The organism is Streptomyces sp. NBC_01433 (assembly GCF_026340105.1).
In the GTDB taxonomy this organism is placed as follows: Bacteria; Actinomycetota; Actinomycetes; order Streptomycetales; family Streptomycetaceae; genus Streptomyces.
In genome coordinates this window covers 56542-171884 of the sequence record NZ_JAPEPM010000004.1, presented here as the reverse complement: position 1 = coordinate 171884, position 115343 = coordinate 56542, and the positions used below count along the sequence as shown (strand labels likewise).

General features: G+C 69.3%; 121 protein-coding genes (2 of these 121 only partly in view). 78 read left to right on the top strand and 43 right to left on the bottom strand.

The genetic code is table 11. From position 1 onward, the window contains the following. From OG413_RS40455 to OG413_RS40340, 24 genes are all read right to left on the bottom strand, one after another. Positions 1–1411 carry the 5' portion of an amino acid adenylation domain-containing protein gene (locus tag OG413_RS40455; protein WP_266814621.1) on the bottom strand. 125 nt of this gene lie to the left of the window's left edge, so the window shows 1411 of its 1536 coding nt (coding positions 1–1411); it begins with the start codon at positions 1409–1411; the stop codon falls past the left edge of the window. Next, positions 1408–2430 carry an NDP-sugar synthase gene (locus tag OG413_RS40450; protein WP_266814620.1) on the bottom strand — a complete coding sequence of 341 codons (1023 nt, stop codon included), beginning with the start codon at positions 2428–2430 and terminating at the stop codon, positions 1408–1410. The genes OG413_RS40455 and OG413_RS40450 overlap by 4 nt, the downstream gene beginning before the upstream one ends. Positions 2431–2485: 55 nt before the next feature. Beyond that, entirely contained in the window at positions 2486–4036 is a 1551-nt protein-coding gene (locus OG413_RS40445; protein ID WP_266814618.1) for a condensation domain-containing protein, read from the bottom strand. 170 nt (positions 4037–4206) lie between these two features. Beyond that, positions 4207–5601 (bottom strand): hypothetical protein, encoded by a 1395-nt coding sequence (locus OG413_RS40440; protein ID WP_266814616.1) that lies wholly within the window; start codon positions 5599–5601, stop codon positions 4207–4209. A gap of 43 nt (positions 5602–5644) precedes the next feature. After that, positions 5645–6442 (bottom strand): hypothetical protein, encoded by a 798-nt coding sequence (locus OG413_RS40435; protein ID WP_266814614.1) that lies wholly within the window; start codon positions 6440–6442, stop codon positions 5645–5647. A gap of 96 nt (positions 6443–6538) precedes the next feature. Next, complete coding sequence (locus tag OG413_RS40430; RefSeq protein WP_266814612.1) at positions 6539–7447, bottom strand: endonuclease/exonuclease/phosphatase family protein; 909 nt, start codon at positions 7445–7447, stop codon at positions 6539–6541. Further along, positions 7444–8463, bottom strand: a complete 1020-nt coding sequence (locus OG413_RS40425) for an endonuclease/exonuclease/phosphatase family protein (protein WP_266814610.1) — start codon at positions 8461–8463, stop codon at positions 7444–7446. Before OG413_RS40425 ends, OG413_RS40430 begins: the two co-directional genes overlap by 4 nt. Before the next feature lie 48 nt (positions 8464–8511). Continuing rightward, the gene (locus OG413_RS40420) at positions 8512–9432 is read right to left on the bottom strand and encodes a hypothetical protein (RefSeq protein ID WP_266814609.1); all 921 of its coding nucleotides are present in this window, start codon (positions 9430–9432) and stop codon (positions 8512–8514) included. Next, a complete protein-coding gene (locus tag OG413_RS40415; RefSeq protein WP_266814607.1) occupies positions 9429–10040 on the bottom strand; it encodes a DUF6624 domain-containing protein in 612 nt (203 codons plus the stop codon). The genes OG413_RS40420 and OG413_RS40415 overlap by 4 nt, the downstream gene beginning before the upstream one ends. Beyond that, positions 10037–10309 (bottom strand): helix-turn-helix domain-containing protein, encoded by a 273-nt coding sequence (locus OG413_RS40410; protein WP_266814605.1) that lies wholly within the window; start codon positions 10307–10309, stop codon positions 10037–10039. Before OG413_RS40410 ends, OG413_RS40415 begins: the two co-directional genes overlap by 4 nt. 26 nt (positions 10310–10335) lie before the next feature. Beyond that, positions 10336–10743 carry a hypothetical protein gene (locus OG413_RS40405; RefSeq protein ID WP_266814603.1) on the bottom strand — a complete coding sequence of 136 codons (408 nt, stop codon included), beginning with the start codon at positions 10741–10743 and terminating at the stop codon, positions 10336–10338. A 5-nt stretch (positions 10744–10748) separates the two neighbouring features. Then, positions 10749–10949: a hypothetical protein gene (locus OG413_RS40400; protein WP_266814601.1), complete on the bottom strand. Its 201-nt coding sequence runs from the start codon at positions 10947–10949 to the stop codon at positions 10749–10751. Beyond that, positions 10946–12754 (bottom strand): glycoside hydrolase family 15 protein, encoded by a 1809-nt coding sequence (locus OG413_RS40395; protein ID WP_266814599.1) that lies wholly within the window; start codon positions 12752–12754, stop codon positions 10946–10948. The genes OG413_RS40400 and OG413_RS40395 overlap by 4 nt, the downstream gene beginning before the upstream one ends. A 119-nt stretch (positions 12755–12873) precedes the next feature. Beyond that, positions 12874–13287 (bottom strand): STAS domain-containing protein, encoded by a 414-nt coding sequence (locus OG413_RS40390; RefSeq protein WP_266814597.1) that lies wholly within the window; start codon positions 13285–13287, stop codon positions 12874–12876. After that, positions 13280–13993: a hypothetical protein gene (locus tag OG413_RS40385; RefSeq protein WP_266814595.1), complete on the bottom strand. Its 714-nt coding sequence runs from the start codon at positions 13991–13993 to the stop codon at positions 13280–13282. Before OG413_RS40385 ends, OG413_RS40390 begins: the two co-directional genes overlap by 8 nt. 78 nt (positions 13994–14071) lie before the next feature. Next, complete coding sequence (locus OG413_RS40380; RefSeq protein WP_266814593.1) at positions 14072–15280, bottom strand: acyl-CoA dehydrogenase family protein; 1209 nt, start codon at positions 15278–15280, stop codon at positions 14072–14074. A gap of 54 nt (positions 15281–15334) precedes the next feature. Then, positions 15335–15862, bottom strand: coding sequence for a GAF domain-containing protein (locus OG413_RS40375; protein ID WP_266814591.1), 528 nt, complete (start codon positions 15860–15862; stop codon positions 15335–15337). Then, positions 15859–16476, bottom strand: coding sequence for an ATP/GTP-binding protein (locus OG413_RS40370; protein ID WP_266814590.1), 618 nt, complete (start codon positions 16474–16476; stop codon positions 15859–15861). The genes OG413_RS40375 and OG413_RS40370 overlap by 4 nt, the downstream gene beginning before the upstream one ends. Continuing rightward, on the bottom strand, positions 16454–16819 hold the full coding sequence (locus OG413_RS40365; protein ID WP_266814589.1) for a DUF742 domain-containing protein: 366 nt from the start codon (positions 16817–16819) through the stop codon (positions 16454–16456). Before OG413_RS40365 ends, OG413_RS40370 begins: the two co-directional genes overlap by 23 nt. A gap of 1 nt (position 16820) precedes the next feature. Next, entirely contained in the window at positions 16821–17279 is a 459-nt protein-coding gene (locus OG413_RS40360) for a roadblock/LC7 domain-containing protein (protein ID WP_266814588.1), read from the bottom strand. Positions 17280–17324: 45 nt separating this feature from the next. Next, positions 17325–18854, bottom strand: a complete 1530-nt coding sequence (locus OG413_RS40355) for an ATP-binding protein (RefSeq protein ID WP_266814586.1) — start codon at positions 18852–18854, stop codon at positions 17325–17327. 562 nt (positions 18855–19416) lie between these two features. Beyond that, complete coding sequence (locus tag OG413_RS40350) at positions 19417–19923, bottom strand: DUF6302 family protein (RefSeq protein WP_266814984.1); 507 nt, start codon at positions 19921–19923, stop codon at positions 19417–19419. An 8-nt stretch (positions 19924–19931) separates the two neighbouring features. Then, the gene (locus OG413_RS40345) at positions 19932–20141 is read right to left on the bottom strand and encodes a DUF5999 family protein (protein ID WP_266814982.1); all 210 of its coding nucleotides are present in this window, start codon (positions 20139–20141) and stop codon (positions 19932–19934) included. Between the two features lie 377 nt (positions 20142–20518). Beyond that, on the bottom strand, positions 20519–21007 hold the full coding sequence (locus OG413_RS40340) for an ATP-binding protein (RefSeq protein WP_266814584.1): 489 nt from the start codon (positions 21005–21007) through the stop codon (positions 20519–20521). Between the two features lie 282 nt (positions 21008–21289). Between OG413_RS40340 and OG413_RS40335 the strand changes: the two genes are divergently transcribed. The 8 genes from OG413_RS40335 to OG413_RS40300 all read left to right on the top strand — a co-directional run bounded on the left by OG413_RS40335 (position 21290) and on the right by OG413_RS40300 (position 28629). Beyond that, positions 21290–22672 (top strand): Tat pathway signal protein, encoded by a 1383-nt coding sequence (locus OG413_RS40335; RefSeq protein ID WP_266814582.1) that lies wholly within the window; start codon positions 21290–21292, stop codon positions 22670–22672. Positions 22673–22747: 75 nt separating this feature from the next. Further along, the gene (locus tag OG413_RS40330) at positions 22748–23281 is read left to right on the top strand and encodes a TrmO family methyltransferase (RefSeq protein WP_266814580.1); all 534 of its coding nucleotides are present in this window, start codon (positions 22748–22750) and stop codon (positions 23279–23281) included. 725 nt (positions 23282–24006) lie between these two features. Then, on the top strand, positions 24007–24873 hold the full coding sequence (locus OG413_RS40325; protein ID WP_266814578.1) for a helix-turn-helix transcriptional regulator: 867 nt from the start codon (positions 24007–24009) through the stop codon (positions 24871–24873). After that, complete coding sequence (locus OG413_RS40320; protein WP_266814576.1) at positions 24870–25106, top strand: DUF397 domain-containing protein; 237 nt, start codon at positions 24870–24872, stop codon at positions 25104–25106. Before OG413_RS40325 ends, OG413_RS40320 begins: the two co-directional genes overlap by 4 nt. 193 nt (positions 25107–25299) lie before the next feature. Further along, positions 25300–25509: a hypothetical protein gene (locus tag OG413_RS40315; protein WP_266814575.1), complete on the top strand. Its 210-nt coding sequence runs from the start codon at positions 25300–25302 to the stop codon at positions 25507–25509. A gap of 76 nt (positions 25510–25585) precedes the next feature. Further along, positions 25586–26125, top strand: coding sequence for a hypothetical protein (locus tag OG413_RS40310; RefSeq protein ID WP_266814573.1), 540 nt, complete (start codon positions 25586–25588; stop codon positions 26123–26125). A gap of 394 nt (positions 26126–26519) precedes the next feature. Next, positions 26520–27650, top strand: coding sequence for a helix-turn-helix domain-containing protein (locus OG413_RS40305; RefSeq protein WP_266814571.1), 1131 nt, complete (start codon positions 26520–26522; stop codon positions 27648–27650). Between the two features lie 412 nt (positions 27651–28062). After that, entirely contained in the window at positions 28063–28629 is a 567-nt protein-coding gene (locus OG413_RS40300) for a hypothetical protein (RefSeq protein ID WP_266814569.1), read from the top strand. 197 nt (positions 28630–28826) lie between these two features. Here OG413_RS40300 and OG413_RS40295 read toward each other — a convergent pair whose 3' ends face one another. From OG413_RS40295 to OG413_RS40235, 13 genes are all read right to left on the bottom strand, one after another. Continuing rightward, a complete protein-coding gene (locus OG413_RS40295) occupies positions 28827–28958 on the bottom strand; it encodes a hypothetical protein (RefSeq protein ID WP_266814568.1) in 132 nt (43 codons plus the stop codon). Then, positions 28955–29455 carry a hypothetical protein gene (locus OG413_RS40290; protein WP_266814567.1) on the bottom strand — a complete coding sequence of 167 codons (501 nt, stop codon included), beginning with the start codon at positions 29453–29455 and terminating at the stop codon, positions 28955–28957. Before OG413_RS40290 ends, OG413_RS40295 begins: the two co-directional genes overlap by 4 nt. Before the next feature lie 125 nt (positions 29456–29580). Continuing rightward, complete coding sequence (locus tag OG413_RS40285) at positions 29581–30243, bottom strand: lysophospholipid acyltransferase family protein (protein ID WP_266814566.1); 663 nt, start codon at positions 30241–30243, stop codon at positions 29581–29583. A gap of 164 nt (positions 30244–30407) precedes the next feature. Further along, on the bottom strand, positions 30408–30701 hold the full coding sequence (locus OG413_RS40280) for a hypothetical protein (RefSeq protein WP_266814564.1): 294 nt from the start codon (positions 30699–30701) through the stop codon (positions 30408–30410). Between the two features lie 119 nt (positions 30702–30820). Next, entirely contained in the window at positions 30821–31414 is a 594-nt protein-coding gene (locus OG413_RS40275) for a hypothetical protein (RefSeq protein ID WP_266814563.1), read from the bottom strand. Continuing rightward, positions 31407–31778 carry a hypothetical protein gene (locus OG413_RS40270; protein WP_266814561.1) on the bottom strand — a complete coding sequence of 124 codons (372 nt, stop codon included), beginning with the start codon at positions 31776–31778 and terminating at the stop codon, positions 31407–31409. Before OG413_RS40270 ends, OG413_RS40275 begins: the two co-directional genes overlap by 8 nt. Next, positions 31762–33627 (bottom strand): type IV secretory system conjugative DNA transfer family protein, encoded by a 1866-nt coding sequence (locus OG413_RS40265; protein ID WP_266814559.1) that lies wholly within the window; start codon positions 33625–33627, stop codon positions 31762–31764. Before OG413_RS40265 ends, OG413_RS40270 begins: the two co-directional genes overlap by 17 nt. Positions 33628–33790: 163 nt before the next feature. Continuing rightward, positions 33791–35032: an ATP/GTP-binding protein gene (locus OG413_RS40260; protein WP_266814557.1), complete on the bottom strand. Its 1242-nt coding sequence runs from the start codon at positions 35030–35032 to the stop codon at positions 33791–33793. A gap of 123 nt (positions 35033–35155) precedes the next feature. Continuing rightward, positions 35156–36646, bottom strand: coding sequence for an SCO6880 family protein (locus tag OG413_RS40255; RefSeq protein WP_266814555.1), 1491 nt, complete (start codon positions 36644–36646; stop codon positions 35156–35158). Positions 36647–36691: 45 nt separating this feature from the next. Then, positions 36692–37933, bottom strand: a complete 1242-nt coding sequence (locus OG413_RS40250) for a hypothetical protein (RefSeq protein ID WP_266814553.1) — start codon at positions 37931–37933, stop codon at positions 36692–36694. Positions 37934–37935: 2 nt separating this feature from the next. Beyond that, positions 37936–38262: a hypothetical protein gene (locus OG413_RS40245; RefSeq protein WP_266814551.1), complete on the bottom strand. Its 327-nt coding sequence runs from the start codon at positions 38260–38262 to the stop codon at positions 37936–37938. Positions 38263–38302: 40 nt separating this feature from the next. Next, positions 38303–39013, bottom strand: coding sequence for a hypothetical protein (locus OG413_RS40240; protein ID WP_266814549.1), 711 nt, complete (start codon positions 39011–39013; stop codon positions 38303–38305). A 92-nt stretch (positions 39014–39105) separates the two neighbouring features. Continuing rightward, positions 39106–39429: a hypothetical protein gene (locus OG413_RS40235; protein ID WP_266814547.1), complete on the bottom strand. Its 324-nt coding sequence runs from the start codon at positions 39427–39429 to the stop codon at positions 39106–39108. Positions 39430–39792: 363 nt separating this feature from the next. Here OG413_RS40235 and OG413_RS40230 point away from each other — a divergent pair, with 363 nt between their 5' ends. The 3 genes from OG413_RS40230 to OG413_RS40220 all read left to right on the top strand — a co-directional run bounded on the left by OG413_RS40230 (position 39793) and on the right by OG413_RS40220 (position 41973). Next, positions 39793–40884 (top strand): M23 family metallopeptidase, encoded by a 1092-nt coding sequence (locus tag OG413_RS40230; RefSeq protein WP_266814545.1) that lies wholly within the window; start codon positions 39793–39795, stop codon positions 40882–40884. Between the two features lie 48 nt (positions 40885–40932). Then, on the top strand, positions 40933–41643 hold the full coding sequence (locus tag OG413_RS40225; protein WP_266814544.1) for a hypothetical protein: 711 nt from the start codon (positions 40933–40935) through the stop codon (positions 41641–41643). A gap of 123 nt (positions 41644–41766) precedes the next feature. Beyond that, a complete protein-coding gene (locus tag OG413_RS40220; protein ID WP_266814543.1) occupies positions 41767–41973 on the top strand; it encodes a hypothetical protein in 207 nt (68 codons plus the stop codon). 308 nt (positions 41974–42281) lie between these two features. On the opposite strand, the gene OG413_RS40215 is transcribed toward OG413_RS40220, so the two are convergent. Beyond that, entirely contained in the window at positions 42282–42731 is a 450-nt protein-coding gene (locus OG413_RS40215; RefSeq protein WP_266814542.1) for an RNase adapter RapZ, read from the bottom strand. A gap of 727 nt (positions 42732–43458) precedes the next feature. Here OG413_RS40215 and OG413_RS40210 point away from each other — a divergent pair. The 4 genes from OG413_RS40210 (at position 43459) to OG413_RS40195 (ending at position 47041) form a co-directional block, all read left to right on the top strand. Further along, positions 43459–43812, top strand: a complete 354-nt coding sequence (locus OG413_RS40210) for a hypothetical protein (RefSeq protein WP_266814540.1) — start codon at positions 43459–43461, stop codon at positions 43810–43812. Then, positions 43809–45482, top strand: coding sequence for a hypothetical protein (locus OG413_RS40205; protein WP_266814539.1), 1674 nt, complete (start codon positions 43809–43811; stop codon positions 45480–45482). Before OG413_RS40210 ends, OG413_RS40205 begins: the two co-directional genes overlap by 4 nt. A 30-nt stretch (positions 45483–45512) precedes the next feature. Further along, complete coding sequence (locus OG413_RS40200; protein WP_266814538.1) at positions 45513–46685, top strand: hypothetical protein; 1173 nt, start codon at positions 45513–45515, stop codon at positions 46683–46685. A 131-nt stretch (positions 46686–46816) separates the two neighbouring features. Further along, on the top strand, positions 46817–47041 hold the full coding sequence (locus OG413_RS40195; RefSeq protein ID WP_266814537.1) for a hypothetical protein: 225 nt from the start codon (positions 46817–46819) through the stop codon (positions 47039–47041). Positions 47042–47392: 351 nt separating this feature from the next. On the opposite strand, the gene OG413_RS40190 is transcribed toward OG413_RS40195, so the two are convergent. Then, positions 47393–49192, bottom strand: a complete 1800-nt coding sequence (locus OG413_RS40190; protein ID WP_266814536.1) for an RNB domain-containing ribonuclease — start codon at positions 49190–49192, stop codon at positions 47393–47395. Between the two features lie 647 nt (positions 49193–49839). Then, a complete protein-coding gene (locus tag OG413_RS40185) occupies positions 49840–50223 on the bottom strand; it encodes a hypothetical protein (RefSeq protein WP_266814535.1) in 384 nt (127 codons plus the stop codon). Positions 50224–50790: 567 nt separating this feature from the next. Here OG413_RS40185 and OG413_RS40180 point away from each other — a divergent pair. From OG413_RS40180 to OG413_RS40165, 4 genes are all read left to right on the top strand, one after another. After that, on the top strand, positions 50791–52437 hold the full coding sequence (locus tag OG413_RS40180; protein WP_266814534.1) for a hypothetical protein: 1647 nt from the start codon (positions 50791–50793) through the stop codon (positions 52435–52437). A gap of 2 nt (positions 52438–52439) precedes the next feature. Continuing rightward, complete coding sequence (locus tag OG413_RS40175; protein ID WP_266814532.1) at positions 52440–53030, top strand: transcriptional regulator; 591 nt, start codon at positions 52440–52442, stop codon at positions 53028–53030. Between the two features lie 36 nt (positions 53031–53066). Next, positions 53067–53600, top strand: a complete 534-nt coding sequence (locus OG413_RS40170) for a hypothetical protein (RefSeq protein WP_266814530.1) — start codon at positions 53067–53069, stop codon at positions 53598–53600. 182 nt (positions 53601–53782) lie between these two features. After that, positions 53783–54064 carry a hypothetical protein gene (locus OG413_RS40165; protein WP_266814528.1) on the top strand — a complete coding sequence of 94 codons (282 nt, stop codon included), beginning with the start codon at positions 53783–53785 and terminating at the stop codon, positions 54062–54064. Here OG413_RS40165 and OG413_RS40160 read toward each other — a convergent pair. Then, the gene (locus OG413_RS40160; protein ID WP_266814980.1) at positions 54061–55143 is read right to left on the bottom strand and encodes an IS630 family transposase; all 1083 of its coding nucleotides are present in this window, start codon (positions 55141–55143) and stop codon (positions 54061–54063) included. The genes OG413_RS40165 and OG413_RS40160 overlap by 4 nt on opposite strands. A gap of 199 nt (positions 55144–55342) precedes the next feature. On the opposite strand from OG413_RS40160, the gene OG413_RS40155 reads away from it, so the two are divergent. From OG413_RS40155 to OG413_RS39950, 42 genes are all read left to right on the top strand, one after another. Beyond that, entirely contained in the window at positions 55343–55621 is a 279-nt protein-coding gene (locus OG413_RS40155) for a hypothetical protein (RefSeq protein WP_266814526.1), read from the top strand. A gap of 402 nt (positions 55622–56023) precedes the next feature. After that, positions 56024–56608, top strand: coding sequence for a hypothetical protein (locus OG413_RS40150; protein ID WP_266814524.1), 585 nt, complete (start codon positions 56024–56026; stop codon positions 56606–56608). 3 nt (positions 56609–56611) lie between these two features. Then, on the top strand, positions 56612–57151 hold the full coding sequence (locus OG413_RS40145; RefSeq protein ID WP_266814523.1) for an OmpA family protein: 540 nt from the start codon (positions 56612–56614) through the stop codon (positions 57149–57151). Between the two features lie 103 nt (positions 57152–57254). Continuing rightward, a complete protein-coding gene (locus OG413_RS40140) occupies positions 57255–57701 on the top strand; it encodes a hypothetical protein (protein WP_266814521.1) in 447 nt (148 codons plus the stop codon). A 215-nt stretch (positions 57702–57916) separates the two neighbouring features. Beyond that, entirely contained in the window at positions 57917–59137 is a 1221-nt protein-coding gene (locus tag OG413_RS40135; RefSeq protein WP_266814519.1) for a hypothetical protein, read from the top strand. A gap of 357 nt (positions 59138–59494) precedes the next feature. Beyond that, positions 59495–60241, top strand: coding sequence for a hypothetical protein (locus OG413_RS40130; protein ID WP_266814517.1), 747 nt, complete (start codon positions 59495–59497; stop codon positions 60239–60241). A gap of 173 nt (positions 60242–60414) precedes the next feature. After that, on the top strand, positions 60415–61122 hold the full coding sequence (locus tag OG413_RS40125; protein ID WP_266814515.1) for a hypothetical protein: 708 nt from the start codon (positions 60415–60417) through the stop codon (positions 61120–61122). Positions 61123–61531: 409 nt separating this feature from the next. Then, positions 61532–62482, top strand: coding sequence for a hypothetical protein (locus OG413_RS40120; protein WP_266814513.1), 951 nt, complete (start codon positions 61532–61534; stop codon positions 62480–62482). Positions 62483–62764: 282 nt separating this feature from the next. Next, a complete protein-coding gene (locus OG413_RS40115; RefSeq protein ID WP_266814511.1) occupies positions 62765–63037 on the top strand; it encodes a hypothetical protein in 273 nt (90 codons plus the stop codon). A 178-nt stretch (positions 63038–63215) separates the two neighbouring features. Next, on the top strand, positions 63216–63866 hold the full coding sequence (locus OG413_RS40110; RefSeq protein ID WP_266814509.1) for a hypothetical protein: 651 nt from the start codon (positions 63216–63218) through the stop codon (positions 63864–63866). 144 nt (positions 63867–64010) lie between these two features. After that, the gene (locus OG413_RS40105; RefSeq protein WP_266814507.1) at positions 64011–64400 is read left to right on the top strand and encodes a hypothetical protein; all 390 of its coding nucleotides are present in this window, start codon (positions 64011–64013) and stop codon (positions 64398–64400) included. Between the two features lie 247 nt (positions 64401–64647). Continuing rightward, positions 64648–65451 (top strand): hypothetical protein, encoded by an 804-nt coding sequence (locus OG413_RS40100; protein ID WP_266814505.1) that lies wholly within the window; start codon positions 64648–64650, stop codon positions 65449–65451. Positions 65452–65738: 287 nt separating this feature from the next. Continuing rightward, a complete protein-coding gene (locus OG413_RS40095; protein WP_266814503.1) occupies positions 65739–66332 on the top strand; it encodes a hypothetical protein in 594 nt (197 codons plus the stop codon). Between the two features lie 83 nt (positions 66333–66415). Beyond that, positions 66416–67009: a hypothetical protein gene (locus OG413_RS40090; protein WP_266814501.1), complete on the top strand. Its 594-nt coding sequence runs from the start codon at positions 66416–66418 to the stop codon at positions 67007–67009. Positions 67010–67128: 119 nt separating this feature from the next. Then, positions 67129–67674 carry a hypothetical protein gene (locus tag OG413_RS40085; RefSeq protein WP_266814499.1) on the top strand — a complete coding sequence of 182 codons (546 nt, stop codon included), beginning with the start codon at positions 67129–67131 and terminating at the stop codon, positions 67672–67674. A gap of 164 nt (positions 67675–67838) precedes the next feature. Beyond that, a complete protein-coding gene (locus OG413_RS40080) occupies positions 67839–68828 on the top strand; it encodes a hypothetical protein (protein WP_266814497.1) in 990 nt (329 codons plus the stop codon). 645 nt (positions 68829–69473) lie between these two features. Beyond that, positions 69474–69911: a hypothetical protein gene (locus tag OG413_RS40075; RefSeq protein ID WP_266814495.1), complete on the top strand. Its 438-nt coding sequence runs from the start codon at positions 69474–69476 to the stop codon at positions 69909–69911. A 94-nt stretch (positions 69912–70005) separates the two neighbouring features. After that, positions 70006–70563 carry a hypothetical protein gene (locus OG413_RS40070; RefSeq protein WP_266814493.1) on the top strand — a complete coding sequence of 186 codons (558 nt, stop codon included), beginning with the start codon at positions 70006–70008 and terminating at the stop codon, positions 70561–70563. 299 nt (positions 70564–70862) lie between these two features. Beyond that, positions 70863–71438, top strand: a complete 576-nt coding sequence (locus OG413_RS40065; RefSeq protein WP_266814491.1) for a hypothetical protein — start codon at positions 70863–70865, stop codon at positions 71436–71438. A gap of 740 nt (positions 71439–72178) precedes the next feature. Beyond that, on the top strand, positions 72179–72448 hold the full coding sequence (locus OG413_RS40060; protein WP_266814489.1) for a hypothetical protein: 270 nt from the start codon (positions 72179–72181) through the stop codon (positions 72446–72448). A 423-nt stretch (positions 72449–72871) separates the two neighbouring features. Then, complete coding sequence (locus OG413_RS40055) at positions 72872–73465, top strand: hypothetical protein (protein WP_266814487.1); 594 nt, start codon at positions 72872–72874, stop codon at positions 73463–73465. Between the two features lie 403 nt (positions 73466–73868). Further along, positions 73869–74786, top strand: a complete 918-nt coding sequence (locus OG413_RS40050) for a hypothetical protein (RefSeq protein WP_266814485.1) — start codon at positions 73869–73871, stop codon at positions 74784–74786. 326 nt (positions 74787–75112) lie between these two features. Further along, positions 75113–75871, top strand: a complete 759-nt coding sequence (locus OG413_RS40045) for a hypothetical protein (protein ID WP_266814483.1) — start codon at positions 75113–75115, stop codon at positions 75869–75871. 199 nt (positions 75872–76070) lie between these two features. Next, complete coding sequence (locus OG413_RS40040; protein WP_266814481.1) at positions 76071–76577, top strand: hypothetical protein; 507 nt, start codon at positions 76071–76073, stop codon at positions 76575–76577. Between the two features lie 26 nt (positions 76578–76603). Then, the gene (locus OG413_RS40035; protein ID WP_266814479.1) at positions 76604–77368 is read left to right on the top strand and encodes a hypothetical protein; all 765 of its coding nucleotides are present in this window, start codon (positions 76604–76606) and stop codon (positions 77366–77368) included. A gap of 335 nt (positions 77369–77703) precedes the next feature. Beyond that, on the top strand, positions 77704–78114 hold the full coding sequence (locus OG413_RS40030; RefSeq protein WP_323138021.1) for a DUF3263 domain-containing protein: 411 nt from the start codon (positions 77704–77706) through the stop codon (positions 78112–78114). 651 nt (positions 78115–78765) lie between these two features. Continuing rightward, entirely contained in the window at positions 78766–79503 is a 738-nt protein-coding gene (locus OG413_RS40025; protein ID WP_266814477.1) for a hypothetical protein, read from the top strand. A 390-nt stretch (positions 79504–79893) separates the two neighbouring features. Beyond that, positions 79894–80571, top strand: coding sequence for a GNAT family N-acetyltransferase (locus OG413_RS40020; RefSeq protein WP_266814475.1), 678 nt, complete (start codon positions 79894–79896; stop codon positions 80569–80571). A gap of 473 nt (positions 80572–81044) precedes the next feature. After that, positions 81045–81665: a GNAT family N-acetyltransferase gene (locus OG413_RS40015; RefSeq protein WP_266814473.1), complete on the top strand. Its 621-nt coding sequence runs from the start codon at positions 81045–81047 to the stop codon at positions 81663–81665. A 189-nt stretch (positions 81666–81854) separates the two neighbouring features. Next, complete coding sequence (locus tag OG413_RS40010) at positions 81855–82388, top strand: DUF6221 family protein (protein WP_266814471.1); 534 nt, start codon at positions 81855–81857, stop codon at positions 82386–82388. A 401-nt stretch (positions 82389–82789) separates the two neighbouring features. Then, positions 82790–83101, top strand: coding sequence for a hypothetical protein (locus OG413_RS40005; RefSeq protein ID WP_266814469.1), 312 nt, complete (start codon positions 82790–82792; stop codon positions 83099–83101). Positions 83102–83288: 187 nt separating this feature from the next. After that, positions 83289–84125, top strand: coding sequence for a hypothetical protein (locus OG413_RS40000; RefSeq protein ID WP_266814467.1), 837 nt, complete (start codon positions 83289–83291; stop codon positions 84123–84125). Between the two features lie 606 nt (positions 84126–84731). Next, positions 84732–85733: a hypothetical protein gene (locus tag OG413_RS39995; RefSeq protein ID WP_266814465.1), complete on the top strand. Its 1002-nt coding sequence runs from the start codon at positions 84732–84734 to the stop codon at positions 85731–85733. Positions 85734–86416: 683 nt separating this feature from the next. Continuing rightward, on the top strand, positions 86417–86737 hold the full coding sequence (locus OG413_RS39990; RefSeq protein ID WP_266814463.1) for a hypothetical protein: 321 nt from the start codon (positions 86417–86419) through the stop codon (positions 86735–86737). Positions 86738–86869: 132 nt separating this feature from the next. Beyond that, positions 86870–87358: a hypothetical protein gene (locus OG413_RS39985; RefSeq protein WP_266814461.1), complete on the top strand. Its 489-nt coding sequence runs from the start codon at positions 86870–86872 to the stop codon at positions 87356–87358. 229 nt (positions 87359–87587) lie between these two features. Then, entirely contained in the window at positions 87588–87908 is a 321-nt protein-coding gene (locus OG413_RS39980) for a hypothetical protein (RefSeq protein WP_266814459.1), read from the top strand. 396 nt (positions 87909–88304) lie between these two features. Next, positions 88305–89477: a hypothetical protein gene (locus tag OG413_RS39975; RefSeq protein WP_266814457.1), complete on the top strand. Its 1173-nt coding sequence runs from the start codon at positions 88305–88307 to the stop codon at positions 89475–89477. A gap of 369 nt (positions 89478–89846) precedes the next feature. After that, positions 89847–90662 carry a hypothetical protein gene (locus OG413_RS39970; protein ID WP_266814455.1) on the top strand — a complete coding sequence of 272 codons (816 nt, stop codon included), beginning with the start codon at positions 89847–89849 and terminating at the stop codon, positions 90660–90662. 199 nt (positions 90663–90861) lie between these two features. Beyond that, positions 90862–91305 carry a hypothetical protein gene (locus tag OG413_RS39965; RefSeq protein WP_266814453.1) on the top strand — a complete coding sequence of 148 codons (444 nt, stop codon included), beginning with the start codon at positions 90862–90864 and terminating at the stop codon, positions 91303–91305. 314 nt (positions 91306–91619) lie between these two features. After that, positions 91620–91883, top strand: a complete 264-nt coding sequence (locus OG413_RS39960; RefSeq protein ID WP_266814451.1) for a hypothetical protein — start codon at positions 91620–91622, stop codon at positions 91881–91883. Positions 91884–92562: 679 nt separating this feature from the next. Further along, positions 92563–93075: a PH domain-containing protein gene (locus OG413_RS39955; protein WP_266814449.1), complete on the top strand. Its 513-nt coding sequence runs from the start codon at positions 92563–92565 to the stop codon at positions 93073–93075. Then, positions 93072–94373: a PH domain-containing protein gene (locus tag OG413_RS39950; RefSeq protein ID WP_266814448.1), complete on the top strand. Its 1302-nt coding sequence runs from the start codon at positions 93072–93074 to the stop codon at positions 94371–94373. Before OG413_RS39955 ends, OG413_RS39950 begins: the two co-directional genes overlap by 4 nt. 239 nt (positions 94374–94612) lie before the next feature. On the opposite strand, the gene OG413_RS39945 is transcribed toward OG413_RS39950, so the two are convergent. Next, positions 94613–94903 carry a J domain-containing protein gene (locus OG413_RS39945; RefSeq protein ID WP_266814446.1) on the bottom strand — a complete coding sequence of 97 codons (291 nt, stop codon included), beginning with the start codon at positions 94901–94903 and terminating at the stop codon, positions 94613–94615. A gap of 1022 nt (positions 94904–95925) precedes the next feature. On the opposite strand from OG413_RS39945, the gene OG413_RS39940 reads away from it, so the two are divergent. The 14 genes from OG413_RS39940 (at position 95926) to OG413_RS39875 (ending at position 107436) form a co-directional block, all read left to right on the top strand. Then, positions 95926–96192 (top strand): hypothetical protein, encoded by a 267-nt coding sequence (locus OG413_RS39940; RefSeq protein ID WP_266814444.1) that lies wholly within the window; start codon positions 95926–95928, stop codon positions 96190–96192. A gap of 366 nt (positions 96193–96558) precedes the next feature. After that, positions 96559–97164 carry a uridine kinase gene (locus tag OG413_RS39935; RefSeq protein WP_266814442.1) on the top strand — a complete coding sequence of 202 codons (606 nt, stop codon included), beginning with the start codon at positions 96559–96561 and terminating at the stop codon, positions 97162–97164. 212 nt (positions 97165–97376) lie between these two features. Continuing rightward, the gene (locus tag OG413_RS39930) at positions 97377–97805 is read left to right on the top strand and encodes a hypothetical protein (protein ID WP_266814440.1); all 429 of its coding nucleotides are present in this window, start codon (positions 97377–97379) and stop codon (positions 97803–97805) included. A gap of 451 nt (positions 97806–98256) precedes the next feature. After that, a complete protein-coding gene (locus tag OG413_RS39925) occupies positions 98257–99045 on the top strand; it encodes a hypothetical protein (RefSeq protein ID WP_266814438.1) in 789 nt (262 codons plus the stop codon). A 349-nt stretch (positions 99046–99394) separates the two neighbouring features. Continuing rightward, positions 99395–100306, top strand: coding sequence for a hypothetical protein (locus OG413_RS39920; protein ID WP_266814436.1), 912 nt, complete (start codon positions 99395–99397; stop codon positions 100304–100306). A gap of 168 nt (positions 100307–100474) precedes the next feature. Then, positions 100475–101158 (top strand): hypothetical protein, encoded by a 684-nt coding sequence (locus OG413_RS39915; protein ID WP_266814435.1) that lies wholly within the window; start codon positions 100475–100477, stop codon positions 101156–101158. A 271-nt stretch (positions 101159–101429) separates the two neighbouring features. After that, complete coding sequence (locus OG413_RS39910; protein WP_266814434.1) at positions 101430–102068, top strand: hypothetical protein; 639 nt, start codon at positions 101430–101432, stop codon at positions 102066–102068. A gap of 260 nt (positions 102069–102328) precedes the next feature. After that, positions 102329–102754 (top strand): hypothetical protein, encoded by a 426-nt coding sequence (locus OG413_RS39905; RefSeq protein ID WP_266814432.1) that lies wholly within the window; start codon positions 102329–102331, stop codon positions 102752–102754. Between the two features lie 336 nt (positions 102755–103090). Further along, the gene (locus OG413_RS39900) at positions 103091–103840 is read left to right on the top strand and encodes a VWA domain-containing protein (protein WP_266814430.1); all 750 of its coding nucleotides are present in this window, start codon (positions 103091–103093) and stop codon (positions 103838–103840) included. A gap of 343 nt (positions 103841–104183) precedes the next feature. Further along, the gene (locus tag OG413_RS39895) at positions 104184–104504 is read left to right on the top strand and encodes a hypothetical protein (protein WP_266814428.1); all 321 of its coding nucleotides are present in this window, start codon (positions 104184–104186) and stop codon (positions 104502–104504) included. 170 nt (positions 104505–104674) lie between these two features. Further along, positions 104675–105142: a hypothetical protein gene (locus OG413_RS39890; RefSeq protein ID WP_266814426.1), complete on the top strand. Its 468-nt coding sequence runs from the start codon at positions 104675–104677 to the stop codon at positions 105140–105142. Positions 105143–105329: 187 nt separating this feature from the next. Next, complete coding sequence (locus OG413_RS39885) at positions 105330–106082, top strand: hypothetical protein (RefSeq protein ID WP_266814424.1); 753 nt, start codon at positions 105330–105332, stop codon at positions 106080–106082. Positions 106083–106280: 198 nt separating this feature from the next. Then, positions 106281–106811 (top strand): hypothetical protein, encoded by a 531-nt coding sequence (locus OG413_RS39880; protein WP_266814422.1) that lies wholly within the window; start codon positions 106281–106283, stop codon positions 106809–106811. A 202-nt stretch (positions 106812–107013) separates the two neighbouring features. After that, a complete protein-coding gene (locus tag OG413_RS39875; protein WP_266814420.1) occupies positions 107014–107436 on the top strand; it encodes a hypothetical protein in 423 nt (140 codons plus the stop codon). A gap of 67 nt (positions 107437–107503) precedes the next feature. On the opposite strand, the gene OG413_RS39870 is transcribed toward OG413_RS39875, so the two are convergent. Then, positions 107504–108229 (bottom strand): hypothetical protein, encoded by a 726-nt coding sequence (locus OG413_RS39870; RefSeq protein ID WP_266814418.1) that lies wholly within the window; start codon positions 108227–108229, stop codon positions 107504–107506. A gap of 489 nt (positions 108230–108718) precedes the next feature. Between OG413_RS39870 and mobF the strand changes: the two genes are divergently transcribed. The 3 genes from mobF to OG413_RS39855 all read left to right on the top strand — a co-directional run. Further along, positions 108719–113410, top strand: a complete 4692-nt coding sequence (gene mobF, locus OG413_RS39865; protein WP_266814416.1) for a MobF family relaxase — start codon at positions 108719–108721, stop codon at positions 113408–113410. A gap of 110 nt (positions 113411–113520) precedes the next feature. After that, positions 113521–114768: a DUF1173 family protein gene (locus tag OG413_RS39860; RefSeq protein WP_266814414.1), complete on the top strand. Its 1248-nt coding sequence runs from the start codon at positions 113521–113523 to the stop codon at positions 114766–114768. A gap of 522 nt (positions 114769–115290) precedes the next feature. Then, positions 115291–115343: the 5' end (the start) of a hypothetical protein gene (locus OG413_RS39855; RefSeq protein WP_266814412.1), read on the top strand. Its footprint extends 529 nt past the window's final position; 53 of the gene's 582 nt are visible here — the first part of the coding sequence; the start codon lies at positions 115291–115293; its stop codon lies off the right edge, out of view.

Genomic DNA, 115343 nt, shown 5'->3' with positions numbered 1-115343 from the left:
GGAGGGCGGCGCGCAGCCCTCCGGGGATCGCGGCGCATCCGGGGTCGAGAACCAGATGGGCGGTCAGACGTGGCGCGCCGCCGTCGGCGTCCGCCTGGGCCGTGACGGCCGCCTGGTGGATGCCGGGCTGCGCTTCGAGGACGGCTTCGACGGCGTGCAGGTGGACTCGCACGCCGTAGATCTTGACCTGGTCGTCCCGACGGCCGTGGAAGTGCAGCAGGCCGTCGGCGTCCAGGTGCCCGAGGTCGCCGGTGCGGTAGATGACCTCGCCGTCGGGTCCGAAGGTGAACCGGGCATCTTCTTCTTCGCTGGCGCGGAGGTAGCCGCTGGTGCCGTACATGGTGCGCAGCACGATCTCGCCGGGTGCACCGGGAGGGACCCGTGTGCCTGGGGGGTCCTCCGCCCAGGCCTCGCTGCCGGGGATCGGGCGGCCCAGCGGCTGGATGCCCGGTACCGGGTCTTCGACGCGGTGCCAGCACCGGATGAGGGTGGTCTCGGTCGGCCCGTACTGGTTGATGATCTCGCCCCGGTAGTCCAGGTGCGTCCGCCAGCGGGCGACCAGGGTGTCGGTGAGCGGCTCCCCGCTGAACAGCACCGCCCTCAGCAGCGGTAGCTGGAGGCGTTCGTCGGTTGCACGGAGCCAGGCGCGGGCGACGGTGGGGACCGCGTGCAGCAGCGTGATCCGGTTGTCGGCGAGCCACGCCAGGGCCTGGCCGGGTGGCAGGGGCGCGGGCGGGGGAAGGCAGAGGGTGGCGCCTGCGGACAGCGGAAGCAGGACTTCGCGCAGGGTGACGTCGAATCCCACGCCGGCCAGATGCCCGATCCGGTCACCGGGCTGCACGTGGAGAGCGGTGCGGAGCCACGTGAGGAAGTGCGCGAGGCTGCGATGGCGGCCCAGGATGGCCTTGGGCTGACCGGTGCTGCCGGAGGTGAAGAACACGTAGCCCGGTTCCTCGGGCTGCGGTGGCTCCCCCTGGGGAAGCCCCCCGCCGGGGCCGAGTTGACCACTGTCCAGCAGCAGGACGGTCGCACCATCCGCTGTAGGGACGCGGGTGCCGTCGAGCGCGAGGACAAGATCGGCGCCGGCCAGGCTTACCATCCTCGCGCTCTGCACCGGCGCCAGCCCGGGGTCGAGAGGCAGGAGCACATTCCGCGTCGCCAGCACCGCCACCCAGGCCGCGACGGTCGCGAAGCCGCGGGGCCCCGTCACAGCGACGACCCGGCCGGGGCCGGGCAACGGCGCCTGCAGGGCGGTGGCGATGGCTCCGGCGGCGGCTTCGAGTTCGCCGTAGGTCCACGTCCGGCCGCCTTGGACGACGGCGGGTGCCAGCGGGGTCGTGGCGCACCAGCGGGCTATCTGCTCGGCGACGCCCGGCCACGGCCGCCCGGTCAGACGTGCCCGGGCGTTCACCGTGTGCCTCCGAAGGGGGCGTAGTCCAGCAGCGCCTGGAGGGCTTGCTCGCCCGTCCCGACGACCTCCGCCTCGATGTGGGACCCGGCCGAGACGCGCCCGCCGGGGAGGATGACGGATGCCGTCACGAGCGCTCCGGGGCCGATCTCGGCATTCGCCCCGATGACGGAGGGGCCGACGACGTTCGTGTCGGCGCCGATCCGGGCCCCGGGCCCGATAACTACCTGGTCATCGACCTTGGCGCCGTCACCTATGAGCGGGGCCGGGCCGGACAACGGGCGCGGTGCGGCGGGCGTGAGCCCGCGTACGGCTTCCTGATTGCCGGTCAGCAGCTTCGCCGGGGTGCCGATGTCTCGCAGGTACACTCCGGCGCCGGCGTCGAACAGGCCAAGCGGCAGCTCAAGGCCGGTCAGGCGAGGGAGGACTTCGCTGGAGAAGTCGCAGAACCGGCCCTCGGGTATGTGAGCGAAGACCGCCGGGTCGACGAGCCATGCCCCGGTGGACCCCAGCCGCGTCCCGGGACCGGGCCGCGGCTTGAACGCGTACGCGGCAGCGCGTCCCGGCTCGTCAGGGTCCGGGACCAAGACATCTCCCTGCCACACCTGCCCGTCCCGGGGCACCGCCGCCACCGTCACCGCTGCACCCGTCCGGGCGTGATGGGCGATCAGGGTGCGCAAGTCGACGCCGGAGATGATGTCCGCAGGCACGATCACGGCCGGCGCTCCGGCGAAGAACGCTGCCTGATCTCGCAGGCAGCCACCCGTGCCCAGTGGCATGTGCTCGGGAAGCCAGGTCACCGGTGTGCCCGCGACGGTGCGCGTGCCGAAGGCCTGCTCGTACAGGGCCAGGGAGTTGCTGGGCACGATGACGCCGATCTCCTCGATGTCCGCGGTGTCGACGTGGTCCATCACCCAGGCGAGCACCGGGCGGTTGGCCACCGGAGCGAAGGGTTTGGGCAGAGCGGGCGTCCACCGGCCGAGCCGGCTGCCTTGGCCGGCGGCCAGTACCAGCGCCTTCATCCTGATGTCCTTCTCTGCAGGTCATGCCGCGCGATGGAGAGCGCGACTCGGGGAGTTAGCGGGTGATCCGGGCAGTCGCCGGCGCGTGGGCGGCGGAGGAACACAGCGTCGAGAACTCCTGCACCAGCGCCCGGACCTGTGCCGGGACGAGGAGGTCTGTGCGGTATGTCAGCGCTCCGGACAGTCCGCCTCCGGCATCCGGTGCAAGGCCGACGCTGATGTGCCGCCGGGCACTGCGAGCCCCTGGCACGGACACCAAGCGCAGCGGCTCTCCGGCCAGCGTCAGGCCGGTCAGCGTCGGGATCGCGTTCACGGAGAACTTGATGTTCGCCATGTCCGGTCGGCCGAGGTCGAACAGAACCTTCTCCAGGTGCAGTTCGCGGTGAGGGTCTCCCGCGCGCCAGCGGTCTCGGACGTGCCCGATCAGGTCCCCGACGGTCCGCAGCTCCGTCAGAGCGGTGCGGGTGAAGCGGCCGTTGACGAAGAACCCGGCGATGTTCTCGCTCCCGGGTCGTGTCCGGCTGGCCGTGGCGCTGGCCACCAGGACGTCCGACGTTCCGGCCCACCGGCCGACCGCGAGGTGGAACAGGCTCAGGAGTACCTCGAAGAGGGAAGCGCCCATCATCTGGCCGGCAGTGCGCAGCGCCTGGGCATGCTCGGCGTGGACAGCGAGGGGGAGCCGCGCGGCCGGTCCGGCGGCCGGGACTTCGCCTCGCGGGCCGGGCAGCGGCACTCCGCCTAAGGGATACCCCTCTGCCGTCCGGCGCCAGTGGCCGAGGTGACGCTCGTACGCGGGGCCCGAAAGGTGCCGGCGTTGCCAGCGCGCGTAGTCGGAGTAGGCCAGGGCGGGGTCACCCCCGGCATCCGGATCGTCGTACAGGACGGCCAGGTCGCGTAGGAGCAGGCCCCACGACCAGGGGTCCATGACCATCTGATGGGCGACCAGCGCCAGGACACGCTGCGATCCGGAACCGATCACGGCGAACCGGGCGAGCGGATCGTCCAGATTGACCACGGACGCCGCCGCCCACAGCTTCGTGGCGGCCACCGCATCGTCCGGGCACATAGCGCGCAACGGCTCCAGCTCCAGCTCCGCGGCGCCGGTGGCCTCCTGCCGGGCGAGCTCGCCGGCGCCGGTGATCCGAGTTGTCAGGGCAGGGTGCCGGATCGCGAGACGGGTGAGGGCTGCCGCGAGCCGTCCTTCGTCGACACTGTCCGGGAGCTCCACGGCGTAGGCGACCTGGTAACGGTGGTCCGCACCTATGTGGTTCATCACCCGCAGCAGCCCCTCCTGCTGGAAGGACAGCGGGTGTGCCCCCGCCCGCCTCTGCGGATCGATCAGGGCCAGTCCGCCTTCGGCGGCCGCCGCCAGCGCCCGTACGGCCTCTTCGAGGCGGGGGTTCTCGTAGAGCCACAGCACGGGGATTTCGGAACCGGTCGCCGCAGCAACTTCGCTGGCCGCCGCGAGAGCAGCGAGGGAGTCTCCGCCGCAGGCGAAGAAGTCGTCATCGTCGGTGAAGTTGCCACCGTTCAGGCTGTGCGCCCACGCTCGCCGGACGACAGCGGCGAACTCGCTCGGTGCGGCAGAACTATCGTCCGCCATCATCCACCCCTCGGCCCGGAATTCTGGAACGGCGCTCGGATCAATCAAGCCCGTGTGACGTGTGTGAGGCGCCGGGCCCCTGGGCACCGGCGTCGCCGAGCAGTTCACCCCAGCGGGCTGTAGCGCCACCAGCGGTCCAGGTGTCGCGATCCGCGCGCTACGTGCTGCGCCACTCATGCGGAGCGGGGCGCGGACGAGTCAGGCGACAGCTGGTCGTGGAGTTCTCCGCTGAAGTCGCGTACGGCCCGGAGCTCGGGGTAGCGCAGCTGCAGCCGGTGTTCAAGGTGCTCGCTACGTCGCCGTACGGAGTCGACGATGCGGTTGCCGGCGAGGGCGTGGCGAGCGGCGGCCACGGCTTGTTCCGGGTCGCCGAGGGCCGTGTGTGCCAATGCCAGGTCGAGGTGGGCGATGGCCAGCCGGGTCGGTGCCAGCTGAGGGCGCGGCATTGCCTGGTAGCACTCGATGGCTATTTGGGCAGCGGTGACCGCTTCCTGATGGTCGCCGAGCCAGATGCGTGAGGAGGCCTCGTAGGAGGCGAGGACGGCGGCGTCGAGACCGAACAGGCCGCTGCGATGAAGCGGCAACTGCTCGCTGTGAGGCCGGACTCGCGTCATGACGTCGGTGAAGGCCGAGTGGTTGTTCAACCGGGCGTTTACGCGCGCCAGTTGAGCAGTGAGTCGCAACGCGATGCGCGCTTGCGGCGGCGCCACGGACAGCCCGCGTGTCGCGGCGGCGAAGGCATCGTAGGGGCGCCCGGCATAGAGCGAATGCGTGCACCGCACGTCCTCGGACCAGGCGCACACGTCGAGCGCCTCGGCCTCCATCCCTTGGGCCCAGGCGTCGTCGCAGTAGGCCTGCACCAGGTCGTTCTCCCCAAGGTCGTGGGCAACCCAGGCGAGGATGATCGACAGCATCCCGGCGTGCCGGGTCAGATCACGCCCCTCTCGCAGTGTGTGCCGACAGTGCGTGAGGAGGCTGTGAGCCCGCTTCCGGTAGCGGTCCACCTCCACCCACAATTCACCGAGGGGCTTGGTCGAGTAGCTGGCGGCGAGCTGGTGTACGGACAGTTCGAGGTCCTCGAGGTCTCCAGGCTTGAGGTCTGTTGTTGCTGCCGTCCGCGCGTAGGTGCGTGCTTCCTCAGGCGTGGCTCCCAACGCAGTGAGATCTGGCATGCCGCTCGGAAGACCAGCTGCCTCTTTGAAACCGAGGTCTGTGGGTGTCAGTGGGCGGGTAAGACCCAGGGTCTTAGTGAGGATCGCCGCGATATAGCGGGGGACAGGCTTTTGAGGCTGCTCACCGTCATTGACCCAGTGACCGACCCGCTGTCGACTGGTGGATATGTGGTTGCTCCAACCCTGGCGGTAGTCCTCAGCCTCAGCCATTTGGTTGATCTCAATCGCCAAATGGCCGTACGACATGCCCGAGCGCCGGATGGCTTCCTTGAGTAGGTAGTTGGGCGCTTTAGTTCGCTGGCGGGCTGGCTTGAGCGTGCTGCCGCTGGGGGCGCGCGCGGCGCCGGTTCTGCGACGGGAGATGGTTGGCGGCTGCTCGAACGAGGGACCGGCCATGACGGGCTCCGACGGGGTCTAGTGGCGTAGAGGCAAGGAGAAGTCAGATGCAGGGCGCGGGCTTGGCTGTGGTGGACGAGGGAGCGGCGTTCCAGGCGATGTAGACGCCGAAGACCCGGACGATGTTGACGGACTGGGCAGCGTCGGAGACCGCGGTCAACGGGGTGATACCATCCGCCATCCGCCGCACCGCCTCGGTCTGCCATCCCTCTGGAAGACGGGAAAGGCGGCTCACGAGGTCTTGTTTTCGCTCGCCTGCCAGCAGCCATCGGTCGTTGCTCGGCTTCGGCAGCGTGCCGTTGGAGGCCGCCGCCTCGGCGTGGCGTAGGGCTTCGTCGAGCGAGGGCAGCGTGGGAGCAGGATCGGCTCGCCAGCTGTATCTCCGGTCCGGCGACAGCGTTTCGAGGACCTCGTCCTGCCAGGCGGGGGGAAGCGCGCGGAGCCGCTGCCACTGGTGCACTGCCTCGATCGCCTTCCGAGATCTGTCGCTGATGAGGCTGGTGCTGCCTTGCAGGTCGCCCACGAGGGCGGCGGAGTACGCCGCCTCGGTACGGAATTCGTCCACGCGGGACTGCCAGAAGTCGGGCCCCAGGCGGCTGCGCGGCTCGGAGTGCACCCGGTATCCGACGGACAGGGCGTGGAGCACCGCGGCCTGGTCGTGCGCCGCGAGGGACTCGAACGCACCGGACCAGTTCCAGTCGTCCCACAGAAGGTGCGCGGCGCGGTCGGCAGCCTCGGCTACGTCTGCCCAGCTCATAGCGCGCCAGCCGTCCAGCACGCCCAGCGCCGCGGCGACCCCGGCCGAGGGGTGTCCCTCGCGGGTAGCGGTCTTGTCCAGCAAGGTCACTCCTGTGGTGGTGATGCGAGGTGCCCACGGCCACGCATCGGGCCCGGAGGGGCTGCTCACGTGAGCCGGATGCGTGGCCTGGCGGGCGTTCTACGCTGCTGCGCGGTTGAGGATCTCTGCGAGGCGTCCGGCGTTCATCCGGATCCGCAGGATGTGGTGGTCGGACAGGTCGGCGTCGACCTTGATCACGTCGACCTCGTCCACCGCGGGCAGCAGTTCGGGGGTGGCGTAGGCGCGGTCGATCCGGCTGTCGGGCCCGTGGGTGTCGCAGGCGTTCACGGTGCGGGAGACTGCGGCCGGGGTGCCGTTCTGGGTGGCTGCCCAGTAGCGGGCCACGTCCTCGAGTCCCGCCGTGCGCAGAGCGGCATCGGGGCGGGTGTCCGGCACTCGGGCGCCGTCCGGGCCGGGGTAGGAGCGGTGGAGGCGGTGCGGAGCGTTCTTGATGGCGAGCAGTTCCGGCAGCGCCGGGTCCCCGTCGGCGCCGGGGGCCGGGAAAGAGTTGTTGTCGCCGGCGAAGACCGCGGGCAGGGTGACGCGCGTGCCGTTGGGTGTGGTCCACCCTCTGTCGGCCCAGGTGGTCAGCCACTCGGCTTCCAGCAGGCGCTGGGTGGGGCTCGCGTAGTTGAGGTGGTACGACACGGCGATGAAGGGGAGTGCGTCGGCGCCGGCTTCCTCGTAGCGGAGGGTGAGGGCGGTGGGCGGCAGTACGAACTGGGGGCCCCGGCCCTGCGTCCAGTCCCGGACGACGGAGAACCGCCGGGGGTTGATGAACACGGCGGTGCAGGAGCCGTCGCCGAGTTCGCCGTGCATGCCGAGCGTGCGGGCCTGCGCGTTGAATACCGTGCGGCCGTTTTCGTCGGCGTCCCAGAGCTCCTGGCGGAAGACGAGGTCGGGGTTGAGCGATTTGAGCAGCTCGTCACCGGCCTGCCGTCGGGCCGGGTCCTTCTTGCCGTTGTTCTCGAAATTCCAGCTGAGCAGGGTCAGGGGTGCGGTGCTCATGCGTGAGTCATTCCTTCCGGGCTGGTGGTTGACGGGGCGCCCGCGTTTGCGGAGTGGGTAAGGGCCGAGCTGGGAGGGAGCGAGGCGAACTCACGCCGAAGGGCCTCAGCCAACTTGCGGCGTGACAGAACGACTTCGACCGCGTGATGGTCCGAGAGCCCCGTGGTGTCCAGAACGCGCACCGCGAGGACCGCCTGCACCGTCCTGGGGTCGACGTAGATCCGGTCGATGCGTCGCCCGCCGCCTTGGCCTTCGGCTGCGTGTCCGGCGGTCGAGTCCAGCGCGTCGGCCATCCCCAGCTCGTGGGCGGCGTATCGGGCTGGATCGTGCAGACCGCATCCCATCAGGGTGTCGTCGAGGTACGTGCAGCTGACGCGGGTTCCGCCGGGCCCGGCGTTGGTGCGGTGCCGGATGTGGACCCGGTCCGTGATGTCCGGGCTCGCCCAGTCGATGTCCGCGACCGTCTCGCCATGGGCAAGGGGATACTCGTTGCAGTCCCCGCCGCCGATGAACGCTGTCCCCTTCTTCATCTTGTCGGCGAGGGCCGTGAGTTCCTCGGCTTCGCGTTCCCGTCCGCGGGGCGAGTTGAAGGCGGCGTGCCACGAGGTGACGACCACGTCGACTTCCGGAACCTCGGCGAGCTGGGTGACGACGATGGTGGGCGGCGTCCGCCAGTACCGCAGTTGCTCCAGGCGCTGGGCCTGCGGGAAAGTCTCGGGGCGCAGGAAGAGGGCGGTGGGGTTGCGGCCCGACCCGTTCGGGCTGAGGAAGCCCCTCATCCCGAGGATGCCCTCTGCCGCGCGGAGGCGGCGTTGGTCGTGGAGGTGGCTGTAGGTGGCTTCCTGGCGGAGGATCACGTCGGGGCGTCGGGGCGCGAGAAGCTCTTCGTGGGCAGCCCGCCACCTGTGCGGGTGCTCCCCGTTCTCGTGGTCTTCTCCGCCGTCCTTCTCCAGGTTGAGGGTGATGATTCGCACGACCGGCTCGTCGTACTCGTCGAGCGCCGCAGGTGTGGGCAAGGGTCCTCCTTGTGGTCCGTCGTGGAGCAGGGGGTGGAGCTTTGGCGGTCAGGCCGTCGCGCCAGCGGGGGGCTCGGGTACGGGGGCGCGCCGGTTGTCGTGCGGCTGATATGTCGCGGCGGGCCGGTGCAGGATCGTGCGCAGTTCCCCGACGTCGAACTCGGCTCGCAGGGGCAGATGGTCGGACAGCCGACGCAGGTCGGGGGAGTCGCAGACGGTGAAGCGGGTCAGGGCGGGGGCAAGTTCCGCGCTGAGGTATCCGCGGTCGATGCAGTACCTGGGGCCTGGCGGCCGGCCGGGGTGGTCGCGGTAGCCGGAGGACGCGTTCAGCGCGTCGGGCTGGTCAAGGTGCTGCGCCGCGTGGCGAGCCATCTCGACATATCCGGCCGCGAGCAGCTCGCGGTCCGGCCGGTCGTCGGTATGGCGGCGGCCGGCCTCGTGGTACGTGCGGTTCGCCACGAAGGCGTGATCCGTGTAGCCGTCCCAGGGGCCGCCCTCCCCGGTGCGGTAGCTGTTCCAGTCCCAGAAGTGGACGGCGAGCCAGCCGGGCTTGGCCAGGGTGGAGCACCACTTCGCCTCGGTCAGCCGGTGCTCGGGGGACCAGTAGCAGGCGTGCCCGCTTACGCAGCTGATCTGGCGGGGGCTGAGTGTGCCGTCGTCGTCGCGCAGTTTCACCGCGATGTTGGCGGGGGCGTGCCACGGTGCCCAGCTCTGCTCGTACTCCTCCACGAAGGCGAGCGAACCGCCGCGCTTGAGGAAGATGGCGTTGTCGTTGTTGCTGCCCGGTCGGTGGACGGCGATGTACCCGTCCATGGCCAGGCGCTCGGCTTGGGCGTCGAACTGTCCGGGCTGGACCTCCTGCTGGAAGAGGATGTCCGGGGCCTGTTGCTGGACCCAGGAAGCGGCCTCCTCCCAGTTGATGCCCTTCTCCACATTCCAGTTCAGCGCGGTGATGGTGGTTGCGTTCATGCCGCGTGCCTTTCGGACAGGGGGCTGGGCTCCGCAGTTGCGGAGATCGATAAGGAGCCGAGCGGCCCGTGGCGCTTGCGCAGGTGGCGGGCCTGATCGGCGTACGGCGGCAGGCCGACACTGGCCCTGCGGGTATCGAGCTGCGCGGGGTCGGCGATCCGATGCGGTTCGAGCTCGCCGTCGTCGCGGTACCAGTGCTGCGTGCCGTACACCTGGGGTTGCCCGGCGTTGACGAGGCAGCGGTCGTGCAGGTGAGCGAGCTGGGCGCTCGTGGCTTCACCGGATTGCACGGCCGTCTGGAGTAGGCGCAGAAGCCTCTGCTGGAAGGCCGGGTCGTGGTCGCAGTGCACCGCGAGAGTCACGGCCGCCTGGCAGGCCTTCTCACCCACGGTGCTGCGGCCCGGCCACCGTCCCAAGCGCTCCACGATCCGGTGCAGCCCGGCGGCGTTGTCCTGCTGGGTCTGATGGTCGGCCACGAGGGCCTCCGGCGTCATGCGGACCCGTTCGGCTCCGGGCGTGCGCCACTGCTCTCTGGTGGCTTCTGCCCGGCTCAGCAGCTCGCTGGCGAACGCGACGTGATTCGCCCCGGGCTCGTGCGGCCCGCTCACTGTGCCACCGGTCCGGAGGCAACTGTCCGCCTACGGCCGCGCTTCGTGGCCCCGGCCTCGCTCAGCAGGGAGTGGATGGCGCCGTAGGACCGGTTCGTCGTCTCGCAGATCTCGCGGATCGTGACTTTGCGATCCGGGGTGCGATACGCGGCCACGACCTTCGTCGCGAAGTCTTCTCTCTCGGCCCCGGTGAGCTTCTTGCCCTTCTCGATAGAGGGGAGATCCAGGGGGCTGGAGGGTGGGTTCGGCTTCGGGGCCTGCGTCGTCATCGCTGCTCCATGCGTTCTCGGTGATGTCACAGGAGGGTTTCCTCGCAGGCGAGGGCGAGCCCGGCGTGCAGGGCTCGCAGTTGGTGGAGCATCGCCTCGTACTCCTGGTCGTCGTCGCTGATGTCGACGCGGGAGGCGGCGACGATGCCGTGGATCTCTCGTTGCCGAAGTGCAGTGAGCCGTCGGGCCAGTTGGGGGCGCATGGCCGGGTCGGTGGGCCCCGTGTGGTCGATGGCGCGGATTGCCACGGTCCACTGCCGCCTGGTGGCCAGGGCCTGCACGACGGCGAGCCGGGGAGTCGGATCCTGCTCGGGGTTGACGAGCACATAGAGACCGAACCGCTTCTCCCCCTGGACGTTCCGAAGGGCCGTCTCGAGCTGGACCCGTCGCAGCGAGCTCAGTTGCCGGTTGGCGGCGGACGACGGCTGAGTCATGGCCCTCACGCCGTGCCCCCGACCGGCCGGAGCCCTCGGGCCCAGCGGCCGTGCTGGGCCTCGTGGCGTGCGGGGGTGCTGAAGGTGGCGAACGGGCCGGCATCGCCGAAGCCCGGAAGCGGCGCCCGCCAGGTGAGCAGAAGACGCGCCAACGCCACCGATATGCGTAGCCAGAGGTCGCCGCTCAGCGGAGGGAGAACCTTCACGCCGCCACCCCCACCGCGGCGAACGTACGCGCGAGGGTGAGGGCCGTGTCCAGCAGCCCGACGTGGGAGAACGCCTGCGGAAAGTTGCCGACCTGGCGCTTGCGCTTGGAGTCATACTCCTCGGCGAGCAGTCCCAGGTCGTTGCGCAGCCCGAGGAGCCGTTCGAAGAGTTCACGGGCTTCGTCGAGACGTCCGATCATGGCGAGGTCGTCGGCGAGCCAGAAGCTGCAGGCGAGGAAGGCGCCCTCGTCGCCGTGCAGGCCGTCGGTCCCTACCTCGTCACCTGCGGTGGCGTAGCGCAGGACGAAGCCGTCGGGGGTCGTCAGGTCGCGCTGGATGGCTTCGATCGTGCCGATGACCCGAGGGTCGTCCGGGGGCAGGAAGCCCATCTGCGGGATGAGCAGGGTCGCGGCGTCGAGCTCCTTGGAACCGTAGGACTGGGTGAAGGTGTTGCGTTCCGCGTCGAAGCCGCGCTCGCAGACGTCACGGTGGATCGTCTCGCGCAGGGTCCTCCATCGCTCCAGCGGGCCGTCCACGGCTCCGGACTCGATCAGCTGCACTGTGCGGTCCACGGCCACCCAGGCCATGACCTTGGAGTGCACATGGTGGCGACGCGGGCCGCGGCCTTCCCAGATCCCCTCGTCCGGCTCCATCCAGTGCTGCTCCAGGAAGTGGATCAGCTTGATCTGGAGGTGGTCGGCGGGGCCGGCGGGCAGTCCGGCCTGGCGGGCGCGGTGGAGGGTTTCAGCGACTTCGCCGTACACGTCCAGCTGGAGTTGGCCGGCGGCTTCGTTGCCGATGCGCACCGGCAACGAGTCCTCGTATCCGCCCAGCCAGTCCAACTCGCTCTCCGGAAGCTGGCGTTCACCGGCGATCCCATACATGATCTGGAGCTTCTCCGGGTCGCCGGCCACTGCCCGGACGAGCCACCCCGCCCAGTCACGGGCCTCGGCCCGGTAGCCGGTGCGCAGCAGCGAGGAGAGGGCGATGGCGGCGTCGCGCAGCCAGCAGAACCGGTAGTCCCAGTTGCGGCTGCCGCCCAGGTCCTCGGGCAGGGAGGTGGTCGGGGCGGCGACGATGCCGCCGGTCGGGGCGTAGGTCAGCGCCTTCAGCGTGATCAGTGAGCGGACCACGGCCTCGCGGTACGGGCCCTCGTAGATGCACTGGCCCACCCAGTCCGTCCAGAACTCCTCCGTCACCTTCAACGCCTCCTCGGCGTCCGGTGCAGGAGGCGGGCTCAGATGGGAGGGGTGCCAGGTGAGGGTGAAGGTGACGCGTTCTCCCTCGGTGACGGTGAAGTCGGAGCAGGTCGTCAGGTCCTCGCCGTACGTGGGAGCCGTGGTGTCAAGCCACACCCCGTTCGGTCCGGCGACGGCCTGGGTGCGATCGCCCCAGGTCTCCACCCAGGGGACGACGGATCCGTAGTCCATACGCAACCGGAGCCGGGAGGCCATGGGCACTCGGCCGCTCATCCCCTCGACAATGCGGACGAGTTGCGGTGCGCCGTCCTCCCGGGGCGGCATGAAGTCGATGACCTTCACGATGCCCGAGCCGGTGACCCACCGGGTCTCGAGGACGAGGGTGTCCTCGCGGTAGCGGCGGTCGGTGGACACCGGGCTCGTCTCTCCGGCCGGGCCGATGCGCCAGAAGCCATTGTCCTCGTCGCCGAGCAGGTTCGCGAAGATCGCGGGGGAGTCGAAGCGGGGCAAGCAGGCCCATTCGACCGTCCCGTCGCTGCCGATCAGGGCGGCGGTCTGCATGTCGCTGACGAGTCCGAAGTCCTCGATACGCCGGGTGGCCAACATAGAAGTTCCGTTCGGTGCGGGTGCACGCAGGCCGCGGGGGACGGGCCGGGCGTGCCGGGGTGTGATGTCGGGTGGGTGGTGCTGAGCCCCGGTGCGCGGGCTCGGACGGCGGGCCGTGGTCAGACCGGCGCGGCGCGGGCCGCGGCCGCCGTGGTGCCGGCCGCCTGGTGGGCGTCGGCGAGCGTCGCGTGGAGGTCGATCACGTTCGCCAGGCCGGTCAGGCGCAGGATCTTGGCCATCACGCCGGAGTCGACGATGCGGAGGGCTCGCTGGGGAGACTGTTCCAGTTGCTGCATCGACCTGATCAGCGCGCCGATGCAGGTCGAGTCGAAGTACGTGACGTCCCGCGTCACGAGGATCAGGTCCCCGTCGTCTTCGCCGATCACCTGTGCCAGATGCGTGCGCAGGCTCGGCGCCTCGTAGACGAAGAACTCGCCTCCGAGCGTGAGAACGGTGTGCGGACGGCGCTGTGTGTAGGTCAGCCAGGCGTGCCCGAGGCGGACCGTCTGCGGTTCTTGGTCCGGCTCAGCCATGGCGCCTGCCGACCAGTGCGTCGTGAGGGTGAAGGCGGTCGTGCCCCTCCCCGTCGCCGGTCGGGAGGGTGGTCGTGTCCTGTTCGGCGTCGTAGAGCTTGAGGATCACCTGACGAGCGACGACTCGGTTCATGCGGCTGTCGTCGAACAGGACGAGCTGGTCCTCCTGGGGAGGCGCCGACGGGGAGTAGACGGTGCCTTTGACGCCGATCGGCTCGGCCACCCGGGCGCGAACGGCGATGAACCCCTCGCGCAGGACGCGGCAGAAGCGCAGAGCTCGGTGCGCATCCGGCACGCACATCGGAGGGGTGGCCGTGATGATGTCGCGTGGAAAGGTCAGTTGCTCGGTGCCGGCGTCGGCGTTCAGCAGCCAGAGCATCCCGCGTTCGTTCACATCCGCGTCGCCGGAGCAGCCGCCGCATCTGGGCGGCTGTCTCATGACGTGCCGCTGCCGTTCGGGGTGATGCTCGGACCAGCGCTGTCCGCCGGTCTGTGTTCCCTCCCACCGTTCCCACAGGTATCCGTCGACGCACCGGTCGCTGGGCTGCTCGTCGGCGTAGCGGACTCGGCCGTGTGCGTCGAAGAGGACCTCGACGTCGCTGATGGATTCGTCCGCATAGGGAGCGATGAAGAGCTGGTTTTCCGCACGCCCGCGGTCAACGGCGGGGGCCTTGTGTGCGGCGGTGGGGAGGGCGAGGTGCGGCACGTGCTTCTCCTGGGAGGCGGGGAGGCCACCGGGCGAGGGGATCTCAGCCGGGGCAGGGACGGCTTGCTGCGAGCGGTGTCAGGTCAGGGCAGTGGGAGCCGGGCCGGGTGAGAGCACGGCGGAGAGCCGTTGCGACCACTGGCCCTTGCTCTGGCCGAACGCGACCTCGGCGAGGCGCAGCAGCTGGATGTCCGAGGTTCCGGCGGGGGCGAAGATGTGGTGTGCGTCGCGCAGGTAGCGGCCGATGGGTACGTCGGCCAGCAGCCCAGCTGCGGCGTGGATCTCCATCGCGGCCCGGGCGGAGTCCAGGGCCAGTTCCACGTTGATCAGCTTGGCGTTCATCAGCTCGGCGTCGCAGGCCGCACCGGTGTCCAGGAGGCGGGCGGCGTGGTAGGCGGTGAGCCTGGCTGTCATCACGCGCGACTGGATCTGCCCGATCTTGATCTTGATGTTGGGCAGGTGGTGCAGCTGGTTGTCGTAGCGGACGCGTTCGCTGGCGAAGGTCGTCGTCTGTTCCAGGATCGCCTGGTGGATGCCGAGAGCGACCGCGGTGAGGTTGGGGCGCCCGTACAGCACGCTGGAGGAGTAGGCGACGTCCCGGCCCTCTCCCTCCCGGCCGAGGCGGTTGCCGACCGGTATTCGGCAGTCGTTGAAGTGCAGCTCGCCGAAGCTGAAGCCGTGGAGTCCGAGGGTCCGGCCCAGTGGGGGCAGGGTCAGGCCGGGACGGTCCGCTTCGACGAGGAACGCGGTGAGCCCTGTTGAGCCTTCGCCGGTGCGGGCGACGACCCCGTGGAGATGCCCGATGTGGGAGTTGCCGATGTAGATCTTGCGGCCGTTGAGAACGTAGTGACGCCCCTCGCGGCGAGCCGTCATCTGCATGCCCAGCACATGACTGCCGGCTTCGGGTTCGGTGACGGCGATGGTCGGCAGGCACGACCCGTCGGCGATCTTGGGGAGCCAGTCGCGCTTCTGCCGTTCACTACCGAAGTGGATGATCTTCGCGACGCCGAGCTGGGAGGCCTGGACCACGGCGCCCATGGCGCCGCTGATCCTGGACAGCTCCTCGATGATGAGGGTCTTGGCGAGGTGGCCGGCGCCCATGCCGCCGTAGTCCTTGTCGACGGTGACACCGATCCACCCCTGCCGGGCGATGGCCGCCGCGAGCTCTGTTTCCACCGCGCCGGTGCGCTCCATGTCCGCCACGCGCGGTGCGACCTTGGACTCCGCGAAGGCACGCACCTGCGCACGGAGTTGATGGTGGCGCTCTTCGAGATAGGCATCGGACACTGTGGGCTCCCCTCCCTGTTGATCGCTTGTGACGTACGGCGGCGCGGGTTCGGGCTACGGCTGGATGCCGGCCCGCTGGTACAGGAAGTTCATGACGTCGTCGCGGCGCTGCTTGATCAGGGCGAGGGACTCCCGCCCGGTGCTCAAGTCCCGTTCCACAGGGCCCACGAAGCACACGGTGCCGAGCACTGTGTCGCCGTGAAGGAGGGGAGCGCCGGCGTAGGTGCGAATTCCGATCAGGTCGACGACGGTGTTCCCGGCGAACCGCGGGGAGGAGAAGACGTCCGGTAGGACCAGGGCCTTCTTGCGGTCGACGACCTCGGGGCAGAAGCCGTGGTCGAGGGGCATGCTGCGGCCGACGGTCGGCAGCTCGCTGTCGTCCCCGGGCGTGTGGAGTCCGAAGAACTGCTGCTGGTCCCCGAAGATGTTGACCATGGCGTAGGGGACGCCTGCCTCTTGGGCCAGCTGTGTGGCGAACGCGTCGAGTTCCGGCTCGGGGCCGGTCAGGCCGAGGGCGCGCAGTACGGCGTCCCGTTCGGTTTGCGACGTGCCCACTTGGGGGGTGTCCGTGGGGAAGGTCATGTGAGGGCTCCAGAGGTGAGGTGACGGCGGCGCCGGAGACTGTGCTCGACGAGGCGGATCAGAACAGTCATGGCGGACTTGCGATCGCGGACATCGCAGGAGAGGACCGGGACTTCAGGGCCGAGCTCAAGCGCCTGCCGTACTTCGGCAGGCGTGTAGCGGTACGCGTTGTCGAACTCGTTGACGGCGACGATGAACGGCGTCTTGAGCTGCTCGAAGTAGCTGACCGCGGCGAAGGAGTCCTCAAGGCGCCGGGTGTCTGCCAGGACGACCGCGCCGACCGCGCCGTATGAGAGGTCGGGCCAGGCGGGCCAGAAGCGCTCCTGTCCTGGCGTGCCGAACAGGAAAAGGATCATGGGGCGGGGCGGCTCGTCGAACGTGATCCGGCCGAAGTCCATGGCCACGGTGGTGGTGGTCTTCTCCGCCACGCCGGTCAGGTCGTCGATGTCCCGGCCGGCGTCGGTAAGGACTTCCTCCGTCATCAGCGGCTCTATCTCGCTGACTGTGGCGACCATCGTGGTTTTGCCGACGCCGAAGCCGCCGGCCACCACGATCTTCAGCTCCGCCACGGGGAGCGCCGCGCCCCCAGGCTCAGAGCCGAGTGTGTAGGCCATGAAGAAGTGCCTCCAGTAGGTGTACGTCGGGATCGGCTCCGGCGCCGACGGGGTTGGCCCTGGCCAACGCGTCGCAGTCGAGAAGGTCCCCGATCAGGACCTTCACCACTTGCACGGGCTGGTGCGTCCGGGCGGCGAGTTCCGCGACGGAGCGGGGGACGCCGCTGCAGTGCAGCAGCAGCGCCTCCCCTTCGGGACTGGGGTGGGCCGTCCCGGGGGCGGCCGGTCGGGTGATCAGGCAGGTGGTGAGATGCAGCGTGTGGTGCGAGCGGGTGCGGCCTCCGGTGATCGTGTAGGGACGGACATCCGCTAATGAGCTGTCGGCCCAACCGCCGGCCTCCACGTCACAGCCCCTGCCCGCTGAACGAGTTGGGCCGGGCCGCCACGACCAGGTGCTCGTCCAGGCCTCGGATGAAGACCTCCATCTCGTAGCCGACCTGGCCGGGGTCCGCCGTGGGCGCGGTCACGACGGCCAGGACAGTGTTCACCGCCTTGTTGTCGGTGAACTCGGCGCCGGCGCTCATCACGAAGAGGCTGCCGCCGTCGTGTTCCACGACGACCTGGCGGATGCCGCCCTGCGTGTCCTTGAACTGCTGGCGCCCGAGCGAATACAGCCCGGAGATGACGGCCGCGAGGTTGTCGGCGTCGTCGATCGGCTGTTCGGTCCAGGCCAGCTTCAGCCCGTCACCCGAAGCGAGGAGGGCGCGGGCCGTCCCGGGTGCCTTGTCGAGAAGCCCGGCGAGCAGTCCGCTCAACTGGTCTCGGGCAGATGTGGCAGAGGTCGGGAAGCCGTCGCTTTGCATGGAGGTCTCCTGGTCAGGGGTGGGGAGGGCTGGACGAAGGGTGTCTCAAACGGCGGGTGGCTGAGACTCGGGGGAGTCTCCAGACGGTCTGCGGGAGCGGAAGTTCGCCATCAGCCCGCTGGTGGCACGTCCCGCCGGTGCTTGTTGAACCAGAGGCGGGATACGCGTCTCGGCCTCGCCGCGCCGGGGCAGTTGCGGTCGGCTTCCGTTCTGACCCGGAGAGGCCGCAGGGGCGCTGTCGCCCTGCAGAGCAGGCCGGATACGCCGAGGCAGCTCAGCGGTGTCATCCGGGTGAGGCATCGTGTGCTCCCGTCGCGCTGGGCCGGGCGTGTGCGCGGAAGGACGTGGATTTTGAGGAGGGGGCTTGGGCGAGGGCTGCCGGTCGGCGGAGACGAGCAGTTCCCTGGGGAGGACCACGACGGCCTGGGTCCCACCGACGATGTTGGGCCCCAGCTGAATGGTGATCTTGTGGCGTTTCGCGAGGAGGGCAGCGACCAGGAGTCCGATCTTGCCTTCGCGCAGGCGGGCGCGAGGGTCCTCGCTCTCCGGCGCGGCCAGCAGGCGGTTGAGGGTTTCCCGCTTGTGCTGTGACATGCCGGCGCCGCGGTCGAGCAGTTCGATGGCTATCCCGTCGGCGGCCTCATGGGTGTGGACCTCTACTCGGTCACTCGAGAAGCCGGTCGCGTTCTCCATCAGGGCAGCGAGCAGGTGCACCACGTTCGGGCTGACGTATCCCGGCAGTGCGGCAGCCGTGTGCGGGGACGAGGCCACGCGCACGCGGTGATACTCGGGGATCTCCGCGACGGCGCGCCGGATTGCGGTGGCCAATACCACAGGTGCGCTGTCACGGGGAGGGGTGTTTCCGCCCAGGACAGCGAGGCTCTCGACCGCGCGCCGGATCTGGGTCAGCAGGTGATCGACCCGGAACAGCTCGGCCATCAGTTCCGGGTCCTCGATGTCCCTTTCGACCTCGGAGATGACGGTGATGCTGCGGTTGACCAGACTCTGCAAACGCGGCGAGATCGACTTGAAGATCTCGGCGAGCTCCGCCTGCGCGTTGAGGTGTTGGTGCTGGCGGGTCGCGGCCAGCAACACCGTCTTCCACGCCTCGTCGAAGGCCTCGTCCAACAGGACAACAGCGTCAGCGCACGGATTTCCGGTGCGTGACGGGGCAGGGGTCGGCGAGAAGTTGGTGTACGCGGTGCCTTGCTCAGCTTGCTCCGCTGCCCAGCGGACGTGCTGCCTGCCTCTACCGATGGCGGTGATGACCTCATTCAGAGCCTGGCGAGCGGCGTCTCGCTCCCCGCGGACTTCCCCTATCCGGGTCAGGCCGCGGCGCGCACGAAGTGACCGTGCTCCGGTCCACCACAACGTGCAGGCGGCTGCGGCGACAGCTGTTGCGATGCCGAGCGAGGTGGGCAGTACGTCGAGCCCATCGAGCAGCCAGCCACCGGCCACCACCGCTCCCGTGAGAACGCTCCCCGTGAACGCCGGCGGAAGTGCCACGCTGTCACTGGAGTGAGCGCGGTGACGTCGGCTGGGGAGCATCGCGACCTGGGTTGTGTGATCAGACATGGCACATCTCCCGAGTCCGAAGTCCCATCGGCTGGTGGGCGACGTTCCGCATCCGGGCACGCATCAGGCTGAGGGCGTCGTGTAGTACGACCGCGTTAGTCGTCGGATCGGTCAGCGACCGAGGTGGTGCGACCCAGAAGCGGTTGTGGCAGAGCGTCTGTGGCCCCTGGGGCGAACACTGGAGTGACGGCCCGGGCTCGCATGACGAGTGCGCGGCTCTCCACACGTCGGCGGTACCGGAGGTGACCGGCACGAGCAGCCGGCGGTGCGTTATGCAGCACAGCAAGGGGCCGACCCGGTTCCCGCAGTCGATCATCTCGTCGAATGCGGCCATACCGAGGCCCATGCTGACGCGTACGACATCGAGCGCGAGCGGCAGCGTGAAAGGCGGCGGGGCCTCGCCGAATTGCAGACGCCATGGGTGGCGAGTGCTCAGTAGGGGGGTCATCAGTTCTCCGGTGGGGACGGTGGTGACCGTCAGGTTGGTGAGGGCCGCTCTGGTGCCGCGCCGTAGCGAGGGAGGCCAGCGCGGCACCAGAACGGGGACGTGACGTCGCGCGGGCTATGGGCGCGCCGCTGCGACGGCCGGAACGGACTCGCGAGGAAGCGAGATCCGGCCGGATGGTCGCTCGAATGGAGGAGGCCAGCATCCCGGCTCCGGACCGTGCCCCCCGTGTCTGGCAAGGGGCACCATGGAGCAATCAGGTTCCCCCCGGCCGGCCGGATCACGCAGACCGTAAAACTGGTGGCACAGGGCCGGTTGGCAGAATGGCGGAGGCATGTCGCCCCATTCGACGATGGGGCCCCTGTGCGACACCTTCTCGAACCCCGGAAGCCCTCCCAGCGCGGCTACGGTTTGGCGAGCGAAAACCTCTTCGACCATGTGCAGCTGGCCGCCCTGTCGCGTAGCTCCAGTGGGCACGGCAAGCAGCGGGGCCCGGAAGAGAGTCACTGCCACCGCGCCACGAAGCAACTCGGAGTTGATGAGGTGCCGAGCCCACAACTCGTAGTCGTAGCCCTGCTCCGGGGGGAGGAGCCGAGGCGCGGGAACCTGGCGAGAGGGGCCCATCTGTGTGTTCACTCGGACAGCAACTCCCCACCGATCCGGGGCAGCGTCCGGGACGGATGGCCGAACTGTCCACTTGGCTTGAGGTATCCCGTGTCCTCGAACAGCAGGACGCCGTTGCACAGGCGGCTGTAGCCCGTCGCCAGACAGCGGAGCACGACGCACGCAGTGTGGAAGTCCGGTGCCACTGCGGGCGGGCACTCGGGTTGGTGCACGCACACGAGGCCAGCCGTACCCATGGTGACGAGCAGATCTTTCAAAGTGGTCGCGGAGCTCTGCAGGTGATCACGCGCCCTGAGCAGGTCGTCCGGCATAGGACTACTGAGCAGTTCATCCGATGTGCGCAGGGCCTCGGTCAGGCGGCCTGATGCCCGCCTAAGAGCGACGGCGTGCAAACCTTCGTCGAGCTGCCTGTGATGCTCCCGCAGCCGGAACATCAGGTCGCGGGCATCTTGCGCCGTCGCGGGCACGAAGACGGCCTCGTCAAGCACCAAGGCGATGGTCTCCATTGCGGCTGTAACCACCGAACGTCCCGTCGGCGACGGCAGCCCGAGGGGAGCGCGGCGGTTGAACCCTGTACGAATGAGACCGGTGAGGCTCATGCCACCCCCGGGCTGGATGCCGGAGTGCAGGACATCTCCATCCACACCGACTTTCCGACGCCGTCCGACGGTGCTTCCACACCCCAGCGGTCAGCAAAAGCCTCCACGATGAGCATGCCGCGGCCATTCATCTCGTCATCCGCCGCGACGCGCACACGGGGCTGATCGTCCGAGGGGTCCTGAACCTTGAACCGGATCCGCTGCCCGTCACAATTCACGGAGACCGCAATCGTGCTGTCGTGAACGCGGCGACATCCGTGCACCACCGCGTTGGCCATGAGCTCCTGAGCCCCCAACACGAATTCGTCCGTGAGGTGTTCGAGCCCCGACTTCCGCAGCAAGTCCGCCAAGTCGTGACGAAGAAGACCGATCGCTTCACGGTCCGCTGACAGAGCGACGGCGAAGGCGAACGGACGCGGGGCGGGGGCATCGGAAACTAGCTCGGCCAGCATTTCCACAGGGGAGTGGTGGGGAACCTCGGTCATCACGCGCGCTCCTCGACCTGTTCCATCGTGAAACCGCGGACGAGGCGACGTCTTTCGAGTCCTGGGGCACATGGTGGGCTCCTTCTCTCGACTGACCGGTGAGCTGTTTTCGGACATAGGCCGAGCTCGAACACATGAGGTGGCCAGAATCCCTGCACAGGCGGGGGGGTGCAGGAATATCGTCTTCACGAGAGAACCTCGTCCGGGGCTTGGGCGGAATCCCGATCGGCCCACGGACCTGGTGCACGTAGTGCAAGATCTTTTCGGGGACAGGGGCCCACCATGGGGCGCACACGCAACCGCCAGCTGGAAGCCGTCATCCAGGAACTGGGCTTGCCCCAAGCACGCCTGGTGGCTCGCTTCCGAGCCGTAGCGGCAGAGAACGGCGCTCACGAACTGGACGCGACGAACCGGTCGTCCATCACCCGCTGGATCTCCGGCACGAGCCCGAGCGGCCGAGCGCCGTCTATCTTGGCCGAGACGCTCTCGCGAGGCCTCGGCCGCACCGTCACTCTCGCCGACATCGGCCTGGCCGCAGGCGAGGGTGCCGAACCGCAGCCGCCGGACTGGAGCATCGACACGCTGACGACGCTGGTGAACCTCGGGGGCACTGACATGGACATGGACCGTCGACGAGCACTGGTTAGCTCGGCCTACTCCGTCGCAGGACTGGCCCTGCCCTCCGAGTCGTGGTGGGAGGAAGCAGCCGAACGCGCCCGCACCCGCAGAGCGGTGTCGACGCACACCGTCACCACCCAAGACGTTGAGAGCGTCCGCGAAATGGCCGTCTTCTTCTCGCGCCGCGACCAGCAGCGCGGCGGCCGCGGTGCCGGCCGCACGGCGCTCGTGGCCTACTTGCGCACCGAGATCGCCGACTACCTCAACAGCGGATTTCCCACAGAGGAACTTCGGCGCGACATGACCTCCGCAGCAGGAGAACTCGCCTACCTCGCCGGATGGACGGCCTTCGACGCCGGGGAACACCCCATCGCACTCCGCTGGTTCACCGTGGCCACGCAGCTTGCTGAAGAAGCAAAGGACGCCCCCCTGGCTGGCCACGTCCTGCGGGCGATGGCTCACCAGGCCGTGGACCTCAAGCAACCCGCTCAAGCCGTCCGCTTGGCCACCGACTCCATCGCCGGAAAGCGGTACTCCAACGCGAGCTGGCGCGAGAAATCGCTGATCGGCGTCGTTCACGCCCGCAGCCTGGCCGCCGACAACCGCCGGAAAGAGGCCGTGGCCGCCCTCGTCCAGGCCGAAAAGGACCTCGGAAAGGCGGGGGATGGAGACGGGCCTGGTCGCGTCTGGTTCTTCGGCGAAGCCAGTCTTGCGCACGAGACCGCGGCGACGCTGCGGGACCTCGGGGACCTGAAGGGAGCGGAGAAGCAGTTTCGTCACAGCGTTCGAACCCGCCGGGAGCAGTTTGCCCGTACCCACGCGGTGACCCTGGGCTACCTGGGCGCCGTGCAGGTGCAGCAGGGGCAGATCGAGGCCGCATGCACCACCTGGGGTCAGGCGCTGGACGCCATGGCCGGAGTGCAGTCGGGCCGAACTCGGGAGACCGTCGTCCAGATGCGTCGAGCGCTCAGTCCGTTCCGAGACCGAGGGGGCAGCCTCGCCGTCGAGCTCGACGCTAGGGCGCGGGCATTGCTCGGCGTAGGCTAACGGCGCCATCACGTCAGGGATCGGCGCCGGGCTTGGGCTTCGGGGATCCCTGCAGAAGCGAACGAGGGGGAGCCGGTGCGTTGGCTGCGCGGGTTGTTGAGGACGCTCGAAGGACTGCTCAAGGGGCATAGGACCCTTGAGGTACCCATCATCGCCACCGTTGTGGGAGGCCACACCGGCCGCCTCGACGACTACAAGGGCGGAGTGGTGTCGATCATCCGGTTGAGCTCGGACTTCCCCCCCGAGACGCTGCAGGGGATCGATGAGTTTTCCCACCTCCAGGTCATCTGGCACTTCCACGAGGGATCGGCGACCGACGTGGCCCTCCACGCCCGAAGCCCCCGGGACAATCCGGCGTGGCCGGCCACTGGCACCTTCGTGCACCACAACCATCGGCGCCCGGCCCGCATCGCAACCTCTTACCCGAGGCTGCTCCGAGTAGATGGGCTCGACCTGCACGTCGAGGGCCTGGACGCCGATGACGGCACCCCCATCATCGACCTGGTGGCAGTCTTCACGCAGTTCCTGCCCCGCGGCCTGGTCACACAGCCGACCTGGCCCGACGAGATGCTCAAGGACTACTGGACTGACTCCAAGGAGCGGCCCTAGGGGGAACTTGTTCCCTTTGTACTCGTCCGCATGAGGGCTGACGACGGAACGGGTGACCACCACGACTCCATCGGCGAACCCGGCTCGAATCTGCTGTCGCACCATGCCCCATCCCGGCCGCAGCAGGGTGTCGGTCGCATCATGGTGGTCCGTGTAGGACTGCCCTACTCCAACCTGCCAGTTCTGGCGCATTGCGAAGGCTTCAGCCGCGTCCAGCGAATGACGAGGCTCGTAACCTCCCACGGAGAGTGCATATCTGCACACTCTCGGCATGCGCCCCTTGGCTTGGAGCAACGCCACGATCCGCCCGAGGTTCTCACGGCGGGCCACCGCAAGAGAGGCATACGGGTCGGGCTCAACGCGGATTGTCTCTGGGAGTAACTCCGCATCGATGGCGCGCTCCCGGTCCATCCGGAACTGATGAACCTTGCGGACTGTGCTCTGGCGCATCGCTGGCCTCGGCTTCTTCGGTGGGGGACGAAGGATCATCTCGGCGCCACGGGGCCCACGAGACGATCCTCTCAGCCAGGTGGGAACCCAGCCCGAACAGCCCGACGCGAATCACCGTGCGTGACAAACGGACCTGACTTGATGCACAGTCACCCCGTCGGGCTTCTAGCTTGCGCCTTTTGGCGGTCGGCGCGCAAGACTGTCAGTGAAATTACCAAAAGACTGAACACGTGACCCCATCGCCACTCTCGTCGGCGGCGTGCCAAACTGCGTCTATGACGCAGAAGCGAGCGACCTCGACCGTATGGCGTCGCAGAGTTGGCGCTCAGCTCCGTCGTTGGCGCGAGCCCGTGATGAAGGCAGGCGACGCGGCCAAGGTCATGGGCTGGGACAGCACTCGGCTGAGCAGGGTCGAACGCGGCCAGTACCGTGTGTCATCAGACGAGGTGCGAACGCTGGCCGCGCACCTTGGAGTTGACGATGAAGTCGCAGTGAGCGAGGTGGCCCGCGTAGCAGAGAGACCACTGGGCGGGGGATGGTGGGCGCCTTACGCCGGCCGCATCGGCGACGCATACCTGGACTTCATCGAACTGGAAGCCGACGCCAGAGCAATCCGGATCCATCATCCGACTGTAGTGCCCGCTCCTCTGCAATCGGCTGGCTACGTTCGCGAGATCCTGACCCGCGCAGCTACCAACCTGACGCCGGAGCGAGCCGAGATGCTGGTATCTATCCGCATGGCGAGGCAAGGCATCCTCACGAGCGACGAGGGACCAGTGAAGCTCAACGTGCTGGTGCCCGAGTTGGCGTTGCATGCCCGCTTCGAGAGCGGACCAGGCGTCATGCGCGACCAGATTCGAAGATTGCTCGACGCCACAGAGCTCCCGAACGTGAACTTGCAACTCGTCCCACTGACGGCTCACCCGGCGTTCGTGACCAAGGGCCCTGTCACCTTGATGTCGTTCTCCCACCCGTGGGTTCCGATCGGAAGCGTCGATAGCCCCTTGGGTGGGACCCATACCGAGGAGCCCGAAAAGGTCTCCTGGATGGAGGAAGAGTTCGACCTCATTTCCTCCATCGCCCTCCCCGTGGATGCGTCACGGGAACGTCTTAGCGAGTATCTGGAAGGACTGTACAAGTGACCACACCTAACGCCCTCATGGCGCCTCAGATCGAGGGCGCCAGCTGGCAGAAGTCGAGCTACAGCGGGAGCAGTGAGGGGCAGTGCATCGAGTGTGCGATGAACCTGGTTCCATCCAAGGGACGCGTCTACATCCGTGATTCGAAGGAGCCGCATGGTGCGGCGTTGCAGTTCACGCCGGCCGCCTACAGGGGTTTCATTGACGAAGTGCGCGGAGGGCGTTTCGACATCTGACGACTGTGCTGCTCTAGTCGTTACGTAGGAGCGGTCCGCTTCCCCCCACGCCGAATGCGGGGGGAGGCGGACCGCTTCTTGACAGCCATACCCATGAGTGATCAGACAGTACTCCTCGTGGTCTCCGCGCGGAAGATTGCTCTCGCCTTCTAGCCTGCAACGCCGGGCCGCGCTGAATCGACGTGCGGTTTCGATGCTCCTGCACCGTGCCCGGACTGGGAGGGCGGCCGGTCTGGTCGTTCTCGACGTCGTCTACTTCTACAGGGGCCACGCGAGCGGGCAGATGACGAAGGGCGAGACCTACGACGTCTTGGAGGAACACGTCCGGCTCTTCGTGATGCGTCAGAGCGCTGCCATCGTGCGGCGAGCCACCCTCAACATCACCGGATCCCCCAGGCCGTGAGTACACCGCCGCCTGAGCGGCCGTCGTGCCGCTCTTGGGCGGCGCTCGCGGAGCCGTGCCGGATATGGTTGTCGGCATGGCCGCCGCCTCCTCACGCAGACCCTCTTTCCGAACCGCCGAGTACTGGGCGGCCATCGAGGCCATGGCGGACGATCTGATCTACCACACCGCGTCTCGCAATCCACACGCCTCCGGGAACGCGCGTGGCACCCTCCAGCGGCTGTCGAACTGCGGGTTCGGTCCCACGAGCCTCTTCGACCTGTGCACCCTGCTGGTCCTGGCGGCGCCCCGCTCACCGGCGGAGCCCTGCGGCCCCGGTGGCCGAGCCCCCGCTACTGCGTCGCCCACCGAACCGACACCGGGCGTGCCGACTGCCGCGCCGATCGCGGAGCTCAAGAGGGGCCCCGTGACAGTGACGACGCACGCGACTAAGCGGCACGTCCAGCACCTGCGGGAACTCGAAGGAGCCGTTGCCGAGGCCCTGCTGGTCAGCCCGGAACACCCCAGAGCACGCGACGCTGTACGCCGTGCGCTCATGACCGGAGGCCGTGCCGTCCAGGACGCGACTGCGGTCTACGGGATCGTCTGCGAGCTGTTCGAGCGTACGGCCTCCTGACCCGCACGTGGGAACACCCGGCCGGTAGCACTATCCGGATGTCTTCGGTCGGACGGGAAGCGCGACGAAATCTGGTGGAGTTCCCGGGTTTCCGCCCCGGAGTTGCCATAGCCGGGGTGCTGTGTTGTGTGAGAGTCCTACACTTCCCGAGGTGTGGTCGCTAGGACGGCTGAGATCCCAGAGTGTCCGCCTGACCTGCGAAGCGACAATGTGCCAACTGTTCACCAGCTGTCTGGCAGGCCGTGGGTCGGCCATGGATGTGACAAAACATGGACTGGCTTCGCCATGCAGACCTTCTCTACGCTGAGACCGTACGAGGCAGCAGAACTGTCAGTATCAGCGCCGGTAGAACACCCGTTCCGGGTGAGCAGCTAGTCGAAGTCAGGAGCCGAGCATGGTGATCGCCACCCTCGCGGAGGTAGTCGCGGTTTACCGGGCCCGGGCAGCTCTCGCCCCCTCGCACGTGGCCGAGCGCGCCGGTATCTCCATAGCTCAGTACCTCGCACTTGAGCAGGGCACCGCCTGGCCGGGCACCGCTGCGGTTGAGGCTGTCATCGACGCCTTGCAGATCCCAGCCAGCCACCGCGCGTGCCTGGCCGCGGCTGGCGCCCCCCTCGACAAATACGTGCAACGCATGCTCCACGGCTACGACATTCCTGCCCTCATCGTGGACAGCACCTGGCAGACCGTGGAGGCGAACGTCTTCGCCCGCACGCTGCTGCCCGACTCGGCCCTGCCGGGCTGGAACCTGATGCGCTGGGTCCTGCTGGACGATGAGGCACGAAGACGACTAGCCAACTGGGACGACGTCGCCCGGTGCTTCTCGGGCGCCCTCAACAACGCCATCACGGCAGCGCCACACAACGCCGAACTGCTCGCCATCCGCGAGGACGCAACGCAACTGGGACAGATCGCCTCTCCCTCTTCACAGAACTGCCCCGACGGGCAGGTTTTCGTCTGGCGCACGGACAGCGGCGCGTCCCCAATCTCCGCCTGCCTGGTCACCCCGCCCAGCGGCCGCCCCGACCTGCAGCAGATCACATTCGTGCCGCGCAGCACCCAACCGGTGCCCGTACTCATGGCCGCCCAGACCAGCCCCACCCCCTGGGACGGCACCCTGCTCACCGATCTGCTCTCCTGCGGGCGGTGCGGACTGCTCCTGACCGGCGGCGGCCAGTCGACCGCCTATAACTGCGCAACGGGGTGCCTGCCCGAACTCGCCGCGGCCGACCTGGAGCTCCGCATCGCGAAGAAGGTACTCACTCGCGCTTTCCCCGCCCGGGCCTGCCGTGCGCTCGGCATCGCACAGGAGATCCTCATGGCCGACGGGTTCGAGCTTGAGTTGAACGTCCCCGTCTCGCCTCAACACGCGCTGGATCAGTGGCGGCGCTCGATGACCAACACCCAGCGCCGCGGCATCCTCACCTCGTCGCTGAGATCAGCAACGGTCAACCCCGCACCGGGCACCGACGGATCGACCGATGTCGACCTCACCTACAACTGGCGTGAGCTGACATCCCCCTGACCACGGGCGTGGGCCACCCGCCACCGACCCTTGGCTGCCGGGGCAACCGTCCGTCACGGCGGAGTCATCCAAACCCCTGCCGGCCGCCCCGGCACGAGACATCGTCTCAGCTCCGGCAGAGCGTCGCACTGCCGTGCCGGTGATCATGAGCACCCGCGTCCCGCGTGACGGGACAGGCAACCAGATACTCGGGTCTGGAAGATCTCATGGCGGGACGCGAGCGTTCCAGGTCCGCCTGCCCGGTCCGACCGCACCTAGCGTCCACTCCTGAGGAATTCGCCGTCACCGTCAGGAGAAGCAGATGGGCCGCAGGAAGCCGACTCGCACGCGCCGCCCGCGCCAGGACAGGACGTCCGCACGGGCCCGCGAACATACGCCAGGTGACCTGTTCCCGCCAGGAACCATCGTTCAGATGCTCGCCGACACGACCGCGCGGGCCCACACCGCAGCCATGGCCAATGGCATGGCCCACCAGCCCTCTCTCACGGCCCTACGGCGCGGCCGCATCGTCGCCATGGCTCACACCCGCCCGCTATACAGGGGCAAAGACGCGGAGAAGGGCATCGCGGACCTGGCTCTGCTGGCCGCGGCAGCGGCCGCCGACTGCATCGTGCTCACCTGGGAGACCTGCGACGTCAAAGTCGCCTGCGACATCCCCCTCGATGCCACCGAAGAGACCCTGAACATCCTCATCGCTGGCGAAGACGGTCAGTACATGCACGTGGAGTTCCCCTACGCCTCGCATCCCGTGGCGACCCGTAACCGCACCGGCCTCCAGGGCTTCCGGCCGCAGTGGCTCACGCCCGTCCAGAGCACGAACGATCTGCTCCTCACGCCTATCCAGCGAGCCGTAGAGCAGTCCTTTGCCCAACGGTCGGCCATCGCCCCCTCCGGGCTGGACGCGACCATGGTGTGGATGGAGGGACTCGGCTACACCGTCAACCTGATCGACTCACGGCCCCCCGCAGGAGCTGCGTAGCCGCGTAGGCACGGATTCCATGCCCCGGCGGAGCCGGTCTCGGCCCGTCGTCCTCCGCTCGTCAAGGGGATCCGCGTCCCGGAACGCATGGTCCCGTTGGGGGAGTTCCTGCTCACCAGCTCCAGCACGATGCCGCGCCCAGTGCGCTCGGCTGCGTCATCGACAATGAGTCCCTGACCCAGAGGATCAGGGGCTCGTCACCTGGTGAGCCAGGAGACCAAGGCCGTCCTGCGGAAGTGCTTCGAGAAGGTCATCGCGTCGGGGACGCCGACGGTCGTCACCGACTGGGCGACCGCCGAACTCGCCAAGGCATCCGCGAAGATGTTCATCGCGGCGACGCTCTCAGCTTCGCGTCGTCGGGGGCAAGGATTGGGCGGGTACCCAGAGCGCCACATGCACACGGTGGCGACGCGCCGTCCAGGTGCTCGGGGAACAGCTGCGACCACGCCAGCAGCGAGGGAGTCCACAGACTGCTCAACAGCTCGTGCACCTCGTCTTCCGACGGGGCGCTGCCCTGGTTGCGGCGCACCAGCGCCCGGGCCAAGGCGTGCACGGCGATGTTCACCATAGACTCCCGTTCCGCGCAGCTTTGCCGGAGGGGGTTCTCGCCCGCGAGGGAGAGACACCGGTACGCCTCGGCGAGCTCTTCCTGCGTCTGACCGGTGGAGACGTCCATGGCCGGCAGGATGTCCGCTGCCAGGCCGCCGAGGAACAGCGCGGTGTGCGCACCGGCCTCGCCGCCGGTGTGCAGGGCGCGGGCGTCGAAGGCGAGCAGGGCCCGCCGCAGAAGATTCTCCAGCGCAGTTGGAGCTGATGTGGTCGTCACGGGGGAAGCCTACGGTGTCGCCCGGGACGCCCGGGGCCGGCCGGAGACTTCCCCGGGATGGTCACCGGCCTGCGGCATTCCGAACAGAACACCAGGCGCTCATCCCGCGACGAGCGAGGGGACTTCTACGCGGCGAGGGCGGCGGGCTCTTCGAGGCGGGTGGCCGCTTGTCGCCAGGCCGCGGTGACCGCGGTACGGGCCATGGCCGACCATCCGGCACGGTCACCGGTGAGCTCGATGGGCGCTCCTACGTGGACGTGCAGGCCGGGGCGGCGCAACGGTGCGGTGGCCAGCCCGGCGAACTGCTTCACGGTGCTTCCCGAGGTGACACGGCGGGCCCCTGCCTGTCCTACCGGGACGACGAGGGCCCCGGTGCGTTCAGCCAGCCGTGCCAGGCCGCTCCGGAAGGATCCGGGGGCCGCCTCTGCGGCGTCCCTCCGGCGAGGCAGGCCCCCTTCGGCGTAGATGAGCACCGACCGTCCCTGTTCCAGGGCCTGTGCGGCGGAATCGAGTGCGTCGGCCGCCCGCCGGCCGCCCCGGAATACGGGGATGTGGCCTCCGCGGGCGAGGGCATGGCCGAGCAGGGGGATGCGCCACAGCCCGGCGGCCGCCATCACGACCGGGTCGGCGCCGAGCCGGCGCAGGGCGGCCAGCACGATCGCCGGGTCGGCCAACGAGGTGTGGTTCGCGGCGAACAGGCTGCCCGGCGTGATCGTGAAGCGGGTGTCGGTAGTGACCGACAGGCGGCCGACGGTGGGTACCAGCGCGTCGGCGATGCGGCTGAGCATGAGCGATCTCCCCGTTTGAACGATGTTGATCTACATGTTCGCCGGTGTTCATCGCCGCGGCATGAGCGTTCCTACTCATCTGTGCGCCCATAGTTCCCCAGTCCCAGGCGGGGCCTGAATGCTCAGGCAACTGGTCGATCCTCGCCTGTCTGGCGCGATTGGGCTCAGGTGAGGGCCGAAGGTCCGGCTGCTTTCTGCTCGGGGAAGGCGTCGGTGATCTTTCCCAGGAGGATGTGGAGGCGGTTGGTGTTCATGGCCACCCACTCGCTCATCTCGCCAGTAGTGACGGATTTTCCGTTGGGCAGCATGAGGGCACCGGATGCGCCGGCCAGGGCCGCCGCACGTTCCAGGTGGCCGAGTGCGGCGACGAATTCACTGATCAAGGGGGTCTCGACCCTGCTGATGTGGAGCACGTGCTCGCAGGCATGGCCGGGCAGGAGAGCGGGAGTTGCGGTCATGAGGATCATCCCTTTCGTCGTGCAGTGATTGTTCTCTGTCTTCGCCCCGAGGCCGGACCGATGAGCCCGGCCCCCGGGGAAGCTGGCGGACGGCGAATGATCGGGAACGCCGGACCGGGTTATGCGGCCTTGGGTTTGGCCGGCCCACCACCGTTGCTGCTGCTGACGCCGGGCGGCCCTGCTTCGATGATCTTCTTGCGGTAGGCAGGATCGGTGCCCCAGGTCGTCCTTGACTTCTGCTGGTGGTAGCCGTTGGTGCATTCGCCGAGCCATGTGCGGCCGATTCGCTCGATGCCGCGTGACCAGGCGTCATGCCACAGATAAGGGCCAGCGGCCGCGTCTTCCTCGTTGCCGTAGGCCGACTCCCAGCCGGTCCACAGTGCGGTCAGCTCCGCCACCACGGCGCCGTGCTCCCACCAGCATGCATGCGGAAGCTGCTCCGTGGTGAGCTCGTAGACGTCGGCCATGCGGATCACCCATGCGGCGAACTCAGTCCATAGATCCTCGCGTTCGTCTTCCTTGACCTTGTGCCAGGCGACGGGCGCGCCGCGGACACGCTCGCTGTCACTGCCGCCTTCGTCCCCCGAGCCTCCTTGCTTGGCCCCACGAACGGCGGCGCCATCCTCCAACTTCGCCAGGCGCGCGGCGAACCCGGTGAGTTCGCCGTTGATGGACTCCAGCGCGTCGAAGAGCGGGCCGAGCGGATCAGGCACGGGGCACCGCCTTCCGTGCCCTGCGGCCTCGCGCCGCCCCGATGGCCGCGGCAGAGGTGCCGGGGCGGACCCTCAGCAGGGGAAAGCGGAGCTGGGGTGGCACACGGCGCCCGGAGTCCTCGATCCGGTCGAGGCGCTCGGCGAATTCAGTGAGCTCGCCGTTGAGGGAGTCCAGGCCATCGAAGACCGGGCCCAGCGGATCACGGGGATCGTACTTGCGGCGCAGAGGCTGCGCCTGTGGCTGGGTTTGCGCGGCACCCGGCGCGGCGGCCTCCTCCAAGCGGGCGAGTCGCCTCGCGTGGTTCGTCAGTTCTGCGTGCATGGACTGCAGGACGGCGTCGGAGGACTCAGCTGCTGGCGACATGACTGTTCACCTTCTTCAGGGCTTCCTTGGTGGCATCGTTGATTTCCTTGGCGCGGGGGCCTTCGTGGATCCGCTCGAACTTGACCCGCGTGACAGGGGTGCGCCGATGGACGACCAGCCCCTCGCGTTCCTTGATCTGGCGGATGTCGCCGGGCTCGAGAACGGCCCTGCGCCGGGTGGAGATGCTGATGGAGGCGCGGTCTCCGTCGTCGCTGACCGACTCGGTGTCCTCCTCGAACTCGCCGGCGAGCTGCGAGTACGTCTTCAGCTCCTGCTCGTCCGAGACACCACCCAAAATGACCTTGATTGTGGCGGCTGCGAACATCTTGCGGACGCCCAACTCCCCCCACCGCTCGTGTGCCTGGGCGAGGTTCTGCAGCACGGCGACCATGAAGATGTTCTGCGAGCCGGAGACGGACATGAGGCTGGGGATCTGCGGCAGTGGTGCCACGTTGGCGAGCTCGTCGCCGAGCAGCGCGAGTGGCGGATCGAGGCGGCCGTTGGGCATCCGGGCCGCGATCACCTTTGCGGTGTCGAGGATGGCCCGTGAGAAGGCCGCCAGGATGGGGGCCAGGCTGGAACCCTCGTCTTCCTCGCCGATGAGGAAGACGGTGCCACCCTCGGTGAGCCACTTTGTGATGGAGAAGTTCTTCTCGTCTCGGGCGGACATGCCGAAGATCGCGGCTACCTTCTGGTCGTACAGGGCAAGGATGCTCTGCTCGGCGGTACGCCAGCTTGCCGACCGCTCCTCGGGAGCCGCAGCATGCTGGGCGGCCAGGGCCCGGGCGAGGTTCTCCTGGCCGTGGGCGGCCAGGATGTCCACCGGCTGACGCTCGGTGGGAGCGGTGGCCCAGCGCAGGATGTCCATGCCGCTCAGACCCTCCAGCGCGGCTGCGTGCAGCCAGCAGGTCATGAGCATTTGGGCATTCATGACGAAATACCCACCGTTCTTTGTTCCTTCGTCCGATTTCGCAGTGCCCGTGAGAGTTTCGGCGCGCTTTCGAGCGACGGTGAAGTCCTCGCAACCGTCCGTGATGGCCCACTGCAACTGCAGCGGCCAGTTGGACAGGCCCGTCGGGTCGAGCACCATGACCGGCCCGTACCTCTCGCGGCTCTTGGCCGTCGCGTACAGGACATCGGTCTTGGAGGAGGTGGCGAGCACACTGCCAGGGAAGTCGAGGATCCACGGCATGATCAACTGTGAGGTCTTGCCCTCCCGGGGAGGCGCGACGATCAGGACGGTTTCCTCGAACGGGATGAACAACTTCACGCCGGTCGGGATGGCGGTGCCGCAGAACACGGCGACCTCGGTCACCGGTACGTCGGTGACCTTCGGCGGCGCGCTGGGACGCCACGGCAGCGCCCGCGTGGTGCCGGCCGCCTTGTCGAGGGAGAGCCGCGGGGTGGCCAGGCTCGGGCGCAGCGCGCCGAGCCGGGACAGGGCCTTGGCCTCGCCCATGGCTTCTTCCAGCTGGCCGCTGGTGGCCATTCCGTCGGTGCCCTCATCGCGTGTTGTACGCCAGCGCCGCCACCCCGCCCGGGCTCCCCAGCAGGTGCCGACCGCCGTAGCGAGGAAGGGCGGGTAGAAGGCGAACGGCCCGCCCACCCCCGTGCCGACGGGGTAGGCGTCCTGCGGGTGAAGCGGATCGGTGACCAGGGCCGGGATGGCGGCCGCGGTCTCGTTCCACGACACGATGGCGGGCGAAGCGTGTGAGAGCACGCCGGAGAGGACGGCAGCCACCCACGTCCAGAGAGTGAGAGCGACTGCGGTGATGCACAGGGCGATCCACCAGGCGTCCTTGTAGACGTGCAGGCGGTTGCCCGAGTGCGGTGTGACGACCTTGGCCACTACCGTGCCCCCCCGCCCGTGGATATCGGGTCACCGTCGGCCGGTCGAATGGCCGTGAGCATCACGCGGGCGTAGGCCCCGCAGAGGCGATGGCTCACAGACGGGGTGGACGAGGTGGTGGTGTGCCGGGAAGGCGCGCGGACGGCGAGGTTCGAGGGGGGCATCAGGCTGCGCTCTTTCGCATCGTGATGAGCGGTGCCGCGGGTGCCTGGCTCCCGGAACTGGCCTCGGTCATCTTGCGGTTGGTGTTGGTCAACTCGGACTCGGTGGCACTGCGGATGTGCTCCACCAGGTGCATCCGGTTGCCCACCTGCCATACGGCCCGTCCGGGAGAGCAGCGGCTCGCGCCGTCGACGAGCGCTTCGCGCGCCCAGTCGGGCAGTTGCAGGTAGTCCGCCGTGATATCGGCCTCGGCCTTGTCCATGTGGTAGAGCACCCGAGTGGCGGTGAGTTTCAAGATGGCCGCGGCCTCGGGAGCCTCGTCGACCATCAGGTCGCCAAGGTGATGCAGGATGGCCCAGAACGACAGACCAAGCCGTCGCCCGTACCGGACGAATTCCTCAAAGAGCCTGGCCACGGGGCGGTGGGAGAGGATGTGCCAGGCCTCTTCGACGATCAGCGTTCGCTTGATGCTGTCCCCGGTCTTGATCCACGCATAACGCAGCCACGGGCCGAGCACACTCATCAGCAGCGGCATGGCCTCCCCTTCGCGAGGCAACCGTGTGAGGTCGAAGACGATCAGTCGGGCATCGAGGTCGATGCCGGGCGTAGTGGGGCCGTTGAACAGGCCGGCAAGATCCCTTGTGGGGCTGCACAGTTGGTCCATCGCCAGGCTGGCCGGCTGGCCCCACTTGACCATGTCCTCGACCCCGACCTGGCGTCGCCCGAGCATGGCTGGCTCGGGGTTGGTCAGCGCATCGTGAATGTCGGACAGAACCGCGACCCGGTCCTCTGCCATGGCTCTCACCTGCGCGGTCGCGTGGGCGACCGAGAGGGAGAACTCACTCTCGCTGCTCAGCGGACCGCCGATGATCTCGACCATCGAGCAGAGGATCTTGAACTGGTACTGCGAGGGAATCCGGGGGTCCAGCGGGTTGAGCCGCACCCCCTCGCCGTCCTCACCGCCGTACACCAGGCGGACCGGGGTGACACCCAGCGACCGCGCGATGCTGTCCCACTCGCCGACGCCGTCCTCGCCCTGTGCGTCCAGGATGCAGAACGAACGGTTTTTGAAGCGCAACTGCCGCAGCACATAGCACTTCTCGAGCGACGATTTACCGAACCCGGACTTGCCGAGCACGAGGGCGTGGCCGCTGGGGAGACGCTCGCGGGCGGAGGGGTCGTAGAGAATGAACGGGTCGTAGATGTAGGCCTTGCCGGAGTAGATCTCCCTGCCGATGATCACGCCCCGGGGGTCCGAGGACGGGGCGCCGACCGCGGGATACAGCCCGGAGGCGGTGGCGGTGGTGGTACGCAGGGTGCGCCGTCTGGTCTGGGACTGGCGGCGAACAAGTTCGAGCATGGCGCGTCAGTCCTTCAGCAGTCCGGTGACCATGGGTAGGGTGTTGGTGAAGGCGCGGTACTGCTCGGAGTCGCACCACTCCAGCGCCAGCTGGCTCTTGACCGCGGCCGCGCGCACCGTGTTGCGGTGCTGGACGAGCAGCTCGGGGTCGGGCGCGGTGACGGTGACCCACCCGGTCAGGCGTACTCCGGCCGCACCGTTGGCCAGGTCGTGCATGGTCGAGGCGGACGCCCCCAGCTCGCGTTCCTCGCGCGGGTCGGCGATCTTCCCGGGATGGTTGTCGGCCTGGCCCGCCTCGTTGGTGACGTCCGCCATGGCGTCCTGGAAAGCCTTGTCGGCGGGTAGCAACCGCATAGTCACCCCGACCGTCAAGATCACGTCGGAGACGTAAAGCAGCAGCGGAGCCATGAAGTTGACGCCTACCGGCAACACAGGAAACTGCTTGATCCACGCGGTACTCGTGTACCAGGGATCGGCTCCCTCCCAGCTGCGGGCGGCCATGCGAGTGGGTTCCCGGCCGTCCATCTCGGCGGGCCAGCAGCTCGCGCGGTCCATGCCCCGGGTGTCGTTGATCCAGTGGTCGGGCGCGTAGGTGTGGTGGATCAGCGAGGCGAGCGCGGGCTCGTCCAAGTTGCGGACCCACCGCAGCTGCGCGCCGCCCAGGCCCCGAATGAACTGCTCGACCTCCTTGCCCAGCACCTCGCCGTACCCGTCGTGCAGGGTCCTGTAGGTCAGTGCCTCGGCGGACAGCTCCTGGGTGTAGGGGATGCCCAGAACCAGGAACAGCCGCCGATCTTCGGCGTAGATCGAGACCATGTCGACCAACTGGTCGTAGGAATCGCTCAGCCAGGACGGCGCTGCCGGATCCCGCCGTGCGGCGGCATCGTGTGCGTGGGCGTTGGGGTCGGTGGGCAGCAGCCGCGCGAGCCACTGCACGTACTGGATGCGCCCGCCGCTCTCTGCGGTCTCCTTGAGCAGGTACTCGTAGGCGGAGACGAGCGCTTCCTTGTCCGCGCTGTCGAGGCCGCCGAAGTTCTTGGCGCCCTCGACCTCGATGCAGGTCACGAACATGCCCTCGGTGGGCTGGAGCAGGACGGCGATGTCTCCGTACGCGGTCCTGGCCGTGATCCATTCCAGCGACTCCGGCACGCCCACCGGCTGGGCCACCGGCTCCGGCGTGCCGTCCCGGCGGCGCCCGGAAAGCGGGGCTGTCGACTTGTACAGGAGCCTGCCGTCGCGCAGCAGCCTGCGGTGGGAGCGGCGGATCTCGTACCAGCGAAGGAAGGTGCGGCCCTTGTAGGGGACCATCGTGACGTAGACGCATGTTCCGGCAGCCCCGAGGGCGCCGAGGATCTTCAGAGGGATCCCGGGCAGGCCCGCCAGCAGGCCGACTGCCAGGATGATGCCGCCGAGCAGGACCAGCTGCTCGTCCATTTCGAAGCGCCGCCCCAGCAGACCGCGTGGACGCGGTCGGGGGAAACTGAAGACGCGGTCCATCGCGACTCCTCTCTCAAGACGTGATGGGTGGGGTGAGAGCTGCCGTTAGCTCGCGGGTGGTTGCGGCGGGGGAGCGGGGGCAGGGGGCGGGGGAGCCTGGCCGCCCTGCCTCGGCGGCGGGGGAGCCCCCCCGGGCCTGGACCCGGGCGAGCCCGACCGTGGAGGCGGTGCGGGAGCTGGCCGTCGGGCTCCGCCCGGGACACCGCCGTTCCCGCCACCGGAGCCGCCGCGGCCTCCACCGCGCGGACCGCCGGGGCCCTTGCCCTTGCCGGAGCCGGCACCCTGCTGACCGCCACCCTGCTGACCGCCACTGCCACCGTCGCCGGAGGCCGTGTTGGCGCCGTCCTTTGCAGCCTGGACGGTCTGGTCGCGGGCCTTCTCAATGCCCTCCTTGACGGCCATACCTGCAGCGACTGGAGGTGCACCCTTGCTGGCTGCGCCAGTGGCGCCACCGGTTTTGCCGCCGGCCGAGTTCTTGGACGCAGCCTGCGTCTTCATCTCGTCCTGCTTGCCCTTTACGGATTTGGCACGCTGGCCGGCCTCGTCCTTGACCTGGGCCATCGCCTGCATCTCGTCGCCGACGATGGGCAACCACTTCGCGATCTGGAAGGGCATGAACAGGGCGATGAAGAGCAGGGCGAGGAAGGTGATGCAGGTGCCGATGGCCTGCGGCAAGGTGATGCGGTCAACGCTGCCGGCAACACCGTCCAGGAGGGCGCCCGCCAGGGCGAGGGCGACGTAGATGCCCAGCTTGCTCGCGATGATCCCGCCCATGATCCCGACCCATTTGCGGGTATGGCCCCACAAGTCCTTGTCGACGAGGCCGGAGAAGACCAGTGGCCCAAAGATGAGCCCGAGCAGGATCAGCGCGTTGCGCACGACGAGCATGACCCAGAGGCCGAACACCGCCGTCAGGATCATCAAGGCGATCGGAATGGCGATGACCACACCGACCCCTGGCATCAGAATGGAAATGGTTGCCAGAGCGCCGAAGATGACCATTCCGCCGACGAATAGCTCGGCGATGTAGTCACCGAGAATTGCCTCTGCCGCACTATCGATGAAATCGACTGTGGTAGCCACCGCGGCCGGCATGAACCCAGCCACGACCACCGACATCAGCAGGTAGCCGACGTTCTCCATAGCGGCCTGTCCGGGAGACACACCCCGAACCACTCGCTTCACCACCGAAACCAGCCACTGGACCATGGTGAAGACGGCGGAGAGGGCGAAGATGAGACCGTACAGGCGGATAAACCCTGGGTTTCCCCAGTCGATTTCCATCATGACTAGTCCCCCTTGCCCTTCTTTGGCGCGGCAGATTTCTTTCCGGTGAGCTCCTCGCCGAAGGCGGCAAACATTCCTTTGGTTCCGGACCGAAGCTTCTGCTCCATGTAGCCGAGCGGGTCTGAGGCGAAATCAACGGCTGAACTCACGCCATCGACAAGAGAATCGGCTCCGGACTTGTCGTACAGCCACTTACTGCCCTCCTCTGCCTTCTTGCAGACAGTTTTCCCGCCTGGCGCATTGCACGGATTGAGCCAGCCGGGAACGGAAACATCCGCGTGAGCCTGAGGGGCAGCTGGCCCGGCCACAACAATGGAGGCGGCGAACATAGCGGCGACGATCCCTTGTGCCACGCGCCGCCGTGCGGAATCAACCTGCATAGCGGGGCGCCCCGAATTCCTTGTTGGCCAGGCGCATGTCCTCGGTGGACGATGCTGACTGGTCAGGTGCAACCAGCGGGGTAGGGCCGTCCGCCAGGTCGATCGTCGCGACCTTCCAGTCGCCGTCCTGCCACTGAAGGATCAGCGTGTAGGTCGACCACGTGCCCGAGACGGGCATCTTCGACTTCTCGGTGGGGACCCCAACGACCTCGCTCATCCAGACCTTGACCGTCGCCGTGTCCTCAGAGAACGAGCGCACGCTGGTGCCGAGAGACGCGGCGCGCATCACCATGTCCGGGACCGTCTGCTCGGTCACCCCGAGCGACGCCAACAGCCCCTTGGCCATCTGGTCGTCCTGCGCCTGCTGATTGCCCAGCGCAGTGGACGTCATCACAGTCTTGAGTACTTGGTGACGCAGCGCCTGGTCGGCGAAGTACCCCGGAGAGGAGCGGGCCACCTGATAGTTGACCGCGGCCGCCGCAGCACCGTCCTTGGTGCGCGGATACCCCACGGGGACACCGCCCTTGACGGATTTCGCCTTGGCACCGGGCCCGCTGCCACCGGCCTGGGAGGTAGGTGTGGAGTCGGCAGGCGCCTCGGGCGCCCCCTGGTCGTTTCCGCCCCCACCGCCGCCGCCGAACAGGGTCAGCGCAATCCCGAGCACGAGGACGAGGCCGAAGACGATCGCGCCGATCTTCACCCTGCGCCACGGGGATGCCATCCCGGCCCCGGAACTCTCCGACGCTTGGGCCGTCAGACTCCGCGTGCCGGCCTGCTTCTGGTTGCCAGCCATCAGATTCCAAACCCGTAGACGATGCCGAAGAGTGTTGACATCGAGGCGACTGCGAACAGCCCAATAAGGGAACTGCCGACCATCGTCTGTCCCTTCTTCGTCTCCATCGAGTTGTGCTGCTGATTTCCGACACGGATATGAACAGCGCCGATGATGGCGCTCCCGAGCAGGAAGAGAACGGCACCGGCCATGACCACGCCGACGATGATCTTCGCCTTGGTCCCGATGGCGCCGAATACCGCCCAGTCGGGCTTAATTCCGTTTGTGATGGTGCTGATTCCGCCGTCTGCAGCGAGCTGCACCACTTGCTGTGTTACCTGCACGAATCCCTCCCAGGCTGCGAAAGCCTGCCCCAGCCCGCGTGACGGACCTGGACAATCGGTCGACGACAGCGAGAAATTCGAGCGTCACACCGAATAATCCCCAGGCGAATATAGGGAGGCGGCTAAAACACCTCCCCTGCGGATGCGTTGACGCATCCGCAATTCAATGCCGTAGAATTCAGCGCGAGTTGTCGATTCCCTGCTGCTCTCACTCGGCGCAGACGCTAGCCGCGCAGTGCACGGCTATGTAGTGGCGCATTCGCAGCCCTGGGACGCCCGGCTAAACGGGCTCACCCCATGGCACGGGAATTGCGGTTTCCGTCCCTCGTGGCGGGATGCGCATCGACGACTGGGGATCGAGATATGAGCACAGCCATACGGGTTGCCGGGGGTGGGATCGCGGCGGTGTGCATTGGAACGCTCTGCCTGCCGCTGATGCTGGGCGCCGGCGGGTCAGACGACGGACCGGACTGGGAGGACTCCTGCACACCCAGCGGCTCGGTCATGCAGGCGGCCAGCAAGGAACAGGAGATCCCGGCCGCAGAGGCCGGCGGACAGGTCACAGTGCCCCTGAACCCTCAGGGCAAGCAGCAGAGCGTCAACTGGACGGAGGAGCAGAAGCGCAACGCGAGCGTGATCACCAATGTCGCGCGCAGCCGCGGCCTCCCACCTCGCGCCGCAGTCATCGGCGTGGCCACCGCGATCCAGGAGTCGATGCTCAAGAACATCCGGCACGGAGACCGCGATTCCCAGGGACTCTTCCAGCAGCGCCCCTCACAGGGCTGGGGCACCGTCGCGCAAGTCACCGACCCGATCCACGCGAGCAACTCCTTCTTCGGGCGCCTGGCCAAGGTCGGCAAATGGCAGACCAAGCCGCTTAGTCAGGCTGCCCAGAATGTGCAGCGCTCCGGCTTCCCCGACGCGTACGCGAAGTGGGAGAAGACCGCGGGTGAGCTCGTGGTCAAGAGCTGGGGCAAGAAGGCCGTGCTCTCCACCACCTCCGGGTGCGACGCCGTCGAGAACGCCGCCAACTCCTCGGACGCCAAGGGCGGGTGGGCGATGCCCGTGGAGAACTCCCGCGTCACCACCCCCTACAAGGCCGGCGGCGGCATGTGGTCCTCCGGCAGCCACACCGGTATCGACTTCCCTGTCGCCACCGGCACCAGGGTGCAGGCCGTCGGCACGGGCACCGTCGTTGAGGCCGGATGGGGTGGCGCGTATGGCAACAACGTCGTCATCAAGATGAGCGACGGCAAATACACGCAGTACGGACATCTCTCGAAAGTCACCGTCAGCAAGGGACAAGCCGTCAAGGCCCGCCAGCAGATCGGCATTTCCGGTTCCACCGGCAATGCGTCCGGCCCGCATCTGCACTTCGAGGCCCGTACAGGACCCGCGTACGGATCCGACATGGACCCCGTCGCCTATCTCCGCAGCCACGGACTCTCGCTCTGACCACCTGAAGGAGGAGTGCCTGCGGCGCCATGCCGCGGGCCACACACCATGAACACCAGCACGCACTACCAGGTCCACATCAGTCGCGACGGCCAGCTCCACATCGACAACGAGCCGCAGCTCGTCCCCGACGGAGTCGACCCCTCGCAGGTTGTCGTCCAAGTCCTCCACATCGAGGCGGCCGGCAGCGGCCTGCCGGTCCTCGTCCAGGTCCGGGACGAGCGCAGCGACGCCCGCTTCGACATGCAGGTCATGCCCGACGGCACCACTCAGGCCGCAGAAACCCCGTCCGCGGCTCCCCAGCTGGCGGCAGCCGAGCCTGGTCAGCAGAAGGCCAGCCTCTTCGACCGGCTCGCCGCCGCCCAGGCCGCGGGCCGCGCCCACGACTTCGATACGGCCATAGAGGCCGCTGAAGACATCCTGCAGCAGCTCACCGCCGAGCAGGGCGCCACGGCTTCCGGGACCCTCGAGGCCGCAGAGTTCCGGGCCGACCTGGCCTATCTGAGTGGCGAGTACGCCTTCGCCGCGGCCTCATGGACCTGGCTCGCCCTTGCCTGGTTCGACCGCCTGGGGCCGGGCAAGCGGCGCACCCAGGTGGCGGCGCAGAACGCCGCCGACGCCTGGATGCATCTACCGCCGCACGAGGCCGGCCCAATGGTCTCCGACCTCGTCAACATGCTCTTGGAAGTGGTAGCCCCTGAGCGCACCGCAACCATGCGCGCCCAGATCACCGAGCGACTTGGACAACTCAACAACTAGGGGAAAGTCAAGGCCCATCGGACCTTGACAACCTAGCAACATCATCAAACTGCTACAGTCTCCTGTCGCGAGCACAACAACCCTAATGTGTGCAAGAGCTTCGATGGCAGAGGAGGCAGGATCATGCGGCGCCTGACGGTGTTCTTCCAAGGTGTCTTCGCTCTCGGCTTCGTCGTCATGATGCTGGTGAGCGGCCTGACGCTCGTCGCTCACGATGGCCTCAGCGTCGAGCTGGCCCAGTCTCTTGGGTTGCTCGTCCTGTTCCTCGGGTTGCTCCTGGTCACCGAGCGCCTTTCGACCGGGCGCTGGTTCAGGTGGTCGCGCCGCTGAGGCCGACCCGGGTGATGCTTCAGGATTCAGGCCGGGCCACCCGTCCGCCTCGGCGCGACAACGGCACCAACCTGGCCGGTACGTAGACACGCGCGAAAGCCCCGCCCGCCCGGGCGGGGCTTCGTCATTGTGGCAGTGCTGTCTCAGGACGCCCCTCTCGAGTCGGTGGCAGGCAGTACGGGCGGTCCATACAGGGTGAGATCCGTGCGGCGCAGCGGAGCAACTGGCCCCGGCCTGTGCCCTGACCTCCCGATCGCGGCGCTCTGTATGTGACCGCGTGCAGCAGGCGGACCGAGTCAAGTTCATGATCAGTAGGTGCGGTTACCGAGACACTCGAGGATGGGGTGATCGATGTGCCGGTGCTCGGTCTCGACACCGTAGCCGACGGCGCGTAGCCGTACGGCGAGCTCCTCGGCGACGACGACCGACCGGTGCCGGCCGCCGCCACACAGGACATGGATGTCCATGCGGTGATGGTCGGGCAGGGCCAGGAGCGCCACTGCCCTGGTGAAGCTGCGTTCGATGAGCCGGTCTGCGCCAGGGGTCACCAGGACGTAGTCCCGTACGTGGGGGTCGAGGCCGTTGGCGTTCAGCATCCGTGCCCGGACGGCGGGATCCGCTGGGGGGTTACGCAGAGGGCGAGCGTCGACGCGGAGTGCGTTGCCGCGCGGGGCGTCTTGGTGGCCGTCGCCGTAGCTGGTGATGACGGTCCGGATCAGGGCAGGAGCGAGCTGGGTGTGTAAGTCAGCGGGAGGCATAAGCCAAGTCTCAGGGCCTTGTGGGGGTGAGGGAAGAGGGAGCGCGATGTTGCACGTTGCCTCTTCATCGCTGCTGGTCAGCGAGCTCCTGTTCCAGTGGCCAGACTGAGCAACTCTGCGACACGCTCTGCCGGGTCGACGGCCCATGCCGTGCTGGCGGTGGTGCCAGAACAAAAGGTAGGTTCTCGCCGCTCATGTCCCAAGGCGACGCTGTGACCTGCGGATTCGTGCGGTGCCTCACGCTGTGTCCAGCGGCTCATTCTCACGGCCGTGTCCATTTCCTCGGCAGTGGTCGCCGAGGCAGATCTCTGACCTGCGCAGTCTCGACAGTGGCCACCGCGTGGCCACCGCTCGTGAAAATTGGCCACGCGATCTGAGAACCTACAAAAAAAGAGAGACCAGCCATACCTGCCCGTGAAGGCGCAGGATTACGAATGCTCACCTCGTCGGATGAACTTGTGAGATGGCTGGTCTCGCAACTAGTTAAGCACACCTTCCGCGCCGGCCGTCAAACCACAGGCCCGCAACCCCCCTCGCGAACCGCCTCTACCGACGCCACTCCGCACGCCTGACGAGTGCCCAATTCCCGCCGGATGGGACACAGAACGAAGAATCCGCGCCCACCGCACTCACCCCTTGGACCGCAGCCCGGTTTTGGCTTGTTGACCGGTGGATCACAACGCAGCCTGCCAGGAGTCCACTGTCCTCGTCCGAAACGGAGCCGACCATGGCCGAGCCCGGCAACACCACGGTCACCTGGGCCGAACGCATGGAGCTCCTCAAGGACTCGGCGCAGCAGCGGGTCCTGAATGCGCCGATGCCCATCGCGGCGATGGAGCAACTCCTCGCAGATGGGAAGGCTGACGCTCTCGGGCAGTTCGATGGAAGCCCGGTGCGCTACATGGACCGTTGGTGGCGGGAAGACGAACTGGGCTGGGTGGCTCTCGACGTATCCGCATCCGCCCAACTCGACCTCCACGCAGAGCGCTACCGGGCCGCGACCGCGGAAACCGCACATCCCGACGCGGACGCCGAGCTCGCCGAAGTGCCGCCCGCCCGGCCCGAAGCGGGGGCCGCGTGAACAACGATCAGTACCGTGCACCGCAGCATGAACTCAACGTCCTCAGCAGCCTCCTGCGCGACAGCTCCGCGGTGGACCAACTCGTCGACTGGAACCGCCGTCCCGACCCCCAGTACTGGCTCCGCCCCGACCACTTCAAGACCGAATGGACCGGCGCCGCCTACACGGCACTCCTGTCTGGCGGACTCAGCGACATCAAGCAGCGCCTGCGGGCCTTCCCCAACGCCGATCCCGCGACAGTCACCGCGGATGCCGTCATGGCCAGAATGGCGGTCCCCTACCAACAGCGCGCTGCGGTGGGCGACCCCAGCGCGCAGGCGGCACTGAACGACTCGGCGTACTGGGCGGCCGTCCACAGCGCCGTCCGCGAAATGGCACAACCCAGCTGGCCGGCCAACCCGGAGCACGCACGACACGACGCCTATGTCACGACCCGCGCAGCTCAGCACCCCTCCACGACCAAAAACGTCCCCTTCAAGCTGTCCCGCGGACGCGGCAACGACAGCGACGCGCTGATGAAGGAACTGGCGGTCATCGGAGCCATCCTCAACAACCCGGACCGCGCTCAGCAGTTCTGGTACACCCCCTCGTCCCCCGACGCATCGCCCTACTGGCTCCAACCCCAGGACTTCGGCGACCCCTCGACCGCCGAGATCTGGGATGCACTGGTCACCGGGCCCGACCCCGCGATCGCTCTGCCAGCAGCCAGAGACCCCCAGCTCACGCCAGAGCAGCGAGCTGCGGCGATGATCCAGCACATCACCACGCGGCTGATCTACAACGACCACCACCGCTCCACCGGCGACCCGGAGGCCAAAGCACGCCTGGACGCCAACGCCAACCAGCTCATCGGCACCTACCTCGCCCGCGCGAGCGCTCCGGACTACAGCCCCAACCCCGACAACGCCGCCCAGTACGCAGTCACCTTCATCCTCGAGCCGAGCATCCCCGCCGCCGTCGAGGACCTCGCAGGACGCGTCCGCGACTACGGACTGTCCGACGCCTCCCTGGGCCGGGTCGCAATCGAACTCAGCACCAACGAGTACGCCCTGGACCAACTCGCCGAGCGCCTCGATGCCGCGCCCCGCACCCTCGCCGGCTACAGCGCACCCGATCAGACCGCCGAGCCCGCACCCGAACAGAGCGAGGGACCGAGCTACACCTCCCGGCCAACCGAACGCCGCGTACTGATCTCCCTCATGCAGAATCCAAGCCAGCTCCACCAAGACGGCCCCACCCGGTCCCTGGCCGAACAGGACTTCACACAACCCGAGCACCGGTACCTCTTCAAGGCCATCCAGTCACTGCCACCGAACGCCGCCCAGGACCCCTGGCTCCTGACCAACCAGGCACACCAACTGGCCCGATATGACGGCGCCCCGCCACTGAAGTTCGAGGAGCTCAGCAACATCGGCTACGCCGCGCGCACGGTACGAGTACCCGAGGCCAGCCAGGGGGCCAGCCACCTTGTCACCATGACGGTGCGCCGCACCGCACGCGACGCCAGCACAGCCGTCCAGGCGGCCGCACAGAAGACGCTCGACCCGCGCGTGCTCATCGACCAGAGCCGCCAGCAGTTCCAGCAAGCCACCCGCGAGGCGCTCCGCTACCACGAGCAGTCCGTGCCAGGCCCCACTCCGCACGGCGCGCAACAGGCGAACGTCGCGTGATCGGGGCGGGCACACCCAAGGGAGCCATCCGTGACTGCTGATGAGCCTGATGGGCGGCAGCCGGGCGGTGACGCCGCCCGGCTGCCCGGAGACAACGTCCAGAAGGCCATCGAGTGGTTCACCACGGACCGCTCTCGCACCCGCCAGGCCATCGAGTATCCCGACGGCCCGGTAGCGCCAGGGCAACTCCTCGACTCAGCCCGCTTCGACGTACAGGTCAACGGTCTCCTGGACGGCGCACCAGCCGAACAGGCCCAGACCCTCGTGCGCGCCCAGGCCGAGTGGCTCATCCGGTGGATGCCGAGCGACCACGCTCCGCTGTCCCTCGACAGCGCGCAACAGGCCGGCCGGGCCTGGGGAATCCTGATCACCTCCGACACCGAGGCGCTGCCCGACCAGGATGTGCTGACCGAAGTGGTCACGCGCACCGGGATCTCCCGGCGCGCCGCGGACGAGATCAGCAGCCAGGCCCAAAGCACCAGTGCCGCCTACAATCGCGCCGACCTGCTCTTCCCGTACGACAACGCCACGGAGGAAGTCCTCATCGGCGACTGGAACCGGCTCGCCGCCTGTGGCCCCGAACTTCCTGAGGCCGCCGAGCGGACCCAGGACGTCCTGGACCTACTCACCGCCCGCGTCCTGGTCGCCGAAGAGCACGACTGGATGGTCGCCGCGGCGCAGCACGCCGCGCAGGTCTACGCCAGCGTCATCCGCGCGCAGCCGCTCCTTGCCTCCGTCGCCGCGGTGATCCCCAGCCGGGACCAACCCGATACCGAAGGCGACCAGGCCCGCCTCGTCGAGCTCGAACAGCAAGGCCACCTCACCGCCGCCGCCACCGCGGCCGCCCGGGCCCGGGCCGTACAGGAATGGGCTACCCCAGACAAGGCGGCCCCACCAGACCGGACCCGAACAGTGGAAGCGGCTGCTCCCGGGACGCGCACTCTGCTCCACCTGAACGAGACGCTCGCCGCACTCGATCCGACCGACGGCCCGGCAGCCTTCACCGCATTGGACCCGCAGCGTGTCGCCCAGGTCGTCGAGGCGATTGGCCAGCTGTCGACCAAGATGAGCACGATCCTGCGCACGGCCAGCACGCTGCCCGCGACGACAGGAGAGCAGCCCACCCCTCAGCACCAGCACCAGCACCAGCATCCCGACCCCGGCCAGAGCCCCGGCGGCAACACACCCAGGGCCGGGCCCTGAGCGGCCGAACAGCTCCCCGTGACTCGTCTGCGACTGCGACTGCGGCTGCGGCTGCGGCACCGAACTGGGCAACCGCGGTGGACAGCACCGCTCCGTGTGCGCAGCCCCGTTGCACAGGCGTCCCGCTCATCGTGCATCAGCTGGAGCAGGACATCGGCCGGCTCGCCCTGGTAGAGCAGCAGTTCCTCCGTCGGCACCGGGTCGTCCTCGTAGTCCGCCAGTGCGTCGCGGCCGCGCGGGTCCAGATGCCGCCAGGCACAGAACGTCTCGAAGTCGAAGGCGCCAGAGGCCGGAGCTGGACAGGTCTGCCGGTGCGCGCCGCTGCCCGCACCTGGGCATCCACCCCAGCCCAGTAGCTGGCGAACGACCCCCGGGAGCGGCCCGGCAAGAGCGCGAGATCCGCCTCGTCGACTGCTACCACTAGGGCGCGCCCGCTCCGTCCACCGGCCAGCCGCTTGCCGTCCTTGTCCACCCGCGACTCCCCGCCTCTCGGCCCACCGAGGCCCCGGAGCAGGGCGACACCCTGCTGGCCCTGGGGCCGCGCATCGGTCTAGTCCTGAACGTCGGCAGCGCCCACATCGGCGAGTTCGGCAGCCGCTCGTTGCCCACCGGGGTTCCCCGGCCGGTGCCGCCTACTCTGGCGCATGGGCTCGGCCCGCGACCAGCCGGACGGGGGTGCCGCGCGGACGTGCGCCGGGCTGCGGGCCTCAGCCGGCTCGACCGGCCCGCGCCGTGTCGACCCGTTCCAGCAGGCTGGCCGCCGCCGCGGTCTTGGCTACAGCCTTGGTCGACGCCGTGGCGGACACGCAGACGGCCTGGCCGTCGTGGGTGGCCTGGGCGGTGCATGTGAAGGTGGGCAGGTGGTCGGGTCCCTCGGCGCCCGTCGAGTAGCTCAGGCCGGTGATGATCCAGGTCTGCTGGTACTCGTTGAGGACCGAGATGGGGGAGGGGCTCTCCCCTGATCCGGCACCGTCCATGGCCGCCGGGAGCAGCGTGGCCTCGGGGACGGGCTGCGCGAGGTCGCGCGAGGGGTCGGGCAGGTCGGCGAGCCGGGCGAGCAGGCTGAGCGCCGCCTGGTGCCGGGCCGCCTTCTTCGTCGGTGCAGACCGTCGGGCCCCTTGGACGGCGCTCTCACCGGCCGGCCACGACGCCTGCGCGAAGAAGACGGCGTTGGGGGGCTGTCCAAAGGTCTGGACCGTGAACTCGACCGGCGGCAGGGCATTGACCTGGGCATGACCGGACAGGATGGACACGGCCCTCTCGGGTGCGACCGCGATGACGTCCAGACAGGCGCTGCGCCCCGGCTCCCACCCTGATCCGCCGGCGACGAGCAGCACCAACTGGAGATCCAGCGAGGTGAGCTGTCCGTCGGCAGCCCGCCGGGCGGTCTCGGCTACGAGGGCGGCGCCGGCGATGTCTTCCTTGCAGCCGCGCTTGAGGAGTGCGTGGAACGCCTGGGCGTCGAGTCCGGTGTAGTCGGCTGACGCGGCCGCGGCACCGCGGCGGGCGGAGGAGTGCGCGGACGACTTGCGTGACTCCCGCTCGGCGTCGCGGTCCTGCCGGGCGCCGGTGTTCAGGGCCTCGGCGATCGCGCGGAGTGCGTCGTCTTCGTAGGGGGAGTCGACGCCGTCCAGGTGGCTGGAGATGACCTGTTGCACGACCAGGTCGGGGTAGCGGCGCAGGGGCGAGGTGGCGTGGACGTAGCCCGGCAGGTTCAGACCCCAGTGGCCGCCCATGAACGGTGCGTACTCTGCCGCCTTGAGGGTCATCAGGGTGCGTTCGCGTAGCGCCTCCAGCCGGGCGGCGGACCCGTCGGTGAAGGCCAGGTCGAGATCGTCCAGCATGATCTGGCGCGGGGCGGCGACCCGTGCGGCAGAGTGGTTGCGGAACAGCAGCGGGAGGTCGCGTTCTGCGGCCCAGGAGGCCAGCGCGGTGTTCGCGGCGATCATGCACTCCTGGACGATCTTGTAGCCGATGGTCCGCTCGAAGGAGGCGAGCCGGACCACGACGCCGTCCTCGCTGGTTGCCCATCCGCTCAGGAGGTCGTACAGGGCGAGCGCCCCCTGCTGGCGCCGGCGGGCGAGCAGGACCTCGCTCACCGCCGCCGCCTCGCGCACGACCTCGTGGAGAAGATGACTGCGGTCGCCGACCGCGTCGGCGGCCTGGGAGTGGCCCAGGGCCACCAGGCCGCGCACCGTCGCGCGCTCGACGTCGACGCGCCCGACCGTCCCGTCCGGACGCACCTGCATGCGGATCGCGATCGCGGCACACGGCCGCCCCTCGGCCAGAGTCAGTTGGGCCTCCATCGGCCGGGGCAGCATCGTGTGCAGTGCCCAGCCGCCCCTGTATTCGGTCCGACGGCGTTCGAGCGCCTCACGGTCGGCCGTACTGCCTGGAGTGACGCAGGCAGCCACATCGGCGACATAGACGGTGAGGCGCCAGCCGTCGCCGACGCGTTCGACCTCAATGGCATCGTCGCGGTCGAGGGAACCGGGGCGGTCGATCATGAGGGCAGGAGTCAGTGTGGAAAGGGATGAAGGCTCGGCGGGTAGAACGCGGGACAACGGTTCGGTTCCTTCCTGAACGGGTCGGCAGGGTTGGGCAGGTACTGCCTCCGCGGCAGTCCGTCTTTGCTCATCATGCCCAACGGCTGTTTCGTTGGCAGGGATTCGCCTCGACCGAGAGCAGGTTCCGGAGCTCTTGGAGAACGTCGCCGATACGCCAGGCCCAGGACTTGGTGGTCCTCGATCGCCTGGGCGGTGTCGGCGAAGCAGGCCGCTCCCTCGCAACGCCGGTGCCCGCCCGGCGGCACCCGGCACGAGCGGGTGACGGCCCCAGCGGCTTGGTGGACTGCACCGAGGACGCCACCACCGCGGGGTGCCGAGCCGTGCGATGCCCGGCGCGAGCGGGGCCGGGGTGAAGGGCCGGCAGCAGGTGATAAGTCGACGGGTACGTCCAGCCGTCGTGGACCAACCGGGAGGTGAGGACGACCTCGTCGGGCCGCCGCTGAAGGCAGTTGATCAGGGCGCCCTCGGCAGGGATGAGATTACTGGCGAGGGCAGTCGTCGAGGGGATGCCGGATAGGCTCGCGTCGCTTCCTGCCTGGTTGTTGGCGGCTGACTTCGGCGTTCGCTCGGCCCTTGTTTCGGGGCGTCTAAGGCTGCGGGGCGGCGGGGTGGCAGTGGGCTGTCCAAACGGTGTAGGCGACCTGGGTCCAGCCGTTGAGCTTGGCCGGGTCGGTCCAGGCGGCGGGGTCGATGGTGTAGCCCACCGTGGGCAGCCGGCTGATCGCGTCCCCGAGGGGCGGGACCGGCTGGGGGTCCGGGCTTGGGACGATCATGTGGTGTCCGGGTCCGTCCGGGGCGGCGACGGCGAGGGTGTCGGCCGGACCGAGGTCGAGCGCGTCGACGACAACCTCGGGGCCGGGCGCGACAACGATCATCTGCCAGCGCTCCCGCCAGACGGCCAGTTCGGCCATGTACAGCGTCGGCAAGCCCTGGTGGTCGGGGTGCGGCGCGGCCGGTTGCTGCTCGGTCACGAACTCTCCTCGGATGGTGGCTCGTTTGGTTCGTGTCGCCCGTTCCCTGCGGCCCGGGATTGCTCTGATCGTAGTGGCGTGCTCGGATCTGCTCGCGCGCGATCGCGTTCTGGAGAGCATCGTCCTCGTCGGTAAACAAGTACTTGTGTCGGTTCTCGTTCCTTCGTCCACTCGTGGAGAGCTGCGGATTGCGGGAGGCAGCAGTTCGCCGTTCGAGGTGGTGCGTGAGGCGCAGACGCTGTTACAGGAGGCCCGCCCTGGTGGGCGACGTCCCGGGTCTGGCTGTCGCGGTCCGGACTGGTGCAGACCACGGGTTCGGCGCGGTGCGAGTGGAGCGGCACCCCTGTCTGATCACGAAAGAGCGCTGACCTGTAGAACACCGGTCTCAATGGAAGGGAACAGCCGCCTCACGAGGCGGGCACGGTGTTGCTGAAGCACTCAGTCGAGATGCTGCAGAGCCGAGCAGCGCCCGACAACTTGGCGGCAGAGAAGGCACTGCCAGGCGGCGAAAATTGCCCTCAATGCAATTTAATTGCATTGAGGGCAATAAATGGGTAAGATGGCGGCATGTCGAAGACACTGGAGACGCCGAAGACCACCCTGGAGATCCTGCGAGGATCCGTAGAGGTTCTACTTGCCGTCGCCGGCCAGAAGCAGAACCAGCTGGCCGACGGTATCGACCTGCCCACCTACGCCGTCAGCCGCCGCCAGTCGGGTCGCTCGCCGTGGGGCTTCGACGAAGCTGACGCCATCGCCTTGCACTTCGGTATTCCGACGCTCGCACTCCTCGCCGGAGCGGAGATCGCCTGCGAGGCCTACGCGAGCAGTCAGGGAAGCACCGTGACGCAGCTCGCCGCCGCTCCAAAGCGGACGCCGAGCGTGGCCGGAGCGGCGCCGATCATCCCCGCACCGGCCCCAACGGTGCCGCCGGAGCCGAAGGGCAGCGACCCCGCGCCCGCCACAGTCGACGACGTCACCGAGCTGTCCACTCCGGCACCCTGCGTGCTGTGCCAGCTCCCGGCCACCACCGCACTCGAAGGTTTCCCGCAGCACGTCTCCGCCGACGAGTGCGAAACAGCAAAGGAAGCCGCCCGGACGCAGGACACCCCCCCTGTTGCCCACGCTGAGGTGCCCCACCCCGCCCCGAGCGGCAGCGCGCAGGCGGCCTCCCAGCCGCGCAGTGCGCGAGTGGATCGGCCCGCCCGTCCACGCCAGCAGCGCAGCGACACCAAGGAAGCCGGCGTGGACTTCCTGCGGCGCAACATCGAGAACGCCCTGGGCGAGCACGACGGAGACATGGAAGCGGCGCAGGCCTTCCTCATCAGCAAGGCCATCCCCCACGCGATGGAACTGCTCGACATCACTCGCAAGGGCGGCCGCTACGACGTCGTGGCCTACCCATGGCTGCCGGAAATCCTCGACAAACCGACGAAGGACAAGCCCAACCAGATCTGGGAAGGCCGTCCCAAGTGGAGCCGTGAGTGGGACACCCTGCCGTCCGGCACGCACACGATCGACGAACTGGACATCAACGGCGCGTTCCTGAGCGCTCTCAAGACGCATCTCCCGCTGGGTGAACTCGTCCACAGCGAAGGCCCCATCGACACCGTGAAACAGAAGAAGTCGGGGCTCCACCTGGTCACTCCGGGGGAGTGGACACACGCCCACCTTCCCAACCCCCTGGGCCCCCGCGACGAGGGCGGACCGCTGTGGATCACCGAAGCCACCCTCCGGCTTCTGAACCGTGCTGCCTCCGAGAAATACGGGCAACTGTGCGCCCCGCCGCAGATCCACGAATCATGGACCAGCGGGAGCACGGAGCACCTTCTGGAGTACGTGCGCGCCGCCCTCACTCAGGTGCGGGCCGACGCGATCGCGCAAGGCGACACTGTGGCCCTGGAGTACATCAAAGCGATGTACTCCAAGCTGGTGTCGACCATGGGCGACTCGAACTACAACCGCGACCTTCAGCGACCCGACTGGATGCACATCATCCGCTCGGCAGCCTTCTCCAACCTCTGGGAAAAGGCATACAAGGCGAACGCTTCCGGCCTCCACGTCGTTGGAGTCAGGGACACCGACGGCCTCGAAGTGATCGGCGACTGGCGAGCAGCCGCCGACGCGCGGGGACGCCGAATCTTCCCCGAAGGGCGAGGCGTGTCGGAAGTCAAGCTCAAGACCCAGCGCACCATCACGATCGGCTCGGAGGCGTAACAGTGCCCGGCAGGAACATCGACTTCGGCCACTACAAGGCGACCGGCGAGCGCAGCAGCATCGCTGCCGCGCGCGTCCTGGACGCCCTGGCGGGCGGCATCACCTCCCCGGTGACCACCCGCCGCGGTCTCACCGCGCGCCTTCGCTACATGACCCGCTCCGACCACGCCCGCAGTGCCATGGTCAGCGAAGGTCTCGACCCGAGCCCCAAGACCCTGACGAAATGGCTGGAGGGCACCCAGGAACCCAAGCCGTCCAACCTGACCCTGATCGAGAAGACATACCGGCGGATGCGCCGCCACAACGTGGCCCGCTACCTTCTCCAGCGACTCAACGCTGGCGGCGGCACCCGGGTGGAGATCCACCCTGCCGACGACACGTTCGTCCAGGAGCGCCACCGGCGCCCCGACAAGAAGATGCGCAAGGTCAACTTCAGGCGCTGGGACCACATCGTCGCCGCCTGGGCCGACGGGGCATGGGACAAGGGCAACGAGATGCTGCTCGACGACGCCTGGATCGACGAACTGCGCGACGCCATCGGATCCGACTGGGGCGCGTACGAGTACTGCAAGTCGCTCGGCTTCAACGCCTGACCCACTCCCAGTCACGACGACAAGGACCCTCGCGCCATGCTTCTCACGCGCATCAGCGCCCACACGGCGGCACGGCAACTCGACCCACAGGCTACGGACCGGCTGACGGCCGCACTCGCCGAACTCGGTCTCAGCGAGCCGATACCGGACACTGTCCACCACGCATTCGCCCACCCGCAGTGGCGCTACCGCCTGGTCTACCGCGCGACGACAACCATCCTCGAGTGCGCGGCCGCGCACCGGGGGCACGCTGACAGCGGCACCCTCGACCTCGAACCTCTCCTCCGCGCCAGCCGCCGAGCGTGCGACGACATCCTTCGAGCGCACTGGATGCGCGGCACGATCCCCTTCGACCGGCGCCACCGCATCAACGCCGTACGCGCCCACGCCCGCCGCGTCGTCAACCGAGTCCGGTGGGCTGAGAGAAGCCTGGACGCCGACCCCGCCGCCAACCTGCCCACCCACGCTCACCGTTGGCTCACCATTGCCGACCGATACGCGGGCTGCCGGATCGGCGCGCTCCTCGACGATGTCGAGCCGTCGGCGGCGCGCCGTACGCAGGCGCCGTGATCCGCGTGTCTGAAAGCACCGCCAGCCCTTACTGCCCCCGGCTCCGCAATACGAAGAGTGGAGTGACGGTGGATGCGCATGCCCAGTCAGTCCGCCACAGCCGTGCCGAGCAACGGCAAGTACGATGCCGGTGCTCCAGCAGCGGCTGCGCCAGGTGAACCGAACAGACCAGGAAGAACTCCATGACCAGTGAATCCGACAAGGCCGCTGAGATCGCGCGGATCGCTCTTCAGTACCGAGACCTCATGCTGGAAGGTGCGATGTGGTCGGGAGGCCCAGTTGGCGCAGAGAGCATCAAGCAGGTGGCTGACGCCGTGTCGCAGTCCATGGATGCAGGAACCATGCTGCGGGGTCTGGCAGAGAGCAAGTCACCCGAAGCGACGCTTCGTGGTCTGATTGCAATCGCTTGGGCTCAAGGATTCAACGTGGGCGCCATGTACGCCGACAAACACGGCGGAAGCTAGTGTTCTGAGTCGGGAATTCTGTTCAGATAGCTGGCGAGGCGTTCGAGGATCTCGTCGGCGGTCTTCGTCCAGACGTAGGGCTTCGGGTCGGTGTTCCAGGCGCTGATCCAGTTGCGGATGTCCTTCTCAAGGGCCTGGACGGATTTGTGGACGCCTCGCCGTATCTGTTTGTTGGTGAGTTCGGCGAACCATCGCTCGACGAGGTTGAGCCAGGACGAGCCGGTTGGTGTGAAGTGCAGGTGGAACCGGGGGTGGGCCACCAGCCACTTCTTGATGGCGGGTGTCTTGTGGGTGGCGTAGTTGTCACAGACGAGGTGGACTTCCAGGTCACCAGGCACCTCTTTGTCGAGCTTGACTAGGAACTTCTTGAACTCCTCGGCCCGGTGCCTGCGGTGCAAGGAGCCGATCACCTTGCCGGTGGCCACCTCGAGTGCGGCGAACAACGTGGTGGTGCCGGCGCGGACGTAGTCATGGGTCGCCCGCTCGGGAACACCGGGCATCATCGGCAGCACCGGCTGCGACCGATCCAGGGCCTGGATCTGCGACTTCTCATCCACGCAGAACACCAACGCCCGTTCGGGCGGGTCCAAGTAGAGACCGACGACGTCGTGGACCTTGTCGACGAAGTACGGATCGGTTGACAGTTTGAAGGTCTCCGAGCGATGTGGCTGCAGGCCGAACGCCCGCCAGATCCGGGACACCGACGACTGAGACAGACCCATCTCTTTCGCCATCGACCGCGTCGACCAGTGTGTCGCGTTCTTCGGGGTGGATTCCAGCGTCCTGGTGACGACCGCGGCGACCTGGTCGTCCGTCACCGTCCTGGGGCCACCCGGACGTGGCATGTCACCCAGACCTGCGATTCGATATTGCACGAACCGGGCCCGCCAGCGGCCCACCGCCTGTGGTGTGGAACCGAGTTGAGTAGCCACGTCCTTGTTGGAGGTACCTTCGGCGCAGGCCAGGATGATCCGGCACCGCAATGCCCACGCCTGCGGCGTGGAACGACGCCGCACCCACTCCTCAAGTGCGGCCCGTTCCTCATCCGACAGAGTCAACTCGGCCTTCGGCCGCCCCATCCGCGCCATATAACAAGCCTACACATATACGCGGAATTCCTGACTCGGAACACTAGACGCCGGGGCCGCACAGGTCACCCTCAGCTTCACCGGCACGGTACTCAACGCCGTCCGCCTCACCTCCGCCGACGGCGAGGATGCGCACGTCAACCTGCCCGACCTGAAGGACCCGGGGAGCTGGCCGGACTGGCTCCGCGACGTGATCACCGAGCACCGCCCCCGCCCCTTCGGGACCGGGCAGCAGCTCGCCGATGCGCTCCTCGCCGCCCTGCGCGAGGAAACGAAGGAACGCGCAGATCACGCCGACGCCAGCGAGCGCACCCTGCTTGACCCGCTCGATGCGCTCGAACCGCCCGAGACCCTGAGCGCACTGGACGACCTCGGTCTCCTCACCGGCTCCCCTCTGCGAGCAGCCAAGGACACCTTGGCGTACCTCGACCGGCGCACCTACGGATCGGCGGTACACCAGCGGGACTGACCTCGCCGCTCCACACCCGGCCGCAGGCCGATGGTCGAGAACTAGGCGGCTCCCCGCACCGGCGCAGGACGTCGCCGCAGCAACCCTCTCCGGGGGCTGCTGCGGCGACGTCCTGTTGTCTTGCCCGCCTGGCTCGCCGACACCACCGTCACGTCCAGCCTCCGGGCGACGCCACCCCGCCCGTCGGCCGTTCGGGTCCGGCACCGAGCGGGCGTGGTCCCGCCCGGCGGAACGGCCCGCCAGAACGCTGTGCACCTGGGCGGGACACACCCCTATGCCCCCACCGGTGCACCTCTGAGCGGGCCTACTGTCCCACCACAGCACCGCCGTGTCCGGCGGTCGCCCCTCGCGACAACGCCGTGCCGGTCCGCCCTGTCCGACAGCCCAGCCCAAGGAGACGACGTGAACCCGCACCGTCGAGCCACCGAAGCCCTCGGCATCGCCTTGTCCGCCGCCGCGGTGCTATCACTCGGCGCCTGCTCCAGCGATGCCGGCAAGGATCCTGCCGGGGTCACGAAGGCGTCCCCGGCAGCGCAGGAGACCGCCCGCACGGCTCCCGCAGCGTCCCCGGACACAGAGGCGACCGCGCTCCCCACGGACCAGAAGCCCATCGCGCGTACTCCGGGCGACAAGGGCATCGTCGGCGAGGTGTACAAGGTGCAGCGCAAGGACGGCGTGCTGACTGTATGGGCGGGCGCCAAGAACACCGGCTCCGAGAGCTACGCGGCCTACAACTGGCGCAACGGCACCGACGTGTACACCCTGGCCGGGTCCTCGGCCGTCGACAAGAAGAACTCCAAGAGGTACATGGCGCTCCTGGATTCCAGCGGCAGGTGCCTGTGCAGCGAGAAGCTCGGGGACTCGATCGAGCCGGGGGAGACGCGCCCCCTGTACGTACAGTTCCAGGACCCGCCCCAGAACGTGGACGAGGTGGACTTGCAACTGGGCAACCTGCAGGTCGTCTCCATACCCCTGCCCGTGAGCTGACCCGTGACCACCATCCGGTTCGCCCTCATCCTTCCCCTCGTCGCAGCAGGCGCCCTCCCCCTGACCGTCCCGTCAGCCGCTGCTGAACCGGACCCGCACACCCCGCTGACCGTGCAGACCCGGACCTACAATCTGGTCTCCCGCGTTGAGAACCTGGCCGGGACCGAGCGCGTCTCCGAGAGCCAGACCGAGACCACCTACAGCCTCCAGGCCGCCGTCCTGTTCTCCAAGGACAGCGCAGACATCTCGCCCCAGGCCAAGAAGAAGATCGACGACATCGCTCAGAAGATCGCCCAGGCGAACCCCGGCAAGGCCGTGGAGGTCCGCGGCTACACCGACAACCTCGGCAGCGCGCAGCACGGCCTGGACCTCTCGAAGGACCGCGCCAACGCTGTGAAGGAGCTGTTCGAGAGAAACCCCATCCTCACCCGGACCACTTTCACCGCGAAAGGTCTCGGTGAAGCCCGGCCCATCGCCGACAACGGCAACGAGGCCGGCCGCCAGAAGAACCGGCGTGTCGAGATCGTCGTCCCCACCCGCTAGAACGACAACACCAGGCATGAACAGTTGCGGCCCTAACACCGCCCCCCGCCACAGTCGCCACGACGGCGCACCACCGCGCCGCGACGACTGAGAGGGGGAGACCGTGTCCGAGTCCAACGACACGCTGACCGCACTGCTGATCTTCGCCGGGTTCCTGCACACCCTCACCCTGGTGGGGATGATCCTGCACACCGCGCTCGCACTGGCCGCCCCGGAACCTGATGACGTCCAGGAGCTACCGCGCTCGGCCCTGTTCCTCGGCCGCGCGCCGGTCCAGCGTGCTGGGCGCAGCACGTTCATCAGCCGCCTGCTGGCGGTCTCGGGCCTGCTGCTCGCTGCCGCTTCGGCCATGAGCCTGGCGGAGTCGGCAGCCCCCGCCTGGACCGCTGTCCTCGCCGTGCTTGCTGTAGTCCAGCTGGGCAGCGCCTACGCCTGGAACAAGCCCGGCAGCGTGAACACCGACGAAGCAACAGAGCAGGATCAGCCCGACGACGAGCACGCCGAGCGAGACGGCGAGAAGGAGGAGACGAACAAGCCCGGGTCGAACTGACCGCTCGGGGCCCGATCCGCCCGGCGGCAGCATCGCCCTTCAAGCCCGCTGATCACGCACCAGTGCCCCGGCACAGACCTTGGTCTGTGCCGGGGCACTGCCATGCCCGCCCTTGCGGCCCTAACCCCGCAGCCCGCCAGCGTTCGTGACACCAGGCCAGGAGCGCCCCCAGCCTCTCGGCCTTCGACCTCACCACGCCGAAAGGGCACCCGGACATGCAGACCGCACACCTGATCACCGCCGCACGCGATGCCCTCACGACCCGCCGCGCCCACGAGCGGACCATCAACACCCTGACCATCACCACGACGCACGATCCCGCCCGCCACACCCCTACCTACAACAGCGAAAGCGTGGCCGTACGCCACGACGACGGCACCCTCGCCTACATCGACCTGACCAACACCGAGTTCGCCGAAGACCTTGACGCACACGCGGAGGACCGCCTGTCCGCCTCCGGCTCCCTGCCCCCGCTTACCTTGCGCCTGGGCCTCGCCCCGGCCACCCAGCCGCCCGCCGAACTCAACGCGCAGACCAGGCTGTTCATCCTTTCCATTCACGCCCGCGCCGCTGCCCATCGCCCCGGCCTGAACGGAAACCAGGTGCTAGAACTGGCCAACCTGGCCTACGAAGCCAACGACACCGCCCGCCACGACAACGCCCTCCCCCTTCGTCAGCTCCAGCCCTACGCACGGCGAGCCGCCGCGCACGAACTGCCGTTCCCGCGCGAGGCCACCGCCCTGTTCCTGACTCAGACCGCTCGCCTGGCCGTGCGCACCATGAGCCATAACATGCAGCCCTGCCCGCTCGCGGTCGAACTGCCCGCCGGCCACTTCGACGACACCCTCGCATGGCTCGCCTACAAGGCTGTGACCCGCTTCCGCGACGGTGCGACCGGTCGCGAGCCCCGCTACAACACGCCAGCCTTGCGGGCCGTCCTCCAGACGCTCGCAGCTCTTCAGACGCCCACCGCCGGAGACCGCCTCAGCCTGTACCTGACCGACCCTCCGGGCAACTCCACCGGCCACGCTCTGGACCGGGACCCCATCCCCGAAGGCGCTACCGTCTACAAGGCGATGCCCGGCGTCATCATCACGGGTGAGCAGGTCCGCCGAATCGCCGATCTCCTCGAAGCCGACCAGTACGTGATCCAGCTGCGCGCTGCGGACTCCTGGCGCCTGCCCAACCATGACGAGCCCGGAACTCTCAGCCGCCGCCAAGTCGCCGCTGCCCTCCGGCGAGCGCGGGACCGCAGCATGCCGGGCGCAATCCGCTTCAGCCGGGACACCGACGGCACCGTCTACGTCTCCGACGCCACGCAAGCCGCCCGCTACCTGCCCACCACGCTGATCCCAGACCACCGAGACGGCCACTGCCCGGGCTGCCACACCTCCTACGCAGCCGCCGGTGAAGGCCCCTGCGGCTCGGCCGCCTGACAAACCGGCAGAACGGCCCGCAGCTCAGCAGCTGCGGGCCACCAGGCCGCGCCGCCAGCCAACTGCTCTGTCCAAGGCCGGAGAGCGACCCATCACCACCACGCCCCGGAAGCAGATCCGCACCGCCCCGGTAGGCGGCCACTCCTTCGGCTCGAACCTCCTCAGGAGACGCTTGTGCTCAGCACGTCCAGCCCTCAGCCCGGTCCCGCACGTACAACTCCACCACTCCAAGAAGGCGTCCAGCCAACCGACGTCGTCGAGATCCCCACCGCTTCTCCATGGTGCCAGCGGTGGCGAGAGAAACAGCATTCGTGGCGTCACACCAGCGCCGGCGGATTCAACCCACGCCACTTCATCGTGGAGCCGCTGGCCGTCCGCACAGCCAAGGAGTTCGTTCTCCGGCACCACTACTCCGGCTCCTTCCCCTCCGCCAAGAAGACGTTTGGGCTTTTCAACGTCTCCGACGGCCACCCGCGGTTGAGCGGGGTGGCCGTCTTCGGGCTTTCCGTCAGCCGGGTCGTTCTCGAGCGCGCACTGCCCGACCTCGAAGCCAACGTGGCCGCGTTGGAGTGCTCACGCTTCGTTCTCCTGGACGAGTGTCCGGGAAACACCGAAAGCTGGTTCCTGGCCCGCTGTTTTGATGAGCTGCTCGTCTCGGACGTTCGAGGCGTGGTGTCTTTCGCGGACCCCGTCGCCAGGCGAACAAGTACCGGCCAGGTGATTGCAGTCGGGCATATTGGGACAATTTACCAAGCCTCGAATGCGGCTTACACGGGGCGGGCCACGGAGCGCACGATCAAACTGCTGCCCGACGGGACCATCCTTAACGGCCGTTCAGCGCAAAAGGTAAGAAAGCAGGAGCAAGGCCACGAGTACGTTGAAGCCAAGCTCATGTCCCTCGGCGCCCCGGCGCCCCAGGCTGGCTGCGCCCCGGCCCTCTGGCTACAAGATGCCCTGCGCGCTGTCGGTGCCCGAAACGTACGCCATCGCGGCCCGCACCGGTACGTATTCCGACTGGGCCGAAACCAGCGTGAGCGCGACCGGATCACCCTCGGATACCCGGAGCTGAAGCCCTACCCCAAGCGTCCCGACTCCAGCGACTAATCAGCACCATTAGCCCCACAGCGGCCCGCCCCCGGCTCAGCCCCGGGGCGGGCCGCCGGCCGTTCGCCGGCCCACCACCAGTTGCGGCCCTAGCCAGACGCTCGCCCAATGTGCCGCTCACCGGGGCCCACAACACCCCGGACCGCCGAGCCGGACACGAGAGGCACACCAACATGACTAAACGCCGGAACTACACCCGCGAGCTGATCACCGCCCGCGACTCAGCATGTCGGGCCCATCGCCAGCACCATGGCGACGCGCAGAACCGTCCGCCCATGCTGCGCATCATGGCCGGATTCGGTCCCGGCATCCCCGTCGCTTACGAGCCGCGCAGCAAGTCGGACCCGCGCCCGTGGGTCGAGTACAACGGCGACACAGGCACCGCCGAATTCCGCTACACCGGGCGCGAGTGCTGGACCGCCCCCGTGGAGAGAAGGAACGAAATCGTCGTCCGACAGATCATCGCCCGGTCCGTGTACCGGCGGCTGGCCGCCGAAGGCATCGCTTGCGGAGGCTGGGGCGACAGCGCGGGAACCTATGCCCGCTACACCTTCGCCGACGACTCCGAGGTCACATGGTCGGGCACCGACCGCTACGGAGCGGATGTCTCCAACCATCACCCGATCGGAGAGCACGGATCCCTCGGCGCGCACTGGATGCAGCGCGAGCGGCTTCCGTACGCGGAGGAGCTCCCCGACTTCACCACGGGCAACTATGCAGTCGACTCCGCTGCGTTGGTCGCCTGGATGGTGGCTCTCGCGAACCGACACGGCCGCCGCCACCAGGAGTATGCCGCTGCGGAGGACGCGCAAGCTGCGCTCTCCTGGCAGAAGTCCACCGGCGGCTTCATCCTGGAGGAGACCGCGGACTCGGCCCGCTGACCCTGCACCATGAGTGCTCCCTGTCCCGCACTGGGACAGGGAGCGGCATCGCGTCGGGGCCGACGCACTCACATACGTGACGCCAGCGGACAGAGCGGCAAACCCTCGGGGTCTATCGAACCGGGCCGGACTGAGCGCGAAGCGATCGAGGCGCTCCGCAGGGCCTTGCTGGCAGGGCCGACGCACCCAGGAGGAGCAACAGGCGGAGAGGCTCGCGCTGTTCTGGACCACCATCGCCTTCAGGCCGGGCACCCACCCACGGTGGGTGCCCGGCCCGAAGGCGTTGCGCGGCTAACCCGCCCGCGGACCAGTGTCGGTGTGCCGGGCCGCCCAGAAACAGCGTGTCCCTTTCGCCCCTGCCGCCAGGGCTCGGCACCTCTGCCCACAACCCGAGAGCGAGTGCAACCACATGCCCCAGATTTCCACCCTGCGCCCGTCCACCACCGCCGAGACCGACCGCCAGGTCCTCCGCCTGTACGCTCTCGCCCGCCGGGTGCCCCCCATCGCCGGCATCCTGGCCCACCCAGGGGCAACCGGGGACGGAGTCGCCTACGCCTCCACCCGCATCCCGCGCGCGCTGTCCGCCGCTCGGCGGTTGCTGGCGCTGCCCGGTGTCGCCGAACACGAAGAGACGCCCTACGCCATGTCGTTCCTGAAGGCCGCAGAGAGTCAGCTGAACGCCCCGTCGACCACGCTGCTGCGTATCGCCGCCGCAGCCCAGGAGGCAGCCACTCGCGCCGACGCCGCCGACGATGATCTTCGGGTGGTTGTCTTCCGGGACATCGAGGAGCGGTGCCGCTACCTGGTCGAGGCCGCAGTCGTCACACCGGTCTACGGACGGCAAGGCTGGAGCACGCGCGACCACGCAGCCAACGACAGCCTCCAGCAGTGGGCCGCGCACTGGGGACTGGTCGGGCGCGGCGACGGCTCCCGTTCCGCCCTGCTGCTCTCGACCGAGCAAGTTCCTACGGTGCCCGCGGAGCTGTCGCGGCGGGCCGCCGAGCGGGCCGCCGCGCGCGCCCGCTGCGCAGCCGGGATCCGCTGCACCGAACGCACCTGCCTGGCCTACGGTGCCGTCAAGGTCACGTTCCTGGTCGACTCCTGGCTGTGCGCAGGGTGTATCCGCGCCGCGAACACCCGGCTTGCCACCGAAGGCCACGTCCGGGACATCGTTCAGCCGGTTCCCGGTGGAACCCCCGACCGCGCCCGCTACATCGTCAGGCTGTACAACGCCACAGGTAAGGGCTCCCGCACCGTTGAGTGCTCCAACCCGCAGCGCGCTCAGTTCATCGCGGAGACCGAGCGACCGTTCAACAACACCGACTACACAATCTGGATCCCCGCTGAACCCCGCAGCTGAGCCGCATACCCGCGTCATGGGCCCGCCACGCCATCCGGCGAGGCGAGCCCATGACGCAGTTGCATCCCCCTTCCGGCCACCCAGCACACCGGCACGGCGCACCCCCTGCGGCCCGTGTCAGCGAACGCGGCAGCCCCCTGCTGGGCAACAGATCACCCTTGCCGCTGCCCGCGGGACGAGCCGAGAGACGGACGGAGCCCCAGCCAGCACTTTCGCCCAGCTAGCCCCTCGCTCACCTACGGTTCAGCCACGAATCGTCAACACCATCGAAGGAAGATAGAAATGAAGACCGAACTGCCCGAAGAGGTCCGGAAAGCGTTCATGAGCCTGGAGCACCGGGTGACGCACCTGGAAGACGCGCTGGCAAAAGCAGTTCTGCTGCTGCGCGCCACGGGGCAGCTGGACGCAGACGACGCCGCGGATTACCAGGCCGGCCTCACCGACCGGCGTGAACGGTTCAAGCGGATGATGACCGAACTGAGCCTGGAGGAAAACGAATGGTCCCAGGTCCAGGACTACGACGAACACGAGGCCTGTGGCCCCGTGTCCAGCTGACCGCGCCTTCCACTCGGCCACGGCCCGCCCCGGCCCACTTCCGGCGGCGGGCCTTTCACATGACCAGTGAAGTCACGGCCCGGACCGCGCGGCCATCATTGCGCCGCTTACACCTCGCCATCCCAGCCTCTACCAGCGGCCATTCACCAGAACCGGCCCTGAACCGAGAGGCACCCCCATGGGATGGACGTCCTACTGGCGCGACAAGCACGCCGAAACCAACGCGGAGCACTTCGCGGCCAAACTCGACCCCCGCTACAAGATCATCGCGCACGGCACGGTCGCAGGCGTCTTCTACGCCGCCATCCATGATGGAACCACCAGCGAGGTCACCGCGTACATCGCCATCACTCACTGGTCGCGCGACCCCCTCTTCAACTTCAGCTACAAGGACCTGAGCGAGACCTGCATGCCGGGCGACCACAAGGCACCCAAGTCCGTGCTGAACGCGCTGACACCGACCACGCACGATGACGCACTCACCTGGCGGGCGCACTGCCGGGACTACCACGCCCAACGCGACTTTCTGCGCAAGTACTTGAAGCCGGGCACCCAGGTCCGCCTCACCCACTCCCTGACCTTCACCGACAGCACCAACACCGACACGTTCACCTACACCCGACGCGGCCGCACCCCGGGCATCCTGATCATCGGCAGAAGCCACTACCGAATCCCGAACTGGCGCGACAGCGTCGCTGCACTCATCAGGCCAGATCACCGGGAGACCCTCACCCCCGTCGGCCAACGGCAGGCCACCAACCAGCGCGCCATCCCAACTGCCGACGCCGCCGAGCCGCAGCCGCAAGCCGATCCCGCAGCAGCCGCCTGACCCCTCGCCCGCGACACGTGCACGGCCCCGCCCTCCCAGGGCGGGGCCGTGCACGTTTCCACAGGACGTCTTGCAGGGCTAACAGCCACACCGGCCATGCTCACGCCGACACCCAACAGCGACCCAACAAGGGAAATGAACGTTATGAACCGTGCCCTGGTCCAAAAGGTCCTCCGCACTATCAAGCAGCGTACGAACCTGCTCGTCATCGACGATGTGCTGCTCGGCACCACCCGACTCGAAGCACGCGCGCCCCTGCACGGGGTCACACTGAACGTACCCGGCATCGCGGTCTACCTCTCGGGCTACGCCATCGAGCGCGTCAACGGCAATGACGAAGACAGGGACCCCGAATTCGAGGCTTCCACGGACAACGAGTCCGGCACCGTCTGGGAAGTCGCGGACCGGCTGCTCGGTCTGAACCCTGCCGACACCGACGCACTGTTCGGCTTCCCCAGCAGCAGGGCTGTGCTCGCCGCACTCGAGCAACTCGCCGCAGGCGCAGACCAGGTCAACTGGTCAGCCATCCGCTAGACCCGCACCACCTGGCCGCTCACCCGAGGCCTGCCCCCGCGCCTGGGGGCAGGCCAAGCTCCTAGGCCGACGCCGTCCTTCCGCCCCACCCCCGCGACCTGCCTGCCCCCACCGGCGCCCGGCTACGACGGGTTGCGGGGCTAACCTGCACGTCGCTCACGGTCCACCCCGCGCCCCCACCTCACCGCGGAGGCGCGTCCGCCCGGCTCACCGGCCAGCGGGTTCTCATACTCGGGAAGGACCAAGCGTGTTCACCGCACACGACCTCCACCAGGCGCTCACCGCCAGCGGCACCTACAACGGCCTCTACACCGCGATCATGGCCTCCACACCACCCCTTTCCATTCGCACGCACGCCGACCAAGCCTCTGGGCTGGTGTTCTTCGAGCAGGACCGCCGCGTCCGCAACAGTCCGATCAGCGGCACCATCACCTTCAACCCTGATGCCGGCTCGATCCTTCTGTGCGCCGACGGCTACACGGGCAATCAATGGCACACCGCGCTGGAACGCCTCACCACCACGCCGGCCGCATGGTCCTGGCAGCCCGCCCCCGACCACAAGCCGGGCACGATCGAGGGCGTACTCCACCTCGGGGCGAACATCACCGCCGAGACCAGCATCTGCTGCTCCCATCACCACAGCGACGCCGCCAACGCCGCCCTTGCCCTGATCCCCGCAGACCGTGCCGCGAGTGGGCCCGCCTGGGCCCTGGCTGTCGCCGTCCTGGGCACCTTGGTCACCGACAATCCGGGGTACCGCTCCCCGGTCCTGCCCGCCCCGGACCCGGATACCCTCAACGGCCCCGCGACCGACTACGCGGCCGCCGCCACCACCGTCGCGGAGGCCCTAGAGCTCCTGGACGATAGCGAGGACTTCGACACCGCCCGCGACCACGATCCGACGTGGCCCACCGACGCCGAAGGAACGGCCGTCCGAGCCCTGCGCGACTTCCGGGACGCCCTCATCCAGCAGACCGAGCAGCCCGACCCCGAGCACGGCTCCGTCGACCGAGGCGGATGCTGCGACTGCCCGCACGAGATGGCGGCGTAGCTGCGCCGCTCCACCCTGAGCTGTGAGCCCTCGGCCTCCGCCCCCGCGCCGCCGAGGGCTCACAGCCTTGGGCCCGGCGTGACGCGCTGAAACGACGGGCCCGGACCCTCCACAACCCCCCGCGGCTGCTGCGGAGGGTTGCGGCACTAACAGACCGCACGGACATGGTCATCCCCGCCGCACCACAGCGGCCCCGCAGAACCATCGAAGACGCCAACCGAAAGGGACGCCCGGTGGGTTACACCCTCTACCGCGACTGTACAAAACGCTCTGAGACCGACCAGGAGATGTGGGCCAGCCCACTCAACACCTACCTGCGCGACCACCAAATGGGCCATGCCGGAGCGTTCAGCACCCTGCCTGAGATGATCCGCCACGTGGAGGCGATCGGCGCCATGTGGTGGGACTACACCCACCCGATCCCGGCTACCCTCGGCGTGATCACCGTCAGGAACGGTGGCATCCTTGCCCGCTCCTGGAGCCCGCTGATCGACAGCCGGGAGATGTTCACCGCGTGCGCGATCGAGGGCCTGCGCTCTTGGCGTACGGAACTGGCCACCGACCAAACCCGGCACCGCCTGTACGGTCCCGAGCACGCTGATCTGCTGGTGCCCTCGTTCTCCTTCTCCGAACACCACTTCGCCAGCCCGGTGGACAACTGCCTCTACATCGACGGCCGCCAACGCGAACTGCCCGCCGACACCGTCGTTGCCCAGTTGCGCATCGACGACATCCCCGGCTGGCTGGCCCCGGAACACCTCAGCGGTGTCCCGCACGCCCGGCCCAAGACCCGCCTCACCACCGTCGACTACCACCGTCAGGCGAAGGCCATCCAGCAGGGCTGGAAGAAGGCCGCCGACGCCGCCACAGGCACCTCCTGACCGTCGCCGCCAGGGTGCGCCACACCGGCGCACCCCGGCCCCATCGAGTCCACCGCCGCACCCAGCCCCGACTTGGAGACCTGATGCCCACACCCACCATGCTGCACATCGACAGAGCGACCGTCGCCGCTATGACCGCCGACGAACTGCACGTCCTCGCCGCCGAGCTCGCCGCCGCCCGTTCGTTCGTCGACGACGTCCTTGACGAGCGTGCCCCAGAATCCCACTGCGGAGGGTGGGATCACCCCGGCCACCACTGGACGCGCTACGGACGCTCCCGCTACTGCGCGGGCGACGGGCCATTCTCGGACCGTTCAGCCCGCGGGTGTGGCGCCGACTGGCCACATCCCGGCCACGACCTGGGAGACCGCCGCGCGCCCTGCCCCGGTGTCCCGGCCGACCCCGAAGCAACCCGATACCGCCACGTACTCCAATGGCTGCCCGGTGACATCGCGACCGCAGGGAAGGTACTTGGGGCCCTCCTGGCTGAGGACGTCGACGTCCGCCACCCGTCCGGAACCGGAGCGACCACCACCCTGCTCATGCACGCCCCCGGAGGCAACGAGCTCCTCGCCGAACCGGGTGACTGGCTCGTGCTCCCCGACGGCGGCCACTGGCAGGTGAGAAGCGACAACCCCCTCCCCGCCGACCAGACCGCCCAACCACCCACTCCGTGAGACACACCCGGCCCGCCCGTCGTGGTGGCGCCGCTTGCCGTACGCCGGCCGATCGTTCTCGCAGCCGCCCTGAGGCGGCGACCACCCGACCCGCTTCCCCGGGTCTGAGAGGTTTCTCCATGCCCCACGCCGAACACCTCACCCCCGCCGAGGCGCCCACCGTGCCAACATGCGACTCGTACGCCTACACCAACCGACGCGGCGCATGTCACAGGGTCGCCGCCAAGCTGCTCATCGTCACATTCTCGGAGCGCATGACTCAGCGCCTGCGTCTGTGCAACCGACACGTAGCCGGAGTGTACGAGGATCTGGCCGACCCTCTATTCGCCTATCTCGGCTGCACCGGTGTGACCGAAGCTCCCATCGCCTCCGCTGAGCAGCTCCGCTCCGGTCCTGCTACGCCCGGGGGCGGCGCCCGTCCCGCATCAGCCCTCTCCGCCGCCGAGTATCAGCGCCTGACGCTTGAGGAGGCTGTTGGAGACGACCTCGTTGTCGGCGGTGTCGTCTACAGCCGTCACGAATGGGTGCCTGACCCCGAGGACGGCGTACGCCGCCGCACCGCCCACGACGTCCACTCCGATTTCTCCCAGACCGGTGACGACGGCCGGCTTTCAGAGCAGGACAGCCCCGCAACAGATTGGCCCAGCAGCGACCTGCCGTTCTGACCACCCCGGCTGCTCCCGACCAGCGCCCCCGGCCCCGCCTTACGCGGGGTGCCCGGGGGCGCCGCCGTGCCACCACAGCGCGCGTTGCGCCACTAACCCTCCGCACCACGATCCTCCGCATACGACCCGGCACCCGCCGCACCGCACCGGAAGGACTCCACCCAATGTCCGCCCAGCCCGCCTCCACGATCACCGTGCACCTGACCCCCCGGCAGCGTGCCGCCTACCTCACCGACTGGGACCACCACAGCGACACCGACGACACCGACCACGCCGCTCTCTACACCCTGATCGCATCCGCCAAGCTGTCCACGATCACCGACGCCGAAGGCAAGCGTCGCCGCCGGCACGTACTCACGCTCACCCGCGCGCAGGCGTGCGACATCCTGACGAACATCGCCTACGCGATGGAGATGAACACCAGTGACGCCGACGACGGCGACACTGACGCGGCGAACCGCATCAAGCACCACGGCGCTGCCTACACCATCGTCCGGGCCGCTGGAGCCGAGACCATCACAGAGTTCAACGCCCGCACCGGCGTGGGAGAAACCCCCGCCGACCAGGAACTGCCCGCCGTCGGTGGTGGCGGTGACGACCGGGAGCACCCCGGAATGCGTGACGTGACCCGCCAGCCCGAGGCTCCCATCGTTACCGACCAGGAGGAAGCTCACGCGAACGAAGGGGATGGTCTGACGTGCCCGAACGGGAACCGCCCGCCGGAGTGCACCGAGATTGACCCGTGCGAGGCATGCGCCCAGGACGCGGACGCCGAGGCAGAGGAAATCGAAGTCTCCATGGGCCTGCGCGACCCGACCGGTGACAGACACCGCCCAGACCCAAGAGACGTCTACGAAGTCACCGTGCTTCGCAGCGAGATGATCACCTTCACCCTGCCCGCAGCCTCCGCTCAAGACGCGGAGGAGCGCTACCTCATGGACGGCGAAGAGACCGGAAGTAAGACCGTCGAGCTGCGCGTCGACTCCACCAAGCGCCAGGACCCGGAACCGCTCCCGCCCCGGGGCTGCGCACAGGACGCGGGTGGTTGCGGTGGTAGCACGCCGCCCCGCCATAGTCCGACCTGCCAGATGCGCCTCGGGCCCCTTCCCGAGCGCTCTTGTCAGCCCAACTCAACGTTTTGGAAAGCCGGTTGATCCCATGCCCAAAGTCAGTCTCGATAAGGACACCCCTAAAGTTCCCACGGGAACCCTGGTCCTGGTGCTGGTCATGTGCCTGGCACTCTTCACGGTGCTGATCACTACCATGCATTCTCGCGACGACCGTCGCGGCGCCCCGCAGCACTGCCCGGTGCGGCCGACCGCCACTCACACACCGCACAAGGCTTCCCCGAGCCCCGCCCCGTGCCCGACGCGCACCGCTGCCCCGCGGCCGGCCCACCCCGCCACGCAGACAGCCCACCACCCCGGCAGCCTCCCCACGAAGACGCACCGGCCCGTCCAGAAGATGCCCGGGGCCCCCAAGGCGGCGCCGCCCGCACCGAAGAAGCCCGCAGCCCCGAGGCCCGCTGCCCCCAAGGCTCCCGCCCCGGCCGCGCCGCCGAGGATTCGCTGACCCCGATCACCACGCGCCCCGGCTCCCCGGGGTTCCCGAGTCCGCCGCCTGAGAGGGGCTCGGGAACCGTCGCGTTTCTGCGCCGCCCTAGTTTCCGCGGTCGGGCGCAGGTTGCGGCTCTTGCCGGCTGCCACGCCACGGTTCAGGCACCGGCCCGGGGGAGCGGTGACCGTACCGCCCCGCCCCCTCGGGCCGATTCACACCCCCTCGTCTGGAGGTCCCGCTTCATGGCCACCCCGAATGCCGCACTTGCCGCCGAGATCCGCATCGCGATCTTGGAGCATCCCGAGCACCACGACCAGCAGTTCTACATCGACGGCGTCGATCTCCTCACGCCGGGCGACAGTCTCGCCGAAGGTACCCGGCCGGGCTGCGGGACCACCCTATGTGTCGCCGGATTCGCCGCCTACCTCACCGGCTACACCATCGTCCGGCTCAGCACAGATCCGCGCGAGGACACGGTCCTCGCCTACCAGCGAGGCAAGGACTCCGGTTTCCTCGCCGGTGTCGCCCGCACGGAACTCGGCCTGAGCGTCGTCGACGCCGACTGGCTCTTCTCCGGCCTGCGCATCCGCGACGAGGTCCTTGCCGCGCTCGGCCAGCTCGCCGACGGCGCCGCCCACATCAACGTCGCCGCCTTCACCCCACGCCGGTCTCCCGCGTAACAGCCCCCGGTCACTGCCGCTTGCGCTGGGCGCAAAGCCCCGGTCCGGCCAGCCCGGCGGCCACTACGGCAACAGATTTGAAAGGCCCACGAGTATGCAGACGTTTTCCCTGATCAAGACGGCACCGGCGGACCGACTGCGCACCGGCGGCATTCTGCGGACCGCACTCGACCGCCACGGCATCACACACCGTGTATGCGGGGGTGGTGTCGAGCGCGGCCACCTCGCAACCACCCTGGAGCAAGCACCCCGCGTGTACATCACCGCCTACAACGACGGCTGCACCGGATACGACCTTCCTGAGGCCGGTCATGGCGGCTTCACGGCCGTGGTGACCACCGACACCGGGACGTCGATGGTGTGGGACGGGCCGGACGCCGAACTACCGCCCGCCCTGGACGCGGAGAGCTGCGCCCGCTCGGTCGCTACATACCTGGGGCTCACGCCGTTCTTCTGTCCCTCATGTGAAGACCACGGCCAAGTGGAGCTCTTCCACCCGTCCACGGACGCTTTGGTCGGTCGTCGTCCGTGTGAGGACGTGCTCTGCGTCAAGCGGGGCGAACGGCGTGCCGCGGCTGCCGCCCTGGCGGCCCTGTACGTCGAACACGGCGCGCACAAATGCACCGGATACATGTGCTGTCCACCGTTCTGACCGGTTGGCGATCCGAGACCGAAGGCTGAAGGGTCGTGATCGGCGACGACGGACGCCGGCACAACATCAGCCCCTGACCCGCGCTGCACCGGACGGCCCGCCCCCGCCAAGGGGGCGGGCCGTCCCGCGTGCCCGTCCCGGCTCCCCACCCAAGGGGTTGCCTGGCTTGGCTTGCCGGGGGCCAGTGTGAGTGCCAAGAGCGGCTTCCACCCCGCTGCGGGTGTGGTCGATCCCCCGGACCGTCGACTGCCCGGCCGGGCCCGTTCTTCCGCCTCCCAGCCCCCTGAACAGGAGTTGTCATGTCCATGTTCCCTCTTTCGGCCGTCGCCACCCTGCACCGCGCCCCGACCGCGCCCGCCCACCTCGTGCCTTACGACGGACCCCGCGTCGCCGCCGCCGACTTCTTCACCCTGGCCCGGCAGGGTCACGCGACGACCACTCCGCCGCCCTTCCGCAACGGAGACTGTGTGTCCTGCCCGCGCGGCACCGAGTGGACGCGACAGGACGGCCGGTGGATTGACCCCCGACAGCCCCATGGCCTGGTTCTTACCGACCGTCTGGTCACTGGCTGGTGGCAGACCCGCAGGACGCCGGGCAGTCGGTTCGCGCTGGTGCACCGACTGGCTCCTGCCGAGACACCCCTGATCATCGGTGACCACTACACCAGTTCCCAGTTCACGGGCGCCACGTTCTCCGAGGAACCGGTCACCGGGGGTTGGCTGCGCTCGATCGCCTGGCAGGCAGCCCGTACCCGCACCGCGAGCGTCCATCTGGAGCTGCCCAGCGGCATCGTTACCCTGCACTCTCAACTGGTCGGCGACGTCTTCTTCCACCCCGCCGCTGTACCTGCGGCCCCCGCCGCGCTCTGTGCCTGACACTCCCGCCAGCGTCCTGCCGTGCCGCCCGCCCCGCCGTCCCTGACGGGGCGGGCGGCACGCGCTTCCCGACTGATGCCGAATCCGTCGTATTACGTCCTGCACGTCCGCAACTACCTCCCCCGATCCGTCCCCCGCATCGCGAGCCCGGAACCTCGGAAGCCTGGCGTAATGCAGTCGGCGCCCGCTCCCAATGGCCTTCCCGCGAGTACGGCACGGCCACGCTGTCCAAGTGCGCCGAATGGGGCCACCTCCGCACCGACCACGAGGATGGCGACGGCCTCGTCAGCCCCGGTCAGTGCGTGGCCTGTCTCACCGACGACGCATGGCACGACTTCGCACTGGTCAGCCAGGGGAGGACCACCTATTGAGGTCGTACGCCCTGCGACCTGATACACGAGTTCCCAGCGAACTCTGACAACCACTTTCGGCCCTCGGCGCCTCTCACGTGGCGCGGCGCGGGGGCCGCCGCCATCCCCCGCCCGCACGGGCCCGCGCCTCCGCCGCCCGCGCCGACCCCGCTGTGCATCCGCTGGTGAGCACCCCGGCCCGACACACCGCGCAACGACGACGGACGGGGCAAGACCCACAACCGCGCCGCCGCACCAGACCGCTTGCGCCCCTTGCCGGCACCTGCTTCACGGTACGGATCACCGGCCGGGGCGGCGGTGACCACATCCTCCCCGCTCCTGGCCCGGCATCCGCACCAACTCCGCCCACCCGATTGAAGGAACCTCCACATGCTTCTTTTGATGGGCCGCCAGGACTGCGGCGGCAACCTCGTTATCGAGTCCTCGCACGCGAACCTCTCCGAGGACGAGATCACCGCCCTCGTGGAACAGGAGGCATCCGACGGCAACGCGTGGGCCGCCTCGTTCTCCGTAGAGTCCCATAAGGAGGCCATCCAGAGGGCCTATGACGAGTACGTGGCCCCCGAGGCCGACGAAAACACGAAGCTCATCGACAAGGTGCACGGCTTCGCGCCCGTTCTCGACCGCCCACGCGACTAGCTCGCTAGTTAGGTATCTCCAGGACACCAGCGCCTGGGCGCCATTACAGCGCCGAGCCCGACCCTGGCCCGTGCCCTCGACGGCCCGCCCCCTGCAAGCCCCCGCAGGGGCGGGCCGTCGCGTTACTACCCGGGCCCGGACCGGCAGAAAGGGGATGCCCGGCTTGGCTGCCCTCCTGGCACGGCGCGCGGACAGGCCCCCGGCCCCAACAAGCGGGGCCGGGCCAGGCTTGCACGGCTTAGCCGCACGCGGGGCAGTGTCGGTGTTGCCCCCTGTGGCGCCCTCCCCCCAACCGACCGTGCGAACTGGCAGGGTGCTGCGACAACCGTCCGCGACAACAAGCTGCTCAGCTGACCTGCGGTCACAACAACCTCCACATCCTGATCGCCGCCGCACATCACTCAGTACCCCAAGGAGTAACCCATGAATGGCAGACCGCTGCCCCTTCTACTGATCGATGTCGACGGACCGCTGAACCCCTACGCCGCGAAGCCGTCGAAGAGACCGGAGGGCTACCTGACGTACCGGATGCGCCCGATAGGCTGGGAAAACCCCCGGCAGAAGCCACTGCGGGTATGGCTCAACCCGGCGCACGGTACCCAGCTCCTAGCTCTGCCGTTCAATCTTGTCTGGGCCACGACCTGGGCACACGAGGCTAACCAATGGATTGGCCCGCACCTCGGACTGCCCGACCTTCCGGTCATCACCTGGCCGGACGATCAGAAGACGGCGCCGAGCCCGTACTGGAAGTCGCAACCCACAGTCTTCTGGAAGACCCGGACCATCGTGGAGTACGCGGCTGGACGCCCCTTCGCCTGGATCGACGACGACTTCACGGATCTGGATCGGGAATACGTTGCCCAGCATCACGAGGGCCCGGCACTGCTGCATCACGTGCAACCCCGGCTTGGCCTGTTGCCAGACGACTTCGAGGCGCTGGCCGCGTGGGCGGAGTCGCTGACCGCCACGGGTGATGAAGGTGACAAGCATGGGACCGGCACTCCGCACGGAACCTGAGGAACACGCATGCATGTGTCCTGACCCGATCCGCCCATCCGCCCTCCAGCCCGTGGAACAGGGCAGCCCCCGGAACGCGCCTTTGCGAGCCGGGGGCTGCGCCGTGTCAGGGTGGCAAGACCGTCGGCGGTTCCTGCGCTGCGACGCGCGGAGCGAGGGCGTCCTGCCCGCGTCCTGGCCTCGCGCTCCGCGTCTGACACACCCCACCGCCGGCTTCCGGCGCCCACCGGCCCGGATTCCACGCCGACGGCCTGCCGCTACTGCTCTCTACCCGGGGCCGGCTGAACCGTAGTTGCCCCGCTTGCCCCGCTCCACGCAACTGTCCAGCCACCCCTGGCCGCCGTGCCGTGCGACCACCCCGGCTGCACAAGCCGCGCGCCGACTAGACGTGAGGACAGTTTCCATGGGACGCGAAGTACACCGAGTGCCGCACGATTTCGACTGGCCGTTGAACAAGGTCTGGGAAGGCTTCCTGACACCCGACCACTTCGACGAGGAGCAGTGCCCTGACTGCAAGAGCGGCTACTCGCCGCAGGCCCAGAACCTGTACGAACTCTGGTACGGCAAGTTGCCGTTCGACCCATCCAGCACCGGCTCCGCGCCCTGGCAGCACGACACCCCCGGCATCCGAGCCGTCGCCGAGCGAAACACTCGATCCGCACCAGAGTTCTACGGCACTGGCGAAGCCGCTACCGTCCGTGAGGCGCAGCGTCTGGCCGACCTCTTCAACAGTCAGTGGTCCCACCACCTGAGCCAGGACGACGTCGAGGCCCTGGTCGCGGCCGAGCGGCTCCACGACTTCACCCATACCTGGAGCCGTGAAGAGGGCTGGCAGAAGATCGACCCGCCCGTAAAGCCGACCGCGGAGCAGATCAACGAGTGGTCCCTCACCGGCTTCGGCCACGACGGGCTCAACGCATACGTGGTCATCGAAGCCCGTTGTGAACGGGAGAGCATCGAGCCACGGTGCCCGACATGCAAGGGGCACGCCAGCTTGGAAAGGTACGAGGGCCAGCGCGCTCAGGCCGAGGCGTGGCAGCCGACCAACCCGCCCAAGGGCGACGGCTGGCAGTTGTGGGAGACCGTGTCCGAGGGCTCCCCCATCAGCCCGGTGTTCACCTCCGCCGACGAACTTGCGGGATGGATGTCCGACCCGGCACGCGGCAACCGGTGGGTGCCGCCTGCTGCTGCCGCAAACTTCATCGCCGACGGCTGGGCGCCCAGTTTCGTCAGCACCGCCAGTACCGGTGTGGTGTCAGGCGTCGAATGGGTCGGACACCACACCGACGAAGGGCAGCCGGATCGCCCCGACACCACCTGACCACCCGCCCGATGCTCGCTCCCCGGCCCCCGAACTCACGCCTGCTCGCGGGAGTCGGGGGCCGCCTCATGCCCAGACCAGGATGCCCACCGGCCCAGCACCCCAGGCACGAGGAAGAGCGCGCGGCCCTCGGCCCTTGGCCGATCCGATCCGTGGCTTGCTCAGCCTGCACTGCTTGCGCGGCTTGCCCTGACCCGGAGCAGTGTCGGTCTGGCTGGAAGGACGCTCCCGCGCCCCCCACGTGTGGCCCCGCCCCTGGGGCCGGGCCACACAGCATCTCGCCCGCTTCCCCCCCCGTAGTGACACCGAGCAAGGGAGACCATGTGATGACCGAGATCGCCAGCACCTACACCGCCGACGGAATCGCCGCCGGAATGAGCACTTACCCGCACCCGAAGCCGGTCCTGGACACGGGCGCGCTGGCCGAAGCGATCCGGGTTCAGCTTCGCACCTGGGTGACGGCCGAGTTGGGGATCACGGTCCCCGCCCCCGAGCTGGTCGCCGCCTCACCCGCCACCAGTATCGCCTGGCTCCTCGGAGAGATCACCGAAGTCGTCCACCTCTACGGTGTGGAGACGAACGGCGACGCCGAACCTTGGGGCATCACGCACCTGCTCAACGCTCGCGCCGACGGCTTGAACGCCGCCCACGGGCGCGGTGACGGCCACCTGTTGGGGGCCCTGTACTCACTCATCGCTGCCCGCGCCCATCTGAGGGACGGTTTCGAAGGCCGGTTCGAGCTGGATCCGTTCGGAGCTGACCGTTACACCATCAACGAGAGGTCGCTGGTCGAAACCGTCCGCGTACAGCTCGCCACGTGGGCGCCCGCCACGTTCGGGACAGTCGTACAGCTCCCCGACCGGTGGGAGTTGCGCACCGCCGCCGACCTGTCCGACATCATCGGAGATGTGATCCGGGCGGCGGAAGTGAAGTACGGCGACGTGGACGACGACGACAGCATCCGCGGCATGGCGCACCTGGCCAACGCCCGCGCCCACGGCCTGAAAGCCGGATACGGGCACGGCGACGCCCACCTGTTCGCCGCCCTCGGCGCGCTGGTCCTGACCGCCGCCGCCCTCACCTGACAGACACCCGCACCGCCGCGCCCCGCCGCCAACTGCGGCGGGGCGCGGCCCCGAGGGGCGTGGGACCCGCTGCGCCCCTGAACCCGCGAATCCGCCGCCCTACCCGAGGATCTTGATGCCGCCGACGACCCCGCCCGCACTCACGCGCTCGGCCTGCGACCGAGACGCCCGCTGCCTAACGGCAGCCGGCCGCGGAGCCTTGACCCTGATCACCGAGTACGGCGCCCCGCGTTACTGCGAAGACCGCTCCGGCCCCCACACCGGCTACCACACTCCGCCCCCGCCCGAGCTGTTCACCGTCGGCTGGCTGAGCCGCGACGGCAACCAAATTGCCATCACCGCCGACGGCCGAACCGCCCTGAACGACTACCGACGCCGCCGCGACGCCGCCGACGCCCTGCCCTACACCTTGACCCGCAACCCGCTGCGCGCAGAACTCCACCGGTCCCACGAGCCCATCCGTCGCCTGCACCACGCGGCCACGGGGGAGGAGATCAAGCCGGGCGACACGGTCACCGACCCCTCCGGACACCAGGCCACCTACCTGGGCCCCACTATGCGCAGCGACGACAGCGGAGCGACCTGGACCCCCGCCTTCAACGCTCGCGTCACCTACCCCGATCACGGCACGTGGCTCTACCCGCCCGCGGCTCTCGACGCCGTCTACGACCAGGAGCCCGCCCTGCCCGGCCCCGCTGCGCCATGACCCCCGCCCCTCAACCGGAGACCACCATGACCACCCCCGACAACACACCCGACACCACCCCCGACGACTCGGAGTCCTTCACGCTGCTCATAGGCGCCCAAGTCGAGGCATATGCCCTCGTAGTCCGCCGACAGACCTGCAACCGTCTCATGGCGATGCTCCGCGACGACGGCCAGATCCTGGCCGCCAACCTCGTGGAGGAAGACCGCGACTTCACCGAGCTGTCCCGCTCCCTGGCTGCCGTCCCCGCCACCCCGAAGACGGAACACGGAGCCTACTGCCGTTCCTTCGACTGCCGGTGCGGCTGCGACCAGACACAGAGCTGCCCCGACTGCCACCGGTGCGTGTGCTGGCGCGCGCAGTGCTGCACCCAGGCCGCCGCCGACCACGCTCGTACGCGGGCTCGCCAGGCCGCACTGCGGGCACTACTGGACACCATGGACCTTACGCTGTTGACCGAACTGCGGGAGACCGCCGCCAACGCCGAGGAGGATGCCCTGCGCGCCGCAGTCGTCCGCCGGGTCCGGCTGCTTACGCCGGCCGACGGGACCCGCTGGACACGCGCGGTCTTCGACGCCCGCGACTCCAAGTTCGGCATGGGGCACGCCGACTATCGCGCCCACGACGTGACGCTGCACGACCACGGCAGCTCCACGGTCGTCGACCTCGATGACGACGTGCTGCGCGCTGTGCTCGGCAAGCTCGCCGAACTCCTGCGGCCTGAGGAAGGCGCCGACCTGACCGTCGACCTGAACGACAGCCCCGAGCAGAACTGCGAACCCGCCAACTGACCAGCCGCCCCGCCCATGTGTAAGAGGCCCACCCCGCCCGGGTGGGCCTCTTCGCGTTCGCCGCCCCAAAACGCCTTCCTTGAGGGGTTGTGCGGCTTGGCCTAACCCGGGGCAGCGTGGTGCTGCCGGAAGGACGCTCCCGCACTGGTCCCTCCATGTGCAGCGAGCCCCGACTCCGTGCCGCGCACAGCCGCGCGCCTCATTTGACCATCACCCGCACTCCACCAACGGCAACCAACACCCGCATCTGAGCGTGGCCCCAGCGCTGCGCCGCCGAGGCGGGCACCGCCTGCGGGGCCGCGGACCGTCACGGCGACGATTCCAAGGAGAGCAGCATGAACCCTGCCGAGCAGGCCCCCCTTCCAGCGAGCACTGGAGAGAGCACACGAATGCCTTCCCCAGCAACTGACTCAGCCCGCAACCTGGCGGTCAACGTCGAAGTTGCTCCCCGCAGCAACGAGGTGGCGTACATGGCTGAACTCAGCGAGCCCCCGAGCGAGGAACCGGAGCTCGGACGCACCTTGACCGAGTTGGAGCGAAACGTTCTTGAAACCGCTCAGGTGACGGCCCCCATGCGTCCGGGGCCACGGGAGCGCTACATCCGTGAGCGGCTAGACATGTCACCCACTCGCTACTTCCAGCTTTTGAATGCCTTGCTTGCGAAGCCAGCAGCTTGGGAAGCAAAACCGGCGCTCATGAGGCTCCTCGATGCACGACGTCAACGGAATCGAGACCGGTACTGGTAGACGCGTGCCCGTCGACCCTGCCAGGCACTCGCCCACCGCCGCGGACCTGAGGGGCACCACGGCGCCCGCGCCTGATGTGCATGGCCACCTATCGTGATTCGCTGACCAGCCTCGTGGACTGAGGCGACACCGACGACGCCGTCTGGACCCGACCCTGCGCAGGTCCAGGTCCACTCGCAAACGCCCAGCTTCTTGAACCGTGCTCCGCGCACCCGACGGTCCGCCCCCTGGCACAACCCGGGGGCGGACCGTCCCGTCGTTACGTGAGCTGCTCCGTTCCCAACTTCCGAGGCGCCGCTGGACTACGCCCGCGCTGCCTGGAACGCCTTGGGCCTGGAGGACACCCCGGACCGCGAGGCGTCCTGACGTCCAAGAGGCCACAATGCACCCAGCAGCCCGCCCGGCCTGCCCACCCACAGCATCCCCGTCGCCCAACCTGAGATGATCGCTGCTCACCGGCCCCGAACTCCCGGCTCCGCGCCCCGGGTTCGGGGCCGCTGCATGTCCGGGTACCGCTGTCCCTTGTGGGGCTAGCGCTGCCCCGGGACATGGTTTCTGTCACCGGCAGCGCGGCAGAGCAGAGCCAGTTGCCCGAACGGCGGCCACCACCGTGACCAATCTGAGTACCTTCAAGCAACTGGAGTTGACGACGTGAAGCGAAGCCTACGCCGCAAGATCGAGGCAGCCAGCAACGAGACGTGGAACCCCCGCCGGAACAACTCGCGCGGCCAGGTAACTGTGGTGATGTCATTCCCCGAGAGCGCGTTCCCCGACGCTCCGCAGTGGCACCCCGGCCCCGGGTTCGAGGTCACGGCAGGCGCGGGAACCGACTACGCCTGGCTGCGGAACAACCCGGACGGCACGTCCACCGCCGTCGTGGCCGGCGTCGGGCCCAAAGAGCGCCCCGCCGCCGACGGAGGAGCATGGACCGAGCCGGAGGTGTGGACGGCCAGCGCCCCGACCGGCGGCTCATTCATGGACAGCGGCGCCCTGTGGGACAAGCCCCATCGCATCACCTGGCTGCTGGATGATCCGGAAGCCGTGATCCACCGCCAGCCGTACAACGAACACCCATCCGCCGTCATGCACGAATACTGGGAGACCTTCGAGCAGCGATGGGGCTTCATCCCGGGTCGGATGTCTCGGGGCCGCTACCCCTTCGCCGACCGCCGACGCTTTGTCGTCCTCCACGCCGAACCGGGCTGGGACAACCTGCCCAACGAGGTAGAACTCCTCAACGCCACCATCCTGCTGGCCCGAACGTTCGGCGGCACACCTCGGGTCTACGGCTACGACCCGCAACGGCGCGCCACTCGCGACCCGATCGAGACCGTCACGGACGTCACGCTCCGCAATATCGTCAAGCGACACGGCCTGACCAGCCGGTGACCCGACCTGGTTCCCCTCACGCTTCCCGCCCCGAAGCCCGCGTCCGACCCCGGCCCCGGCCCCGCACCAGCATCTCTGTGCGGGGCCGTCGGCGTCCCCCCGCCCCGGGCCGCACTACCCGACGCCCGGCGGGCCTGAGCGGCTTGGCTGCCCGCCCCCATCATCGGCGCTGCCGAAGAGGTAGGCCACCGGCCCGGCCGGACCGCACCTCCACCCCGCTCTTCCCCCCAGGCCGGGACGGCCAGTGTGGGCGTCTCCGAGAGCCTTGGTGGTTGCGGTGCTTGGCCGGGCGGCAGCCAAGGTCACGGCACCCGCCGCGCCCCGTACAGCGCAGGGGCCGACTGTCGGCGGGCCTCTCCCTCTCGTCATTCCGGAAGGAACCCCCCTGCCATGACCCATACTGCCGTCCTGCCCAACCAGCCCCGTACAGCCCGGACGGACATAGCACCGCTGACACGGCCGGATCACGCCGACTATCTCGCGCTGCTCGCGCTGACCACCTCCAGCGGTCGCCTGCCCGCCGGGACCGGTGAAATCCTCACCATGGACCCAGTGGGCCCGCTGTCCACCCACGGCACAGCCCTATGCTTGACCGCTCGGCTACGCCGAAGCACCAACCCGAAGCCGGTCGGTGCCGTGTTCGCCTCGTCCCCGGACTTGGCCTTCCAGCACCCCCTGGTGCGCGCCGACCCTGGCCTGTCCCACGTGATCTCCCGGACCGTGCTGCTCGTCTACGGCGTGGCCGTCGCACCGGCCCGCCGTAGGCAGGGCATCGCCCGCACCCTGCTCACCGAGACAGAAAACCGTGCCCGCGCCACCGGGTACCGGATGACCACCCTCATCCACACCCCCGACCTCGCCCTGTTCTACGAGCGGCTGGGCTACACCACCGCCCACCAGATCACGATCGCCATGCCCGACGCCGCCATGGGGCTGACCCAGCCGCCGCCGTACATGACTGCCGTCAAGGCCCTCAGTCCCGACGTGCAGGTCCGCACACTGCCCGGCGCGCCGGGCCCGGTCGTGACCGGCCTCCTGCCCAGCTGGCACCTGCCGACCGGCGCCTGATTGGAGGACGGCCGCCTCATCGCCTGACCCGAACCGCCACAGTCGACGGCCCGCCCCCAGGAATCTTCTGAGGGCGGGTCGTTCCGCGTTCCTGCCCCCAGCCCCGGGCCCAGGTGCGGCCGAGCCCTGCTCCCGCGCCCTCAGGTCTGAGCCGCTTCGGCGCCTGCCCGCCACAACGCGCCCGCACCCCGCCACTTGCCGGCCGCCGTGTCACGGCACGGATCACCGGCCCCGGGCTGCGATCCCCAACGGGCTCATCGAGCGGTTCAACCAGGAACGCCAGGAGGACACGCCGCTACCACACCTCCGGGCCGGTAGCCCGGCACTACGACACCCCGCCGCCCCGCCCCCGGCCACCCTGCGTCGGCCCTTGCCCACAGTCAGCGTTGCCCCGCTAACCCTGCACCCCGCCACGGTCCCATCGCAGGGCCATCCCGGCACCCGCCACGCTCAGGACCGAAGGGCACCCCAACATGACCGCACTGGCACCCAACATCACGATCCGTCCTGTCCGCGCTTCCGAAGTCGATGTATTCCGCAGGCTGACCCTGTTCATCGACCTCAAGCTGACCCCCGACCAACTGCCTCGCGTCTTCGAGGACATTCACATGGTGCTCCAGCACGAAGGTGAGCCGTTCTCCCACGGCCTGCACCACTTTCTGCTCGCCGAGACATCCGACGGCACGCCCGTGGCCGCCGCCCACACCGGTCCGCCTCTGTGGATGTTCCGCAACCCGAGCATCCTCCCCCACATGCAGTCGTCACTGCTCAGGCGAATCAGCAACATCGACACCATCGCCGTAGACCCCGCCTACCGCGGCCAGGGCATTGCTCGCAGTCTCCTCTCCCGCGTCGAAGACGACTTCCGTAACGCAGGCTACGCAGCGCTGACACTGCGTCACGAGCAGGACAAGAAGCACTTCTTTACCCGCCACGGCTTCACCAGCTTCCCCCGGCTGGCCATGGACCTGCCGCCGGTAGGACTGGTCACCGAGGCCGATCGGGCATGGAAGTTCGCCGTCAAGCCGCTCACCAACGACGTCTCTTTCACCACCATGCGCGGCCTGACAGCGGTCACCGGCCTCCTGCACTAACCCCCGGCCGCCACATCCGCCCCCGTGCGTAGCGTCCATGCCGCACGGGGGCGGACCCGCCTGCCCCTTCGAACCGCACCACGCGCCCCCATATGGGCCGTCCTGTCGGCTGCCCAGGTTGCAGCCCTAACTCCGCATCTCTCAATCATGCTTGTGTGTCCCCATACATTCTGGCTTCCAGGAGGTCCCATGATTCAACCCACAACTGCACTTCTCGCAGTCGCTGATTTCAACGATGCCCGTCTCGACGAGGACGAGATCGTGGCCTTTGCGGCCAGCGGTGCCACGGTGGTTGGTGAGCCTGGTACCTGGCAGCCCTCACCAACAGGGGACGAGTGGGAGGCTCACAGCGGCGATCACGGCGATGAAGAACTCCTGGTGGCGCTTCGCCCCCAACTGCCTCGCCCGCCTCAGGTTATGGGCGGCCAGTGGGGAGCAGTCGTCACTTCGCAACCGGTCCCAGCCGACCCGGACGCTGATTCGTCGATGCCCGCGTTCGTGCACGCCGCCCGCCACGACCCGGCTCGCACCCTGCGTGAGGTCCAAGCCAAGCGTCTGTTCATGCAGAGCTGGCGGCAGCTAATCGCCGAAGTTGATTCAGAGCCTGTCTCCGAAAGGAAGCAACTGCTCGCTGGGATCCGTCACGGTCTGGACCAAGTCGCTTTCCGCATAGCTGCCGCGCACCACAAGCACCCGGACTACCAGCCGGAGTGGCCGTTGTAGAGACACGTTCGGAGGCGCCCCAGGACGCTGGAAGTGCAGTCCGGTGACAGCTATGGCCCCACCCATGCCACCTGGAATGACAGAGCCCCGGCCCCCGACGCCCGCAGCCTGCGGTGTCGGGGGCCGCCCCATTTCGAGCCCGCCCCAAGACGGTCACTGCCCGTATGGGCGACGGTCTGCGCGGAGCCCTCGCGCTACCGCACGATGCGTGCCGCCGACGGATCGATGATTACCTGGCTGCCCCAGCGCCGCCCCACCCGTCGTGCCCCGGCGCTCCCCGATCAGGAGTTGCGCGGCTTGGCCTCGCCCGGGGCAGTGTTGGTGAGGCCGAACGGACGCTCCCGCACCCCCACACCGTGCGGTCGAGCCCCATCCAACCCTATGGATTGAGGTACATCCTGATGTCCAGCTTGCCCCGCACCCCGCAGACCATCGCCCGCACCGTGCAGGATCTCCTCCACGCCATCAGCGCGGGCTCAGTACGCAACACCTACCCGAAGGGCGCCGGGACCAAGCCCGTGCCGGTCGAGCTCACGCCCGCCGAAAGGGCCGTTGCCGCCTCCCAACTGGCTGACGTCTTGCAGGAGTGGGGCGACGTCGACCCAGAAGGCCGCAACGCGTGGGAGACCGCATTCCTTCAGGACGCCGAAGCAGACCCGGAAACGTACGCTGGCCGCCACGGACGCCGCCCGGCATCCATCCCGGCCCGCTGACCACCGCCCACCACCCGGTCCCGAACCCCCGGCGCCCCGCCCCGGGTTCGGGACCGCCGTACGTTCAACCGCGCCAGCGCCGCCCCACCCGTCGTGCCCCGGCGCTCCCCGATCAGGAGTTGCGCGGCTTGGCCTCAGCCGGGGCACTGTCGGTGGCGCCGCACCCTGACCGATCGGAGCCCCGTTCATGCCCCTGACCCGCAAGTTCGACCCGACCTCCCCCGATGGGCAGCGCATTGCCGTCCTGGCCCGCCAGATGCTCACCCTCGGAACCGACTGGCCCGGCACCGAGACGGTCACCATCCTCAACGAATGGTTCGCCGAGACCCTCGGCATCGACCCCAAAGGCCCCGTCTACCAGGTCGATGCTGTCCCGCCCTATCTGATCTCACCGGACGCGACCGTCGAGAACGTAACCGAACTACTCCTTCGCGCGGGCCCCGCACTCCACAACCCCCACCGTCCCGATCACGCCGACGAGTTCACGGCCGTCACCGACACCGAGTGCTGCGACAGCGACTGCGTCACCGTCCACCTCCCCAACGCGTCCGCATCCCGGGCCCGCTTCGCCCTGGCCTGGCTGCGCCAGGCCGGATACGACACCACCGAACACAACCCCTGGACCGTGCTCGGACGCCTCCTCCACGTACGCCACGGCGTCATCCGCGAGACCCCCACCCACGCCCCCGCCGAAACCCACGCCGCCCAGCACCTGTGGTTCCAGGGCTTCACCTCCCCGGCCATCGACGCCTACGCCTGCGTGCACACGGAGGTGCTCGGCCCGACCCCGCCCGTCCCCGTGACGTGGCGCCCCGGCTGGCTCAGCATCGACATCGCCGCGCCCCAGGACACCACCGCGAAGCAGCGGAAGAAGACCGCCACCGCGATCGCCGACACCTTCCGCACCGCCAATTGGCAGGTCGACCGGCGCGGCCCCGAAGCCCTCCACATCCACCCGCCGGTGCCTCACAACAGCCCCAGCCCCGGCTCGGCCGGCGGCTGCAGCGACGAACCACCGTTCTGACCAACCGCACCGCATGCGCCCTTCTTGGGGACGCCCACACCCCGAGGAACGGCCCCGCACGCTCCCGCGTGCGGGGCCGTCCGCGTACGCCTGCCTCCACCCCCTTCGTCCCGCTCCGATCCGGCCCCCTCGCCCTGTCGTCGTTGCCTGGCTAACCCACCGCGCCCCGCCCCGCCGGGGGATCTGACACCCACCCGTATGCCCCACGAGCCCGCCGCGCCGCCCCTCCGAGGCTCTGGTGGCCGCCTGGGGGTTGCGTGGGCGTGGCCACCTGCCAGACATTGTCGGCCCCAACGCAGAGGTAGGCCACCGGGCCGGCCGGACTGCTCCGCCTCCAGCCCAGAACCCCCGCGCACCCGCCGCGGGTTCGGGGCCCGTACGTCCAGCTGACCGCCAGCCTTGCGGGGCTTGACCCCGCCCGGGGCAGTGTCGGTGTCGCCGGAAGGACGCTCCCGCACCCCCCTCACCGTGCGGTCGAGCCCCGGCCGCCGGGCCGCCCCCACCCCCCTGGGGCGGCCCGGCACCCCTTCCTCACGGCACGCCCCGGCCACCGGCCCCGCATTCCGAGTCCCGCCACCGCCCGCAACTCCCAGAAGAGGCCGCATCATGCCCGAGCGCATCGTGACCATGCCCGGCAGCACCGACCAGTTCGTGCTCACCGAACGCCCCGCCCTCACCCTCACCGACCGCTACCGGCCCCTGCCCAACGGCATGGACCACACCCACCTCACCGTCGCCCCCGCCCACCAGGTACGCACCGGCGACGTCGTCACCGCCTTCTTCACCGACGGCCCCGGCATCCGCCGCGCCGAGCACGTCCCCGAGGCGTTCGCCGCGCACCCCCGCCCCCTCGGCACCTGCCCGGAACAGTGCGAGGAGTGCGAGGACACCAACTCCCGTGCCGCTGCAGACCGGTACGTGTGCCTGGACCCCGCCGACGACCAGGCGGACTGCATCATTGTCTTCCGCAACACACCCGTCGCGATCGTCCCCGCCGACACCGCCGCCCGCTTCCCACCCCTTCACTCCACCCCGCAGCTCCCGGACCTGTTCACCCTCGACGACGAGGAGACCGGCCCGTACGAGGCGCTTCCCGTCCCCCGCGGCTGGAGCCCGTTCGCGACGATCAGCGTCACCCGAGCCATGGCCGAGAAGATCGCCGCCGACGTCCCCAGCACCCGCGCCGGCCGCCACCTCAGCTTCCGCTGGCTGCACGACACGCTGCTCATCTCCTCCGACCCGCGCCTGCGCACCGACCCCGGCCGCCCGGGCCGCCTCATCCAGCCCGACGCCGACGGCCGCTACCGGATCGGCGGCCTGTGGCGGTGGGAGGAATGGTCCGTGCCCTCCTGCCCGGACTGCTCGACCGAGACCGAGCCGGTCGACGTCGAGGGGGAGAGGGCCTGGCGCTGCACGGCGCCCGACTGCACCCGCCGCACGTACGGCACCGGCGACCCCGACGACGACGATGCGCTACCGCCGTACACCGAGACTGACGAGGACGGCGCCCAGATCGTCTACCACGGGAGCGGGGAAATCGACATCGAGGCGACCGCCGAACTCGCCGCCCAGGACGGCCCCGACGAGGACGAGCAACACGCCGAGTGAGGACGACTCCCCGGCGCAGGAGACCACGCCGAGCACGGCGACCACGACCCAGGCACCCGCACCGGCCCCGCGCTCCGGAACACCACCGTTCCAGAACGCGGGGCCAGGGGTGGCGCGCCGCCAGCCCTGGCCCCGACACCCGCCGCGCTATCGACAAGATCCGCCGCAGGCGCACCGACCTCATCTGAAGCCTGGTGAGCCGGGCAGGGTTGCGGCCCTTGCCGGCCACCCGACCACAGTACGGAGCACCGGCCCGGGGGACCAGTGACCCACCAGCCCCGACCCCTCGGGCCGCTCCCTTAGCACGCCTGCCCGCACCACACCCTCACCATCCCTCTGTAGGAGATGACCCGATGGCACTTCCTGAACTGCAACCGCTGGCCGATGCCTTGCAGAGCCTGTTCGACACCTACCCCACAGATGACGGCACCGTAATGCTGACCCTCGCTCTGGAGTCCGGAGGCGAACACCATGCAGTGTCACTCCAGCCGGGCCAAGCCGATTGGCTGACCAACCTCATCCGACGTGAGGAAGCCAGTTGCCGGAACGCCCACTCAGATGAGAACGGAGTGTGCGAGCACTGCCAAGGGACCGGTGCTGTGGGATGGAGGAAGCCACGAACACCCCACGCTGTGAGTAACCGGCCCCGGCTTCCCTTCACCGCCGACACGAGGAGTTTCACTATGCCTCAGCCCCCGCCTGCCGTTTCCGGCAAGTCCGTGCAGCCCGCCGTGAGTGAGGAGAACAACATGGCCCAGGCGTCGGCCGCGGAGCTGACCGCGACCCTGTACATCAACCGCTCCGACTCCGAGTGCGGCCACTGCCACAAGCCCACCTCGATGAGCGCACACCGTCACACCGACGTATCGGGATGGACACCGAAGCCCGGCGGTGGATGCGGGGCACGCTTCGTGAACACCGCCAGCCACAACTGGACCATCACTCCTGACGACCTGCGCCACTCCCGTCCTGACCTACCCGTACGTGACAACTCCACGCCCTGACCGGGGCACCGACGAAGCCTGCCGCGCTTGCGCCGCAGCCGACTGACCACCCGCCGCTCCGCCTGCCCCCGCCCCCGGCTCCCCCGGGGCGTAGCCACGCCCCAATGAACGTTGAGTGAAGGAAGTTCGACTATGTCTGGATTCACTGCCCTGGTCGTCAAGCCGGTCATCGATCACCCCGTGGACACCCCGGACCGCCCCCAGCACAAGCGTCTGATCCTGCCCACCGACCCGGATGTTCAGGCTGACTGGCTGTATGACGAAGTCGGTGGGATTCCCGAGGCCGCCACCTGGCACCGTTCCCTCACCATCCACGTCCACGACAACGGCCAGAACCTTCCCCTGGAGCCGAACGCGGTGCTGTGGACGCTGGCCAGTGTCTGGCGCGGGGCGCCGCTCGACTATCTGCCGTACGGGGCGGGCGTGATCACCGGCCCGGAGAGGGCGGACAGGGAAGCCTACGAAGAACTGCCGCCGCAGCTCGCCGAGCAGACCCTCAAGATGGTGGACGCGGCCACCGACTGGTGGATCGCGCACGACTACGACCTGCCGATCTGGGCGCACGATCCGACCCGGTCCGCCTTTCGCGAAGCGATCGTGCACACCCGCAGGGCTCTTTAACCCACCACGACCGGTCCGCCCCGCCGGCTGGCAGAAACCGACGGCCCGCTCCCGATCTCGGGGCGGGCCGTCCCGTCGCCATGCCCGCCCCGGCCCCCGTCACGCACGCCCGGGACTCGCACCAGCGGCCCCGCCACCGTTTGCGCGGCTTGCCGGCCGCCGCCCCACCCTGCGCGTGCACGACGTCCTGTGCACCGTCCGACCCCGTCCAGGAGCAGGAGAACACCCCATGACCGTGACCCGATGGTGTATCAGCACCCACAGCGGCAAGATCATGACCACCCTGTGGCCCGACCGCTCGTACGCCCCGGTCAACGTCTACGAGAACGGCTGGCTCGTCCGCGTGAAATTCCGTGTAACAACGGGAGAATGCCGGACCTGCATCGGCGCCGGATGCGGGAAGCCCGAAGTTAAACCGTCCTACGAGGGCCCGTACTCGCGCGTCCCCCACGAAGTGATCACGCGCGGCCGGATACTCATGCCCGGCTGGCAGGCGGACCCCGCCGAACCGGTCGCGTACACCCCCTCCCCGCAGCCCGCCAGCGTCTGAGGGCCCGCCCCAGGACGGTGCGGGGCTCTCGGCGCGATCCGGGGAACCGTGCCGTGGCTCAAGTTCGCAATCTCAACGCCCCGGCTCCCCGCACCTGCGGGAATCCACCCGCAGGGCGGACTCAACACACAGACCAACTGTCTTGCTGTTGGTCTCCTCGCCGTCGGTGAGGTAGCGCTCCTCAACGCTTCATTGCTGCTTGTGCCTGCTGGTGGCCCGTCCCGATCCTTCCGGGGCGGGCCATCGGCGCATCCGGCCGCCGCCCAGAGTGGCGGCGGCCGGGGTGGGGGTTGCGGGGTTGCGTGTCTTGATCTGTCCCGCTCCAAGGTTCCGGTCGTCAACCACTTCTGGTCCGGCCCGTGTTCGGGCTGACCGGCCCCCTGAAGGAGCCCCGCCATGCCCCAGTCCCAGACCCTGCCCCGCCCCGCTTCGATACCCGCCCCCGCCCCGCTCCCGCTCCGTACCGCGAGGGACTACACCCCCTTCGCTGACCGTGCCGAGCGGTTGCGTGCGCAGCTCGCCGACTTCTGGGGCAAGCCCGTACGCGGCCTGCCCCGGGCCGTGGACCTGATGACGTCCATGTACCTCACCGCGACCGGCCGCGATCTCATCGAGGACCCTCACGCGATCGGCTTGTGCTTCAGCATGTGCGACAACTTCGCCGCCGCGTACCGGACCAGCGACGTGTGGGTCGCCCCTCACAGCATGGCTGACCGTATCGCCCGCCACCCGCTGGTGAACCAGGCCAGCGTGATCGTGGGGAGTCTGGAGGACGCCGCGCCCGCCCGCGACGGGCTGGTCTACTTCCCCACCCCGATCCAGCTCGGCCACCTGCACCCGGTCCACGGCCTGGCCTGGCACATGGAGGGCACCGGCAATGACCTCGCGTTCACTGTCGAGACGATCACTGCCACCCAGTTGCTGCCCACCCGACTGCCGCCGATGGTGGCCGCGTCCACGAAGCTGCCTCTCGCCCCGTACTGCCCCAACGGCGTCTCCACCCTGGTCGACGGGGTCTTGGCTGGCTACGGCAACCCGGACACATTCGGGGCGCCTGACCCGGCTACCGCCCTGGCACTGGTGCTGGCGTTCTGGGAGCTGCGCGCCCCCATCGCACGCGACGACGACGGGCCCTGCGACCCCGACACCGTCGAGGACACCCTGACGGTCTTCCAGCACGCTGGGCCGGGCCACGGCACGAAGAAGTCTGCCCACGGACGCAAGGGCAAGCGCGCCAAGCAGTCCCCGCGCAAGCGGCGCATCCGCATCATCCGCGAACCCGCCCACGTCCCCGCCACGGCCCCCCGGCCCCAGCCGACGGACGCCGCCTCTCCCGACCTGGCCGCCGAGCACATCCCCGAGCCGAACTGGCGGGACGACACGCTCCGCTGGAAGGTGTCGAAGAAGTACCAGAACCGCTGCCCGAACCCGCACCAGCACCGCGCCATCATCGAGGCGGGCGGGGAGTGCAAGCCGGTCCTGGTCCCCGTCGAGGCGCACGTCAACGGGCCCAAGGGCCGCGACGTCGACCCCCGCCGCACGGTGCGGATCGTCCCCGAGCGCCCCTGACACACCCCCGCCCAACGACCCGCCCGCCCTCGGCCCCGGTACCGCGTTCGCGGTGCCGGGGCTGCCTCAATCCCGCCGTTTGCCGCGCCCATGCGAGGAACGATCCGCTCGCTCCCGCAGTCGCCGAGCGCGCCCCGGCCCGGCGCGTCTGCCCCTCCGAAGGCCGCCCCTGTCGCCCCGCGTCCGCCGCCCCCGCCCGCCGTGCTCTCACCGTGCAGGTTGGTGGGTTGCGGGTGTTGGTGCGCCAGGGGTCAGGGTGCGGCGTGCCGGGCCGAGGCGAGCGGCGACCACCAGATCCCGCCGCTACGACCCGCTTCCCACCATCAACCCCCCTGCCCTGCTCGCTTCCGTTGAAGGAGAGAAACCCGCATGTCCATAGCCACCTCCGCCGCCTCGCTGCACCCGGCGGTCGCGTCCGCCGCTTCCCCATCCCCCGCGCCCGCCCAGCTCGCCCCCACTGTCACCGCGATGTCTGCCACAACAGCGCCCTCCGGCACCCGCACTCGCAAGAAGCCCCGCTACCCGCAGATCCCGGCCCTCGCCGGGAACGCGAACGTCCGGGCGCTGCTCGCCCACGGTATCCACCCCGCCAGCCGGCAGCCCCTCGCCGATACGCCGGGCACTGACTGCGGGACCTGCACGCTCTTCTACCGACTCCAGCTCCCCATACCCGATGGTGACAGCGCCGTGCAGCAGCGCTTCAAGTGCGCCATCGCCCCGGTCAGCTGCCGCGGTCGTCAGGGCATCGACCTGCGCCCCACCAGCGCCGATCAGCCCGGCACTCCCGCCTGCACCCTCCATTGCACGCACACCGACTGGCCGTTCGACCCCGAAGGCCACGGCCAGAGTGCCGCCGACGCGATCGGCCACGCCGAGGACCACCCCGACGAGCGGGGTGTCTACGCGAAGTACCGGGTCTTCGGCTTCGACCTGGAGCACCAGCGCCTCTGGGTCGAGTTGGAGGCCGAGATGATCCCGAACCCCGCCGCCGACGGGGGCCGCACCCAGCGCGTGCCGCAGCCGCAGCGCTCGCGCCCGGACAAGCCGCACCTGTACCGGTTCTGGACCCCCTTGAATCGGCTGCACACCGCCCACATCACCCACCCCCGCCCTGACGGTGCGGGGACGTGCGCGCACCCCCTCGTCCGCAGCGGCCGCGTCCGTCTCAGCCCGCCCGCCGCCTGACGGCCCGACCCGCACTCTCCCTGCCCCGGTACCGCGCTCGCTGTGCCGGGGCACCTTGGCACTCCCATGTCCGCTTCCCGCCCGCGCCCTGGCGCAGGGCTCCTCCGGTTGCCGCGCTTGGCCCCTGCCGGGACAGCGTGCTGCCACCCCGAGCTGCTGCCCGTCGGGCAGCACCAGCGACACGAGAGGAAGGCGACACATGGCCACCGACCAGGGCAGCGCATTCGCCGCCGAGATCGCCAGGCTTGCCAAGAAGTACAGGGGCGTTGACAGGGCCCAGACCACCACGAAGAGCGGCCACACCATCCTCCTCACCGGCATGTTGGGTGGGAACGTCGGCGCCATCGACATCACCACCCCGGACGGCCACAAGGTCCGCCGCGCCGACGGCTGGAAGGTCGGCGAGACCTACGAGGTCGCCAAGTTCCTGTGGGATTTGATGGAACAGGACAAGGCCAGGGCAGCCGAACGCGAGCGCCTCGCGGGCCTCAAGTCCGTGAGCATCACCTCGGCGAACGCCACCGGCCCGGCGTCCAACAGAAAGACCAGCAGGTATCACCTCACGCCCGAGCAGCTCGCCCAGCTGCTCACGCTGGCCGAGCAACTGGCCGCCGCGAACGCGGCCGACACCGTGGCCGAGTGAAGGGGACGCACCGACCAGTACGCGGTCGGTGCGTCCCCACGCTGCGCGACTGGTCTAGCCACGGCCCGCCGGCCCCGCGACCAGCCCGGCGCCCAGGGGGCCGGTTCATGCCCGGCGCCCCTTACAAGGACCAGACCGCCCCCGCCTCTTCTCGCTGCACGGCCCGTCCCGTCTCCGTGGGGCGGGCCGCCGCCCGCGCGGCAATGTTGCGGGTCTTGCCGGCCACCGGGACACCCTGCGGACACCGACCGGGCCATTGAGGGCCAATTCGCATCCAGGCCGCTCGCCTCCCCCTCTCCAGCCGAAGGACGCCCATGCCCCGCCTGACCCGCCAACAGAACGCCCAACTAGACCGCATCGAGCACTTCCTGAAACTATCTCTTGCCGAACTGACCCACGACCGGACCGTCGTCACGATGAAGTCCGGAGGGGCCACGACCGTGGAGTTCCACAACGAGTTGAGTGCCGAGTGGATCGCGCCCATCCGCCCGGCGTCGCTCGCCTACCTCGACCACGCCATGCGCGCCGTCGAGTCGATGCGCCGCGATGCCGCGCCGAGGAAGGCAGGCCCGCAGTAGCCGCCCACCTGGCCCTCCCCTTGCCCGGGGGAGGGCCGCACGAGCTCGTCCGTGGCGGCCACACCCTGCCTGGCGAGGTGGCAGGACTGCGGCGCAGAGCGAGACGGGCGAGAGCCCAATCGTCGTACCAGGCGCCGACGGCGGAGCGTCGGGCCGTTCGCACGCTCCCAGTCCCCACACCGGCACACCGGCCCGCGCGATGCCCCCCCGGCCCGGCTGCGTGAATTGCTGACCATGCCGAACGGCTGATCGTCCCGCCTACCGGCCACTGGCCCCGAACCCCCGGAATCCGTCCCGGTCCGGGGCCGCCGTACGTTCCGCCGCCCCGCCTCGGAGCGCTTCGCGCCCCGACGTTCCCCGACCAGGGGTTGCGGGGCTTGCCCGGCCCCACCTCACAGTCCGTCCCAGGCACCGAGGCAACCCGCCAGGTCTCAGCTGCCTTCAGGCCCCCGACACCGGCTTCTTCGCCCCCGGCTGACTCCGCTCCGTCGTGATGGAAGTGATCAGACGGCTATTCCTGCGGAACTGCGCCGACCTTCGTGAAGACCAGAGTTGCCTCGCTAACCCACCCCAGCCACACCATGCCTCCACCACCTCAAACCCCATGAAAACAGGAAGAATTGAGGTCACAGGCATGCCTCAGTACGTCGACCCGAAACCGCCGTTCACCGTGAACGGGGTGACGCTGACCCGCCACCCCGAGCGCGCCGTCCGGGTCAACCGCATCGCATCTGCGCTCATCGTGCTAAGCATCACGGTGCTGCTCGCAACCTTGGCCGCGTTGACCACCACCGTCATCTACGGCAGCCTTACTCGAAGCCGCGACTGGCACGATCTGCTGAACTGGTGGCACCCGGCCATGTCGTCCTTCGCTCTCCTCCCGGCGGTCGTCTACGCCTGGCGCTTCAACCGCATCAGGGTCGCTTGGCACTTTGCCGGATACCACCTGGGTACCGAGGAGCTCTACCTGCGCACGGGGCTGCTCACGCGGAAGCTCACCGTCGTGGCGTACGCACGGATCCAGGAGGTGAACGTCGAAAGTGGTCCCATCCAGCGGCACTTTGACCTCGCCACAGTGACGATCACGACTGCGGCCGGGGGTGAGGCAATCGCTCACGTTGACCCGCAGACCGCACAACGCCTTCGGGAGCGACTGATCGAACTCGCCCGGGAGCGGAGGCTGCCGGTATGAGCCAGCCCCCCCTCGAAGGCCGACTTCACCCGGTCACCCCGCTGCGCCGGAGCTGGGCCGTCCTTGCCGCCCTCGCGACCCTCGCCTACCAACAGCACGACATTGTCAGCTTCCGCCCGGAGGCCGCGACGGGCCCCGGCACCATCAACCTGCCTCTGTGGGGCGCTTGTGCCGCCGCCGTGGTGATCGTCTCAAGCACGGTCGGTCTGTTTGTCGCCGCATGGCGGCACAGCCACTACATCCTCGACGGAAGTGTTCTGGCGTACCGAAGCGGACTGCTCTTCAAGGTCCACCGACACTGCGAGCTCGACCACGTCCAAAGCGTCGACATCCTGCGACCCTTCCTCGGCCGTTTCATCGGTGTCTGCACACTCCGAGTTGTCATGCCCGGTACAACCATGGCTCTCTCGTACCTCACCAACACCCAGGCACGCGCCCTCAAGGCACGCATCCTGGCCGAGGACACGTCGGAGGAACGGCTCTATCAGGTCAAGACCAAGGACTTGATCCTCGCTCTGCTCCTGGACCTCAGCACGAACCTCTGGTCACTTGCCCTTGCCACAGCAGCAGTCCTTCCCTACGTCCTCTCCGGCTCACTGCTGACGCTGTCAACCCTGATTGCGTTCGCGCCCCGAGTCTGGAAGCTGACAGGAAAGCGACTCTTCGTCTACAGCGGCTGGTCCGTCACCCGCATCGCTGATGGCGCCTACCGCACCGACCACGGCATGTTCGACGCCCAGCAGTACACCTACAAGGACTCGCGAATCACCTCCGTCGAGCTACGCCAGCCGATTCTGTGGCGACGCCTTGACTGGGTCGAGGTGCGGGCAGCCGTTGCGGGAGCAGCCCAGGCCGGAATTTTGATCCCTGTCTGTCCCCGCACGGTCGCGGAGAAGATGGTGCTGCACCTTCTGGGCCCGGACGCCGTATCCCACTTGCACGACCCCTTGCAGGTCCCACCAGCTGCCCGCAAGGCCACTCCGTGGCACAGGGCCCTCGGCTATCGCCTCACCAGTGGCCATTTCACGGTATGGAACGGTTTCTTCCTCCGTAACGTGACCACGGTCTGCCCAGTCCATCGCGTGCAGTCCGTCACCACCCGTCAGGGCCCGTGGCAGCGCAGGCTTGGTCTTGCGAGCGTCGTCGCCCATCTGCCCGGCGGCGGCAAGGTCTGGGCAGCACATCGCACCACAGTCGAAGCTGCTGACATCGCGACGCACCTCCACCGGAGGTCGCTGGACGAAGCCCCGACCAACCCAGGCAGCAGCGTTGGTCAGGCTGCCGAACCCGTCAGCTGACCACCCTCGTACTACCCGCACTGCGTACACGGCCCGTCCCGTATCTCGGGGCGGGCCGTCCGCGCGTCCGCACATGAGTCGCGGGCCTACGCGCCCCTACCTACGTGCCGCTCCGGGCCAACCGACGGAATTCGCTGACCTGGCGTTTTAAGGGATGGTGGTCAAGGACCTTCCCCTGCTTACGAAGGTCATTTCCCTGAACGGTCGGTATGCCAGATGTGCGCGTGTTCGGGGAGGGGCTACGCGGAGACGAGCTTGACGACTCGATACGCTTCCTGGAGCAGCATAAAGACCACCTCGTCGCCATCCTCCAGGTCCGGGTGCCATTGAGCGGCGGCGGTCCGGTAGAGCGTCTTCGGGGCGGCCGGCACGTGCGTTTCGGCGCCCGCGAGTTCGTGCAGGAGTGTCCGGGCGGTGGTCGTCGGAAGGGGCCGACGTGCGCTGATGCCCTGGAAGACCGTGTGGTACTGCTCGATCCGTCTTCGGTGCAGCCGCTCGGTCTCCGTGCTCCGACGGCGTTCGGCGAGCACTCCGGGCCCCACTCGGTTCCGCCAGGCGGCCTGCTTGCAGGCGTCTGAGCACCACCGCGGCGCTGGGCCGCGGCGTTTAGGTCGGTTCCATCGCATCTCGCACCAGCCACAGGTCAGCCGCTGGACCTCCGACCTCTGCGCCGGCACCGACCGCTCTGCCCTGGCCACATCCACCCCACCTCGTCGTCCTCCTGGGAACTCGTAACGCGGCAGACTGCGCGCAGTTGCGCAGACTCCAGAGGAATCACTCGGCCGTGTTACGAGTTCGAAGGCCGAGCGAAGGCGAGGTCCGAAGGCTCGAACAGGCAGAAACCCAGAGGGAGGACTTCCCGCAACTGCGGCCGTCGTTACGAGTTTTCACTACCCAGAACGCGGCAGGAGCCCATCCCTCATCCCCAGAAACTCGTAACACCAGGCGCATGTCCCTTCAGGCATGCCTGCGGGCAGACACGACTCTGCAACCAGGAGGTTGAGGTGCCCAGCCGCCACTGATGAGGACGATCACTGATGAAATGTCAGATTGGCTACCCCAATTTCGTCGGTTGGCCCTCCGGGCTGCCGGGGCCGGCCAATGCCGCCGTCCCCTCCCGCCCCTGGGGCGGGGAGTTGCTGGGGTTGCCCCCTACGCCCCGATGGTGAACCCACCCGCCCCGCACCAGCCCCGCCCCCGAGGCCCGTACCGCCACCCGGCAGTACGGGCCTCAGCCGCACCCCTCCCCGCACACCCGCCAGCGGACACTCACGTCCTGCCCGGCGCCGTGCCCAGTCCACGCCGCGCGCGGTCCTTTCCTGAGCTGGTTCCCGCCGTCCGTGCCGTTCCCGCCGCCCCGTCGCCCCGCTGCGTGCCGTGCGTGTTGTCGGTGTCCGGTCTGCTCTGGTCCGGCGGGTTTCCGGGGGTGACGGCTGCTACCCGGCTGGTGTTGCGCGGCTTACCGGCCGCGACTTCATGGTGTGCCCACCGGATCGGGCCACACCGGCCCGACCAGCCCGAACACCGGGTACAGCCGAAGGAGTTACCTGTCATGGCGCACATTGTTGATGCCGTCCTGCTCGCTGCTCTCGTATTCACCGCGTTGACTTGGGCGCTGGACCTGGGGAGCCGTATGACCCAGCTGATGACCGCGTCGGTCGTGGTCCTTGCGCTGAACGTCGCGGCCATCTGGCAGGAAAAGCCCTGGTACGTCGTCGCCTTCTACGGCGGCCTGATGGGCTTCGTCTTCCCGGCACTGCGCCGGGAGAGCATGCGCCGCAAGGCGGCCAAGCGCACGGTCTCGAAGTCGGCGACCTGACCCCTGGCACCCCCATACCAGCAACCACCGTGCGGTCTGCCCCGGAACACCCCCGGGGCAGACCGCACGTGCGTTTCCTCCGGCCTAAGGACCCTCGTCAGGGACGTCGGGGTTTGCCCTAACCGGTGACAGCCCCCAGGGGGGGTGCGGGTTGCAGGTCTAGGCCGCGTGCCGAACACGCTGCCCGCCAGCGGCCGGACATCTCCGCGCCGGACGCACCCCACCCCTCGGAGGGCAGCAGCCATGACCGCATCCGACACCACCACAACCGCCGAGCACGGCGGCCCGGCCGCCGGACACCCCGGCCCGGCAGAAGGGACACCCGTGCGGAACACGTGGGCCCCAAGCGCAGGGCACCGACGGCCCGTGCTGGCCGTCGCCGGCGGCACCGCCTCGGGCAAGTCGAGTCTCGCGCGGGCGTTGGCACGCCGCCGCCCCGAGGCCGTGGCACTCATCCACCTGGACGACTTCTACGTGCCCGCCAACGACCCGCAGCGCGGGATGCGCACCGTGAGCGCCACGGGTGCCGACATCCTGGATTGGAACCACCCCGGGTCCATCGACGAGACCGCCGCGGCCGCCGCGGTCGATGCGGCCGCCACCAGCGGCGACCACCGGCTGGTCGTGGTGGAGGGCCTGTTCGCTCTTGCCCTGCCCAAGATCGTCAGCCATGCCACCTGGCAGGTCTACGTCGACGCCCCCGACGACATCCGCCTGGCCCGCAAGCTGGTGCGCAAGATCGAGGTACAGCACCAGGACCCGCTGATCTCCCTGCGCAACTACCTGCTCAGCGGCCGCGAGCGCCACGCAGAACACGTCGCCCCCTCCCGGCACCGGGCCGGGCTCGTACTGGACGGGACGAAGCCGACAGCGGACCTGCTGGCCGCAGTTGACGACCTGATCGGTGCACATCTCACTCGCACTGACCGGCACGGCAACAACTCTGAGCAGACCCACGCCCCCACCAACTGACCGCCGCTCCGCGCCCGGCCGGTACCCCGTCGTACGCGCACCCGCCCCGCGCCTCCGCCGCGCCGGTCGAGGCGCCTGTTCGATATCACATCCGGGTTGCCGTTCTTGCCGGCCGCGCCCCGATGGTGAACCCGCCCGGCCACCACAGCGACCGGCACCCACCCCACCCGCCTGCGGGCCACCGCCCCCGCCCAGTTCCCCGGAGCCTCCCCATGACCGTGACCACGCTCGACGACCTGCGCGCGACCGCCCTCAAGAGCCTTACCACCGCCGGGTTCACCGACGTCACCACCACCGCCGCCCGCAACACGTTCGTCATCGCCACCGTCCCCGCCGCGCGCTCCACGTGGGCCGACTTCGCGCTCGCCTCCCACACGGCACTGCGCCTGACCGACCGGGCAGGCCGCGCCCGGTACGCGCTCTTCCCTGCCCCCGACGACAGCAAGCCCTACAGCCGCACCGTGTACTTCCGCGCCACCGGCCCCGGCCTCGCCGAGCAGCACGCCGGACAGGTCCTCCGCCGCACCGTCCGGATCGTCCCCGGCCACACCACCGAGGCGGACATCCCCAAGGCGCTCGCCACCGCTCTCTTCGACGACTCCCGGCGCGCGGGCGACATCACCGTCACCCGCCTCGCCTGACCCCCAACCCGGCCCCCTGCCTCTGCGAGAGGCAGGGGGCCGTTGTCCTGCCGCACACCCTGGCCCGGTCCCGCCCGCGCCCCCCGGCGCCCTGACCCCGCCGCACCGCGCGGGCGCCGACCGCGCCCGTGCCCGCGCCGACCGTGAGGCGGGCTGGGGCAGTTGGGGTCGGCCTGCCCGGCAGCCCCGCCCCACGCGGGCACAGCGAACCCCCGCCACGCCCGCCCGCGCCCGCCCGCGCCCGCCCCGCAGGGTTGCGGGTTGCCGCCCTTGCCCGGCCCCGGGCCATGGTCAGCACACCGGCCGGCCCGGGGAGCGGTGATCACCAACCCGCCCGCCGGGCCGCCATCAGCCAGCCGACCCGGCTGCACGCACCGCGCGTACGAAGAGCCCTCGCTGACCGAGGCGTCCGCGCACACAGCCAATTCCACGTCCTTTGAGGAGACCCGTCATGGGCTACGACATGTACATCCACGATCCGATGACCGCCAAGGAAGAGGCCGCCTACCAGACGGCACGTGCGGCGTTTGACGAAGCGGTGCGCGAGCGTGACGAACTCCCGCATGGTCTGGCCGAGTACCAGGCGGCCAGACAGCGCCTGGACGCTGCGAAGGCGCGGATGAAGCAGGAAGACCAGCCCGCCGCCCTGACCAAGATCATGATCGAGGCGGGCGAGGTGATGCGACACCTGGCGGTGTCGCACCCCGGATATCGGGCCGCTCAGCAGAAGGTCGACGAGGCGTACGAGGCGATGCAGACGGCTCACACCTCGTACTTCCGTCTCAACATCCACGGCATGGGCGCGTACCGGACCGTCATGGACGAGCTGGGCATGCTCGTCACCGGATACCAGAAGCCCCGCTTCCCTGATCTGCCGGACGGCGTGACATGGGAAGACGTCGACGCCGCCGAAGAGGAGACGAACCCCGAGGTGGCTGACGTACTCCCGATCAAGACGGCGGCTGCCACCTACGTCATGGAGCTCAATGCTCACCTCACCTGGTATCTGGAACCCGCGTCCGGGATCGCCGTGCACAAGCTCGGATCGAACGACGGGTGGCTCGTCACCCCGCAGGAGATCGAAGCGGCGCTCGCGGCCTACCGGACCCACGGCGCAGACCGGGTGAAGACCCTCCTCGCCGCCGAACTCGGTGACGAGGACGACTGCACCAGCTACTGGATCGAGTGGATCGCCTACCTGGAGCGCGCCAAGGCTCGTGGCGGCTTCAAGGTCTGCTGACCCCTCCGGCCCCGGCCTGTATCCGCACCGTCGCGAGCCCCGTCTTGCCCGGCTCCCGTCCTCTCGCGGGGATGGAAGCCGCCTGATCGCCGGACGCTCCGCCAGCTGACACACGCAGCACGCCGCCGACATGACCCGCCCCCTCACACGGGGGCGGGTCATGTCACGTCCGCCCCCACATCCCGCCGCCCCGCGCCTCCGCTGCCCCTCCGCCGCGCTGGTCGGGGCGCCCGCCCGGTATCCCGTCAGGGTTGCCGGTGTTGCCGGCTGCGCCCTGACAGTGTCACCACCCCGCCGCACAGCCCGCCCTCGGAGCCCCGCGGCCCCCACCTCTGGAAGGCAGCCCGGCATGTTCCTGCACCTGACGACCCTCCTCGACCTCGACCAGAACCCGATAGGCACCGTCGACGCCCAGTTCGTCGGCGGCGCCTTCACCAGCACGTTCATGATCGTGGCCACCGAACCCGACCGCACCGGTAGCCAGGTCGCCCTCCACCCCTACGGCCCGTTCACCACCCCCGACGACGCCCGCGCCTGGGCCGCCGCCCACCTCGCCCCGTACATGACGTACACGATCGCCCCCCTCACCGCCCCCCACACCAACGCCGAAGGCAACGCCGAACGCCGCACACCGATCCGCCACTCCACCACCGCCCGCCCCGCCCGCGCGAACACCATCGCCCGCTACTTCAAGCCGTTCGACCTGACCCGCCTGCGCCACACCACCCCGACCGACACCCCCCGCCACGGCTACACCGCCCGCGAAACCGAGCACCCCGAGCTCGGCCCGGTCGTCGAACTCACCGCCCTGGGCCCCGACGACTACCAGCGCGACCGCGACCACAGCCTCATGCAGACCGTCCTGCGCCACAACCACCCCCGCTACGAGGTCACCGACCAGGGCACCCACCTCCTGGTACGCCGCCTCTGCGACGCCGAACTCCACGCACGTGCCGACCAGGCCGCCGCCCGCGTCGCCCCGCACATCACCGCCCTCACCAACAGCACCCCGCCCCCGGCCCCCGGCGAGACCGCCGCCGACGCCGCGCACACCCTGTTCGACGCGATCCTGCGGGATGCGCGGGAAGTGGCATCCGACGACCCCGACGACTCCGACCTCATATACGAGATCCAGGACATGGCCCCGCACGACGCCCTCGCCGCCCTCAAGAAGGCGTTCCTGCCCTCGGACATGATCGAGCCCATCGCAGAAGTGCTTACCCTCCTGGCCCCGCACACCTACACCCCCCAGGCGGGCTGAACGCGCCGCCCGCCCTCGGCCAGCCCGCCGGCCCGGCCCGTGCGGGTTGCGGCTGTAAGGGCGCTCCCGGTCATGGTCAGCGCATCGGCCCCTGGGGGAGCGGTGACCACCAACCCGCCCCCCGGCCCGGTCCGCTTCCCGTCTTGCTCACCCCGTCTGGAGACGCCCATGCCCACGAGCACCCCTGCCCCCGCGCTCCCCGAGTGCGTGACCGTCATCATCTGCGCCGAGTGCGGCACCCACCCCTTCACCGCCGCTGCGGACCACACGTTCCGCTGCCCGTGCGGCAGCTGGATCACCGCCCGGGACATCGACCTGGACGGTGCGACCGTGTGGGCCGTGACCCGGACCGGACACCTGGCCTACCTGCCCGACCCCGCCGACGCATGGGAGCGGTACGTGGAGGCGCGCACCGTCATGGACGACCCGGGCCAGTGGGAACCCGGCCTGGACGACGCGCACCGCGCATTCCGCGAAGCGCTCGCCGAACTGGAGGCCGCGCAGCTCCTCGCAGCGCAGCTCCCCGACGGCGCAGACGTGCAGATCGGGCGCGTCTACCTCGCCTGTGTCCTCAACGCGGACGGCACGCTCAGCGGCTCGAACGCATCGGCCCTGGGGTGGCCGTGCGAGGCGTGCTCGCCCCGGGCGACCGACCCGTATTACCAGCAGCGCTACCCCTGCCGGAACCCGCGCGGCCACGCCTGGACGCAGGTCCGCGACTGGGAGCGCAACGTCAACACCCATCGCAACGACCGCTACGTCGTCCGCTCGCCGCTCGCCCCGGACCTCCCCACCGCCCGCCGCCTGGCCGCCGAGAAGTGCGCCGCCCGCGCCGCCGTTCTCACCGCGTAACCCCTCCCACCCGCCGGGGCGCGGCACCCTCGCCGCGCCCCGCTCGCGCCCGTCGCTTCCTGATGCGCCGACTCCCCGACGCCGAGCCCGCGCCATCAGGAGTTGCAGGTATTGGCGTACGCCCGGCCACAGTCAGCCCACCGGCCCCGGGGGAGCGGTGACCACCCTCCCGCCCCCTCTTCCGACCGGCCGCCCACCCCCGACCAAGGACGCCCACGGCCCGGCACGAAGCCCAGCCCCCGCGCAGGTCACACGCCACCCGAGGAAGCCAATGGCCATCACGCTTACCAAGACCACCGCCGGACGCACCCACCTCCACACGGCCATCGCCTACGACGCCCCCGGCAACAAGTTCATCAGCATCCAGCATGTCTGGAACGGCATCGAGACGGTCCACAGCACCGAGATCCTCTACGCCGGGGACGGCATGGTCCTCGCCGGTGACGCCGAAACCCAGCTCGCACCGATCATCCAGACCCTGGACACCGCCCTGCGGCACGGGACGGCCGTGCTGGAGGTCATCACCGACCACGTCGCGGCCTCACACCCCCTGACCATCCAGCGGTACTACAGCTACGCCGGCCGCCACCTCACCGACTCAGCGTTCAACCAGGCAATGTTCGGCCACGCCCCGGCACTGCTCGCCGCCACCGAGCGCACCCGGCAGGCCAGCTACACCACCTCCCTCCAACACGTGCAGAACGTGATCGACGAGCGCCGGGCGGAAGACGAGCGCTCCGCCGCCCGCATCGCCCAGGAGATGAAGACCCGCGCCTTCTGGATCCGCCGCCACCGTGAGCACCTCGCCATGGCCCGCGGCTCCCGCCGCGCAGGCGAACACAACTGGCACGCCTACGCCCTCAACGCCGCCGCGTTCGACCGCACCCAGGCCGCCGCCATCCCCACCTAGACACCGGCCCCACCCCGACCCCGCCCCTCACGGCCGAACCACTCCGGCCAGGACTGCCGACCCGCCCCCGCCGTCGACGTTCAGCACGCCGGTACTCCAGCCCCGAGCCCACGGGGGCGCCAGACCGCCGCCCGCCGCAGCTCCGACCGCGGCAGTCGGCGGCCTGGCCCGTCCGCAGCACGGTCCCGGCGGTACGCGACTAGGCCCCCGCGCGGCAACGTACCTCAGCGCACCCCGCCCAAATGAGAGGGAACCCGAGCATGCCGAACCCCGAGCTCGCAGCCCGTATCCGGACCGCGATCCTCACCCACCCCCACCACTACGACCCCACTGCCTGGCTTCGCGGGACCACCCTCCTACACCCCAACACCCCGCCCCACGAAGCCGACTCCCCGTGCAGGACGACCCTGGACGCCGCCGGATACGCCGCCCACTTCACCGGCCACACTCTCGAAGTCGCCGACGATCCCGCCGACTCCCACGGCAGCCGCGCCACCCGGACCCTCGCCCACACACCCGGCAGCCAGCCCCTGCCCGTCTGGATCGTCGCCCAGCGGGAACTGGACCTGACCGGCAATGACGCCGGACGGCTCTTCGCCTCCTGCACCAGGGCAAGCACAGTGCTCGCCGCGCTCGCCCAACTCGCGGGCGGCGCGCCCCGCATCGACTGGGACGCCATCCCGTAGTAACTACCCCCGCCGCCCAGTCACCCGCCGCTTCCTCCGCGCCCGCGCCGACCAGGCCGCCCCTCTCGTCGCCCCCCACTTCACCGGTCGGTCTCCCCGCCACCTGCCCCCCGGCGCTGCCCCCTGGCGGGACGGGTGCGCTGACAACTGTTCACCTGCTCCCGTCCACCGGACCTCCAGCCAACGACCTTGCGCCGCTAGCCCGCTGCGCCCTCAAGCTGACATCAGCCCGCCGCCAGTCACCACCCGCAACGGCCCGGCAGCCCCCAGCCCGAATCTTCACCCTGCGCCCCGCATCTGCGGGACGCACCGCCCAACAACGTACGGAGAGAATTCATGAACCTGTTCGGCAAGAACACCACCGCACCCACCACCCAGCTTCCGGCCCCCACTGGCCGGGGCCCGGCAATCAGCCTCGACAAGATCCCCGGCAGCCTCGTCAACCTCACCAAGGCCGCCGCCGTGTCCCTGGAAAAGGCTGGACTGACCGGGCAGCGCGCCGCCGTGTACCTGGTCCTCGACCACTCCGGAAGCATGAGCAACTTCTACGCCGACGGCAGTGTGCAGCGCCTCGCCGAGCAGGCTCTCGGACTGTCCGCGAACCTCGACGACGACGGCAACGTCCCCCTCATCTACTTCGCCTCCCAGGCCCACACCCCCATCACTACAGACCTCCACAACTACGCGGGAATCGTTGACCGCACTCACAGCAGGACCCCGTGGGGGACAACCGACTACGTCGCCGCGATGAATGCCGTCATCAGCGACTACCGCGCCAGCGGACAGGCCGGACCCGCGTTCGTCATCTTCCAGACCGACGGCGCACCCAACGACAGGCGAGCCACCGAGCGCGCTCTGAAGGACGCCTCCAAGCTCCCGATCTTCTGGGCGTTCGTCGGCTTCGGCGGGCGGGTCGAGTTCCTGGAGAAGCTCGACGGCCTCCGCCGCGGACGCAAGGTCGACAACGCATCGTTCTTCCACGCCGCGAACCCGCACACCGTCACCGACGATCAGCTCTACGACGGCCTCACCCACGAGTACGCGGGATGGCTCGCCGCAGCGACCGCTGCCGGAATCCTCACCTGACACCTCACTCTCCACCCCCGGCCCCGTCACCGCGTACTCCTGCGGAGGCGGGGCCATCCCCATGCCTCTCCCGCAACGGCCCCGCACCCGGCCCACGTCCCCGGGTGCGGGGCCGTTCCCGTTCCCGTACCCCGGCCGCCCGCCGCCCGCCGCCCGTTCGGCTGGCCGGGGGACGGGGCCACCGCCGCACCGCCGGCCCGGCGGCCGACCGTGCCCGAACAGCCGCCTGGTTGCGGCCCTTGCCCCACACCCGGCCATGGTCAGCACACCGGCCCGGGGGAGCGGTGCCCCCTCCCGCCCCCTCGGGCCGCCTCAAGCCCCCGCCCACAAAGAGCCCGTGGCCGTGACCTACACCCAGAAGCGGCAGCGCATGCTGCGCCGCGCCGCCGAGACCCCGTACCCCGCGATACGGCAGCACATCGAGCGCAACCTCGCCGAGCTCAAGCCGCCCACCCCTCGCCGGGTCGTCACCGAGTGGTCCGAATCCTGCGCGTGCGGCGGCAACTTCCTCGGCCACGAGGAAGAACCGTGCCTCCCGGACTGCACCGGCTACTACCCCGTGCGCGAGTGGATCGTCCTTGGCCACTCCGGAGGCGGTCCCCAGGCAGCCGGCCAGCCCGGCGACAGCTACGGCCCCACCCTCGCGGGCCCCTGCTACGACTGACTCCCTCTCCCACAACGGCCCCGTACCCGGACCCCACAGCCCGGGTACGGGGCCGCACCCATACCCCCTCGCCGTCCGTCCGTCGGTCCGCCACGGCTTGCCCGGCTAACCGGCCGCCACCGCACCGTCACCCCATCAACCAGCCCCACCCCGATGGGAGTACCACCCCCATGACGACCGCCGTGACTCGCCCTCTCACCGTCACCGCCCGCATCGACACCGTCGATGCCGCCCCCGTCGACACCGCCCCCGCCCCGGCCGCGTACACCGCCACCGTCTACATGAACACCGCGCCCCACAACTTCGACGGCTACCAGCTGGGCCACCCGCTCGCCGAGGCCACCCGCCGAGACGGCAGCCCCCTGCGCCTGGTCTTCCACGCCAGCGACCGCATCCGCACCCACGAGGGCGCCGCCGACGCCGCCTACACCGTCGGCAATCACCAGGGGCCCGACGACAACGGCCAGACCTGGCCCAACGACATCCGGTCCGTCTCCACCGGCGACGTCATCAAGGTCACCGGCCCCGACCACTGGATCGTCCACCTCAGCGTCGACCCGACCGGCTTCTCCGCCGTCCCGGAGCCCACCGCCCTGGTCAACCTCGCCGGAACCCGCGCCGCTCCTCGCCGCCGCTGACCCTCCCGCGCCACGGCCCCGTCCTGCACCCCGCCGCCGGGCGGGGCCACCCCGCGCACACGGCGGCGACACCTCACGCCGAGACGCCCAACTCGCCGTGACCCGCCCCTCGTGTCCGCCCGGCGCTCCCGCCCCCGCTCCGCCGCCCACGAATCCCGCAGCACCCGAACGGATAGGCCAACACCACATGCTCACCCTGAGGTTTGCCCTCAACGAGGTCCTCGACGTCGCCACCCATTCGATGCTCGCCCCACGCCACACGCTGCGCGCCACCTACGACCAGTGCCAGAACGAGGAAGACGTCCACGCCGCCCTGTGGTGGCTACGCGACAGGAGCGGCACGTACCTGACCGGGAACTCCACCCACCCAGGCGCACCCCGCGATGTGTTCGCCCAGGGGTACGGGCCCGGCGGTGACGACGCATCCGGCATTCTCGGCGCCGACGACCGCGTGATCGACGCATTCCCGCTGCACGACCCGAACACCAGGCAGTGCCTGCACTCCGATCTGATCCGCGCCCATCGCGACGGCCACAACACCCTGACGATCACCCTGGGCGACGACGCCACAGACCTGCACACCCTCCGCGCCGACGTTCCCATCGCCCCGCACGGGCTCACCACATACACGCAACGGATCGTCGACCTGGCCGCATCCAAGGAGCTACGCCTGACCTGGAAGACAGGCAAGGCCGTCCATCTGCTCCGCCTGGCCGCCCGCGGCCCGCACGGCGTGAACGGCCACGTCATCATCGGGGCCCGCTCCGGCAAGGTGCTGCGCGCCACGCTCACCTACCCGTCGGACCCCCTCACCACGAAGACGGCCAAGGGCACCAACGACGTCCGCGACCTCCTCACCAACCTGGCGCCGTCCCCCTGCCCGCCCCGCTGCACCGCTCCCAGCATCGACGCCTGCCTCAACCGCGCCCCCCACAAGTAACCCGCCCGCCCCAGAAGCGGCCCCGTGCCGGACACCTGTCCCCGGCCCGGGGCCGCCCGCATACCCCACCCCACAGTGCCGTGCCTTGCCCGGCTAACCCCCCGGCATCCCACCGTCACCCCTGCCGCGCCCGCCCCAGCACCACGCCACAGGCGGCCCCGCACACCTCCATCCAGCTCGACCGACAGGGACCCCGACATGAACCAGCACACCCCGACCACCGAAGCAGACCCGCAGCCCGGCACCCCCGAGTACTTCGACGCCCTGCTCCGCGAAGTCCTCGGCGACGCCTACCGGCCCACCGCCAAACAGGACTGCACCCTCACCTTCCCCCTCGACCAGGTCCTCTCCGCCGCCGAGCACGCCATCGCAGCACCCAAGCACGCCCTCGGCCCCGGCGACACCGACGCACACCCCCGCCTGTGGTGGATCAAGGGCGACGGCACCTTCCTCATGAGCAACGGCATCGACAACACCCCCAACGCCCGCGATGAGAAAGGCCACTGGCGCCACATCGCCTTCGCCGACACCTGGGGACCGGGCTCCGACCCCTCCACCGTCCTCGGCGGCGACGACCTCCACGAAACCCTCGACCTCACCACCACCCCCGGCGACGGCCCGGCCCTGATCGACATGCTGCGCACCGCCACCGCCGACAACGCCACCCACTTCCTGCTCCACATCGCCTACGACGACGAGGGCATGCAGCTCACCATGACCACCAAGTAACCCCCGCACCACCCTGCGGCCCCGCGCCGGACACCCGTCCGGCGCGGGGCCGCCCCCGTGTTTCCCGCCTGAGGCACCCGCCACCCCAACCCGTATCCCGCCTCCCGGCACCCATACCCCACCCGCGCCCCACACGCCCCCCAGGCCGCCTAGCGTCCGAACGAACCAGCAGGCCAGGCCACAACCAGAAGGGGGGAGCGCCGTGAAGCACGAGACCACCATCAACGAACTCGCCCAATACGCCGGACTCTTCAGCGCCGTCGACCACATCACGGTCCCCGAGACCAACCCGGACACCGACAACACCGAGGAGGTCACCCTCCCCCCGCCGCTCATCCGCCGCTCCCAGCGCCGCGACACCATCGTGTGGGTCCTCACCCCGCCCGGCATCCACGAACGCATCTTCGTCGCCGACCAGGCCACCGTCATCGTCTACCTCAAGGACATCGACCCCGGCCGCTTCACCGGCCACGTCCCCCAACAGCAGGCCCCCGCGCCCGGCACCTGGCAACAGCAGCAGCCCGCCGCGCCCACCGCCTATCCCACCCAGCAGCAGACCCCGGCGGCCCCCCAGCCGGCCGCGCCCCAGCGGCCAGCCGCCCCCTGGTCGAACCAGCCCAGCTGAACCCCGACCCCCGGCCCCGGCCACCGCCCCCGCGGTAGCCGGGGCCGCTCCATACCCGCACCCCGCCTCACCGCGACGACTCCGGCCACCCCGGCCGTGCCCCGCCCACACCTCCCGGCGCCCCCGAGGGCCCGGCCGGCGGAGTGGTCGGAAGAACATCCTGGGCAGGAGCGACCGGAGGAACCGCAGGAGCAGCCGGAGCAGTCACCGCAGGAGCGGCGGCCGCAGCCGCACCCTCGCCGCGCGACACCGCGCCCGCCTGCCCCGGCGCCCGCACACCATCAAGCTGCTGCTCCCCGCCCGGCCCGCCCGCCTTCGCCTTCTCCGGCACCCTCGCCCTCTCCGAGGCGTCCGCCTTCACCTTCCCCAGTGCCGTCTCCGAGCCCTCCCCGGCCGAGTCCTCACGCCCCAGCCGCCGCAGCTCCTTGATCCGCTCTGCCCCCACACCCAGCCGGTGCCCGCACCCGGCCACCGTCTCCCCGGCCTTGCCCATCGCCAGCACGACCCGCGCCGCCGCCACCTTCGCCGCGTCGATCCGCACCTGGCCGCGCTCACGCACCCGAGCCACCTCCTCCTCCACCTCGGAGGCCGCCACAGCCTCGTCCTCCACTGCCAACTCGAAGTCCGCCACCAGGTCATCGAACGCCGCCTCCTGGCGCAGCCGCTCGGCCTCCGCTTCCTCCGCCACCCGCCGCCGCTCGGCCATCCGCTCCGCAGCACGCTCCAACGCCGCCTTCCGGCGTGCCAGCAGCTCGCTGTTCTTCCCCTTGCCCTTGGTCCGGCTTGACGCCACCGCAGCCACCTCCCGGCCGACCGGCCCACCCCCGTGGCGGGCCGCGTCACGCCAGTCTCAGCCGCCCGCACACCTGCCAACCCGCTGGAGCCGTTCACGTCCCAGGCCGTAGCACACCCGTCGCTGCGCCCGGTCCTGCTCACGGGACGACGTCCGAACCCGGCGGGGGAGAGGGCTCCGGCCGGGGGCGGTCCTGGTGAGGGGGCTGCCTGAACCGGGGTGCCGGTGGGTGCCGGTGGTGTGTGGGTGCCACGGGTGCCGGGCCGGTGGTGAGGGCCGATGACGGTGAGGGTGTGTGGCCGCCGGCCGGTGGCAGGTCGGTCGCAGTACACCTCTGGCACTTTTGACGCGCCACCGTGCTCAAGGGCCGATTTCCCTTGGGGCGGGACGCGTTCGAAGGTTGTTTTTCGAGCCCTGGGAGGTTCGGAGCTCCGCACCGGTCATGGCCCGCACCGACCTGTAACGCGGTGATCTTCTGGCGTCGTGGGGATGACAGCGAACGCGTTCACCGCGGGGCGGGAGCGCTATTACCGGCGCAACATCGCCCTCGGCGACGGTGCTCAGGGCACCGAGCTGACGGTGTCCTCCAGCGTGCCCGGGGTGCCGCCCGGCGTGTGGCACGGGCAGGCCGCCCGCGCTCTGGGGCTGTCCGGCATCGTGAGCGACACGCAGATGCGGGCCCTGTTCGGACTCGGCATGCACCCCGACGCCGAGGTGATCGCGGCCCGCGAACTGAGCGAAGGAGCCTCCCTCAAGCGGGCCATGAAGGCGGCCAAGCTCGGGCCGGCCGTACCGCGCCTTGCTGAACTCTCCCCGCTCGACAAGGAGATCGAGGAGGCCCTCGCGCGTGTCAGTGAGCAGCTGTGCCGCCCGCTGACGAAGTCTGAGACGAAGAACCTGCGGATGCAGTGTGCGGCGCGTGCCTTCGAGGCCGAGTACCACCGGGCCCCGTCCGACGGCGCCGAGCTCGGCCGGTACCTGGCCGCGCGAACCGGCCCGCAACGCCGTGCACTGACCGGCTACGACCTCACCTTCTCCTCCGAGGAGCTGTCGCTGCTGTTCGCGCTCGGCGGCCCCGAGGTGCGGCGGATCGTCCTTGAGGTCCTGGCCCAAGCACGCTCCGAGGCCATGTCCTGGCTGGAGAACCATGCGCTCGCGGTCCGTACCGGCCCGGGCGGCGTGGCCCAGCAGCGGGCCGAGCCCGGCCTGCTCGCGACCGTCTACCTCCACTACGAATCCCGTGCGGGCGATCCGATGGTGCACGAGCACGCGGTCATATCCCCGCGTGTGAAAGGGCCGGACGGCCGATGGCGCAACCTGGACTCCCGCCTCCTGCTGCGCGATGTCGTGGTCGCCAGCGAGCTGTTCAACCAGCGCTCCCTCGAGCTCGTCTGCTCCCGCCTGGGCCTGGCCGCCGAAGAGGTCGAGGTCACCCCCGGCCAGCGGCCGGTGATGCAAATCGTCGGCATCGACCGGCGTCTGCGCGCCGCGTTCGCGCAGCGCTCCCACGCAGTGCGCACCATGGCGGACACCCTGTTCGACGACTACCGGCGCCGCCACGGCCGCCAGCCGGGGCGGCCCGCACGTACCCGGCTGCAGTGGCAGGCGACCGTGAAGACCCGCCCGCCCAAGCGTCAGGCCCGCTCCCTGAACGAGCTGCTCGGCGACTGGCGGCGCCGGGCGATCGCGGCCACCGACCGCGCCACCGTGGACAATCTGCTGGCTACCGCGCAGGCCGCCGCCCAAGCCCGGCCCGCCCCAGCCGCATTCGACCTCGCCGCCGCGGCCGAGGAAGTCCTGGCAGCGGTCTGCGAGCGCCGTACGACCTTCCGACGCCGCCACGTCCTGGCCGAGGCGCGCCGCTACTTGATGCGGACCCTGGCCGGGGCCACCGCTGAACCTCAGGCAGCCGAGCAGATCACCGACCGGGTACTCGCCCACGTCGACTGTCTGGACATCACCCCGCCCGAGATCAACCCGCCGCACCCGGAGCTGCAGCGCGCAGACGGCACATCCCTCTACCGGCCGATCGGGTCGCAGACCTACACCACCCACTCCCTTCTGGCGGCCGAGAACCGGCTCCTGGCCGCCGCGCGCCGAAGCGTGATCCCGCCGGTCGGGCGCGGCACCTTCGCCCGTATCGCCGCCTTGAACCGCGGCCCGATGGACGCCGGACAGCGCGCGCTGGCCTCCTCCTTCGTCCTGTCGGAGAAGCTGCTGCTGGCCGGCCTTGGACCGGCGGGGGCCGGAAAGACGACGGCGATGCGTCTGGTGGCGAAGGCCGTGGACGCGGCCGGCGGCCGGCTGATCCCGCTCGCCCCGTCCTCCCGCGCGGCGAAAGTCCTCGGCGGCGACCTCGATGCGCGCGCCCACACCCTGCACTCCTGGCTGCACCAGCGCGGCCGGGCGACCGACGGAAAGACGGTCGGCAAGGACTTCCAGCTACGACCTGGCGACGTCGTCCTGGTCGACGAGGCGGGCATGGCCGGCACCCTCCTGCTCGATCGGATCCTCGCGGATGCGGCTGCCGCCGGCGCGGTAGTGCGCCTGCTCGGCGACCCGCACCAGCTCGCCGCCGTCGAGGCCGGGGGAGCCCTGCGGCTCATCTCCCGGGCGGGCGCCGCCGTCGAACTCGACCAGCTGCACCGCTTCCGGGTGGCCGGGGAGGCCGACGCCTCCCTTGTCCTTCGCGACGGTGAAGACCACCGGGCCGCCTTCGACTGGTACCGGGACAAGGGCCGGATCGTCGCAGGAAACTACGAAGCGATGTGCGACATGGTCTTCGCCGCCTGGGCCAAGGACCTGGGCAAGGGGCTCACCTCGCTGATGACGGCCGCCGACACGGCGACCGTGACCGAGCTCAACCTGCGCGCCCAGGCCTGGCACATCGAGGCCGGGACCGTCGACACCACCCGGTCCGCCGCCCTGCGGGCCGGGCAGCACGCGCACCTCGGCGACGTCATCGTCACCCGCCTCAACCGGCGGCGCATGACCGTGCGCGGCGGGCGCGACTTCGTGAAGAACGGCGACACCTGGGCCATCCAGCAGATCCTGCCCAGCGGGGACGTGGTGGTCCGCCACACCCAGCACGGCGGCCGCATCCGCCTGCCCGCGAACTACATGGCCGCCCAGTGCGAGCTCGGCTACGCCTCCACCATCCACCGCTCCCAGGGCATGACGGTCGACACCTCGCACGCGCTGGCCTCCGCCCGCTCCAACCGCGAAGGCGTCTACGTCCAGCTGACCCGCGGGGCGCGCACCAACCGCCTCTACGTCGCGATCGAGGACGGCGACCGCCTGGACGACGTCCTCGCCTCGATAGCAGCCAGACGCCGCGCCCAGCTGTCGGCGACCGAGTCGATCGCCGCGTTGCAGCAAGAAGTCGCCGCACCCGGGCAGTTGTCCGCCGAATTCGCCGACGTCGCCGAGCGCGCCACCACCGCCCGGCTGACCGGCCTTCTCGCACATACCCTCGGCACCGACCGGGCGGCCTGGTTCATGGCCGCCGACGCCTACCCGGCCCTGATCCGCGCGCTCCACGACGCCGAACGGGCCGGATTCGACCTGCCCCGTCTGCTGTCCGCCACCGTGCCCAGGCGCGGCTTCGCCGATGCGGACGACCCCTCCGCAGTGCTCACCTGGCGGCTGCGCGAGCGCCTGAAGGACGCCGCCGAAGCCCAGCAGGAGGACCGACCCCGTCCCCTGGCCGGGCTCACGCTGACCCAACTGCATACCCTGACCCGGCTCGCCGCCTCCCACCGCGCCACCGCCCGCGAGGCGCTCAAGGCCGCCGACGCCGCCTTCACCCACCTGCCCACCGACGTCACCACCCGCGCCGGCCACACCCACCCCCCCTGGGACCAGCGCCCCATGGGAGAACTGTCCCGCCGCGAACTCGCCGCCCAACTGGCCCTTGTACGCACCCAGATCCGCCGCGCCCAGAGAATCAGGACCCCGCTCTCCGACACGGCCCGGCACGTCATCGCCACCCTCACCCGCGAGTCCCAGCTGCGCCGCGCCCTGAACTGGCGCGACGCCGCCCGCGAGGACTTCCAGCGCGAGCGGGCCACCAGCAGCGCCGCCCCCGGCGCCACCTCACTGGCCGCGATCCGGCGGACCCTGTCGACCCGGCGTACCGCCACGGCCGATCGCCAGCGCTCCGCGCGTGCCGCGCTGGCCCGCGCCGACGCCGTCTCCGACAAGATCTACGCCGAGCTGCGGTGGCGCGAACGCCTGCCCGACCACGCCCCACACCGCCCCAACTACCGTGGTGAAATACCCGACTGGGTCGCCGACTCCCATGCCCTGGTCCACGCCGACACCCCCGAGCACTGGGTCACACACCTCGCCGAGCGCCACCGCATCCTGGCCCGCTCCCTGGCCGACCGCGGCCACACCCTGGCCGGATCCCCGCCCGCCTGGGCCCGCCTTCTTGGCCCGCCGCCACCCGCCAGCGCCCCCCGCAGGCGCCACGCGTGGGCCACAACCGCCGCACTGGTGGAACTGTGGCGCACCCGCCACGCCATCACCGGCACCCCCGGACTGGGCCCGCGCCCCGCCGACTCGCAGGACGCCGCGGCCTGGGACGACCTGGACGCCCGGGTGCGCGCCCTGTCCGGACGCCGCCGCCCAGTGCACCTCCCGCCACCCGACGCCCCCGCCTCGGTCATGATCGAAGCAACCCTCAGCCACCTCGACACGCCGCCGCCCACCGGGCCCCTGCCCGACCACCCGGCCCTGCGCGACCCCTTCGGCGTCGCCCCCCTCTCCTACGGAGCGCTCGATGCACGCCTCGCGCGGCGTGCCCTGGCCGCCGTCCTCGCCGGCGAGCCCCTGCCCGAATCCTGGATGGAGGAAATCACAGCCCCCGGCGACGACGACGAGGACGAGCAGCGCGCCTACACCAAGCTCCTCACCGGCATCGGCGACTACCGGCGCCGCCACCACCGCGCAGGCCCCGACGTCCTGGGCCCGCGCCCCGCGGGCCTCGACGGCGAGGAATGGGACCACCTCACCGACGCGATCGACCTGTACACCCATGCCCGCGTCGAGCGCCGCCTGGAGCAGATGCGGGCCCGCACCGCCGCCGACCGCGCGGCCCTCCTGCCGCCGAACTCGCCGCTGCGCCAGCAGCCCCCGCCCGACACACATGGCCCCGGCCACCGGCCCCCGACCCGCTGAACACCACACCGCGCGGCCTCAACGCCGCCCGGACACGCACTGCACCGACACCCCCGCACCTGAAGTTCAGCCCATGGCGCGGGCTCCCCCTCGGCTGAAGGCAGATGAACATGACACCCACAAACGGCCCCGGATGTATCCAACTGGCGGGCCGCACCGTACAACTGGCCTGGCTGCGCGAACACTCCACCCAGGCAGCTCCGCTGTTCGCCCGTGCCCGGGCCGAGGTCGGCCACGCCCGGTGCCTGTGCCGCCGTCCCGCCCTGCGCCTGGTGATCCGCTGTACCCGGGCGGGCCGCTACCACGTCGCGGGCTGGCCTGGCGAAGGCGAACAACACGACCCCACCTGCCCCTTCCATAAACTCGGGCCCGGCCTGTCCGGCCGCGACCGCTACAGCACACAAGCCATCCGGGAGACCGACCACGGCGTGTCCATCCGCCTGGCTACACCCCTCACCAGCACCCTGGCCCAGCCTGCAACCCACGACGCCGCGCCGGAGGAGACCGGCGACGACGCCGGTTCGCGGCGCTCCGTCGGCCTGCTCGGACTGCTGCACTGGCTCTGGGAACAGGCCCGACTCAACGTCTCGCACCCACAGACAGGGCGCCTCACCTGGCGCACGTGCCACGCCCGGCTGCGCCAACAACTGCGTGAGACCACCATCAACGGCCACGGCATGGACGAGGCGCTCTACGTCGTACCGCCCTTCACCCACGCGGCGGCCGACGCCAACACCGCAGCCCTGGACGCCTTCCGCGCACGCCTGGGGCGTCACGGCACGACCGAACGGCGCGCCCTGATCCTCGGACAGATCAAAGAGGTGGCACCCACCCCACACGGCGTCGCCTACCGCCTCGCCCACCAGCGCACCCCGCTCTACGCCCGCTCGGCTCTGCACGCGAGGGCCATCCGCTCCTACCGACATGCCTTCGGCAAGACAGCCGCCGGGCACGGCGCCACACGGGTCGCCCTGTTCGTCGTAGAGCGGAGCCCCAAGGGACACCTCATCGCCGTCGACCTGGCCGCGATGCTCACCACCGCCGCCTACATTCCCGCCGATTCCTCCTACGAGGTGGTCATGGCCGACGCCCTCGCCGCCTGCCGCCGCGCCTTCATCAAGCCCCTGCGCTACGACACCGCCGACGCTGTCCTGCCCGACTTCGTCCTCACTGACATGACACCCGCGGCATACGTCGAGGTCTACGGCATCCACGGCCGGGAAGCCTACGACCGGCGCAAGACAGAGAAGCGGGAGTTCTACCAGCGTCAAGGCGGGCAGCTCATCGAGTGGGACGTCGCCCAGCCGCTCCCCGCACTCACGCGTTCCGGCCAGCACGGCTCCCGACCGAACGCCTGACGGAGGGCACAGCACCGGTGGGCGCGGAGGCCCACTCAAGACGTCAGCCTGTCCACCAACGGCGCGTCGAGACGGACCAGCAACTGACGCACGCTCATCCAGCACGGGTGAAGAGGAGTCGTCGTCCTCCCACTGGGACATCGCCGACCGCACGACATGCGCGGTGACCTCGGCCAGCGTGGAGCCCTGCTCGCAGAGCCTGCTCGTCGTGCCGAGTACCCCTGCCGCGTCACCTGGCCACCCTGCATCAGCAGCCGGACGGCATCCAACCAGGCCATCTCCGGGTTCGTTGCCAGTGAGACACTGCATCACAGGGTGCGCCCACAGTCCGCCATTCGCCCGGGTACCCGCGGGGCTGCACCTGGTCCCCGGACCGAGGCGGCCGTCTGATGGGACACCGGTGAAGGTGCCCGACTCAGCGCCTGGGACCCCGCACAGCCCCAGGCCGAAATCTGCTGCCCAACGCCCCAGCGGGTAGCACATAGTGGAGCAACCTCACCGATCAACCAGAAACGGACGGCCGTGACGACCGCCTACAGCAGCGAATCATCCACCGAGCGCATCCCCGGACGGGC

Coding starts and splice junctions, on each gene's coding strand:
- OG413_RS40305 (WP_266814571.1), top strand. CDS start 26,520: ATGGTGATCGCCACCCTCGCGGAGGTAGTCGCGGTTTACCGGGCCCGG.
- OG413_RS39905 (WP_266814432.1), top strand. CDS start 102,329: ATGCCGAACCCCGAGCTCGCAGCCCGTATCCGGACCGCGATCCTCACC.
- OG413_RS40285 (WP_266814566.1), bottom strand. CDS start 30,243: ATGCTCAGCCGCATCGCCGACGCGCTGGTACCCACCGTCGGCCGCCTG.
- OG413_RS40190 (WP_266814536.1), bottom strand. CDS start 49,192: ATGATCGACCGCCCCGGTTCCCTCGACCGCGACGATGCCATTGAGGTC.
- OG413_RS40120 (WP_266814513.1), top strand. CDS start 61,532: ATGCCCCAGATTTCCACCCTGCGCCCGTCCACCACCGCCGAGACCGAC.
- OG413_RS40270 (WP_266814561.1), bottom strand. CDS start 31,778: ATGTCGCCAGCAGCTGAGTCCTCCGACGCCGTCCTGCAGTCCATGCAC.
- OG413_RS39925 (WP_266814438.1), top strand. CDS start 98,257: ATGGGCTACGACATGTACATCCACGATCCGATGACCGCCAAGGAAGAG.
- OG413_RS40005 (WP_266814469.1), top strand. CDS start 82,790: ATGTCCAGCTTGCCCCGCACCCCGCAGACCATCGCCCGCACCGTGCAG.
- OG413_RS39970 (WP_266814455.1), top strand. CDS start 89,847: ATGTCCATAGCCACCTCCGCCGCCTCGCTGCACCCGGCGGTCGCGTCC.
- OG413_RS40070 (WP_266814493.1), top strand. CDS start 70,006: ATGCAGACGTTTTCCCTGATCAAGACGGCACCGGCGGACCGACTGCGC.
- OG413_RS40060 (WP_266814489.1), top strand. CDS start 72,179: ATGCTTCTTTTGATGGGCCGCCAGGACTGCGGCGGCAACCTCGTTATC.
- OG413_RS40245 (WP_266814551.1), bottom strand. CDS start 38,262: ATGTTCGCCGCCTCCATTGTTGTGGCCGGGCCAGCTGCCCCTCAGGCT.
- OG413_RS40055 (WP_266814487.1), top strand. CDS start 72,872: ATGAATGGCAGACCGCTGCCCCTTCTACTGATCGATGTCGACGGACCG.
- OG413_RS40215 (WP_266814542.1), bottom strand. CDS start 42,731: ATGCCTCCCGCTGACTTACACACCCAGCTCGCTCCTGCCCTGATCCGG.
- OG413_RS40340 (WP_266814584.1), bottom strand. CDS start 21,007: ATGACCGAGGTTCCCCACCACTCCCCTGTGGAAATGCTGGCCGAGCTA.
- OG413_RS40370 (WP_266814590.1), bottom strand. CDS start 16,476: ATGGCCTACACACTCGGCTCTGAGCCTGGGGGCGCGGCGCTCCCCGTG.
- OG413_RS39880 (WP_266814422.1), top strand. CDS start 106,281: ATGAACCAGCACACCCCGACCACCGAAGCAGACCCGCAGCCCGGCACC.
- OG413_RS40115 (WP_266814511.1), top strand. CDS start 62,765: ATGAAGACCGAACTGCCCGAAGAGGTCCGGAAAGCGTTCATGAGCCTG.
- OG413_RS40075 (WP_266814495.1), top strand. CDS start 69,474: ATGGCCACCCCGAATGCCGCACTTGCCGCCGAGATCCGCATCGCGATC.
- OG413_RS40230 (WP_266814545.1), top strand. CDS start 39,793: ATGAGCACAGCCATACGGGTTGCCGGGGGTGGGATCGCGGCGGTGTGC.
- OG413_RS40430 (WP_266814612.1), bottom strand. CDS start 7,447: ATGAGCACCGCACCCCTGACCCTGCTCAGCTGGAATTTCGAGAACAAC.
- OG413_RS40315 (WP_266814575.1), top strand. CDS start 25,300: ATGCTCCTGCACCGTGCCCGGACTGGGAGGGCGGCCGGTCTGGTCGTT.
- OG413_RS39975 (WP_266814457.1), top strand. CDS start 88,305: ATGCCCCAGTCCCAGACCCTGCCCCGCCCCGCTTCGATACCCGCCCCC.
- OG413_RS40220 (WP_266814543.1), top strand. CDS start 41,767: ATGCGGCGCCTGACGGTGTTCTTCCAAGGTGTCTTCGCTCTCGGCTTC.
- OG413_RS40165 (WP_266814528.1), top strand. CDS start 53,783: ATGACCAGTGAATCCGACAAGGCCGCTGAGATCGCGCGGATCGCTCTT.
- OG413_RS40445 (WP_266814618.1), bottom strand. CDS start 4,036: ATGATGGCGGACGATAGTTCTGCCGCACCGAGCGAGTTCGCCGCTGTC.
- OG413_RS40095 (WP_266814503.1), top strand. CDS start 65,739: ATGTGGGCCAGCCCACTCAACACCTACCTGCGCGACCACCAAATGGGC.
- OG413_RS40080 (WP_266814497.1), top strand. CDS start 67,839: ATGTCCGCCCAGCCCGCCTCCACGATCACCGTGCACCTGACCCCCCGG.
- OG413_RS40280 (WP_266814564.1), bottom strand. CDS start 30,701: ATGACCGCAACTCCCGCTCTCCTGCCCGGCCATGCCTGCGAGCACGTG.
- OG413_RS40225 (WP_266814544.1), top strand. CDS start 40,933: ATGAACACCAGCACGCACTACCAGGTCCACATCAGTCGCGACGGCCAG.
- OG413_RS40180 (WP_266814534.1), top strand. CDS start 50,791: ATGTCGAAGACACTGGAGACGCCGAAGACCACCCTGGAGATCCTGCGA.
- OG413_RS40405 (WP_266814603.1), bottom strand. CDS start 10,743: ATGACTCAGCCGTCGTCCGCCGCCAACCGGCAACTGAGCTCGCTGCGA.
- OG413_RS40410 (WP_266814605.1), bottom strand. CDS start 10,309: ATGACGACGCAGGCCCCGAAGCCGAACCCACCCTCCAGCCCCCTGGAT.
- OG413_RS40440 (WP_266814616.1), bottom strand. CDS start 5,601: ATGGCCGGTCCCTCGTTCGAGCAGCCGCCAACCATCTCCCGTCGCAGA.
- OG413_RS40030 (WP_323138021.1), top strand. CDS start 77,704: ATGAACCCTGCCGAGCAGGCCCCCCTTCCAGCGAGCACTGGAGAGAGC.
- OG413_RS40295 (WP_266814568.1), bottom strand. CDS start 28,958: ATGAACATCTTCGCGGATGCCTTGGCGAGTTCGGCGGTCGCCCAGTCG.
- OG413_RS39985 (WP_266814461.1), top strand. CDS start 86,870: ATGTCTGGATTCACTGCCCTGGTCGTCAAGCCGGTCATCGATCACCCC.
- OG413_RS40065 (WP_266814491.1), top strand. CDS start 70,863: ATGTCCATGTTCCCTCTTTCGGCCGTCGCCACCCTGCACCGCGCCCCG.
- OG413_RS40000 (WP_266814467.1), top strand. CDS start 83,289: ATGCCCCTGACCCGCAAGTTCGACCCGACCTCCCCCGATGGGCAGCGC.
- OG413_RS39960 (WP_266814451.1), top strand. CDS start 91,620: ATGCCCCGCCTGACCCGCCAACAGAACGCCCAACTAGACCGCATCGAG.
- OG413_RS39995 (WP_266814465.1), top strand. CDS start 84,732: ATGCCCGAGCGCATCGTGACCATGCCCGGCAGCACCGACCAGTTCGTG.
- OG413_RS39860 (WP_266814414.1), top strand. CDS start 113,521: ATGACACCCACAAACGGCCCCGGATGTATCCAACTGGCGGGCCGCACC.
- OG413_RS40255 (WP_266814555.1), bottom strand. CDS start 36,646: ATGGACCGCGTCTTCAGTTTCCCCCGACCGCGTCCACGCGGTCTGCTG.
- OG413_RS40125 (WP_266814515.1), top strand. CDS start 60,415: ATGACTAAACGCCGGAACTACACCCGCGAGCTGATCACCGCCCGCGAC.
- OG413_RS39980 (WP_266814459.1), top strand. CDS start 87,588: ATGACCGTGACCCGATGGTGTATCAGCACCCACAGCGGCAAGATCATG.
- OG413_RS40110 (WP_266814509.1), top strand. CDS start 63,216: ATGGGATGGACGTCCTACTGGCGCGACAAGCACGCCGAAACCAACGCG.
- OG413_RS40160 (WP_266814980.1), bottom strand. CDS start 55,143: ATGGGGCGGCCGAAGGCCGAGTTGACTCTGTCGGATGAGGAACGGGCC.
- OG413_RS39900 (WP_266814430.1), top strand. CDS start 103,091: ATGAACCTGTTCGGCAAGAACACCACCGCACCCACCACCCAGCTTCCG.
- OG413_RS39990 (WP_266814463.1), top strand. CDS start 86,417: ATGCCTCAGCCCCCGCCTGCCGTTTCCGGCAAGTCCGTGCAGCCCGCC.
- OG413_RS40050 (WP_266814485.1), top strand. CDS start 73,869: ATGGGACGCGAAGTACACCGAGTGCCGCACGATTTCGACTGGCCGTTG.
- OG413_RS39910 (WP_266814434.1), top strand. CDS start 101,430: ATGGCCATCACGCTTACCAAGACCACCGCCGGACGCACCCACCTCCAC.
- mobF (WP_266814416.1), top strand. CDS start 108,719: ATGACAGCGAACGCGTTCACCGCGGGGCGGGAGCGCTATTACCGGCGC.
- OG413_RS40300 (WP_266814569.1), top strand. CDS start 28,063: ATGCTCGCCGACACGACCGCGCGGGCCCACACCGCAGCCATGGCCAAT.
- OG413_RS40335 (WP_266814582.1), top strand. CDS start 21,290: ATGGGGCGCACACGCAACCGCCAGCTGGAAGCCGTCATCCAGGAACTG.
- OG413_RS40360 (WP_266814588.1), bottom strand. CDS start 17,279: ATGCAAAGCGACGGCTTCCCGACCTCTGCCACATCTGCCCGAGACCAG.
- OG413_RS40015 (WP_266814473.1), top strand. CDS start 81,045: ATGACCGCACTGGCACCCAACATCACGATCCGTCCTGTCCGCGCTTCC.
- OG413_RS39950 (WP_266814448.1), top strand. CDS start 93,072: ATGAGCCAGCCCCCCCTCGAAGGCCGACTTCACCCGGTCACCCCGCTG.
- OG413_RS40375 (WP_266814591.1), bottom strand. CDS start 15,862: ATGACCTTCCCCACGGACACCCCCCAAGTGGGCACGTCGCAAACCGAA.
- OG413_RS39940 (WP_266814444.1), top strand. CDS start 95,926: ATGGCGCACATTGTTGATGCCGTCCTGCTCGCTGCTCTCGTATTCACC.
- OG413_RS40105 (WP_266814507.1), top strand. CDS start 64,011: ATGAACCGTGCCCTGGTCCAAAAGGTCCTCCGCACTATCAAGCAGCGT.
- OG413_RS40085 (WP_266814499.1), top strand. CDS start 67,129: ATGCCCCACGCCGAACACCTCACCCCCGCCGAGGCGCCCACCGTGCCA.
- OG413_RS39920 (WP_266814436.1), top strand. CDS start 99,395: ATGTTCCTGCACCTGACGACCCTCCTCGACCTCGACCAGAACCCGATA.
- OG413_RS40420 (WP_266814609.1), bottom strand. CDS start 9,432: ATGAACGCAACCACCATCACCGCGCTGAACTGGAATGTGGAGAAGGGC.
- OG413_RS40325 (WP_266814578.1), top strand. CDS start 24,007: ATGACGCAGAAGCGAGCGACCTCGACCGTATGGCGTCGCAGAGTTGGC.
- OG413_RS40350 (WP_266814984.1), bottom strand. CDS start 19,923: ATGGGCCCCTCTCGCCAGGTTCCCGCGCCTCGGCTCCTCCCCCCGGAG.
- OG413_RS39930 (WP_266814440.1), top strand. CDS start 97,377: ATGACCGTGACCACGCTCGACGACCTGCGCGCGACCGCCCTCAAGAGC.
- OG413_RS40210 (WP_266814540.1), top strand. CDS start 43,459: ATGGCCGAGCCCGGCAACACCACGGTCACCTGGGCCGAACGCATGGAG.
- OG413_RS39890 (WP_266814426.1), top strand. CDS start 104,675: ATGACGACCGCCGTGACTCGCCCTCTCACCGTCACCGCCCGCATCGAC.
- OG413_RS40090 (WP_266814501.1), top strand. CDS start 66,416: ATGCCCACACCCACCATGCTGCACATCGACAGAGCGACCGTCGCCGCT.
- OG413_RS40390 (WP_266814597.1), bottom strand. CDS start 13,287: ATGGCTGAGCCGGACCAAGAACCGCAGACGGTCCGCCTCGGGCACGCC.
- OG413_RS40450 (WP_266814620.1), bottom strand. CDS start 2,430: ATGAAGGCGCTGGTACTGGCCGCCGGCCAAGGCAGCCGGCTCGGCCGG.
- OG413_RS40045 (WP_266814483.1), top strand. CDS start 75,113: ATGACCGAGATCGCCAGCACCTACACCGCCGACGGAATCGCCGCCGGA.
- OG413_RS40250 (WP_266814553.1), bottom strand. CDS start 37,933: ATGATGGAAATCGACTGGGGAAACCCAGGGTTTATCCGCCTGTACGGT.
- OG413_RS40170 (WP_266814530.1), top strand. CDS start 53,067: ATGCTTCTCACGCGCATCAGCGCCCACACGGCGGCACGGCAACTCGAC.
- OG413_RS40395 (WP_266814599.1), bottom strand. CDS start 12,754: ATGTTGGCCACCCGGCGTATCGAGGACTTCGGACTCGTCAGCGACATG.
- OG413_RS40010 (WP_266814471.1), top strand. CDS start 81,855: ATGATTCAACCCACAACTGCACTTCTCGCAGTCGCTGATTTCAACGAT.
- OG413_RS39885 (WP_266814424.1), top strand. CDS start 105,330: ATGCTCACCCTGAGGTTTGCCCTCAACGAGGTCCTCGACGTCGCCACC.
- OG413_RS40135 (WP_266814519.1), top strand. CDS start 57,917: ATGCAGACCGCACACCTGATCACCGCCGCACGCGATGCCCTCACGACC.
- OG413_RS40310 (WP_266814573.1), top strand. CDS start 25,586: ATGGCCGCCGCCTCCTCACGCAGACCCTCTTTCCGAACCGCCGAGTAC.
- OG413_RS39965 (WP_266814453.1), top strand. CDS start 90,862: ATGGCCACCGACCAGGGCAGCGCATTCGCCGCCGAGATCGCCAGGCTT.
- OG413_RS40355 (WP_266814586.1), bottom strand. CDS start 18,854: ATGTCTGATCACACAACCCAGGTCGCGATGCTCCCCAGCCGACGTCAC.
- OG413_RS40020 (WP_266814475.1), top strand. CDS start 79,894: ATGACCCATACTGCCGTCCTGCCCAACCAGCCCCGTACAGCCCGGACG.
- OG413_RS40035 (WP_266814479.1), top strand. CDS start 76,604: ATGACCACCCCCGACAACACACCCGACACCACCCCCGACGACTCGGAG.
- OG413_RS39915 (WP_266814435.1), top strand. CDS start 100,475: ATGCCCACGAGCACCCCTGCCCCCGCGCTCCCCGAGTGCGTGACCGTC.